The organism is Bradyrhizobium sp. SRL28, assembly GCF_018596315.1.
In the GTDB taxonomy this organism is placed as follows: domain Bacteria; phylum Pseudomonadota; class Alphaproteobacteria; order Rhizobiales; family Xanthobacteraceae; genus Bradyrhizobium.
On sequence record NZ_JAHEAG010000004.1, the window covers coordinates 282,968 to 394,972 of the forward strand.

The following is a 112,005-nucleotide window of genomic DNA, read 5'->3' on the forward strand; positions in this document are numbered from 1 at the left end:
GAGATCACTGTGGCGCTGCGCTGCTGCCCGGGCCTGGGTCTCTTCGAGCCCTTCGAAGGCGACAAGGGCGTGTGGATTCAAACATTTGATTCCGCCGGCAAGCCCAGCGACCGCTCGTTCCACTTGATCGTTCTGACGCACTAAACCGCTTGCCGCTGCAAGCCGTCGCGCCGTGACGCCCGGGAGGCAATTTTAGATTCTGGAACGACGGGCTTGCGGTGCCCGTCAGCGGCGGCGGGTCGGAGCGCCTCGGCGTGCGGGCTGTTCGTAATGTTGCGGATGATGCGGATCAGCCGGCGCATGGGGAACATCTCTAATCCCGATGGCGTAGGTGCGCCAGTTACCCCAGTGTCACTGCGAGGAGCATAGCGACGAAGCAATCCTTCTTTCTTTGGCGGGATGGATTGCTTCGCTTCGCTTGCAAAGACGGTGGAGATAGCTATCCCGCCGCGTTCTCGATCAGCCGGCGATAGAACCGGATCATGTCGGCATAGCCCTCGACTGGAAGGCGCTCATTGGTGCCGTGGAAGCGCTTCAAATCTTCCGAATTGGCGCGCACCGGCGAGAAGCGGAAAATCTTGTCGGTGACATCTGTGTAGTGGCGCGAATCGGTGGCGGCCACCATCAGGCCCGGTGCGACGATCACGTCCGGGTAGATTTCCCGGATGGTGCGATTGAGCATCTGGAACGATGGACTTGTGGTCGCCGTCACCGGCGGCGGATCGGTATTGCCGGGAAACGGTTTGATGGAAATACGGTCATTGGCGATCGTGCTTCTCACGTGGTCGATCACGCTCCCTTGCGTGTCGCCGGGGATCAGGCGGAAGTTGACGCTGGCTTCGGCATTGCCGGGCAGCACGTTGTCCTTGTCGCCGGCGTTGAAGATCGTCAGCGCCGTGGTGGTGCGCACCATTGCTTCCGTCGGCCCGCTTTTCTCGAACTCGCGCAGCAGCAGCGGCCTGAACAGCCAGAGGTTCGACAGCACCACGCGGTTGAAGCCGGACATCTCGGGCGCCAGCGTGTCGAACATCTCCGCGACCGTAGAGCGGATCTGCATCGGCAGGCGGCGATCTTCGAGCCGCGCCAGCGCTGCGCTCATCATGCCGATCGCGGTATCGCGCGGCGGCATCGACGAATGGCCGGGCGTCGCATGTGCATTCAGCACCAGCGTGGCATAGCCCTTTTCGGCGACGCCGATCAGCGCGGCCGGCTTGTCGAGGCCCTTCATGATGCCATCGGTGATCAACAGGCCCTCGTCGATCACGAAGTCGAGGCGGACGCCGCGCGAGGCGAGTAGCGCCGCGATCGATTTGGCGCCGGCGGTGCCCGCGGTCTCTTCGTCATGGCCGAAGGCGAAATAGATCGTGCGTTTGGGACGGAAGCCCGCCTTGGCCATGGCTTCGGCGGCCTCCAGCATGGAATAGAGATTGCCCTTGTCGTCCCAGGAGCCGCGGCCCCAGATGAAGCCGTCGGCTATCACACCGTCATAAGGCGGCTGTTGCCAATCCTTCTCGGTGCCCGGCGCCACCGGCACGACATCCTGATGCGCGAGGAATGCGATCGGCTGCGCCTTCGCCTCCGAGCCCTCCCAGGTGTAGAGCAGGCTGTAGCCGGCAACGATCTCGCGTTTGGCCGCGGCGTGAAATGCCGGAAAGCTCTTTTCGATATGCGCATGCATGCCGCGCAGGGCTTCGGCGTGCTGATCGGGCTTTTCGTAGCTTGAAATGGTCCGGAAGCGGATCGCTTCGGCCAGGCGCCTGGCTACCGCCGGTGCGTCGACCTCGGCGCGCGGCACCGCCGCCACCTGAAGCTGCCGCGAGCCATGGGTGAGGGTGTTGAATGCGAGAGCGCCGGCGAGGACGATGATAACGGCGATCGCGAGCAGCAGGACGTTGCGGATGATGCGAAGTACCCGGCGCATGGTGTTGCCCATCCTCGTCATGCCCGGCCTTGTGCCGGGCATCCACGTCTTAACAGTGTAGCGGCGCGGAAGACGTGGATGGCCGGGACAAGCCCGGCCATGACGGCAAATGTTTGTCTGCGCTGTACCTCGGCCTACTTCTTCTTCGCCCGTTCGATGCCTTCCAGGATCAGCCGGTGCGCGTCCTCGGCGCCGCCCCAGCGCAGCACCTTCACCCATTTGCCCTTCTCGAGATCCTTGTAGTGCTCGAAGAAGTGCTGGATCTGCTGCAGCGTGATATCGGGGAGGTCGCTGTAAGTTTTGACCTTGTCGTAGCGCTGGGTCAGCTTCGAAGACGGCACCGCTATGATCTTCTCGTCGCCGCCGGCCTCGTCTTCCATCAGCAGCACGCCGACGGGGCGCACGCTCATCACGGCACCCGGTACGATCGCGCGGGTGTTGGCGACCAAGACGTCGCAGGGGTCGCCGTCGCCGGACAGCGTATGCGGGATGAAGCCGTAATTGCCGGGGTAGCGCATCGCCGTATAGAGGAAGCGGTCGACCACCAGCGTGCCGGCCTCCTTGTCCATTTCATACTTGATCGGCTCGCCGCCAACGGGCACCTCGATGATGACGTTGACGTCGTGTGGCGGATTTACTCCGATCGGGATGGCGTCAATGCGCATAAGGGGCTCCGCTTGGCGTTAAGGGGCACGCCCGGAATCAGGCGTGCGTCAGGGTCCGTTTAGACCCGCAGCAGAGCAGGGAAAAGGCTGAATTCGAGCATGATCCGGAAAAGTGGGTACCGGTTTTCCGCAAAGATCATGCTCAAAACAAAGAGGTCTAACTTCAGTTGGACCAGGCGAAGGCGACTTTATCGAGCGATTTGGGCCCGAACTTCTCCGAGGAGCGCGCCACCATCCGGCCGCCGAGCGCGCGGTAGAATTCCGTCGCCGTGTCGTTGTCGGAGAGCGCCCAGATCACCATGCTCTTCAGTCCGCTCTGCATCAGGTCGCGCCGGGCAGCGGTGAAGAGGCGGCGGCCGAAGCCGAGGCCCTGGAATTCCGGCCGCAGATAGAGCTCGTAGATCTCGCCTTCGAAATGCAGGCTGCGGGCGCGGTTGCGGCCGTAATTGGCGTAGCCCGCGACCTTGTCGCCGAACACCAGCACGCTGACGCGGCTGCCCTTGCGGATCGCGCTGTCCCACCATTGCGGGCCGCGACGGTTGATGAGTTTTTCGAGCTCGGCGCCGGGAATGATGCCCTGATAGGCGGACCGCCAGGCTTCATCATGGGTAGACGCCACCGCGGCTGCGTCTGCAGCCTTGGCCGGTCGGACCTCGATCAGGGTTGTGCTCATGTCCTGATCAAAGCAAGTCGGCGGCCCGGCTTCAAGGTCCATCGTTAATTATCGGTTAACCTGTGGATTTTCTGCATCAGTTTTCTGTGCCTTTGTGCCGAAAGAGGACAGCGGTCCTGTCTTAACGGTATTTGCCGATGCCAAGGCGGCGAAATGGTTGTCAGAATCATCCAGGGAGCGCCTCGGCGAATTCCGTTCACGGAAAAATGCGCTGGATTTGATTCGCCGGCGGTATTCTGCTGGTGACTTCGAAAAATACGCCCGCCCTCGGCTGTGTCAGGCCCGTTCATGCATCCGCCAAACGTGCTTTTTGCGCTGGTTCTCGTTGCCGCGCTCGGTCTGAGGGCCGCATCCGCGCAGCCCGCACTTGGCGCGCAAGGTGCGGAAGGCGAGCCTCACCGGTTGCAGCAATGGCTGGTACCTTCGCCCGATCCTGCAACCCCGGCGCATGCGGTGCTGTTTCGGCCGCCCGGCGAGGGACCGTTTCCGCTTGCCGTGATCGCGCACGCCTCCACCCAGAACGTGCTGCGACGGGCGCAAATGCCGCAGCCCGAGTACCGAGCGCTCGCCGCCTGGCTGGTGGCGCGCGGCTTTGCCGTGCTGGTCCCCGAGCGTCCGGGCCATGGCGCGACGGGCGGAAAGTACCTCGAAGATCAGGGCGGCTGCGATGAAGCCGATTACGCCAGGTCCGGCCGTGTCACGGGGGATGAGATCGCCGCCGCCGTCGGCCTTCTGCGCAAGCAATCCTTCATCCACCCCGAGGGTACGGTCATGATCGGTCATTCGGCCGGTGGCTGGGGTGCACTGGCGCTGGCCGGCGAAGATCCGAAGAAAATTGCCGCCATCGTCGCGTTTGCGCCGGGACGCGGCGGGCATGCCAACGATTTTCCCAACCGGGTCTGCGCGCCGCATACGCTGATGGCCGCTGCGGGCGAGTTCGGCAAGGCCGCGCGCGTCAAGGTGACCTGGCTGGTGGCGGCCAATGACAGCTACTTTTCGCCCGCGTTCTCGCGCCAACTGGTCGCGGCGTTCCGCGGCGCCGGCGGCAAGGCCGATTTTCACGTGCTGCCGGCCCACGGCAGCGAAGGCCATTGGCTGGTGGAAACCGAGGGCGGTATAAAACTCGCCGGAGCCGAACTCGATCGCGCCTTGAAGGCGCGATCAGCAGCCTCGGCGAAGAAGCGATGACGCTGTATTTCCTCATCAAATACCTGCATGTGCTCGGCGCGATCGTCATTCTCGGCACCGGCACTGGTATCGCCTTCTTCATGCTGATGGCCCATCGCAGCCGGGACGTGGCCTTCATCGCACGCACGGCTGGGACCGTCGTGATCGCCGACATGTTGTTCACGCTGACGGCGGTGCTGCTGCAGCCGGTGAGTGGCGGCGCGCTGATGTGGTTGTCCTCCACCGCCTGGAGCGAGCGCTGGCTGATGACCTCGCTCGGGCTCTATGCGGTCGCGGGGCTGTTCTGGGTGCCGGTGATCTTCATGCAGATCGAAATGCGCGATCTCGCACGCAAGGCGGCTGAACAGAACCAGAAGTTGCCGCCGCGCTATTTCGCACTTTTCCACCGCTGGTTTCTGTTCGGGATTCCCGGTTTTGGTTCGGTCATGGCTATTCTCTGGCTGATGATCGCCAAACCGCTTTAGGCAGGCATGACCGCCGGTAACCGAAAAATCCTCGTGCTCGGCGCCTCCGGCCTGATCGGCCGCTTCGTGACCGACGATCTGCGCGTACGGGGATTTTCGGTAGTGGGCGTTGCCCGAAGATTATCCGCCTCGCAGAAGAGCGGCCCACTCGATCTCGAACTGCCTGTCATGTCGATGGAAGCCGCCGCGCTGGCGCGGCTGCTGCGCGATCACCGCATCGATGTCGTCGTCAATTGCCTGGGCGTGCTGCAGGACGGCCCCGGCAGCGACACCGCCGCCGTGCATCGCGATTTCGTCGTGCGGTTGTTGCAGGCGATCCGCGACAGCGACCGCGCGATCCGGCTGGTGCATATCTCGATTCCCGGCACGAGCGACAGCGACCGGACCGCCTTCAGCACCACCAAGCGCGAGGCCGAGCGGCTGATCGCGGAATCCAGTGTCGCGCACACGATCCTGCGGCCGGGCTTCGTCGTAGCCCTTGCCGCCTATGGCGGCAGCGCCATGGTGCGCTCACTGGCGGCATATCCGCTCGATCTCCCGGCCACTGAGCGGGCCGCGCCATTCCAGCCGGTCGCCATGGAGGACATTGCCGCGACCATCGCCTGGCTTGCCGCGCGCGATCCGTCTGAGGCGAACGCCGTGACATGGGATCTGATGCAGGAGCAGCCGGTCACGCTCGGCGACGTGATCGATCAATTCCGCGAGGTGTTCGGCACCGGGAGATGGTGGCGCATCGTCATGCCGACGTTCCTGCTCGATCTTGGCGCCAGGCTAGGCGACCTCACGAGCCTGCTTGGCTGGATGCCACCGATGCGAACCACCGCGATAGCGGAGCTGCGCCGCGGCGTGAACGGCGACCCCGCCGGCTGGATAGCCGCTACCGGCATCGTGCCGACGCGCATCGAACAGATGGCCGGAAAACGCTGGGCGACCATCCAGGACAAATGGTTTGCCCGGCTGTTCCCGATCAAGGCGCTTGTCATCGCAAGCCTCGTGCTGTTCTGGGTCGTCTCGGGCTTCATTGCGCTGGTAATTTCCTATGACGCGGCGGCCGGGATCCTGAGCAGTCGCGGTTTTCCGCCGTCGCTCATAGCCCCCATCACAATCGGCACCAGCCTGATGGATATGGGCATCGGTGTGCTGATTGCGTTCCGCCGCACCGCGGCATTTGGTCTGATCGCGGGCATCGTCGCGTCGCTCGGCTATATGATCGGCGCCGCGATCCTGACGCCGGACCTCTGGATCGAGCCGCTCGGCGCGCTGGTGAAGACCGGCCCCGCCATCGTGCTGATGCTGGTGGCGCTGCTGACCCTGGACAACCGATGACCTCAACCGAATGACCCGCTGGCCCGACGACGACGTGATCCTCTATGACGGCGTCTGCGTCTTCTGCTCGCGCTGGGTCCGCTTCGTCGCGACACGCGACACGGAACGCCGCTTCCGCTTCACCGCGATCCAGTCGTCCTACGGGACGCGGCTGGCGCAGGCTTTTGATATCGATCCAAATGATCCCGATACCAATGCCGTCGTGCATGGTGGGGTCGCGTATTTCAAATCCGATGCCGCGCTAGCGGTGTTGAGCTCACTGCCGGGCTGGCGATGGACCCGCGCGCTGTTCGTCGTCCCGAAGCCGCTGCGCGACGCCGTCTACAGCCTCGTCGCGCGAAATCGCTATCGTATTTTCGGGAAGTATGACGAATGCTTCGTGCCGGATGCGAGCATGAGGGCGCGGGTGATGGAGTAGGATTACGCCTTCACTTGAAAGATACTTCAAATGACAGAGGCTCAAGATGAGTGAATTTGTCCAGCGGAGGCGCTATCTGAGGACCACGAGCCCGCCCCATCTCTACTTTGCATGGGGTTGTTTTAGAGATTTTGTGTCTGGGTGCCCCTTGGCGACCCGACCAGTCCGATTTATCGGCCCGCAAGCGCCATCATCACTTCCGCCGCCGCCCGCTCCCCGCTGTCCCTCGCCCCATGCGCCGTCGAGAAAAACTCCGGCGAGGTCGCCTCTCCCGCAAAGAACAGTCGTCCATCGACCGGCGCGGCGAGCACCTCGCGATCCCCCGCATGTCCCGGCAGCGCATGCGAGTACGAACCGCGTGCAAACGGGTCGTGGGCCCAGCGCGATTCCGCAAGCGGCTTCAGCTTGCGGCGAAAATCGTTGCCGAGGATTGAGACGATCTCGTTGATGCTCTCGGCGGCGAGCGCGCCGGGGCCGGCGTCTTCCAGCGATTGCGCAAAACGGCCGCCGAAAAAACCTTCGATGCAGGGCTGGCCGAACGGGCGCAGATGATAGGTGCCCATTGCGGTGCGCATGGTGGCGGCGCGCAGATTGCCCTCTTTCGGCAGTGCCTCCGGCTCGTCCAGCGCCAGCGTTACCTTATCGGCAAGGCCGAGCGGCAGGCCGCGCGCGGCGTCGACTTTTGCCGGCAAGGGCGGATGAAAGCGGATGGCCTCGTCGCCGATCAGGTTGGTCGGCACGGTGACGATGACCCTGTCCGCGGTCAGCGTGCCCTGCGAGGTCTCGATACGGACGCGTTTTGCCGAATGATCGATTAGCGTCACCATGCAATTGAGCGCGAGCGGACATGTCGCGCCATAGGCGGCAATCAGCGTGCCGTAGCCACGGCGGATGCGCCAGTTGAGGTCGGTATCCTCATAGGCGTCCATATCGAGAAGAGAGACCTGATCCAACTCGCAGCCATTGATGTAGGTCGAGATGGCATCGATCATCGGGTTCCAGCGGTTGCCGGGCTCGAGGCAAACATTGGCGGGGCCGTCGCGGCCGCTCTGTTCGGCCTCTTGCGCGGCCTGCTCGGCACGATCGTAGAACGCGTTCATCGCGCGGATGAAGTCGTCGCGGTCGTCTTGCGGAAACGCCTTGCCATAGGCGCGCTCGCGCCAGGGCGGCAGCGACTTGTTGATTTCGAAATTCAGCTGTTCGGCAATTTTGACGAACGAGTTCTGGTCCGCCGAATGCAGCCAGCCGCAGCCGACGTCGAAGGTGACGTCGGGCGAGGCCATGATGGTGTGGGCCCGGCCGCCGACGCGGTCGCGCGCCTCCAACACGATGACGGAGAGACCGGAATTCTTTAACGCATTCGCGGCGCCGAGGCCGGCGGCGCCGGCACCGATGATGGCGACATCGACTGAGGAGGGGAGGGAGGACATGCCCTTGCCTCTAGCATGTTCGCCGCCGCGCCTGAAGCCACCCCACGCATACCCGTCATCACCCGCGAAAGCGGGTGATCCAGTATTGCAGAGACGTCAGTTATTGAATCGATGGGCCGCAGCGTACTGGATGCCCCGCCTTCGCGGGGCATGACAGGACTGTGAACCTACGCCACCGCTTCCTTGGCCTTTTCCGCGCGCTTGCGGTCGTTGGCGTCCAAAAACTTCTTGCGCAGGCGGATCGACTTCGGGGTCACCTCGACCAGCTCGTCGTCCTCGATATAGGCCAGCGCCTTTTCCAGCGTCATCCGGATCGGGGGCGTCAGGCGCACCGCTTCGTCCTTGGAGGTGGTGCGGATGTTGGTGAGCTGCTTGCCCTTGAGCACGTTGATCTCGAGGTCGTTGTCGCGGGTGTGCTCGCCGACGATCATGCCCTTGTAGACCTTCCAGCCTGGCTCGATCATCATCGGGCCGCGGTCTTCCAGTTTGAACATGGCGTAGGCTACCGCTTCGCCCTGATCGTTGGAGATCAGCACGCCGTTGCGGCGGCCCTGGATGTCGCCCTTGTAGTTGGCGTAGCCGTGGAACAGGCGGTTCATGATCGCGGTGCCGCGGGTGTCGGTGAGCAGTTCGCCCTGATAGCCGATCAGGCCGCGGGTCGGCGCGTAGAACACCAGCCGGAGGCGGTTGCCGCCGGAGGGGCGCATCTCGATCATCTCGGCCTTGCGTTCGCTCATCTTCTGTACGACGACGCCGGAGTGTTCCTCGTCGACGTCGATCACGACTTCCTCGATCGGCTCCTGCCACTGGCCGGTGGCTTCGTCCTTCTGCAGCACGACGCGCGGACGCGACACGGAAAGCTCAAAACCTTCGCGGCGCATGGTCTCGATCAGGATCGCAAGCTGCAATTCGCCGCGGCCCGACACTTCCATGGCATCCTTGTCGGTCGCCTCGACCACGCGCAGCGCGACATTGCCCTCGGCCTCGCGCAGCAGGCGGTCGCGGATCATGCGGGAGGTCACCTTGTCGCCTTCGGTGCCGGCGAGCGGCGAGTTGTTGACGATGAACGACATCGAAACCGTCGGCGGATCGATCGGCTGCGCCACCAGCGGCGTTTCGACCGACGGATCGCAGAAGGTGTCGGCGACGGTGCCCTTGGTGAGGCCCGCAATCGCAACGATGTCGCCGGCGTCGGCTTCTTCGAGCGGGGTGCGCTCGATGCCGCGGAAGGCGAGGATTTTCGTGATGCGGCCCTGTTCGATGGTCTTGCCGTCGGCGCCGAGCACCTTCACGGCCTGGTTCGGCTTGATTGAACCGGAAGTGATGCGGCCGGTGATGATGCGGCCGAGATAGGGGTTGGCTTCGAGGATGGTGCCGATCATCCGGAATGGGCCTTCCTCGACGCTCGGCGGCGCGACATGGCGCACGATCAGGTCGAACAGCGGCTGCATGCCGGCGTCGTGCGAGCCGTCCGGGCTGTCGGCCATCCAGCCCTGCTTGGCTGAGCCGTAGAGAATCGGGAAATCGAGCTGCTCCTCGCTGGCATCGAGCGCGGCGAACAGGTCGAACACTTCGTTGATGACTTCGGTCGGGCGCGCGTCGGGGCGGTCGACCTTGTTGATAACGACGATCGGCTTCAGCCCGACCTTGAGCGCCTTGGAGACCACGAATTTGGTTTGCGGCAGCGGACCTTCGGCGGCGTCCACCAGCACCAGCGCGCCATCCACCATGTTCAGGATGCGCTCGACCTCGCCGCCGAAATCGGCGTGGCCGGGGGTGTCGACGATGTTGATGCGGGTGTCCTTCCACTGCACCGAGGCGGCCTTGGCGAGAATGGTGATGCCGCGCTCGCGCTCCAGGTCGTTGGAGTCCATCGCGCGCTCGGTCACCTTCTGGTTCTCGCGATAGGTGCCGGATTGCTGCAGCAGGCGGTCGACGAGGGTGGTCTTGCCGTGGTCGACGTGGGCGATGATGGCGACGTTACGAAGGTTCATGGCTCTTCTTCTGGTCGTGCAAAGGTGGATGCGCGATCTCACCGGAAAACCGGGACCCACTTTTCCGGATCGCGCTTCTAAAACCTGGAATACTGGCGCGTGATGACGCTTCTTCGAATCGTCATCCCGCTCCGTCTATTTTGTTTGAGCATGATCTCCGGGCAAACGCGTACCGCGTTTGTCCCGAGGGAAAACCGGTACCACTTTTCCGGATCATGCTCCGGGGGCGCTTTCCCCCCAAAAAGGAAGCCCGGCCAAAAGGACCGGGCAATACCTTACGCGTTGCGGCGCAATATATTCAGAAAACGCCAAAAAACAATGGTTTGTTTGGCATTTGGTTAGTCGATTTTGGGCATATGGCCCGCCTCAATTGCCCTTTTCGGGGTCGGGGTAGACACCCCGCAACACCTCCTCGAAATGGGCCTTGACCGCCTCATTGCACTGGCAGGACCGGTTTCGCATGGCATCCGGGTTACGGATCAGGATCGAGCCGCGCCGGGTCTCCAGCGTGCCTTCCGCCTTGAAGGTCTGGATGACCCGGCTGGTATAGGAGCGGCCGACCCCGAGCAGGGTCGCCAATTGCTCATGGGTGAGCGGCACGACCTCGTCGCCGTCGGCTCGTTCCATCGCCGAAATGATCCATTTCGCCGTGCGCTGCTCGATCGAATGGATGGCATTGCAGGCGGTTGACTGGAAGATCTGGGCCAGCATGCAGTCGGCGTAACGTGCGAAAATGTTGCTCAGCGTGCGTGATTTCGATTTCGCCGCGTCGAGCTTGCCGACCGGCAGCCGCACGAAGGGACCTGCGAATTTGACGGTGATGCGGGTATAGGCGGGGAGATAGCCCTGGCTGACGATGCCGCCGACGGCGCCTTCGCGGCCGATCAGGATAGTCTCGACATCGCGGCCGTCCTCGTTGGTCACCATGTAGGACACGAGGCTGGGACCGCAGGGGAAGTGCACGGTCTCGACGTGGTCGCCGGGGCTGTAGAGCAGATCGTTCGGCGCGGCGTCGGCCGGGATGAGGTGCGGTTCGATCAACGCAAAATCGGCGGCGCTCAATCGGCGCAGTAAATTGTTGAACGGCCGACCGCCGGCCGTATCTTCCTGTCGCAAAATCATTGAAGGTTCCTGCTCCCCGCTGGAGCACAATAATCGATCCAATCCAGGTTTATGTGTTCACTAGTGGACAGACGGTAGAACTAACTTGTGGTGGTTTCAGTTCCGGAACCGGCGATGCGCTTTCACGGGCGTCGGCTGGCCTTGCGCCTTCCGGGGCTTCGGCCCGGGCCTCTGATCAAATGCTGAACCTTGAACTGGCGAGAAACATGGAACCCGCCTCCGACGACGGCCTGCCCAACGATGTGCTGGTCGTCGAAGATGATCCAATCATCGCGCTCGATTTCGAAGACACGATTCTGGGGTTTGGCGTGAAGACGGTGCGGACCGCCGCGAACGTGGCCAAAGCGCTCGATATGATCGCCAACCGGCCTCCGCAATTCGCATTGCTCGATGTCAGCCTCATCCGCGAGAAGAGTTTTGCCGTGGCCGAACGGCTGGAGGCGCTCAAGATTCCATTTGCCTTCGTTACCGGCTATGGCGCCGACGCCCGGCTTCCGGCCGCATTCGCGACGAAGCCGCGGCTGCCCAAGCCCTATTCGACCGACGCGCTACAGGCGCTCTTGAAGAACGGCTACATCAGGCCCTGAGCGGTCGCGGCCGCAGCAGAGGCTACACGGGCTCAACTATAGGGGCTTGGGATCGAGCGTTGTCGACCACAGCGCCACGTCGGCGCGATCGCGCAGGGTCACCGTCATCTGCCCGCTGGCGCCGTCGATCCTGACGTGGCCGAAGAACTGCATCCCGGCGGATGGCGGCAGGTTCTGGTTGCCGGGCCCCGGCGCCTTGATGAACTTCAGTTCGGGTCCGAAGGTGTTGTCGAGATCGTTCGGGCCGAACGTGCCGGCATGCAGCGGCCCGGCGACGAACTCCCAGAACGGGTTGAATTCCCCAAACTGTGCCTTGTCGGGATTGTAGTAGTGCGCGGCCGCATAGTGCACGTCCGCCGTCAGCCACACGGTGTTGACGACGCCTGATGTCTTGATGAAGCGCAGGAGGTCGGCGATCTCCAGCTCACGGCCGCGCGGCGGCCCGTCGCCCTGCGCGAACGCTTCCGAGCCATTCTTGTTGGGCGCATCGTCATAGACGATGATGCTGAGCGGCATGTCGGATGCGATCACCTTCCAGGTGGCGCGCGAATTCAACAGCGCGCGTTTCAGCCAGGCCATCTGCGCCGGTCCGAGGAAGAAACTTTCGCGTCCGTAAGCCTCTTGCTGGTTCGCGCCATTGGGACCGCGATAGCTGCGCTCATCCAGCATGAACACGTCAAGATGCGGGCCGTAATTCAGCGTGCGATAGACCCGTCCCGGCTCCACGATGCTTTCGCGCATCGGATACATTTCGTGGAACGCGCGCGCCGCGCGGGCGGCGAGCAGGGCGATGTTGCGTTCCTTGTAGGACGCGGGCAATTCCTTCGACGGCGACCAGTTGTTGGTGACTTCGTGATCGTCCCACTGCACGAACACCGGCACCTCGGCGTTGAACGCGCGCAAATGCTCGTCCATGAAATTATACTTGTGCGCGGCGCGGAATTCGTCGAGCGTTTCGGCGACCTTTGACTTCTCTGGCGTCGTCACATTCTTCCAGATCCTGCCGTCGGGAAGCGTCACCTCGCTCTTGATGGGTCCGTCGGCATAGACGGTGTCGCCGGAGTGCAGCAGGAAATCCGGGCGGTGCTTGCGCATGGTGGCGAAGGTGAGCATGCCGCCATCATCAGGGTTGATGCCCCAGCCCTGTCCGGCAACGTCGCCGCCCCAGACGAAACTGACGTCGCGGCGATCGCCAGGGGCGGTGCGGAAGCGTCCGACCACGGGCTCGCTTTCGATGCCGATATGCGCGAGGTCGCGAAACCGGACGCGGTAGAAAATCTCCTGCCCGGCAGGCAGGTTCTCCAGCAGTATTTTCGCGGTGAAGTCGCTTTCGGGCAGGGCTGCGATCGGCGGCAACGCCGTCACACTGGCAAAGGATTCCGTGGTGGCGACTTCGATCAGCATTTGCGAGGGGCGGTCAGCGCGCGCCCATACCACGCCGCCGTCAGCGCCGACATCGCCGGATTGCACGCCGGAGGTCACGACCGGCCTGTCGGCGGCGCGGCTGAGATAGGGCACTGCAAGGGCGCTGATGGCGCCGGCACCTGCGGTGGAGAGAAAACGCCGCCGGGAAAGTCCGCGCGTAATCCTGAACGTCATGCGAACTCCCTTCGGTCCGGTGCGAGCATGCAATGCCGGCCTCGCCAGACCTAGAAAGAAATGATGACGGTTCGATTACCGAATTTGCAGGTCAGGCGTTGCCGGCCGCGCGAAATTGCGCGCTCGCCCGTTGCAGGTTTTGCGGCATGCTCATCAAGAGCGCCTTGCGATCGGCTACCGCGTTGTGGAATTGCTCGATCGCGATGTTGAACGCGGTCAACGTGCCTTCCTCGATCGCGCCGTGCTCGAAGCATTGCAGCGTATCGCGCAGGATGGCGTCCGCTTCGGACTGCATCTGGTCGAGTTCTTCCATCGAATCGCTTTGGCGGGCGGCGGTGAGCATGTCGAGAAGCCGGTCGCGTTGCGAGGTGTTGACGCTGCGATCATCCTTCTTGAGATATCCGGCGAACCAGGCGCCGGCGGAACCCATCGCCGACAGCGCCATCAAGGCCCACCAGATGTAATCGCTGTAGCGGTCGAGGAAGGTCTTTTCCTCGCCGTCGACAAAGGCGGCGGCGCCGGGATGAACGGGGATCGTGGCGTCCTTGTCGGTATCGGGCGTCTCGATCTTGGCGGCCAGCGGAAATTCGTTCTTCAGCGTCTGGCGGATCGCAAACAACTGCCGCGTAAAGATCGCGATGGTCGATTCCGCAACACCTCGGCGTGCCACGATGTGGTGCGAGAAGCTGATCGTCTTGATCTCTTCCTCGGGCCGGCCCGGCGCGCCCCCAAATGTTCCGGCCGGGATGTCGGAGGCCTCGTAGGCGGGATGATTCTGCGCAATTGCCTCGGCCGAATCGATCGCAAGGAATTTCGGCGAGCCGCCGTCGCGCACGGATGCTGTGATCGCGTCCGCCGTGATCTTGCTGTTGACCGGGCCGGCGGCGAGATAGGCGTCCGCCTTCTGGTTACGAATGGCCTCGGCCGCCTCGTTGGCGGGGAACTGGATGATCTCGACCTTTGCCGGATCGACGCCGTATTGCCGCAAGATCACCTTGAGCAGATTGACGTTGGCCTGGGTGCGGCCGACGACGCCGATGCGGTGCCCGGTGAGCTGGCCGATTTTCGTGATGGCGGGCGCGGCCTTCTTTCCCTTGATCTTGGCCGCAGGCGGCACCCACAGCACCACGACGTTCTTGCGCAGCGTCGCCACGGCCTGCGCATTCTTCGGCACATCGAGGTCGCCCCTGATGATGGCGAGATCGGCTTTGCCCTCGCCGAGCAGGTTGGCGCTCGCCAGCGCGCCATCGGTTTGCACCGGGCGCAACCGGACCACGCTGTTGCGCTGGGTGTTGAAGGCCTGCGTCAGATTCTGAACGACTTTGAGGTCGTCGCTGTTCGCCGGGCCGACGGCGATCCGCAACGTCACTGGCCGCATGGCAAAGTAATAGCCGGCAACCAGCGCGCCGACGATGGCCAGCACGCCGGCCAGCGTGACGAATGTCAGCCGTTGTTTCGCTGAGCGGGGCGAGGGTGGGGCCGGCTTTTCCGAAGGGAGGGGGCCGTCGCTCATCAATCCCTGGATTGTTCGTTGGAGGTGCAATTTCATGCCGCCGGCACACTTACACGCGTACTCTAGCAAATTTCCCGCTTAACCATTGTTACATCTCCGTCATGGTTACCGGCGCTCCAAACCGCCATTGGGCCCCGTTACTGCCCATTTTTGGCAGGGATCCCCGATGCGGCCTTCGGTGTTAGAGTAGAGGCTATCTGAAACGGGAGGCGATCATGGCGGAACGGCTGTCGGCGGAGGCGCGGAAATCGGCGCTGGCGGAACTTCCCGGCTGGTCCGAGACGTCCGGACGCGAGGCGATTGCGCGGACCTTCACCTTCAAGGACTTCAACGAAGCCTTCGGATTCATGTCCCGCGCCGCCCTGGTGGCGGAAAAGAACGACCATCATCCGGAATGGAAGAACGTCTACAAGACGGTGGAAGTCGTGCTGGCGACCCACGACGCCGGCGGCGTCACCCGGCTCGATATCGATCTGGCCAAGGCGATGAATGCGATCGCGAGGCAATTGGGCGTCACCTGAGTTCGTGCACCCACGATCTTGCGAGGTGGGGCGGACATCCCCAATTCTTGAAGCATATATCGGCCGCGGCGATCTGCCGCGCCGGGTTCCGAGGAGCGCCGCGATGGCATCGTCCGATCACACCGTGGGTTTCGAGCCGGCCGACCGGCTGGCGCAGGACCGTGAAAGCGTGCGTCGGCGCTTCTGGATCAAGTTCAAGCAGGTGGTGGCGCAGCTTCCCTTCGCCGAAGACCTGCTCGCAGCCTATTACTGTGCGTTCGACAAGGAGACGCCGCGTCACGTGCAGGCGGGGCTGCTCGGCGCCGTCGCCTATTTCATCCTGCCGTTCGATTTCATGCCGGACATGCTGCCGTTGCTCGGCTTTACCGACGATGCCGCTGTCCTGGCCACCGCCATCCGCATGGTCGCGAGCCACATCACGCAGGAGCATCGTGATGCCGCCCGTGCTGCGCTGAAGCGCGGGATCGACACCGCTGAAGTGACGGATTGAATAGCCAAGAGCTTGAATAGCCAAGAGCCCCGCTCCGATGTGAATCGGAACGGGGCTCTGGATTTTCGATTTGACGCGTTTTTCTCTAGCGCTGCGCCGGTGATTGAGCCTGCGCTCTTGCGCTTCGCTCGGCTTCCCAGGCCTGGAATTGCTTGAACAAGGTTTCCTTGTCCGAGTCATTCTTGACGTTTGCGGCGGTCGCCGGGCTCTGTTTCAGGAATTCATCGAACCTGGCGCGGGACACGGCCTCGACGTTGTGGGTCTTGAGCCATTGCTCGGCGACCGGCAGTCGCTGCCAATCGGGCAACGGCGCCGACAGCGAGACCTCCTTCCACTTCGGGTGGAACGGCGGGTTCTGGAACGTCGGAAACTTCGTGAAGAAGGCGTCCACGAATTGGGCCAGCTTGCGATAGCGGTCGGTGTTGGGCGCCCAATTGTAGGCGGCGAGCACCGCAGGCACGGCGATGGTATCGACCTTGCCCCCTTCCGCGATCAGGTTGGGATAATCCTTCGACGTAAGGGTCGCGGGCAGATAGTCGGTCTGCAGCGGCTTCGAATAGTCGACCGGAACCAGATGGAAGCGGTCGTCCTTGAACCCTGCGACGGATTTATACGGTTTGCCGCCGACGGCAATCACGGCGTCGATCTCGCCTGCCCTCATCTTCTCCATCGCGATGCGCTGTTCGAGATAGAGGAAGGTAGGCTTGATGCCGAGCCGCTCGAACACGATCGCCGCGGTGACGAAGGTGCCGCCGTTGGGAAGATCGACGCTGACCTTCTTGCCGTTGAGCTGGCTGATGTTGGTGACCGATTTCGAGGCGAGGACGTACATCTCTTCATTGTAAAGCTTGGTCACATAGGTGAACTGCTTCTTGATGTCCTTCGCAAAACCCTTCTTCTCGAGATAGTCCAGCGTATCGGCTCGCACGATGCCGAGGTCGACGCCCTGCAGGAACAGGATGTCGGCGACGCTCTGCACCGAGCCGCGCCCGACGATCGGAAGTACGCGTAACTTGTTTCCGTCGTCGAGCACGGAAGCGAGGTCAGCACCGAATTGCACATAGGTGCCGCCGATCGTTCCCGAGATCAGCGTGACTGTGTTGGCGTTCAGCGCCTGCTTGGTGGCGACTGAGCCGAACTGAAAAATGGCCTTCAGGCTTTCGCTGACCTTGGCCGGATCGTATTCCGTTTCTGCGGCCTTCGCCGCCGTATTGCTGCATGCCACTGTCATGGCAAGCAATGCCATTCCCAGTAAGTGTCGCATTGGGTTCCTTTTGCGCTGGTCTTGAGTAATTAACTAGTTCTGCAATTGGCCGAGCCGCCGTTTTGCATCGGCCGAACCGAGCTGGGCTGCCTTCTGATACCAAACCTTCGCCGCCGCTGGGTCGGGTGTGACACTCCGCAAATCCTGGCTGCCCAGCACCTGCGGATCATACGTTCCTGCCAGCATCAGCGCAGCTTCCGCCTCCTGCGCGTCCGCGGCCCGTTCGAGCAGCAGCCGGGCCGAGGTGATGTCGCCGATAGCGAGCAGGCTCTTCGCCCGCTTCAGCAGCACTGCAAGCTCGTCCGGATCGATGCGTCGCGTCGGAGCCGCCTCACGCGGCGCCGGAACGGGCTCACGAACGGCCGGAGCAGTCGCGATCACCGGGGCCGTCGGATTAATCGAAGCGACGACTTCTCGAGACGCTTCGCGCGCCACCGGCTCAGGTACCGCGACCTTGCCCTTGAGTGCGCTTTGATACGCGGCGGCAATTTCGTCGCGCGACGGCGATGCCGATGCCAGCGCGGTGTTGGGTGACGTACGGCGCGCGGCCGCAACCTCCGCACCGGTCGGTTCGGCGGCCAGCGGCGGCGCGGCAATGCGCTGCGGCAGCTCAGGTTCCGGCACCGCTGCGGCAAGCTGGGCAGCCGGTGGGCTGCCACCGCCGCCACCGCCGAGCGAGGCGTTGAAGATGACGGCACGCGTCGAGTCGATGGAAAACAGCGCGAGAACGGCGGCTATCGCCGACACCACCACGCAGCCGGTTACGATGCGTCCCGCGCGCGCTTTCTTCAGCCCGCCGCTGCCGAACCTTCGGTCGCCGCCCGCGAAAGCATATTCGGAAAGCTGCTGATGGTGCTCCTCCTCGTAATTGGAGAGGAAAAGCGGCACCGGCTCGTGTGGCGGCAGCTCCTCCGGCAGTACATCCGTCTGCTCAAACGACGCATCCCTCCGATCGAACGACAGCGCGAACGGCTGCTCGTATTGGGGTTGCTCGTATCGGGATTGCTCTAGCCGGGGTTGCTCATACCGGAGTGGCTCGTACCTGGATTGATCGGCCTCATACAACCGAGGATCGCTGATCGCTTCGTCGAACCGGTCGAACGGATCTCTTGACTGAGCCGGTCTGGTATTCTCCGCCATGGTGATGTTCCCCACTCCACTGAACGCAACGACGGGCGTCCCCTGCACCTACTTCTTGCTCTTGTCGACGTACAGGAGCTCCTTAACTGATGGTTAAAATCGCACACGGAATGGGCTCAAAAAACGGCGGCGGGCGATGCGAATGGGGAGATATCTTGGTATGATTGAGGCAGAGAGGTGGCATAACGGGCTTTGAGGGCACAGATTGTTACCGAAAAACCATATCGGTGACATGAGTTTATCTAGATGGGATAACAAATGCGTGTGCCGGTTCCGCGCATCGCACGGGCCGTTTGCGCTTCTTCAAGTGGACGGGATCCGGTGCCTCCGCTCAGGGATGCAGGATCACCTTGCCCATCGCCTTGCGGCCGGCGAGTACCTTCAGCGCTTCGGCGGTTTGCGCCAGCGGAAAGGTGCGGTCGACATGCGAGGAGATCTTGCCTTCCGCGGTCCACTTCACGAGCTTTTCCAAGTTGGCGCGGTTCTTCTCCGGATTGACCCTGGTCCACGCGCCCCAGAACACGCCGCGGATATCGCAGCCCTTGAGCAGCGCGAGGTTGAGCGGCATCTTCGGGATGTCGCCCGCGGCAAAGCCGATCACCAGGAAGCGGCCTTCCCAGGCGATCGAGCGCAAGGCGGCCTCGGCGTAAGTGCCGCCGACCGGATCGAAGATGATGTCGACGCCCTTGCCACCGGTGAGCCGACGCAAGCCCTCTTTCAGGTCTTCCTTGCTGTAGTTCAGCGTGAGTTCGGCGCCATGGGCTTTGGCGAATTCGAGTTTCTCGTCCGATGACGCGCAGGCGATCACCTTCAGCCCCATCAGCTTGCCGAGTTCGCAGGCCGCAAGTCCGGTGCCGCCGGCAGCACCGAGTACGGCAAGCGTCTCACCCGGCTTCGGGCTGGCGCGATCTTCCAGCGCATGCAGCGCCGTGCCGTAGATGATGATGATGCCGGCGGCGCGATCGAAATCCAGATTGTCGGGAATTTTCACAATAGAGTTCGCGGGCAGCGCGATCTTTTCGCGCGCGCCGTTATGGCCGCATGACGCCACCACGCGGTCGCCAACCTTCAGGTCGGTGACCCCTGCGCCGACGCTTTCGATCACGCCGGCAACCTCGGCGGCCGGCGAAAACGGGAACGGCGGCTTGATCTGGTACTTGCCCTGGATCATCAGGATGTCGAAGAAATTCAGCGCCGCGGCCTTGATCGCAATCACGGCCTGTCCCGGTTCGGCCACCGGATCGGGCACGTCGGCCAGCACGAGGTCGTCGGGTTGGCAGTATTGCGAGCAGAGAATGGCTTTCATGGGCGCACCTGATTTTCGGACCGGGAAAGATAGAGGCTGGATGCTTCTTGCCGGATTTGAAGGCAGGCTACAATCCGATTCAGGCGCATGACCTTATGGTGATCGAAGGGGATTCAAACGATATTTGAAAAGGGCTTGCTGGCGGGAAAGCGGATATTGGTCACTGGCGGCGGTTCGGGTCTCGGGGCTGTGATGGGACACCGCTTCGTCGAGCTCGGCGCCGAGCTGATCATTTGCGGCCGGCGGCTGGAATTGCTGGAGGCGACGGCCGCGCGGATGCGCGGCGAACTCGGCGGCAAGGTCGGCGTGATCGGCTGCGATATCCGCGATGGGGCTGCGGTCGATGCCATGATGGAAGGGATATGGCGCGAGGCGCCGCTCGATGTGCTGGTCAATAATGCTGCCGCGACATTCATCGCGCAGACCGAACATCTGTCGTCGCGGGCGGCGGACGCGATCCTGGCGCCGACACTGCACGGTACAATGTATTGCACGCTCGCCGCGGGCAGGCGATGGATCGACGGCAAGCATAGAGGCGTGGTGCTGAGCATTCTCTCGACCTCGACGATCACCGGCCGCGCTTTCACGGTGCCTTCGGCGATGGCGAAATCCGCCGTGCTCGCGATGACCAGGAGCCTTGCCGTGGAATGGGGACCCAAGGGTGTGCGCACGGTTGCGATCGCGCCCGGCGCGTTTCCGACGCCGGGCGCTTCGGGACAGCTCCGCCCCGAGGGCCGCGATGAAAGCTGGGCGCAACGCAATCCGCTCGGCCGCGCCGGCGAGCATGGCGAACTTGCTGACCTGGCGAGCTTTCTGATTTCGGACCAGGCCGGTTATATTAATGGTGAGATGGTGGTGCAGGATGGCGGCGCCCATTTGCGCAGTTCCGGCGCCGAGGATCTGTTGCAATGGACCGATGCGCAGTGGCAAAAGCAGCGCGAGCGCCGTCCCAAGGGCTAAAACCGAAGCCTGCGTTTGATTCGCTTTGGGGATCTGGGACGAAGCGTCGCCACGGCGGTGAGCAACGTCGTAACTGCCTTCCCAAAAAAGCATTTCCCGGCTATCCATCCCCGGCGGCGCGAAGCGCTCTCGGGCCATCTTGCAGTCACAATGATGAGGGAACCAGTTGTCCGTGTTGCGAATACTGACATTTCTGGTTGCGATTGCGGCGTTGTGTGGGGCGGCATCCCTCGCACAAGCACAGAGCGCTGCTCCGAAGGGCGCCAAGGATTCGGCGAAGGAAGCGGCCAAGCCCGCGCCTGCACCCGCGGCAAAGCCTGGGGCCAAACCTGCGGAACCGGCTGCTGCTGGCGGTGCGGAACCCACCTTGATCGGACAGTACGGTACCTGGGGCGCCTACACCGCGACGCCGGCCGGCAGGAAGGTTTGCTTCGCGCTGGCGAAGCCATCGTCATCCAAAACCAATCCGCCGAATCGTCCGCGCGATCCCGCCTACGCTTTCGTCTCGACGCGTCCGGCAGAAAAAGTCGTCAACGAAGTTTCGATCATGATCGGATACGCGCTGAAACCGGGCTCGGAATCCTCTCTCGAGGTCGGCGGTTCGTCCTTTGCGATGTATACCCAAGGCGACGGGCTCTGGATCAAGAACGCCGCGGAGGAAGAGCAGATGGTCAACGCCATGCGCAAATCCGCCGAAGTCACCGTCAAGGGCATCTCCGCCAAGGGCACCGAGACCACGGACGTGTTCTCGCTGAAGGGCCTGGCCCAGGCGCTCGACCGGCTGGCGCAGGATTGCAAGCGCTAGGCGGCTTTTAAGCCCAGAATGACGTTGTTTACGGGGCCTGGAAGGCCTATTTGAGTGTCCTCGTAGGGTGGGCAAAGGCGCAACGCGCCGTGCCCACCATTAACGTTTGTGGTGGGCACGCTTCGCTTTGCCCACCCACGCTCTCTCTAGAACAGAAATCCGATGACCTCAGTTTCGACCGTGACGAATTCTACGCCGACGGTGGCCGTGGCTCCCCTCGAGAAGGTTCCGCTCGAAACCTACGTGCCGCCGGCAAAACCTTCGCTGATCGGCCTGTCGCGCGCCGAGATCGCCGGCCGGCTGGGCGAGATCGGCGTTGCGCCCGCGCAGCGCAAGATGCGCACGCAGCAGCTCTGGCACTGGATGTATGTCCGCGGGGCCAAGGCGTTCGATGAGATGACGAGCATCTCGAAGGAAATGCGTGCGCAGCTGGAGCAGCATTTTACCGTCGATCGCCCCGAAGTGGTCGCAGAGCAGGTTTCCAACGACGGCACCCGCAAATGGCTGTTGCGCCTGCCGAGCGGTGACGCGTTCCAGAAGGCGCATGAGGTCGAGTGCGTCTACATCCCGGAAACCGATCGCGGCACGCTGTGCGTTTCCTCGCAGGTCGGCTGCACGCTGAACTGCTCGTTCTGCCACACCGGCACGCAGCGGCTGGTGCGCAATCTCACGGCCGGCGAAATCGTCGGCCAGATCATGGTGGCGCGTGATCGCCTCAACGACTGGGCCGATCGCGAGACGCCGACCGGCAGCCGCCTCGTCACCAATGTCGTCATGATGGGGATGGGCGAGCCGCTGTATAATTTCGACGCGGTGCGCGATGCGCTGCTGATTGTTGCAGATAACGAAGGCATCGGCATTTCCCGCCGCCGCATCACGCTGTCGACCTCGGGCGTGGTGCCGAACATCATCCGCACCGGCGACGAAATCGGCGTCATGCTGGCGATCTCGCTGCATGCCGTGCGTGATGAATTGCGCAACGAGCTGGTGCCGCTGAACCGCAAATATCCGATTCAACAATTGCTGCAGGCCTGCCGCGATTATCCGGGCTCGTCGAACGCGCGGCGCATCACCTTCGAATATGTGATGCTCAAGGGCATCAACGATTCCATGGATGACGCCAAGCTGCTGGTGAAGCTGCTCAAGGGCATTCCGGCCAAGATCAATCTGATTCCGTTCAACCCGTGGCCGGGCACAACGTATGAGTGCTCGGACTGGGAGCAGATCGAAAAGTTCTCCGAATACATCTTCAATGCGGGCTACTCCTCGCCGGTGCGGACCCCGCGCGGCCGCGACATTCTCGCCGCCTGCGGTCAGTTGAAGTCGGAGACCGAAAAACTGTCCGCGCGCGAGCGCCAGGCGCTGCGCGCCATGGCGATGACGGATTGAGTGAAATGACGCGCTGCATGCTATGCGTCATTGCGAGCGAAGCGAAGCAATCCATCTCCCCGCTTGCCGAGAGATGGATTGCTTCGTCGCTTCGCTCCCTTGCGCAAACGCTTCGCGTTTGTCGCAGGCAATGACGGTGTGCGAGCATGCCCCTGATCGGCCGCCTCTTCGTCGTTTTCTTTGCCTTCCTCGCCGCCTGCTTCGTGGCGGGGATGATCGTAGTTGGTGCCGTGCTGTATCCCGAGATCAGCGATCTCGGCGGCGCGCCGATCGACCAGAGCGCCATCAATGTCGTGCTCGGCTTCGGCTTCATCTTCCTGTCCGGCTTTGCGCTGCCGCCGGCGCTGATTGTGGTGCTGATTACCGAAGCTTTCTACATCCGCAGCATCCTGGCCTACGCGATCGGCGGCGCGCTCGTCGGCGCGGCCTGCTATCTCGGCCTTATTCCGTTCGATCCGCAGACCATGCAGTTCGACGGCATCGTGCGCCGCCACCTCGAAATCATGACCGGCGCGGGCATCGTGGCCGGCCTCGTCTACTGGATGATCGCGGGCCGATCCGCCGGCGCCTGGCGCGAACCGCGGCCTCCGCTGCGGCCACCGCCACCATTGCCTTCGCACTCGCGGCCGCAGGCGTGACGGGGGTTTTCATCCCCAACCGCCTCGGCTAAACCCCGCGCCATGAACCGGACCGGACTTGTAATCGCGTTGGGCTTATCGCTCGTCATCGGACTGCTGTTCGGGATTTTCCCCGAACTCGACCTGAAACTGGCGGCGTTGTTCTACGATTCCACGAGCACATCGTTTCCGCTGAAGCAGAACGAGCTTGCCGGCTTCGCGCGCGATGCCGCGATGTGGATTGCCTGGGCGCTGGCGCTGCCGGCGCTGATTGCCATCGCAGGAAAGCTGCTGCGGCCCGACCGGCCGATGCTGGTTCCGGGACGCGCGGCGGTGTTTCTGCTGGTCACCATCCTGCTCTCCGCGGTCGTGCTGACCAATCTCACCTTCAAGAGCTACTGGGGACGGCCGCGGCCGGTGATGGTGACGGAGTTCAACGGCCCCTGGCAGTTCGTGCCGTGGTGGGACCCGCGCGGGGAGTGCGGGCGCAACTGCTCGTTCTTCTCCGGCGAGGGCGCCACCGCGTTCTGGGCTTACGCGCCCGCGGCGTTGACCCCGCCGGCGTGGCGGCCTTTGGCCTACGTGGCGGCAACCGTGTTCGGGGTCGTCACCAGCGGGCTGCGGATGGCGTTCGGCGGGCATTTCTTTACCGACGTCGCCGCCGCGGGCCTGGTGAGCTTTTTCGTGATCTGGCTCTGCCATGCCTGGATTTACCGCTGGCCGTCGACCCGGCGGTCAGATGAGCAAATTGAGGCCGCGCTGGCGCGTTGGGGCTGGCCCGGCTACCGGCTGTTGCAGCGCTGGCGCGGGCGCGAAGTCGGGTAATCCGGTCTTAGCCGCCAAGAGCAATTAAAAAGGGCCATTAAACGCGTGCCCATCCGCGCGAAATTTGTTATTCGCGCCCTAAAAGCCGACATCCGCCATTTCGACCGATTGGAAGCTCGATGAGTACGATTCTGAAAAGCCTGCCCAAGGGGGAAAAAGTCGGCATCGCTTTCTCGGGCGGTCTCGACACCAGCGCGGCGCTGCTCTGGATGAAGCAAAAGGGCGCGCGCGTCTTTGCCTATACCGCCAATCTCGGCCAGCCTGACGAAGCCGACTACGACGAGATTCCGCGTAAGGCACTGGAGTTCGGCGGCGAAAAAGCCCGGCTGGTGGATTGCCGCACGCAACTGGTTCACGAAGGTATCGCCGCCATCCAGTCCGGCGCCTTCCACGTCTCTACCGGCGGCATCGCCTACTTCAACACCACGCCGCTCGGCCGCGCCGTGACCGGCACGATGCTGGTCGCGGCCATGAAGGAGGACGGCGTCAACATCTGGGGCGATGGCTCCACCTACAAGGGCAACGATATCGAGCGGTTCTACCGCTACGGCCTGCTGACCAATCCGAGCTTGCGGATCTACAAGCCCTGGCTCGACCAGCTGTTCATCGACGAACTGGGCGGGCGTGCGGAAATGTCGGCGTTCATGACCGCCAATGGCTTCGCCTACAAGATGAGCGCCGAGAAGGCCTACTCGACCGACAGCAATCTCCTCGGCGCCACCCACGAGGCCAAGGATCTCGAGCGCCTCGACAGCGGCATCAAGATCGTCAATCCGATCATGGGCGTGCCGTTCTGGCGCGACGACTGTGTCGTCAAGGCCGAAAAGGTCGTCGTGCGTTTTGAGGAAGGCCAGCCGGTCGCGCTGAACGGCCAGACGTTCACCGACCCGGTCGCGTTGTTCCTCGAGGCCAATGCCATCGGCGGCCGGCATGGCCTTGGCATGAGCGACCAGATCGAGAACCGGATCATCGAAGCCAAGAGCCGCGGCATCTATGAGGCTCCCGGCATGGCGCTGCTGCACATCGCCTACGAACGCCTCGTCACCGGCATCCACAACGAGGATACCATCGAGCAATACCGCATCAGCGGCATGCGACTTGGCCGGCTGCTCTATCAGGGGCGATGGTTCGATTCCCAGGCCCTGATGCTGCGCGAAACCGCCCAGCGCTGGGTGGCGCGCGCCGTCACCGGCGAAGTGACGCTCGAGCTGCGCCGCGGCAACGACTACTCGATCCTGAACACCGAGAGCCCCAATCTGACCTATCAGCCGGAGCGGCTGAGCATGGAGAAGGTCGAGGATGCCGCGTTCACGCCGGCGGACCGCATCGGCCAGCTGACGATGCGCAACCTCGACGTCGCCGATACCCGCGCCAAACTGGATATCTACGGAAAGACAGGCTTGCTATCGAGCCGGGAAGGTGCCGACATCTTCAAGCTCGAGAGCGACAAGGGCTGAGGCGCGCGGGCGTACCTTCAACTTTCCGGATCATGCCGCCGGGCTTTGATTTCTTCCGGCCGGGGTCCGGACGCCCTGTGTTATGGAGACGTCATTCTGCGGGGATAGGTTTGCCGTGCCGCGCGCATGCGGCGTCGGATCTTGCCGTCCGCTGCGCCACCAACGACCGCCGGGCATCGATCATGATCAAGCCATTCGCCGCAACCATTGTCGCCATCCTGCTGGCGGGTTCGCCCACATCAGCTCAAACGATCTATCCGATCGACCGCGCCGAAATCCTCGTTGGCGCCCATTTCGACTTCAAGGTCGAGTTTGCCGATCGCGTCGACCCGGCGAAAATGAAGGTCACGGTCAACGGGGCGGACTATTCCGCCGCATTCGGCCAGAGTGGAAGCTTCGTCGATCGCGAAGACGGCAAGGACCAGTCGGCGCTGATCCTGCGCAATGTCGCATTGTCCAAGCCCGGCAGCGTCACGGTCGAGGTCAGCGATGGCACGCGCAGCCGCAGCGTGGTGTGGACGGCCTATGACTCTGGTCCGCGCAAGGCGAAGAACGTGATCCTGTTCATCGGCGACGGGATGTCGCCCGCCCACCGTGTCGCCGCGCGCATCCTCTCCAAGGGGATTGCGGAGGGCAAGAGCCGCGGCAAGCTCGCGATCGACGACATGCCCCATATGGCCCTGGTCGCGACGGCAGGCTCCGATTCCATCATCACCGATTCGGCGAATGCGGCCAGCGCCTACGCCACCGGCCACAAGACTGCCGTCAACGCGATGGGCGTCTATGCGGACCGCACCGCAAGTCCGTTCGATGACCCCAGGGTCGAAACCATCACCAGCCTGGCGAAGCGGCGGCTCGGCCTGGCGATCGGCATCGTCACCAATACCGAAATCGAGGATGCCACGCCGGCGGCGATGGTGGCGCATACCCGACGACGTGCTGCTTATGACGAGATTGTCGATCAGTTTTTTGCGGCCAAGCCCGACGTATTGATGGGCGGTGGAGCTGCGAATTTCCTTCCGCAAGCCGCCTCCGGGTCCAAACGCAAGGACGACATCGATTATGTCGCCAGATTCCGCGGCGCCGGCTACTCGGTTGCGACGACAAAGACCGAGCTCGATGCGGTGAACGCCAAATCCGACACGCGTCAATTGCTCGGCCTATTCGCCACCGGGAATATGGACGGCGCGCTGGATCGCAAATTTATCAAGGGCGGCGGCGTCAAGAAATTTCCCGACCAGCCCGATTTGACCGAACAGGTGCAAACCGCGCTGAACGTTCTGTCGAAAAACGATGCCGGCTTCTTCCTGATGGTTGAGTCCGGGATGATCGACAAATACGCGCATCTGCTGGACATGGAGCGCGCGGTCTACGACACGATCATGCTCGATAATGCCGTTCGCCTGACGCGGGATTGGGCGCGCGCTCGCGGCGATGACACCCTGATCCTGGTACTGGCGGACCACAATCATCCGAACAGCCTGGTCGGGACCATCAATGACGATATGAGCACGACGCCCAACGTGCCGCTGCGCGAGCGCGTCGGCGTCTACGAGAAGGCTGGTTTTCCCAACTATCCGGCGCCCGATGCCGAGGGCTATCCGGCGCGCGTGGACGTCAGCAAGCGTCTTGCCATCTTCTCCGCCAGCCTGCCGGATCATTACGAGACCTTCCGTCCCAAGCTCGATAATCCGAACGAGCCGACCGTGAAGGGGGAGCAGGCCGAGAGCTTCAAGGCCAACGACAAGTACAAGGATGTTCCCGGCGTCGTGCTGCGCTTCGGCAATCTGCCGGCGATGATCGGCGCCAGCGTTCATTCGGGCGAGGACGTCATCCTGACCGCCACCGGGCCGGGGAGCGATCGGGTGCGCGGCTCGATGGACAATACCGAAGTCTTCCGGGTCATGGCCGATGCGCTCGGACTCGCGGCGGCGGGACCGTAGCTTCGCACCAGGGCTTCTTGCGCGTCAGGAAAGCGGCGACGGGGCGAACATCAGCTTGACGCAGCTTCGAAAGAGCAGGACCTGCCGTTCGAGCCGGCTGGGATCGTTAAGCGTCTTGGACATGATGATGGCGCCGTCGACGATGCAGGACAGCATGTCGGCGACATCGTCGAGATCGACCGGCTCTCTTGGCGGATACACTGCGGCTATGCCGTCAAGAATCTTGCGAAAGCGCGCGTTCCAGTCGCGCACGGATTGCGCGGTGAGCTCGCGAACCTCGCGATCGAACAGCCGTTCCTGATAGCAGATGCTCGCGATCAGGCAGCCCGGATGCCCGCTCGGCAGGTCGGCCATCGTTTCTGCGAGCAGCTTCAGTGAAATGAGGAAGGCCTGCAGCGGATCGTCGGACAATTGACGGCCGCGCGCGAAAATTTCGTCGAACAGGTGGTCGTTGGTCGCGACATATCGGCGAAGCATTTCACGTGCGAGCGCGTTCTTGTCCTTGAAGTGATAGAAGAAGCCGCTCTTGGTGAGGCCGGCCTCGGCGATCACTTCGTCGATCGAGGTCGCGCCAAATCCCTTGGCGAGTACGGCGGCTTCCGCGATCTCGAGAATTCGCTCACGCGTTGCCTCGCCCTTGCTCATCCGGGGTTCCAGAACTGCACTCATGGTACGGTTTCTCCACGGCCGGCAGCGGCACGGCTTTGCGTCTCAGGGTGCAACCTTTTGAATTCGTATCATTTTGCCGCATCTGGTTCATCCGCACCGCGAGCCGCCTAGGAAGCCGCGACACTATGAGGCACCAACATCGCCCGACCCAGACGGGGCCGGGAACGACCTACCGACGGCTGGAAAAAGCTCCGGAGATATTGAGATGGCCAAGTACAGAGACGATCTTCCGCAACGGCGTGGCGGCATTTTCCTCACCGATGGCGGCATGGAAACGACGCTGATCTTTCACGAAGGAATCGAACTGCCGCATTTCGCCGCCTTCGTGCTGCTCGACAGCGCCGAAGGCCGGCAGCAGTTGAAGCAGTATTACGCGAGCTATCTCGCGGTCGCGCGCGAGCATGGGGTCGGTTTCGTGCTCGACAGCCCGACGTGGCGTGCCAATCCGGATTGGGGCACAATGCTTGGCTATGACGCGTCCGCGCTCAGGGCGATCAATGTCCGTTCGATCGCATTTCTTGACGAGTTGCGCGCCGGTTGGGAACGGCCAGGCGCGCCCTGCGTCATCAGCGGCGCCATCGGCCCGCGCGGCGACGGCTACAAGGCAGGCAATATGGAAGCCGACGAAGCCGAGGCCTACCATCGGGCGCAGATCGCGGCTTTTGTCGAGGGCGGCGCCGACATGGTCACCGCCTATACGCTCACCAGCATCAATGAAGCCATCGGTGTCGCACGCGCCGCCAGGTCGCTGGGGGTGCCAGCAGCCATTTCGTTTACCGTGGAGACCAACGGCCGCCTGGTGAAGGGTGAAACGTTGCGGGAGGCGATCGAGACCGTGGATCGCGAGACGGATGGTTCGCCCGAATACTTCCTGATCAACTGCGCCCATCCAACGCATTTCGAAGATGCCTTGAAGGCGGGCGAGGCCTGGACGGCGCGTATCCATGGCGTCAGGGCCAACGCCTCGACGAAGAGCCATGCCGAGCTCGACGAATCCGTAACTTTGGATTCGGGAGATCCGTCCGACCTCGGGCGGCGTTACCTCAATCTCAGAGGCGCGTTTCCGAAGATGCGTATTCTCGGCGGCTGCTGCGGCACCGATCACCGGCACGCCGCAGCCATTTGCGATGCCTGCGTGCCGCCGCGGGCGCTCAGCGCCTGACGATAGCGTTTTCGAGCGAAAGCCTGCCCCGGACTTGATCCGGGGTGGATACCGTTTCGCATAGCAATCAAGCTTGCGCAGATTGCGTAGACTTATCTGCGGTAGAAAACGCGTCAACCAAGAAGCACAAAAAATGGCCGGGATTGCTCCCGGCCATTTTCATTTGCGATGACCTGTCTTATCGCCGCGGCGGCGCGGTGCCGGGCGGGGGCGGCGGCAGCGACGCCTGTCCGCCGTTAAGCAGCGGCGTGATGTTGCGGATGGTGACGCGCCGGTTGATCGGACTCGGCCCGTCGATCGCCTCCTTCAGATACTGCTCACCGTAGCCTTGCGAGGTCAGGTTTTCCGCCGGCACGTTGAACTGCTGCGTCAGCAAGGTGGCCGCCGATTCGGCGCGACGGTCCGACAGCGACAGATTGTCGACGTCGTTGCCGACCGCGTCGGTGTGGCCCTCGATCAGGAACACCGCGCGCGGATTTTCCTGGATCGCGCGGTTGAGGCCGTCGGCGATCGCCTGCAGCTTCGCCGCCTGATCGGGGGGAACTTCCCACGATCCGAGTTCGAAGTTGATGGTGTTGACATCGATGCTCGGCATCCGCTGGCGCACGGTCGGGCTGTAGCGGATTTCGTCCAGCGAATAACGCCGTTCGATCCGTTCCACCGGCGGCGCCATCATGGTCTCGTAGAGCACCTCCGGCGACGCCTCCTCGGAATCGACGATGTAGCGGTTGTAGGGAATGCGGACCACCGGCGGCGCCAGGGCGACGTAGAATCCGCCGCCCCCGCGCGGATCGCGGTAGCTGTTGTCGATGATGATGATCTCGCGGCCGCGCTGGTCGCGGCGGATACGGCGCATCAATTGACCGTCGCGGCCGGTCACGGTGATCACCTGCGTGCCGTCAGGCCGGATCACGACGGTGCGGGTCTCGCCACCGACGGTCTGGGTCTGGATATCACGCGCGCCGTAGCGGAAGCGGTCCACCTCGTTGTGGCGGACATATTGCTGTCCGCCGGGATCGCGAATGATGATCCGGCCGGGCTCGGTGATGATGGTGCGGCCGCCCTGCTGGCTCTCGCGACGCTGGCCGCGGAAGTCGTCAAGGCGCTGCGGTCCGGACCGTGGCGCACCCGGGGCAATGACTCTAAGCCCAGCGTCCGGCGGCGGGGCTGCTGGCAGCGGTGCGGTGACCTGAGGAGCCTGGCGGAAGGCCGGCGCGACGGTCGGCGGGGCGTTTTGTGCCCGGCCGGCCGGTGGCGTGGCGTTTGGCGCACCCGGAACGGCGGTTGGCGCGGTGGTGGCCGCGCCTCCTGGAGCCGTGGGAGCAGCCGCCGGCGGCGTTGCACCCGGAGCGACGGGAGTGCCAGCGCTCGGCGCAGCAGGCGGCGGCGCGCCGGGTCGTCCCGGTGGTGCGGTTGTCGGCGCGGTTGTCGGGGCACCCGCGCTCGGAGGTGGCGTCGGTGCTTCCGGCCGTCCCGGCGGTGTGGTCGGCGTTGTAGTCGGGGCGCCCGCACTCGGAGGCGTCGTCGTTGCTCCCGGTCGTCCCGGCGGTGGCGCCGTCGTCGTACTTCCGCCAGGCGGAGGGGCGGCCGTCGGCGGCGCTGTCGGAGCCGGCGTGGTGGCAGGCGCCGGCGGCTGCCTGGTGCCAGACGGCGGGGGCGGCGGCGGTACAGGTGATGGCGTCGCCTTCTGAGACGAAGGCGGCGGCGGTGGTGGCGTCGTCGGTGCGGCAGGTTGCTTCGGCGCCGCAGGCGCGGCTGCCGGCGGAGGAGGTGGCGGTGCCGTTGGGCGCGAAGGTGCAGCCGCAGGGGGCGGCGGCGGCGGAGTCGGTGCCTTCGGCGCGGCAGCCGGGGGAGGCGGCGGCGGCGTTGGGCGCGGGGGTGGTGCTGCCGCCGGAGGCGGCGGGGGTGGTGCTGGACGCGGCGGCGGAGCCGCAGCAGGCGGTGGGGGCGGAGGGGCTGCTGGACGCGGAGGTGCCGCGGCCGGGGGTGGCGGAGCAGCCGGCGCGGGCGCCTTCGGCGCGGCAGCCGGCGGCGGGGCACCCTTCGGCGCCTCCTTGGGCCTACCGCCCGGGCCGGTCTCTTCCTTGGCTTGCGCCACGACAATCGGCGCGGTCTGCGCATGCGATGCAGAGGTCGCGAGCTGCGTCGCCGTCAAAGCGGTCGTGGCGAGCAGCAGGATGCGTAGGTTTGTCATGATATCCTTGGTCCCCGGAATAGGCCTGACAGCAACGGAACGGTCTTCATTGGCATGCCAGTTGGTCGATTGAACGGCTAATCATTAGGCCGGATTGTGGCGACCTACAAATGGTCGGATGCTTTTTATTTCATCGGCGCAATGGGTTGCATGCACCATTATTCATTGCGCGTTCAGGCTGTGCGTTCATGTGGTCCCTTGATCGGTAGCGGGGTTGGGAGTGCGGGGGCCGTTCGGCCCGCGTACCGGTAACTCATCCGGCACCTTGCCCGGCAACTCCTGCGGTTGTGGTGGTTGACCGGGTTCACGGAGCGGTGGTGGCACTTCCGGACGAGGATTGCCTGGAGGGCTCTCTTGCGGCGGCTCGGTCGGTTGTCCCGGTGTCGCCGGCGGTATCTCCGGCGGTTCGATCGGCATCACATCTCCTGAAGTTTCAACTCCAGGAACATAACGGCGACGCGGGCGTGAAGTTCCCGCGCGCCGCGCGAATGGAACCGGTCAGGCCGGTGCGTGGCAGACGGCTTCGATATTGTGGCCATCGGGATCGAGCACGAACGCGCCGTAATAATTCGGATGGTAGTGCGCTCGAATTCCGGGCGCGCCGTTGTCGCGCCCGCCGGCCGCCATGGCTGCCTTGTAGAAGGCGTCCACCGTCGCACGGTCCTTGGCCACGATCGCGACATGGAGCGGCTTGTCCAACCCGCCTTCGCCGCCGATCCAGAAATCGGGCTTTCCATCGGCGCCGAAACCTGCGGCGGGATCGTGGCCGTGTTGTTCCTGAGTGACTTCCATCACGAGGGTGTAGTCGAGCGGCGCCAGGGCTTTCAGATAGAAGGCCTTGGAGCGTTCGTAGTCCGAAACCGGAAATCCGACGTGGTCGATCATCAAGGTCTCCCTGCGGTTTGAAGGAACGCAAAAATTCAGCCTCGCGCCAGCAGCGTGTTGCTGCGGGTCTTGCCCGTCTCGATATAACCCCGCGCGCGGATGTCGGCGATGCAGTCTGCCAGCCACTCGTCCTTCGACAGATGCTCGATCACGATCGCGCGCGGCCACAATGCCTGCGGTGCGTCGGCGAAGAAGCCGGTCAGCACGCGATCCTCAAAACCCTCGACGTCGATCTTGAGCGCGTCGACATGCGCGACAGCGGCCTCTTCGAGGATGCGCTGCAGCCGCAGCGACGGCACCTTGATCGCCTTGCCGGAGGCCTCGCCCGACACGATGTGGCTGGCGCCGAGATTGTCGCCGTCGGTTTCGATCAGCAATTCGCCATCAGCAGGGCCGGCGGCGGCTGCGACCAGTCGCACCTGGGTGTAGCCGGAGGCTGTGTTGTTGAAGGCGAGCCGCGCATGGGTCACCGGGTGCGGTTCGATCGCGATCACCTTGCCGCCGGCGCCGACATGACGCGCCAGCGCAAGCGCATAGGTGCCGACATTGGCGCCGACATCGACGAATACGCCACCCGCGGGCACATGCGCACGCAAGAAATCCAGCTCCTCGATGTTGTAGGCGGGGTTGAACAGCGCGCCGCGCTCGGTGGCGCTGGCCTGGTGGTAGAAGCGGAACGAGGCGCCCTGGTATGGCACGTCGACGGGACCCGCGCGCAGCAGATTCACCAGCCGCGACAGCCAGGGGCGAAACGCGCCGCGCTTCAGCCGCGTGCGGTGGGCCAGCGAGATGATCGCGGCCTGTGCGGCATTCGGGGCGAAGGCGCCGAACGGCGCGGGCGAAGGATCGTTATCGAGCGTCAAGCAAAAGTCCTCGGTGAAGCGGCGGCATGCATAGCCGGTTTTGGGGCGGCGAAACAGTCTGTAGCCCGGGTGAAGCGAAGCGTAACCCGGGATGTCTCTCGGCTGAGAAGAATCCCGGATTGCGCTTCGCTCCATCCGGGCTACGCTTGCACATCGTGCCACGAATGGGGCGGGTCCAGTGCGCCGCAGCCTATCCGCGTCATTGCGAGCGAAGCGAAGCAATCCATAGTGCGGCAAGCGGAGAGGTGGATTGCTTCGCTTCGCTCGCAATGACGGATGGAGAGATCGTGCACCCCACTGAGGGGAGAAGGGGAAGAAACTACGCCGCCTTCTTGGCAGCCTGGCGATGGCGCAGGAAGCGGCCGAGCAGGCGGCGTTTGCCCTTGCGTGGGATCAGGTCGATGTCGCTGACCAGCTTGGCGCCGCCCTTGCGCCGTTCCAGCACGATCTTGCGGCTGTGGAACGCCTCCAGCTCGACGCGATGGGCGACGCTGACGATGGTTGCCTTCGGTAGCTCCTTGATGACGATCTCCATCATCTTGTCCTGGCTCTTCTCGTCGAGCGCCGATGTCGCCTCGTCCAGCACCACGATGTCGGGGTTGTGCAGCAACAGCCGCGCAAATGCCAGCCGCTGCTTCTCGCCGCCAGAAAGCGTCTGGTCCCACGGCCCTTCTTCCTCGATCTTTTCCTTGAGATGATCGAGGCCGACCTTGTGCAGGGCCTCACCGATCCGCTCGATCGTCCAGTCGTCGGCGGCGCCGGGATAGGCGATGGCGCGGCGCAGCGTGCCGGACGGGATGTAAGGCTTCTGCGGCAGCATAAAGAGGCGGCGGTCGGGATGGAAATTGACGCTGCCGCCGCCCCATGGCCACAGCCCCGCCAGCGCTCGGACCAGCGTGCTCTTGCCGGTGCCGGATTCGCCGGCCACCAGCAACCGCTCGCCGGGTTCGATCGCCACTTCGGTCTCGCCGACAACAGCGGTGCCGTCGTCGAGCGTTACCGACAGATCGTTGAGGCTCAGCATGGTATCGCCTTTGGTTTCACCGCGTTGGATGCGGCCGATGCCGTCGCCCCGCTCGGCGCGTTCGAGGCCGTCGAGCGACATCATCAGCGAAGCGATGCGGCGCGCGCAGGCGTTCCAGTCGGCGAGCCGTGGATAATTGTCGACCAGCCAGCCGAACGCGGTCTGCACGATGGTGAAGGCGGAAGCCGCCTGCATCACCTGTCCGAGCGTCATACTGCCGTCAAGAAACTTTGGCGCGCACAGCAACAGCGGCACCACGGGTGCAATGAGGCTCGATCCCTGCGACACCAGCGTGGTGCGCATGTGCTGGCCGGCGAGCCGCGCCCATTGCCGCAGGACCTTTGTAAATGTCTTGTCGATGCCGTCGCGCTCTTCCTCTTCGCCGCCGAGCAGGGCAATGCTTTCTCCGTTCTCGCGCACGCGCGTCAGCGCGTAACGATACTCCGCCTCGGCCTGGTTCTTGTCCTCGGACACCTGCACAAAGCTTCGTCCGATCGTCATGATCGAGCCCGAGGCGATCGCGGCGTAGACGATCGCGGCGATCACGAGGAAGCCGGGGATGGTGATGGTCGAGCCTGCCAGCGTCACCGTCAGCGCGCCGCCGATGGTCCAGAGCACGATGATGAAGGTCGCGGCCGAAAGGAATGCCGATGTGACGCCGGCGACGAAGTCGACCGGGGAGTCGGTCGCGATCCTCAAATCCTCGGCGATGCGATATTCCGGATTCTGGTGGTCGCCGCCGACGAGGTTGAGCTGATAGTAACGGCCGCTGGCCAGCCAGCGCGATATCACCGCGCTTGTCAGCCAGGCGCGCCAGCGGCGCTGGATGCCCATGCGGGTGAACACCTGCGCCACGCCGAGCAGCACGCTGCCGATCGCGAGCGGAAAGAACACGGCGGCAAGGTAATAGACGGTCGCGGCTTCGCGCTTCTCGATGGCGTCGAAGATCGCGCGATTCCAGACATTGATGCCGTATTGAAAGCCGACATTGGCGATGATCAGGAGCAACAGTCCGATCGTAAACAGCCATGCCAGCCGGTCGCCGTTCTTGCCCCAATAGCCGCGCGCGCTGATCCAGAACCGCGTCAGCAGATAATCCTTGCGGGCCTGCTCGGCTTCCTCAGGTGATAATTCCGGATCGGGTTCGACAACCTCCGGCGGCGGTGGCTCGACATGGTCGCCGCCTTCCGCGGTGACTTCAACGAACTCCGATTTTTCTTCGGAATCCGGCGTGTTTGCGCCGGGGTCCGGTTTCTTGCTTGGTTTCTTCGCTGACGATTTGACGTTTGCTTTGCCCATGGCGGCACAACGGCAACCAAATCAAAAGGTTCCAGCAGGTTCCGCTCCGCTTATGCCGGCAGCACCAGAAACCCCGCGCGCGGAAAATGCACGACCACTTCGCCGGCGATTGGATCAGCCCTTCGAATCGCAATGTGCTGGGACGAGAGCGCGACGATTTCTCCGCGAACGCCGATCTTGCCGTAGTCATCAGGCATCACCGTGACCAGGTCGCCCGGTTTGCGGCCGTTCGGATCATGGGGATCGGCGAGCACGGCGGTCTGTGGCGACGCGCGGGTCGCGATCTCCAACGCCGCCGCGGTCGATAGCTCGGTGGACGTGGCGTGGCCAATCGCGCGCATCCGTGCTTCCCAACTTTTCGTCGCCGGAAATTCGGCAAGCATTCGGTCGAGGTCGGGAAGGTTGGTGCGAACATACCAGACGTTCATGTAGGCGTTGATATCGCACAGGCTGACATGGTCCCCGCACATCCAGGCCCCGGCATCGGCGAGCTGCGCTTCGATCCACTGCAGATTGGCGCGAAACTGGTCGCGCATCTGCGGGATCGCGGCCGTCATGGCGGCAATATCGAATTTGGCGCCGCGCAGTTTCTCGCGGTCGGCGATGAATTCCTGTGGGACCTTGTCGGCGAGCGAACCAAAGATGAGATTCACGGTGCTCTGGAAGAACGCCTTGTCCGTCCACATCGCGGTCGCGGAAGCAAGACCCTGGCAGCCGTCCGGAAACAGTGTCGGCTCCGGGAAACGCCGCTCGAGTTCGCGGATGATGCATTGGGTGTCGCAATAGATGTCGGCGCCGATCTGCATCACCGGAGTACGCCGATAGCCTCCGGTCATCGGCATCAGGTCCGGCCGCGGCATGATCCGCGTAATCTCGACCGACGTCCATGCAATCTTCTTCAGGCCAAAGATCAGCCGGATCTTTTCCGAGAACGGCGATTGCGGAAAATGGTGGAGAATAATCGGATGTTCGGTGGCCATTCGCCCTCTTCTGGGTCGGTTCGCGGATTGCGCGGACTTTGCAAAACTACCGCGGTTGGAGGTGCTCTGGCTATCGCGGCATCAGGATGACGCGGCCGCCGGCGCCTGTTTGAATTTCCGCCGGCCGACCCGGTGCAGCACGCGGGACAGTTGCTCGATCGAGTAGGGCTTTTGCAGCAGTTCGAAACCGTAGCTGCCGTGTTCCGACAGCACGTGGCTGTAGCCGCTGGTCAGTACGACCGGCAGATCGGCATGGCGGAGGCGGATTTCCTGGGCCAGTTCGATGCCGGTCATCCCGGGCATCACGACGTCCGTGAACACGGCGTCGAAGCGGTCAGCGCCGACCGCCAGTTCTTCGAGCGCATGCGTGGCGTTGCCGACAAGCTTGGTGGCGTAGCCGAGTTCGGCCAGCGCGTCGGTGGTGAATCGTCCGACCTCGGCATTGTCCTCGACGACGAGCACCGACATTCCGCTTCCGTCGATCGCCGTGGCATCTGCCGGCAGCTGTCGCGATTTCCCGCTGCCGGCGGTGCGCGGCAGATACAGCGTGAAAATAGTGCCTTTGCCCACTTCGCTGGCGACTGCTACTTCGCCGCCGGATTGCTTGGCGAATCCGAATACCTGCGACAGGCCGAGCCCGGTGCCATGGCCGGCCTGCTTGGTCGTGAAGAAAGGTTCGAAGATGCGTTCGAACTGATCCGGCGGAATGCCGCTGCCGGTGTCGGCAACGGATACGGCAACATAGCCATATGGATTTTGCGACGATGGCGCGGCGTTGGGCAGGCTGGCCGCCATTCCCACTGCAATCGTCAGCCGTCCACGGCCCTCCATGGCGTCCCGCGCGTTCACGGCCATGTTGATGATCGCGGTTTCGAACTGGCCGGCGTCGGCGTTGACGAAGCACGGTTCTTCCGGGCCGAGGATGACGATCTCGATGCGCGAACCGATCAGGGTGCCGATCATTTCGGCCAGCGTCTGCACGCTTCGCCCTACCTCGAACACCTCCGGCTTCAACGTCTGCCGCCGCGCGAAGGCCAGCAACTGCCCGGTCAGCTTGGCGGCGCGGGTCACGGTATCGGAGATCGCCTCGATATAGCGCAGCCGCCGCGGCTCCGGCAGGTCGGGCCGCCGCAACAGGTCCACGGACGCGCGAATCACCGTGAGCAGGTTGTTGAAGTCGTGCGCGACGCCGCCAGTGAGCTGGCCCAGCGCTTCCAGCCGCTGGCCGTGCTTCAGCGCTTCCTCGGCCACCTGCCGCTTCTCGGCCTCGAAATAAAGATGCCGGGTCCGGCGCAAGGCCAACCCCAGCAGGGCAAACAGCAGCGCGGTGGCCGGCGCGCCGAAGACCAAATGCTGGCTCATGGTGGAGAGCCAGCGGGCGCGTATCGCTGAGGTTTCGAGGCCGGCGCCGACATAGATCGGGTATTCGGCGAGCCGCCGGTAGCCGAGGCGGCGTTCGATGCCGTCGGTCGGCGACGTCACGGTGATGAGGCCAGCGGTTGGACTGGCGGCGATTATTTTCCCGATCGAACCCTTGGGGTCGAGACGGATGTCGCGGTCGATGGCGGGGAAACGCGCCAGCACGGTGCCGTCCGCCCGCCCGAGCGCGAAGTAGCTGCCGGGCTCGCGGCCGATCCGGGCGTAGTAATTCTCGAAATATTCCGGGAACACGGAGGCCTGCAGCACGCCGGCGAAGCTGCCGTCCTCGCTCGGGCGCCGCCTGCTGACGCCGAAGAACGCGGCGCCATGATAGGGCGGCCGCGGCTTCAGCGCCTCGCCGATATAGGTTCCGATATCGCTGGCCGCGTGGGACTTGAAATAGTCCCGGTCGGAAAAATCGATCCCGGGCGCCGGAACGACCAGGCTGTTGACGAGCGCGTGGCCCTTGGCGTCGAAGATCCAGGCCGATTTCACCTGCGGCAGGGAGGCGACCAGTTGTTTCAGCCGCAAATGCAGCAATTGCTCGCGCGCAACGATGTCGGCATCGGGAATGTCGCGGATGATCTCGGCGATCTCCGACAGGCTGCGGTCGATGGTTTCGAACACTTTCAGCGCGTGTTCGTGCGCGACATCCAGCGCGCGTTCGATTTCGCGGTCGGCGGTTTCGCGGATCGAGATCCAGGAGACGGCGGACGCAAATACAAACAGCGCCAACGGAAGGGCCAGCGAGGCGACCATCATCCATTGCAGCAGTCTCAGCGAATTACGTTGCGCGGTCTGCACGGGCGCTCCGACTCCGCGCCGAGCTTAACGCAATCCTTGGTTGGGAATAAAGCGCGTGGAGAGCGGAACTTTCTGCTTCCCCTGATGGCGTTAATGCGGATCGATAAATTGATAATTATTCGGCCGGCCGGGCGTAGCCAACGAGCGCCCATGCCCCGGGATGACGATTCTCGTAGCCCGGATGGAGCGGAGCGCAATCCGGGATTCTCACAGCCGGCTAAACCTGTCCCGGATTTCGCTTCGCTCCATCCGGGCTACGGCATCTCGGCCTAGATCTGGCGCTCGACCATCTTCAGCTTGAGCTCGGCGATGGCCTCGGACGGGTTCAGGCCCTTCGGGCAGGCCTTGGCGCAGTTCATGATGGTGTGGCAGCGGTAGAGCCGGAACGGGTCTTCGAGGTTGTCGAGCCGTTCGCCAGTGGCTTCATCGCGGGAATCCGATACCCAGCGATTTGCTTGCAGGAGTGCGGCCGGCCCCAGGAAGCGGTCGCTGTTCCACCAATAACTCGGGCAGGAGGTCGAGCAGCAGGCGCACAGGATGCACTCGTAGAGGCCATCGAGCTTTTCGCGGTCCTCGTGGCTCTGCTTCCATTCCTTCTGCGGCGTCGGCGTGGTCGTCTTCAGCCACGGCTCGATGGAAGCGTATTGCGCGTAGAAATTGGTCAGATCCGGGACCAGGTCCTTCACGACCGGCTGGTGCGGCAGCGGATTGACCTTCACCGCGCCGCCCGCCGCCACGTCATGCATCGACTTGGTGCAGGCCAGCGTGTTCTGGCCATCGATGTTCATCGCGCAGGAGCCGCAGACGCCTTCGCGGCAGGAGCGGCGGAAGGTCAGCGTCGGGTCGATGTTGTTCTTGATCCAGATCAGGCCGTCCAGCACCATCGGCCCGCAGTCGTTGATGTCGACGTGATAGGTGTCGACGCTCGGATTCTTGCCGTCGTCCGGATTCCAGCGATACACCCTGAACTCGCGCGTCTCGGTCGCGCCCGCCGGCTTCGGCCAGGCCTTGCCGCCGGTGATCTTTGAGTTCTTGGGAAGTGTGAATTCAGCCATGGTTGCAAGCCTTCGCAGTCGTTCTCAATACACCCGCGCCTTCGGCGGGATGTACTGAACGTCGTTCGTCATCGTGTAGTCGTGCACCGGGCGGTAATCGATCGCGGTCTTGCCGCGCTCGTCGATCCACGCCAGCGTATGCTTCATCCAGTTCTTGTCGTCGCGCTCGGAAAAGTCCTCGCGCGCATGCGCACCGCGGCTTTCGGTGCGGTTCGCCGCCGAATCCATGGTGACGACCGCCTGCACGATCAGATTGTCGAATTCGAGCGTTTCGATCAGGTCGGAATTCCAGACCAGCGAGCGGTCGGTGGTCGCGACGTCGCCGATGCCGCCATGGACCTTGTGGATCAGGTTCTGGCCTTCATGCAGGATCTCGCCGGTACGGAACACCGCGCAATTGCTCTGCATGACGTGCTGCATGCCCTCGCGCAGCTTCGCGGTCGGCGTGCCGCCGGAGGCGTAGCGATAGTGGTCGAGCCGGCCGAGCGCCAGATCGGACGAATCCTTCGGCAGGTCCGGCTGCTTGCCGTTCGGCGTCAGCTTTTCCGCAAGCCGCAGCGCGGCTGCGCGGCCGAACACGACGAGGTCGATCAGCGAGTTGGAGCCGAGCCGGTTGGCGCCGTGCACGGACACGCAGGCGGCTTCACCAATCGCCATCAGGCCGGGCACCACGGCATTGTCGTCGCCGTTCTTCTTGGTCAGCACTTCGGCGTGATAATTGGTGGGAATGCCGCCCATGTTGTAATGCACGGTCGGCACGATCGGAATCGGCTCGCGGGTAACATCGACATTGGCGAAAATCTTCGCCGATTCGGAAATGCCCGGCAGCCGTTCGTTCAGCACCTTGGGATCGAGATGATCGAGGTGCAGGTAGATGTGGTCCATCTTCTTGCCGACGCCGCGGCCCTCGCGGATCTCGATGGTCATCGAACGCGAGACGACGTCGCGGGAGGCGAGATCCTTGGCTGAAGGCGCGTAACGCTCCATGAAGCGCTCGCCCTCGGAATTGACGAGATAGCCGCCTTCGCCGCGGGCGCCCTCGGTGACGAGGCAGCCCGAGCCGTAGATGCCGGTCGGGTGGAACTGGATGAATTCCATGTCCTGCAGCGGCAGGCCGGCGCGCAGCACCATGCCGCCGCCGTCACCGGTGCAGGTATGCGCCGAGGTGCAGGAAGCGTAGGCGCGGCCATAGCCGCCGGTCGCCAGAATCGTGGTTTGCGCCCGGAAACGATGCAGCGTGCCGTCCTCGAGCTTGAGCGCGATCACGCCGCGGCAGACGCCCTGGTCGTCCATGATCAGGTCGATGGCGAAGAACTCGATGTAGAATTCGGCCGAGTGGCGCAATGCCTGGCCGTACATCGTGTGCAGCATGGCGTGGCCGGTGCGGTCGGCGGCGGCGCAGGTGCGCTGCGCCTGGCCCTTGCCGTAGTCCATGGTCATGCCGCCGAACGGGCGCTGATAGATCCTGCCGTCCTCGGTGCGCGAGAACGGTACGCCCCAATGCTCCAACTCGTAGACGGCGTCGGGCGCGTTGCGCACCATGTATTCGATCGCGTCCTGGTCGCCGAGCCAGTCCGACCCCTTGACGGTGTCGTACATGTGCCAGCGCCAGTCGTCCGGATGCATGTTGCCGAGCGAGGCCGAAATGCCGCCTTGCGCCGCAACCGTATGTGAGCGGGTCGGGAACACTTTGGTGATGCAGGCGGTGCGCAGGCCCGCTTCCGAGCAGCCGACCACGGCGCGCAGGCCGGCACCGCCGGCGCCGACTACCACGACGTCGTAGGTGTGGTCCTCGATCGGATAGGATTTTCCGTTGGTGGCAGGACCACTTGCAGTTCCGCCACTGCCGTTGGTGGCCTTGCCGTTACGATCACCGGCCGTCCTTTGAGCAGCCATGGGTTACACTCCCGATGACAATTTGAGGATCGCGTAGATCGAGGCCAAGGCCACCGCGATACAAAAGAAATTATTCGCCATCACGCTGGCGAGCTTGATCTTCTCGTTGTGCACGTAGTCCTCGATCACGATCTGCATGCCGATCCGCATGTGCCAGGTGCTGGCGACGATGAAGAGCACCAGGATGATCGCGATCGGAAGCGAGCCGAGAATTTGGGCGGCGCCGGCCTGATTGCGGCCGATCAGCATCAGAATGATCACGATGACGGGCACGATCAGCAGCGTCATCGCCACCGCCGTGAGACGCTGACGCCAGAAATCGGTGGTGCCGGAATGCGAGGAACCGAGATTGCGGACGCGGCCGAGCGGCGTGCGCATCGAGCGAGGGCCACTCATCGTCCGCCTCCGACCGTGTAGGCGATGATCCAGACCAGGACGGTGAGCGAAATACCGGCGATCAGCGCGCCCCAGGTCAGCGCCTCGCGCTCGTTGGGCTTGAAGCCGTAGCCAAGGTCCCAGAAGAAGTAGCGGATACCGCTGCACAGATGATGCAGCAGCGACCACGTGTAGCCGAACAGGATCAGCTTGCCGATGATGCTGCCGGTGAAGGCCTGGACGTTGGCGTACGCCCCGGGGCCGGAGGCTGCGGCAATCAGCCACCAGGCGAGCAGCAGCGTGCCGAAATAGAGCGCAATTCCCGTGGCGCGATGGATGATGGAAAGCGCCATCGTCAGGGTGACGCGATAGGTCGACAAATGGGGCGATAGCGGTCGTTCGATCCTGGCGGTCATTCGGCGGCTTTTATGTTGTGTGGAACCGCAGCCGGCCCATGGGGGTGCGCGGTAGATAAATTCTATTTACGTAGTCGCATCAGTCCGCGCAACGATCAAATCGCTTGGAATCGAACCAACGTTCATTGCTAGGGAGGCTATGATACGAGATTGATCAGCCGCTTGGTATACCACAGCCATCTGGCATGGTTTAAGAATTGAATTATGATTCTATTTATCGTTCCGTCGCGGCTGTGCGCCAAGCGAACTGATGCCGTGCCAGCGCTCGACGGAGGCGCTTGATCTTCGGCCAAGCCTGCTGCGACGGCTGAAACATCGGTGCAATAGCACCGGCGCCGGCTCGTAATCGGCGAGCAGTCCCACCAGGTGGTCGGCGGCCAGATCGGCCTCGGTCGGCCGCGGAGGCGCGCGCACCGATGCCGGCGTCTTCCTTCGCGGCGGCGCCGAGCGCGTCGAGGCTATTCATCCAGAGCCGACCCGATATGCGGGTTTTGCGGCCCGCCTTGAAGCAGCTAAGTCTCGCGGGCGACCATGCAGATGCTTGGGCCGCAGGTTCTGAACGCGGGATGCTCAAAGACATGGTGGCCGGCCTCGATCCCAAGGAGCTCATCGAACTCGCCTTGCTCCTGATCGCGGTCGGGGCGCTGTCGGGATTTCTGGCCGGCGTTTTCGGCATCGGCGGCGGCGCGATCCTGGTGCCGGTGTTCTACGAATGCTTCCGGCTGGCCGGTGTGCCGCTGGAGGTGCGGATGCCGCTCTGCATCGGCACCTCGCTTGCGATCATCATCCCGACCTCGATCAGTTCGTTTCGCGCCCATTACATCAGAGGCGCGGTCGATATGGAGATCCTCAGGCGCTGGTGGCTGCCGATCGTGATCGGCGTTGTGGCGGGCAGCGTCACCGCGCGCTACGCGCCGGAGCGACTGTTCAAGATCGTGTTCGTGATAGTGGCGTGGTCGGCGGCGGCGCGGCTGTTACTGGCGCGCGACAGCTGGAAGCTCGGTGACGATGTGCCGAAGGGCTTTCTGATGCGCGTCTACGGCTTCTTCGTCGGGTTGTTGTCGACCTTGATGGGCGTCGGCGGCGGCCTGTTCGCGAACCTGTTGATGACGTTCTATGGCCGGCCGATCCATCAGGCGGTCGCGACCTCGTCGGCGATTGCGGTCCTGATCTCGATCCCCGGCGCGATCGGCTATGTCTATGCCGGCTGGCCCGCCGCCGCGCGCTTTCCCGATGTCACCGCGCTGCAAATGCCGTTTGCGCTCGGCTATGTGTCGCTGATCGGTGCCGTGCTGGTGATGCCGACCACGCTGATCACCGCCCCGCTCGGCGTGCGCGCCGCGCATGCGATGTCGAAGCGGAACCTGGAGATGGCGTTCGGCGCGTATATGTTCATCGTCGGCGGAAGGTTCGTGATCAGTCTGTTGTAGGCGCGTAGCCCGGATGAAGCGAAGCGAAATCCGGGATTCTCGCAGGCGGACGGACTGTTCCCGGATTGCGCTTCGCTCCATCCGGGCTACGGCAACGAACTACTTCGCGTAGATCTTCGCGTACGTATCCCGCAAAATGTTCTTCTGCACCTTGCCCATGGCGTTGCGCGGCAACTCCTCGACGACGAACACGCGCTTCGGCATCTTGAATTTGGCGAGCCGGCCGTCGAGCGCTTGCAGCACGCCCGCTTCGGTGACGTCGGCGCCCTTGTTGCAGACCACCACGGCGGTGACGCCTTCGCCGAAATCGGCATGCGGCACGCCGATCACGGCGGACTCGATCACGCCCGGCATGGCGTCGATCTCGCTCTCGATTTCCTTCGGGTAGACGTTGAAGCCGCCCGAGATCACGAGGTCCTTGCCGCGGCCAAGGATGTGCACATAGCCCTTGGCGTCGATCTTGCCGAGGTCGCCGGTGATGAAGAAGCCGTCGTCGCGGAATTCGGCTTTTGTCTTTTCCGGCATCCGCCAATAGCCCTTGAACACGTTCGGGCCCTTGACCTCGATCATGCCGATTTCGTCGCGAGCTATTTCCTTGCCGGTCTCTGGGTCGGTGACGCGCACGGAAACGCCGGGCAGGGGATGGCCGACGGCGCCGGGCACGCGCTCGCCATCATAGGGGTTGGAGGTGTTCATGTTGGTTTCGGTCATGCCGTAGCGCTCCAGCACGGCGTGGCCGGTGCGCGCGGACCATTCGCGGTGGGTATCGGCGAGCAGCGGCGCGGAGCCCGAAATGAACAGCCGCATATGCTTGGTCGATTCCTTCGAAAGCGACGGGCTCTGAAGCAGCCGCGTGTAGAAGGTCGGCACCCCCATCAGCACGGTCGCGCGCGCCATCAGCTTGATCAACAGTTCGGGATCGAGTTTTGGCAGGAAGATCATCGAGGCGCGGGCGAATAGCGTGACGTTGCTCGCCACGAACAGGCCGTGGGTGTGATAGATCGGCAGCGCGTGGATCAGCACGTCCTTGTCCGTGAAGCGCCAGTAGTCGACGAGACTGTGGGAGTTCGACGCCAGATTGTCGTGCGTCAGCATGGCGCCCTTGGAACGGCCTGTCGTGCCCGAGGTGTAGAGGATCGCGGCGAGATCATCATTGGCGCGCGCAACGGTTGCAAACGCCGCATCGGTCTTGGCGGCGGCATCCGTCAGCGATCCCTTGCCGTCGGGTCCGAGCGTTTCGACTTTTGCCTTCACCTTGGCCGCGATCGCGCCGATGCCGTCTGCCTTCGAGGGGTCGCACACGACCAGCGACGGCTCGGCATCGGAGATGAAGTAGTCGAGCTCGTTGAGCGTATAGGCGGTGTTGAGCGGCAGATACACCGCGCCCGCGCGCACGGTCGCAAGATACAGCACCAGCGCCGGCACGGATTTCTCGGTCTGCGCCGCCACGCGGTCCCCGGGCTTGACGCCGCGCGATACCAGCACGTTCGCCATCTGGCCGGCGCGGGCGATCAGATCGCCATAGCTGATATGCGTGCCGTCGAGCATTTCGATCGCAAGCCGGTTCGGATCGTCGAGCGTATCGAACAAGCGGGAAAACAGGTTGGCGTTGGCGGTCGTGTTCATGCAACATTCCCTCGGAGGGCGGAAAGCCTGCGAATTCCGCGGGCTGGATTAGCAAAAACGCCCTTCACAAAGCAACGGAGACAGTTTGCATGTCAAATAACGGGAAACGCGTGGCCTGGGTGACCGGTGGTGGCAGCGGAATCGGCGAGTCTGGGGCGGAATTTCTGGCAGCCGACGGCTGGACCGTGGTCATTTCGGGCCGCCGCAAGGAAGAACTCGAACGCGTCGTCGCCAACATCACCACAAAGGGCGGCAAGGCCGAGGCGATCCAGCTCGATGTCAGCAATAAGGCCGATGTGAACAAGGCAGCTGACCAGATCCTGGCAAAGCACGGCCGGATCGACCTGCTGGTCAACAGCGCCGGCCTCAACGTGCCGAAGCGAAGCTGGGCCGACATGGAACTGGACGGCTGGGACAAGGTCGTCGAGATCAATCTCAACGGCGTGCTCTACTGCATGCGCGCGGTATTGCCGGCGATGCGAAAGCAGCAGGACGGCTGCATCATCAACGTCGCCTCCTGGGCCGGCCGTCACGTCTCGAAAATGCCGGGCCCGGCCTACACCACCACAAAACACGCGGTGCTGGCGCTGACCCATTCCTTCAACATGGATGAATGCGTCAACGGCCTGCGCGCCTGCTGCCTGTCGCCGGGCGAGGTTGCGACTCCGATCCTGAAACTGCGGCCGGTGGTGCCGTCGGAGGAGGAGCAGGCGAAAATGCTGCAGCCGGAAGATTGCGGCCGCACCATCGCCTTCGTCGCCAGCATGCCGCCGCGGGTGTGCATGAACGAGATTCTGATCAGCCCGACGCATAATCGCGGGTTTATCCAGACGCCGCATAATCGGGATTAGGTCGAACTCTCTCCATCGTCGTCCCTGCCTAGTGCGCAATTGCGCACGGGAGCAGGGACCCATAACCACCGGCCTTAGTTTGGCGACGGCCATCAGCCACAGAGCCTCATTGAGAGATCACGCGGTATGGGTCCCTGCGTGCGCAGGGACGACGAGAGAGATGGGGCGTCGCGGCACGGCTCGGGCTCTCAAAAGTTTCACAAATCACGATAATTCATTCGCCGGCATTGGCCTCAAGGGGACGGACCGGTGTCCGGTGCCAGCCCTCCTCGTGCTTGCGCCAGTAGGTATCCTTGAGCAGCATTGAGATCGGCCCGGGCCGATCGTTGCCGAGGATGCGTGCGCCGATGCGCGACGCGGGCATGACGCCGCCGGCCGTCGTCGCCAGGAAGACCTCGTCCGCGTGGTCGAGCGCCGATCGGGGAATCGGTTCAACCGCAGCCTCGATGCCGAGTTCGGCGCAGAGCTCCAGCACAGATCGGCGCGTGATGCCGTGCAGGCTGCCGCGATCTGATGTCGTCACCCTTCCGTCCTTCACGAGGAAGACGTTGAAGCCCGGCCCTTCAGTGAGGAAACCCTGCGTGTCGCACAGCACCGCTGTGTCGAAATTGGCGTCGTGCGCCTCCAGCAGGCCGGAGGTCAGGTCGTTCCACTGATAGTTCTTGACCGTGGGATCGACCGAGGCGTCGGGTACGCGCGGCGTCGAGGCGACCCAGACATGGGCTCCGCGCGCCTGCACGTCCTTGGGAACGACATCGATCCAGGGCAGCGCATAGGCGATCAGGTGGTTTTCGCAATCGGCCGGCCGGCGTGATCCCGCAACGCGTGGCCGTCCGCGCGAGGCCACCATCGCGACATAGGCGTCCGAAAGGCCGGTCAGTGCCACGCAGCGATGCAGGATCGCCTCGATCGCGTCGCGGTCTTCCGGTGGCCGGATCCGACGCTTCGCCATCGAGCGCTCGAAACGATCGAGATGGTCGGCAAGCCGGAAGAAGCCGCCCCTGAACACATGCACGACGTCATAGACGACATCGGACCGTGTAAAACCCCAATCGGTGACGGGCAGCGTCGCCTCGGCGATCGGGACGAAGAGCCCCCTGACATAGCCGGCGCCCTCGGCGAAGATCGAATTCTTCATGCGTCATCTCCCAGGTATCGCAAGGGCTCCAGCACCCTTGAGCCGTGTCGATTGTGCCTCTATACAAGCAATCTCGCGCGACTGGCGATCGCAGATGGGGCACCATCGGGAAGCGCGAGGAATTGAGCCGCTCGCCTGGGCAATCGGATAATCCGATCCACCTTCTCATGAAGGAGCGGCCCAATGTTGACGACCATCCAGATCGCCGGATTGCAGACCTTCGGGTACCATGGCCTGTTCGAGGAAGAACGCAGTCTCGGCCAGAAGTTCACCTTCGACATCGACGCGACGTTGAGACCGGCTCCGACGCACCGGGACGACAGATTGGATGCATCGATCCGCTACGATGCCGTGGTGGACGCTGCGGTGAGCCTCGCCAGCGGGATGAAATATCAAACGCTGGAAGCGCTCGGGGAGGCCGTTGCGATCGGCCTGCTGCGACGCTTCGTATTGATCGACACCATCACCGTTGGCGTGTCCAAGTTCAGCCCCCCAATCCCGCATACGCTCAGCAAAGTCGGAATCGCGGTGCGCCTGGCTCGATCCGACCTGGCGAATTGGCGGACTGCGGAGGCGCTGGAAGTACTTGTCTAGATTGGCCGAGCTTCCTTGAGTTTCGTAGCCCGGGTGGAGCGAAGCGTAACCCGGGATATCCCTCGGCTGACGGGATGTCTCTCCGCTGAGAAGAACCCCGGATTGCGCTCCGCTCCATCCGGGCTACGGGTGCTCGTCGCCGCACGGCCCACGTCCGCAAAAGTTTCAGCCATCACGATAATTTATTCGCCGAAACCGGCCGAAAAACCTCCCGTAGCTCGGCCAACGACGACGAAATCAACCCGGTCAATCGACCTGGCGTCGTTGTTTTCAGCACCGGCGGATGACCCGCCGGCCATCGCAATCCTCGGGAGAAGATTCCATGTCCAAACGTATTGCACTTCTGTCCGCCGCCGTGTTCAGCGCACTGGCTTTCACCGCCACCATCACCGCGCCCGCCAGCGCGGAAGAAAAGACCGTGATGGTCGGCGGCGCGGCGATGTTCCCCTCCAAGAACATCATCCAGAACGCCGTCAACTCGAAGGACCACACCACGCTGGTCGCCGCCGTGAAGGCCGCCGGCCTGGTCGAGACGCTGGAAGGCAAGGGTCCGTTCACGGTGTTCGCGCCGACCAACACCGCCTTCGGCAAGCTGCCGGCCGGCACCGTCGAGACGCTGGTGAAGCCTGAGAACAAGGCGACGCTGACGAAGATCCTCACCTACCATGTCGTGCCCGGCAAGCTCGCCGCGTCCGACCTGACCGACGGCAAGAAGCTCAAGACCGCCGAAGGCGAGGAACTGACCGTCAAGAAGGCCGACGGCAAGACCTGGATCGTCGACGCCAAGGGTGGAACCTCGACGGTCACGATCACCAACGTCAATCAGTCGAACGGCGTGATCCATGTGGTCGACACCGTGCTGATGCCGGCGTCCTGAGCTCCCGCGCGCCCCTGACTGGTCCCAACGGGGGCGTGTGGACTGGCGAGCCGGGGCAACCCGGCTCGCTTTTTTGTGAAGGCGATACGCGCCATGCGTCGATTTGATCGTGTCACGGCGGTAACGGAAAGCCGGTTCCCGGCGTATAAACGATATCGAATTGCCTTTTGTTTGACGCGTTTTCTTGACGTGAACCGGTACCCACTTCACTGGAAAACGCTACCACAGGGAAAAGCCATGTCGGCCCTCACAGTCAGCGACGAACAAGCCGCGTCAACCAAGGCCAAGGTCATCCAGCCGGCCTGGGTCCGGGCACTGCATTGGACCAACGCCTTTGCGATGGTCCTGATGATCATGTCGGGATGGCAGATCTACAACGCCTCGCCGCTGTTCGATTTCCGTTTCTCCTCGAGCATCACGCTGGGCGGCTGGCTCGGCGGCGCGCTGCTCTGGCATTTCGCCGCGATGTGGCTGTTGATGGTCAACGGCCTGATCTATCTGACTGTGGGCCTTGCCACCGGCCGCTTCCGCAAGAAGCTGCTGCCGATCACGCCGGAGGGCGTGATCTCGGACACCAAAGCGGCGCTGACCGGCAAGCTCTCGCATGCGGATCTCACCAAATACAATCAGGTGCAGAAGCTGCTCTATGCCGGCGTCATCGTGGTCGGCATCCTCATCGTGCTGTCGGGGCTGGCGATCTGGAAGCCGGTGCAGTTGCAATATCTGACAGCGCTGTTCGGCGGCTACGAGGCCGCCCGCTACGTCCACTTCTTCTGCATGGCGGCGATTGTCGCCTTCATCGTGGTTCATGTCGTGCTCGCGCTTCTGGTGCCGAAGAGCCTGCGCGCCATGATCATCGGCCGCTAACTCAAAGGGAGCACGGTCATGGGCCGCATGCGCAACCTTCTCATCCCCGGTGTCGACAAGACGCTTCTGGTCCGAGACGCCGTCAAGACCATGCCGGATCTCACGCGCCGGCGCTTCATCTCGGGCGGCGCCAGCCTCGGCGCGCTGACGCTGCTCACCGGCTGCGACGTGACCGACAGTTTTTCGGCCGAGGAGATGTTGAAGCAGGTCTCGAAATTCAATGACGGCGTGCAGGCGTTCATGTTCAACCCCAATGCCATGGCGCCGACGTTCCCGGAAAGCGCCATTACAAAACCGTTCCCATTCAACGCCTATTACGACCTCGAGGACGCGCCCACGGTCGACGGCAAGAGCTGGAAGCTCGAGGTGAGCGGTCTGGTCGAAAACAAGAAGTCCTGGACTCTGGAAGAGCTCTACCAATTGCCGCAGGTCAAGCAGGTCACACGCCATATCTGCGTCGAAGGCTGGAGTGCGATCGGAAGCTGGACCGGCGTGCCGCTGCGCGATTTCCTGAAACTGGTTGGCGCGGATACGCGCGCCAAATATGTCTGGTTCCAGTGCGCCGACAAGGACGGCTACAACTCGCCGCTCGACATGCAGAGCGCGCTGCATGCGCAGACCCAGATGACGTTCAAGTTCGGCGACGAGATCCTGCCGCGCGCCTACGGTTTTCCGATGAAGATCAGGGTGCCGACCAAGCTCGGCTTCAAGAATCCGAAATACGTGATTTCGATGGAAGTCACCAACGACTACAAGGGCGGCTTCTGGGAAGACCAGGGGTATAATTCGTTCAGCGGGAGCTAGGACGTTCGGATCAGGCGCCGGTTGATGTCGTCCAAACCGACGCGAAAGCGAACATGTCCGCATGCCCACTTTGGGCCAAGAGCCAAAATGAACAGGGCAGAGAGCGGTCGCTGACGATAGGGGAATCGTAGCGTCTGCAAGCGCAAACGTCAGCCGCGCCGCGCCGCCTTGATCGCGGCGACGTCTATCTTCTTCATGCCCATCATCGCATCAAATGCGCGCTTGGCTTCATCACCGCCCGCCGCTAACGCCTCGGTCAGCACGCGCGGCGTGATTTGCCAGGAGACGCCCCATTTGTCCTTGCACCAGCCGCACGCGCTTTCCTGCCCGCCATTGCCGACGATGGCGTTCCAATAGCGGTCGGTCTCGTCCTGATCATCGGTTGCGATCTGGAACGAGAAGGCTTCGTTATGTTTGAACGCGGGACCGCCGTTGAGGCCGAGACAAGGGACGCCGGCAACCGTGAATTCGACCGTCAGCACATCACCCGCCTTGCCGGACGGATAGTCACTGGGCGCTCGGAAGACGGCGCCCACGACGCTATCGGGGAAGGTCTCGGCGTAGAAACGGGCCGCAGCCTCGGCGTCCTTATCGTACCAGAGGCAAATCGTGTTCTTTGCCATTGCGAGTCCTTTCAGTTCCAATCCAAATCAACGCCCCACTCCCCGTCCGCCGCGAACGATTACGCGGCCGCCATGTCCATTCGACGGCAGAAGCAGGACGCCTTGATCGGAATCTCGGCTCGCGCCTGCGCCAGGTCGAGCCTCTGTTTGATCAGAGCCGTCTCGATCTTTTCCCCGCGACGGACCAGGCATTCGTGCAGCCCGTGCAGCGACCACAGATTGTCGGGGTGCTGGCAGGCGCGGCTCAACTTGCCGTCAAGACCGAGATCCGAGCGGTACACCGCCTCGGCCTCTTCGATCCGTCCCTGCTCGAGAAGAAGCGCTCCTAGCGCATGGCGGGTCGGCTGCATCCATCCCCACGGCTCGTCATAGGGCAGTCCGTCGCTGAGTTCGACCGAGCGGCGCAGGTGCGCGAAGGCGGCGTCATGGTTTCCCTTGCGATATTCCAGCTCGCCGTTCAGCATCGCTTCGGCCACCTCAAGCAGACCAACGACATGATTGTTGTGTACGCGGCGGCTCTCGGGCACCCGGGTCTTCGCCGTCATGAACAATGCCTTCTCCTTCTCGGCTTCGGCGACATTGCCTAGCGCCGAATGCGCGACCGCCTTGGCGTAATGGATCATGGCGACATTGGAGCAGTAGAGGTCTCGATCCCTGGGTAACTCCTGTTCGATGATTTCGCGCCATTTGCCGAAGCGCACCAGGACGTGCTGCTTCATCGTCAGATAGCCTTCGAGGAAATCCGCCATCGGTGGCGATTCAATACGCAGCACCGCCTCGGGGATCGTGGCGATCAATTCCTCGGCCGCCGCGATTGCGGGTGTGTACTGGCCAAGGAACATTGCGCCGTAGATCGCGAAGTGGAAGTCGTGGATGACGTAGACCAGGTAGACGCCCGGATCATCCGAATAGGCGAGGAACCTGCGGTCGGTCGCCAGCGCCTTCTGATTATGGACGAGGACGTCGTTGTAGTGCCCACACAGCACGTCGAGATGCGTCGGCATGTGGATGAGGTGACCGGAGTCCGGGACGATCTCGCGCAACCGATCTCCGGCTCGCAGCGCCCGCTGCGGAAACGGCGACATCTCCATCAGGTGGACATACAGATGCAAGAGGCCCGGGTGATCCCATGCAGCGGGGAATTTCTCGAAAGCGTATTCCAGCACCGACCTGCACTCTTCGGTGCCTGCTCCCTCGGCAGGTTTGCCGGATGGCAAATCCCACATCTGCCAAGGCGTCTCGTTCATGAGCGACTCGGCAAACACCGCCCGGACCTCGAGATCGTCGGGGAAGGCGGCGAAGACCTTGCGCATTTCCCTGGTGTAGGCCTTGTCCCAAGGCGCCATATCCTCGATCGCCTCGCGCTGGGGATAGCGCGCGGGGAGGGCCTGGATCATTGCCCGCTCGACCGGACTTGCCTTGGCGGCATGCGCGAGCGCTCCCTGCATAGCATCGTAAGATGCCGACAGCGCCATCTGCCGGCCGCGCGGGTCATAGCGAACCCAGGGCAGATTATAATTGGGCCCTGAGGCGTAGCTTATGCCCCAGTGCGCCATGGCGCACTCGCCGTCGTGCTTCAGCGCCTTCAGAAAGCACTTGATCGCTTCAGTATGGTTGAACCCAAACAGCCAATTGAGGCCCCGGTCGAACCAAAGCTGGGTCTCAGGCGACGACGTGGTGACTTTGCGGCTGTACGGCCCGAGATCAAAATAGGTCGTGCCGTTTTCCTTCGTCTCCATGATCGCTTCTCCCTTTTCTTTTTGCGTCGCCGATTGCTTCGGGATGTCAGCTGCCTAGCTTACTGTTGCTTACGCGCAGTGCCGAGCAGGCACCTTACCATAAGGCAGCGTCGGCGCTTGACGCTGCAAACTGCCGCAGGGCTTAAACTCTCTCGTCGTCCCTGCGAACGCAGGGACCCATACCGCGCGATCTGAATTTTGGAGAAAGCTGGAGCTACAGCTTCGCATAACCACGAAAGCCTGTGGTTATGGGTCCCTGCTTTCGCAGGGACGACGTGCGGATAGATCGCGGTTCACAGCGAAGGTTTCTCTCCCAGCTTCCTCTGAAACGCCGATAACACCGCGCCCAGCGCCAGCATTGCGGCCGAGATGTTCAGCGCAAACGACAGGCTGCCCACCGCATCCGTGATCGCGCCGACCACGATCGGACCGAGCGTCTGGCCGATGCCGAATGAAATCGTCATCGCCGCAATCGCCGTGGGCCAGGCCTGCGGCGGGTAGTTGATGCGGACGAAGGCGGTGGTGGAGCCGACCACCGCGAAGAAGGCGACGCCGAACACCAGCGCCGACAGCGCGAGCAGCCAAACCGACTGCCCGAAGATCGGCATCGCCGCGCCGATCGCGTTGACGCCGAGGATGATCGTGGTGGCGAGCCCGCCGCGGTCGAGCGCGAGCACGCGGCGCCACACCCATGGCGTCACGAATGCGCTGAGGCCGATCAGGCTCCAGAATGCGCTCTGTGCCACAGCGCCGCCGCCGGCGTCGCGCACATAGGCGATCATGAAGGTCATGTAGGCGATGTAGCCGGCGCCGAACAGGAAGTAGCCGGTGAGGTAGATCAAGACCGGCGCCACCGCGAATTTGGCCGTCGCCGTTTCGGCGGCCATAGCGCCGGCATGCAGTGGCGCGAGCAGCACGGGGATCGTCATGATGACCGCCAGCCCCGTCATCGCCCACCAGACGATCCACCACGAGCCAGGCCCAAATCCCTGCAAGACAAACGGTGCCACCAGCCCCGACGCCAAAATGCCGATCCCCGGCCCGGCATAGAACAGGCTGAGCAGGAAGTTCGCCCGTTCGGGCCGCGACTGCGCGATCGTCGCGGCGAGTGCGCCGCCGCCAACGAATCCGGCCGCGGCACCGACGCCCGCTAAAAGCCGCGCGAAACTCAGAACGTAGAAATTACCCGACATGGCGCAGAGCGCCAGCGACAGCACGCAGGCCAGCGTTCCCCATCGCACCGATGCCGCCAGCCCAAAGGTCCTGATCATCCGCGAGGCGAGCAGGGCACCCGCGAGATAGCCGGCCGCATTTACCGTGTTCATGAATCCGGCTGCGGAATAGGACCACGCCAGCGTGTCGCGCATGTCCGGCAGCACCAGCGCATAGGCGAAGCGGCCGATGCCGAGACCGACGGTCGGCGCCAGCGACAGGATGAGGATCAACCGCGCGGGATGCGGGTAAAGTTGGGGGACGTCGGGAGGTCGCACTGAAGACTCCGGCAAGTCCGTAGTTTGGCAGGTGAGCGCTGCCTTGCACAGGTGCCTCGGCCGCAATGGTGTCTTGCCAATCCCGCAAGGGGATCAGCCGATCAGCACCAGCACGACGCCGAGCACCGTCAGCGCGGCCCCCGCCACGATGCGCGTGGTAATCTCGATGTGCTTGAGCAGCATCGCGCTCAGCCCCACCGTGACCAGCGGATAGATCGCGGCGAGCGGCGCCACCAGCGTGATCGGACCGTTGCGGACCGCGGCAAACAGCGTGAGCGCGCTCAAGCCGTTGCTGATCCCGGTCATCGCGAACCAGAACAGGCCCGCGCGCGGCGCCTGCACGACAAAGCTGCCCTTGCGGACACGCTGCACCGTCAGCACCACCAGCGACGACGTGACGTAGCCGATCAGGCAGGCCCAGAGCGGGCTCGGCCAGACCTCAAGCCCGAGCTTGACCACCGGCGGCACCACGCCGCGGATCAGAGCGCTGCAAAGCGGTAGTAGAAGTGCCCAGCTCCGCCAATGGCCGAGGTCGCGCGGGCGGGTCACCGTGATGATCGCAGCCCCCGCAACGGCCACGACGAGGCCGAGGAGTTGCGGCAGATGCAGCGGCTCTTGCAGCAGGACCACCGCCGTCGCCACCGCAAACAGCGGCGCGAGGTTGCCGAGGGTCGAGGTGATGACCGGCCCGAGCTCCCGGTTCGAGGCGAAGGTCAGGAGCGTCAGCGAAGCCGGGAAGAACAGGCCGATGGCCATGAAAATGGGTAGGCCGCGCCAGACCACGGGCTCGCCCTGGAGAATCACGGGCGACAGCAGCAGGAACAGCAGCGTGAACGAGGGGACGCTGATCGCGGCCCCCGACAGCGGATCGACGGTCCGCAGGCCCAGCTGCGCCAAAACGACCCCGGCGCCGAGAAAGCCCGCCGAAGCAAAGGCGTAGATAATGGCTGCTGTCATGAGGTCCGTCTTGTCGCCTTCTTGAGGGGGCTTGCGGGTTGCTCGTTCCGGGCCACTCTGGCCCTGTTTTCTGCGCCTTGCCAATCCGCTTCCAGCGCTTTAGCACTCCGCCCGGATTTCACATTTTCCGTCATGCCCGGCCTTGTGCCGGGCATCCACGTCTTACTGTCATGCAACAGGACGTGGATGGCCGGGACACTTGGGCGAAGACGCGCTTCGCGTATTTGCCCGGCAATGACGAACTGGAGGTAAACGACCATGGCGACCCATAAACTGCTGCTTCTTCCCGGCGATGGCATCGGCCCCGAAGTGATGGGGGAGGTGCAGCGCCTGATCGACTGGCTGAACAAGCAGGGCATCGCGTCATTCGAGACCGAGCAGGGGCTGGTCGGCGGCTCGGCCTATGACGCGCACAAGGTATCGATCTCGGAAGGCGACATGGCCAAGGCTGTAGCCGCGGACGCCATCATCTTCGGCGCGGTCGGTGGGCCCAAGTGGGACAGCGTGCCCTATGAGGTGCGGCCCGAGGCCGGCCTGTTGCGGCTGCGCAAGGATCTCGGCCTGTTCGCCAATCTGCGTCCCGCCGTGTGCTATCCGGCGCTGGCGGAAGCTTCCAGCCTGAAGCGCGAGGCGGTGGAAGGCCTCGACATCATGATCGTGCGCGAATTGACCGGCGGCGTCTATTTCGGCGAGCCGAAGACGATCACCGATCTCGGCAACGGCCAGAAGCGCGCCATCGATACCCAGGTCTACGACACCTATGAAATCGAGCGCATCGGCCGCGTCGCCTTCGATCTGGCGCGCAAGCGCCGGAATAAAGTGACCTCGATGGAAAAGCGCAACGTCATGAAGTCGGGCGTGCTCTGGAACGAGGTCATGACGGCCGTGCATGGGCGTGAATACAAGGACGTCACGCTGGAGCATCAGCTCGCCGATTCCGGCGGCATGATGCTGGTGAAGGCGCCGAAGCAGTTCGACGTCATCGTGACCGACAATCTGTTCGGCGACATGCTGTCCGACATCGCAGCGATGCTCACCGGCTCGCTCGGCATGCTGCCCTCGGCCTCGCTCGGCGAGGTCGACGCCAAGACCAAGAAGCGCCGCTCGCTGTTCGAGCCGGTGCACGGCTCGGCGCCCGATATCGCAGGCCAAGGCCTCGCCAATCCGATTGCGATGATCTCTTCGTTCGGGATGGCGCTGCGCTATTCCTTCGACATGGGCGCGCTGGCCGACAAGGTCGATGCGGCGATCGCGGCCGTGCTCGCCAGCGGTCTTCGTACCGCTGACATCAAGTCGGAGGGCACGACGGCTGCTTCAACCACGCAGATGGGCGAGGCAATCCTGAAGGAGCTGCAGAAGCTGCACGCGTAAGTGATGTAAGGTCGTAGCCCGGATGGAGCCAACGGGTCGCGCGAATGCGCGCCCGATGACAGGCTCCGCGAAATGCGGGGTCTGTCTCGCCAGCGGCTGGATTCCCGGATTGCGCTTCGCTCCATCCGGGCTGCGCGCTGCTGATCACATCATCGGAGCCGTTTCATGGACGCGTCGCATCGACCCAAGATCGCGGAAACAATCGTCCATGAAACGGTGCGCTTGCGCGAGGCGCAGATCGGCCGGCGTTGCGAAGTCCTGGGCAACACGCGCATCGAATATGCCTCGCTCGGTGACTACTCCTATCTCGGGGAGAATTGCGAGGTCGCCGACGCCGTGATCGGGAAGTTCACTGCGATCGCGAATTCGGTCCGGATCGGCGCGCCGAACCATCCGATGGGCCGGCCGTCCCAGCATCGCTTCACCTATTGCCCGGAATATTACGAGGCGACGGCCACGCGCGACAGCGACTTCTTTGCGGAGCGCCGCAGCGACCAGGTGATCGTCGGTAACGATTGCTGGATCGGTCACGCCGCCATCCTGCTGCCGGGCGTGACGGTCGGCGACGGCGCCGTCATTGCCGCGGGCGCCGTCGTCAGCCGCGGCGTGCCGCCCTATACGATCGTCGGCGGCGTTCCGGCACGCCCGATCCGCCAGCGCTTTCCCGATGCCGTCGCCGAAAGCCTGCGCCGCATCGCCTGGTGGGACTGGCCGGATGAAATCATCTTCGAGCGCCTGGGTGATTTTCGCTCCGAGGCGATCGAACAATTTTGCGAGCGCTACGATCCGGCGCCCGCTGCGAATCGATTTTCGTAGCCCGGATGGAGCAAAGCGAAATCCGGGATTCTCGCAGATGGAAGGACTGTTCCCGGATTGCGCGGAGCCTGTCATCACTGTGCGAGCGCAATTGCGCTCGTCGCGGGCGCGCATTCGCGCGACCCGTTGGCTCCATCCGGGCTACGACCTTGTAGAAGCTGCACGCGCAAGTACGCAAACGTCACAAAAAATGCCCGTGGAGACCGGGCATTTTTCGTCAAATGGTTGCTGCGCTCAATACAGCGGGAACCGCGTCGGGAAGCCGCCCATGTCCGACGGCGGGTTGAGCGGCTGGCGGTCGATCGGGCGGTTGAGGTTTTCGCGCGCGAACGTCGGATATCCAAAATCCGACGGGAATGCGTAGTCCTGGAACTTCCGATCGCCTGGCAAGACTTCAGTGCCGGCATCGAGCCACGAGCGCGTGGTGACGTAGACGCGGGTGCGCGGGCCCTGCTGGTACGACCGGTTGGGACCGTTCGCGCCGTAATAGGGGCGGCCGTCCCGGTCATATTGCTGCCTGGACTGAGCGCTGGCGGAGGTTGTGCCAATCGCGACGAGGGCAGCCGCAGCAAGCGACATCGCGAGCTTGCTCGCAGCAGGGAATTTTCGGGTCATTGCATCCTCGTCATTGTCCGCCCTTGCGGGGGCCTGGCCGATCGCCAAATCTGATTGCCGGCATTGTAGCCACGGCGGGACCATCGTCGCTAGGTCAATTGCGCCACACCGCAGCGGAATAATGCGGGACGAAGCGAAAAAGTTTCATGAAAACCAGTGTCTTGGCCGCTTGTTGCCACAATTGTAAGGGGCTGCGGAAGCACGTCCCGCCAACGGCGGATTACAGGGCGCCGCGCAAATGCGGGTTATCGGCGCCCGTCACCCAATCCGCTGATAAGGCCGGCGCGCCCGATGTCGCGCAATCGCTGCGCCTGACTTCGGCATGGGCGAACAATTCCGTCAGTTTTGTATCGTTTCCGGCCGTCAGCAGGATCAGCCGGTTCAGGATGCAGCCGATCGCTGTGCGGCGGGCCGGCAGATCCTCGCCCAGGCATGACCAGCCGGAGAGACGGAATTTCGGCTCATCGACATGCCTGAAAAATCGGAGGCAGGAGCGGGCGGCCTCGGTGCCGCCGACCCGGCGGAACAGAGTCACGGCGCCGAACTTGCTGTCGATGATTCCTGCTGCCTCCAACTCGCGCGGGCCAGCCGGGTCCATCCTTGCGGCAAGGTAGCCGGCCGCCGAGCCGACCTGATCGATTTCCTCACCCGGACGATAGATTTCGAGTTCGGCGACCGGCGTGCCGCCGATGCCGCTCCAACGGAACACGTCCTTGCGGCCGCCTTCGGGATGCCGAAAAACTTCGTAAGCCTCTGTCTTACCTGGAAAAATGAGTTGGCTTACCGCAAACGCGGGCGCGCTGCGTCCGGCTTGGCTCCAGGTTTTGGGTGATGTGTCCATCGCCGTAACATCGGGTAAATGGTGCCATAGCGCGATACCGCAAATGGCCATCAGCGCCAGCGTCATCAGATACGCGCACAGCCGTGCCAACGTGCCGCAGACCTCGTCCACGAAGCTTGCCAGCGCCGGTCGGATGCTCAGCGGATAGTGGGAACTGGCCGAACCGGCCGGAAACGAATGCATCAAACGCCCAAACACAGCCGTCAAACGTTGTCATATCGGCGTTTCTCGCATAGAAGCGCTGCCTTCCCCCTTTCCGCTCGACGCGGCGGGGCAGCATTTTTCCTCGGAGAGTGAACGATGGGTTACAAAGTCGCTGTGGTCGGCGCGACCGGCAATGTCGGGCGCGAAATGCTCAACATTCTCGACGAGCGCAAATTCCCCGCCGACGAGGTCGTGGTGCTGGCCTCGCGCCGCAGCGTCGGCGTCGAGGTCTCCTATGGCGACCGCACCCTGAAGGTCAAAGCGCTCGAGCACTATGATTTTTCCGACGTCGACATTTGCCTGATGTCGGCCGGCGGCTCGGTGTCGAAGGAATGGTCGCCGAAGATTGGCGCCGCCGGCGCGGTCGTGATCGACAATTCGTCGGCCTGGCGGATGGATCCGGACGTGCCGCTGATCGTGCCGGAAGTGAACGCGGATGCGGTCGCGGGCTTTGCCAAGAAGAACATCATCGCCAACCCGAACTGCTCGACCGCGCAGCTCGTGGTCGCGTTGAAGCCGCTGCATGACAAGGCCACCATCAAGCGCGTCGTCGTTTCTACCTATCAATCGGTGTCGGGCGCCGGCAAGGATGCGATGGACGAATTGTTTTCGCAGACCAAGGCCGTCTACACCAACAGCGAACTGATCAACAAGAAATTCCCCAAGCGCATCGCCTTCAACGTCATCCCGCACATCGACGTCTTCATGGAGGACGGCTACACCAAGGAAGAGTGGAAGATGATGATGGAGACCAAGAAGATTCTTGATCCCAAAATCAGGCTGACCGCCACCTGCGTGCGGGTGCCTGTGTTCGTCGGCCATTCCGAGGCGGTCAACATCGAGTTCGAGAATCCGATCACCGCCGATGAAGCGCGGAACATCCTGCGCAACGCGCCGGGTTGCCTTGTCATCGACAAGCAGGAGCCCGGCGGTTACGTCACGCCGTATGAGGCGGCCGGCGAAGACGCCACCTACATCAGCCGCATCCGCGAGGACAACACCGTCGAGAACGGCCTGCAGTTGTGGTGCGTGTCGGACAATCTGCGCAAGGGCGCCGCACTGAATGCGATCCAGATCGCCGAATGCCTGATCAACCGCAAGCTGATCACCGCGAAGAAGAAGGCGGCGTAAGGCCGAATTCGTAGGGTGGGCAAAGCGAAGCGTGCCCACCGTTTAGCATTGCGATCGAAGGACAGATGGTGGGCACGGCGCTTTGCGCATTTGCCCACCCTGCGGCTTATTCGCCATCCCTGACGCTGCGAAATTCCTTCGCCTCCGGGTCGAGCACGAACAGCGCGCCTTCGGCAACGCCAAAATAAGCGCCGTGCAATTCCATCTCGCCGCGCTCGACGTGGGTGCGGACGAACGGAAACGTCATCAGGTTTTCGAGGCTGCGGAAGATCGCGGCCTTTTCGATCCTGACGGTGAAGTCCTGCATCGTCTCGCGCTCGCGCTGCTCGACGATCTCGCCCGGCTTGATGAACATGGCCATCCAGCGGCCGATGAAATCGCCCGGTGATAGCGGGTCGATCTTGTCGATAAAGGCCTTGATGCCGCCGCACTGGGCGTGGCCGAGCACCACGATATGCTTGATGCGCAGCACGTTGACGGCATATTCCAGCGCCGCCGACACGCCGTGGGCGCCGCCATCGGGCTGATAGACCGGCACCAGATTGGCGACGTTGCGCACGACGAAGAGTTCGCCGGGGCCGGCGTCGAAAATCACCTCCGGCGAGACACGCGAATCGCAGCAGCCGATCACCATCACGGCGGGCGACTGGCCGCGCTCGGAGAGTTCCCGGTAGCGCGTCTGCTCGGTCGGCAGCCGCTGCGAGGTAAAGGCCCGGTAGCCGTCGAGCAGATTTTGCGGGAATGACGTTGCCATGTGTCCTGTGCCTGTCTTTGGCCATGCCTAACCATAAGCGGATGACGGGAACAAGGCTTTCGGACCCCGGTTTGAAATGTTAGGGCGAGGGACCCAAAACGCCCCCGAGGAACCAGCCCATGATCCGTCCGCGCCGCAGCCTGTTGTTCATGCCGGGATCGAACGCGCGGGCGCTGGAAAAGGCGCGCACGCTCCCTGCCGACGGCATCATTCTCGACCTCGAGGATTCGGTGGCGCCGGACGCCAAGGCTGTGGCGCGCGACCAGATCGCCAAGGCGATCGGGGCCGGCGGGTTCGGCAAGCGCGAGGTGCTGATCCGGGTCAACAGCCTCGATACGCCCTGGTGGGTCGACGACGTCACCATGGCCGGCAAGGCGCGGCCCGACGGCATTCTGGTTCCCAAGATTTCCACGGTGGCCGATCTCAACGCCATTGCGAACCGCCTGAGTGACATCAACGCCGATATGTCGATCCGGGTCTGGGCCATGCTCGAAACCGCGCGCGGGGTGCTGGACGCCGACAAACTGGCGGCGGCTTCCAGGGATTCCGAAACCAGGCTCGCGGGCTTCGTGTTCGGGCCCAATGATATCTCGCGGGAGACGCGGATCCGCATGCAGCCGGGCCGCGCGGCGATGATCCCGATGATCACGCACTGCATCCTGGCGACGCGCGCGCACGGGCTCGAAATTCTCGACGGCCCCTACAGCGACATCAGCAATATCGACGGCTTTGCGACCGAATGCGCACAGGGCCGCGATCTCGGCTTTGACGGCAAGACGCTGATCCATCCGAGCCATATCGAGGCCTGCAACGCGATCTTCACGCCGCCGGCGGAAGAGGTCGAGCAAGCGCGCAAGATCATCGCAGCATTCGAAAAGCCGGAAAACGCCTCACGCGGCGCCATCCAACTCGACGGGCGGATGGTGGAGCGGCTGCACGCCGACATGGCCAGGCGCACGATCGCGATTGCGGACGCGATCGCGGCGATGGGACATTGAATTTTCCCGCGCGGCGCCACCCTCTCCCACAAGGGGAGAGGGTAAGCCCAGCGCTTTTCCTATGAACTGACCCGCGGGCCAAGACCGTCGATCGTGTCGGCATTGCCGCAATATTCCCGATAATGCGCAGCTGCGGTGCCGGCGACGAGATCGCGGTCGCATTGGCGTTTGTGGCTGCACAGGGAGCAGACGCGCTCCATGTCGCGCAGCACGAGCGGCTCGGTGCGCGCCAGATCGTCCTGATCGATACCGAGCGCTGTGAGCATCTTCGGCAGCTCATCCGCGGCATGCGGCCCCTGGCGGACCAGTGCCTCCAGTTCAGTGGAAGACATCCGCAACTCGCTCGCGATCCGGCTGAAATTGGCGGCGTCCATCTCGCGCATTTCCTTCCGCTCGCGCCGGTGCTTGAGCCATTCGCCGAAGGTGTCGACCACGAGGCTGACGACTAGATAGGGCTTTTCCTGAACGGTCATGGCACGGCTCCCTTGGGTCGCTGCAATGGCCCAAGGTGAGCGTAAATTGGGTGGCGGTCGTTGCGCTGGATCAAATTGGGGGCGGGGCGGGCGATCATTGATCTTACCCTCCCCTGGAGGGGGAGGGTCGACGCGAAGCGGCGGGGCGGGGTGACGGTCTCTCCACGTCTAACAGTGCCCGAGTTGAGAGATCACCCCACCCCGTCTCACATTTCGCTTCGCTCAATGTGAGCCGACCCTCCCCCTCCAGGGGAGGGTAAGCTACGGCAATTTTCCGAATTTCTCCGCCGCCCACGCATAAAGGCTGCCGGAAATCGGCTTCTCGCCACCGCGGCCTTTTGGTGAGATGTGCAGGCCGATGATTTCGGGATCGGCAAGCAGGCCTGAAAAATCCGTCGGCTCGAAAAACAGCTTCGGCTCTGCATGCACAGCGTAGAAAGATTGCTTCGACAGCGCGTGCTGCAATTCGCCCGAGCGCCGCGCGAGCGCGGTCAGGGCGGCCGGGCCGTAGATTGCGACGCGGATGTCGGAGAGACGGCTTGATCGGTGTCGCAACTGACGCAGCATGAAGGTGAGGCGATGACGCAGCGCCAGCCAGTCCGGCGTCAGATCCTCCTGCTCCATCAGTTCCTCGAACGCCCGCACGATCGGGTCACTCGCAGGCAGATACAGGACCGAGTTACCGAGCTGGCGTCGGCGTTCCCACGCGAAGTAAGGCTTTGCCGGGTCGATCTCGATCGGCTTCAGCAACAGCACGTCGGCGTCGAGCCACAATCCGGCGCGCTCGGCCATCAGCCGCATGCGGAAGAAATCGCTGAACTGCAAAATGGTCCAGTCGCGCCAGCTTCCATCGGGCTGCGGCGGCCGAAGCCGTTCGGAAAAGGAATGCGGCAGGATCGCCTCGGCTTCGGCGTTGCCGACGCCGTCGGGCAGGCCCGGCAATGGATCGAAACTGTAGACGGTGACCTTGTGGCCGGCGGCGACCTGAGACCGCAGGCAGGTCAGCCGCAGGCCGTCGAGCCGGCCGTGCCAGAAAGTGACGACGTCAGGCCGCATCCGCGTCGCCTCCGCTTAACGAAAGAGCCCCGATGCGATCGGGGCTCTCGTAACAGGATCAGGTAACACGATCACGCCCAGGCGCGCTCTTTCTTCAGCTTCGCCTCGTAATCGTCGATCGACAATTTCTTTTCCATGGTCAGGCCGATGTCGTCGAGGCCGTTCATCAGGCAGTGCTTGCGGAACGGATCGATCTCAAACTTCACCTTGCCGCCGTCGGGACCGCGGATCTCCTGGTTGGCGAGATCGATGGTCAGCGTGGCGTTGGCGCCGCGCTCGGCATCGTCGAACAGCTTGTCGAGGTCGTCCTGCGTGACGCGGATCGGCAGAATGCCGTTCTTGAAGCAGTTGTTGTAGAAGATGTCGCCGAACGAGGTCGAGATCACGCAGCGGATGCCGAAATCCAACAGCGCCCACGGCGCGTGCTCGCGGCTGGAACCGCAGCCGAAATTGTCGCCGGCGACCAGCACCTTGGCGTTGCGATAGGCCGGCTGGTTGAGCACGAAGTCCGGGTTCTCGCTGCCGTCATCCTTGTAGCGCTGTTCGGAGAAAAGCCCCTTGCCAAGGCCGGTGCGCTTGATGGTCTTCAAATACTGCTTCGGGATGATCATGTCGGTGTCGACATTGATGATCTTCAGAGGGGCAGCTACGCCTTCCAGTGTGGTGAACTTTTCCATCGATCGCACTTCCCGGTTGAGGGTGGGGCAAGGCCGCTGATTTATCGCGAATATGGCCCCGGCAAAAGGCCAATTTGCGCAATCCTAGCCTGCGCAACCTAGCCGGCACCCGCCTCGATCGCCTCCATATCGGCGTCCGACAGCCCAAAATGGTGTCCGATCTCGTGGATCAGGACGTGGCGGACGATATGGCCCAGCGTTTCCTCATGTTCGGCCCAGTAATCGAGGATCGGTCGGCGGTAGAGCCAGATCATGTTGGGCAGGCGGGCGACGTCGTTGTTGCTCTGCTGCGGCAGGCCGATGCCCTGGAACAGGCCGAGCAGGTCGAACTCGGTTTGCGCCTGCATTTCGTCTAGAACCTCGTCGGTCGGAAAATCGTCGACGCGGATGATCACGCCCTCGCACAGGGCTCGAAAGCCCTTCGGCAGGCGCTCGAACACCTCATGCGCCATGGCTTCCATTTCGGCGAGCGAGGGGGCTTTTGCTTCGGTCCACATCAGGACGTATTTAGCCTGTGTTATGGCTGGGCGCATCCTGGTTTTGCGAGTTGACCGCGGGGCGCCAATCGGGGACCGTACGGGGGATATCAGGCGTGGGTGGACTTAAGATGAAGCGGATTGTGACGGTTGCAATTTGGGCTGCTTTTGCCGGGCTCTTGCTATCAGGTACGATGGCGCAGGCGCAGACGGCATCATCGGGGCTGCGGATCGTGCAGGCGCCGGAGCCGGCTGTCACGGATGTGTCCGCGCAGCGCCGGCGTCCGCTGCGGCGCGTGCCGATCTATCGGCAGGAATGGGCGCCTGATGTCTACCCGCGCTACAACCCCGGCCCCAACGCCGTGCGCGATTGCAGCGCGCATTACGTGCAGGAGTACCGGCCGAGCGGCACGGTGATCACCCCGCGCATGAACTGCTACTGGCGGCCCGGCTAGGTTTTCTCGCTTCACTTTTTTTCGCGCATTTCTTTGACGCGGAGTCAGGCTGACTCTGCGAGCGCTCCACGTTGAAGTTGTGATGGCGTTCTGCGCCGGTTGGCGTGCGCAAGGATTGCGGCGAGCTGCGGCGGTCATCCGTTCATGTTCGTGGCGCATTCATTCAGAGTCCATTCAAGTCGCTTGCGTCAGATTGCGTGCAGCGTTGCGGCGAGCGATTCGGCGCAGACGTGGCACCCGACCCAAGGAGAGCATTCATGCAGTTCACGAAAATTCTGGGGCTCGCCGCCGTTGGCGCAGTGCTCGCGCTCGCTGCGCCGGCCGAGCGCGCCAATGCGCTGTCGCTCAGCAATCCCGGCGCCGCCGCGGCGGTTCAGGAAGATACCAAGCCGGCGACCACGGAAGTACATTGGCGGCATCGTCACCATCACCATCACCATCACCGGTGGCATCGCTGGCACCACCGCCACCACCACCATCATCATGGCCATGGCCATCGCCACTGGCACCGCTGGTGAGCGCGACTGCCTAGCGCAGCAATCGAGCAGGCCCGTTCATTGCGGGCCTGTTTCGATTTGAGCGCCTTGAAACTGGCGAGATTGCTGCCCGTTATCTCTGTCATGGAGATCAACGCGAGGAGTCCGGCATGAAGAGTTTGATCGGGGCAGCCCTTGTCGCTGGCGCGCTCGTGGTTGCCGGATCGGCCGCGATCAGTCCGGTCGCCGCGGCGCCGCAGGCGAAGGCGCAGAGTGCCGGCACATCCGATGCCACCGACTTCAGCGCGCACCGCTATGTCAGGCGCCATTATCGTCACCACGGCTATTCTCGACCGCACTACCGTCCCTACTACTACAACCGGCCGGTCTACTATCGGCCGTATCCCTATTCCGCACCGGCGCCGTTCATCTTCGGCATCGGGTTTGGTCCGGTCTGGTGGTGAGCGTGCACAGCTTCGGTCAGCCGCAAATCTCTCTTGCGCTTTCTTCTGTGCTTTCTCTTGTGCTTTCTCTTGCGTGTTCTTTTGCGCGTTCATCTTTGCGGTCGGCGCATTCATGGCGCGTTCACGTGCCTGTCTCTAATTTCACGTTGGGAGCGAGCGCAAAGAAGAAGCGCGACGGGGACCAGCCGCAGAGCGGTTGAGGGGCGCGCCGTCGCCGGTTAGGGAGGTTCATCCATGACGATATCCGATCCCGGACGCGGCCTTATCCGCCGTCTGGGCGTTACGGCTGCGGCGCTGTTTGCGTTCGCGGCGGCATCACAACAGCGCGCCGAGGCGCTCTCGCTTGCGAGTCCCGGCACGGCGCCTTCAGCAAAATTTGCAACCGACGGACTGACGACCGAGGTTCAACACCGCGGTGGCGGCGGCGGTTTTCGCGGCGGTGGTGGCGGTGGTTTCCGCGGCGGCGGTGGCGGTGGATTCAGAGGCGGCGGTGCTGCGTTCCATGGCGGCGGCTTCCGCGGTGGCGGCGCGGCCTTTCACCGCGGTGGTTTCAGAGGTGGTGGGATGGCGATCCACCGTGGCGGTTTTCGTGCGGCGCCCGTCTTCCATGGCGGCGGACACCGCTTCGCACATCGTCACGCGTTCCACCGGCCTCACTTCGTCCATCGACACCACTTCGGCCACCGGCGCTTCTTCCATCGTCGGTTCTACTACGCGCCGGCCTACTACACGTACCCGGCCTACTATTATCCGCGGCGCTGCCGCGTGATCTGGACCTATTACGGGCCGCGCAAGATCTGCCGCTATCGCCCGTGGCACGCGCATTACTACGCGCATTACGGCTGGTGAGAGCCGAAATGAAACAGGCGCCCGTTCGGGCGCCTGTTTTTTCGAGCGGCAAACGCTCAGTTCAATCCCAATCCTTGCCTTCCCAAGGCTTGATCTTCCAAGGGGTCAGCTTCGCCAGCCGCCACTGCGCCCAATGTTCCGGCGGCCAGTGACTGAGGCGCGAGGTTTCCTTGGCGACGGGCTGAAGGTCGACGATGCGCGGCGTCATGCGCCGCCGCACCTGCCGCGTCGCCTCGCTGATCATGTCGACAAATTCAGACTTTTCCGTCACGGCCGGGTCCCTCGCGAAAGCGCTTCGCAAGGGACCATTCTGCGCCTTGCCTGTTAACGCGGCGTTTCCGGAACGCCTCGCTATCTAGGCAAAGCAGTGTTAACGCCACTCCCGGATGTCGACAAAATGCCCGGCGATGGCCGCGGCCGCCGCCATTGCGGGCGACACCAGGTGGGTGCGGCCCTTAAAACCCTGGCGGCCTTCGAAGTTGCGGTTCGAGGTCGAGGCGCAGCGCTCTTCCGGCGCCAGCTTGTCGGGGTTCATGGCGAGGCACATGGAGCAGCCCGGCTCGCGCCATTCGAAGCCGGCCTTGATGAAGATCTTGTCGAGGCCCTCGGCTTCGGCCTGTTCCTTCACGATGCCCGAGCCCGGCACGATCATCGCGTTGACGTGGGCGTTGACGGTCTTGCCCTCGGCGACTTTCGCCGCGGCGCGCAGATCCTCGATGCGGCCGTTGGTGCAGGAGCCGATGAAGACGCGGTCGAGCTTGATGTCGGTGATCTTGGTGCCGGCGGTCAGGCCCATGTATTTCAGCGCGCGGTGCTTCGACAGCCGCTTGGCCTCGTCGGCGATCTGATCGGGATCCGGCACGAAGCCCGAGATCGACACCACGTCCTCGGGCGAGGTGCCCCAGGTGACGATTGGCGGCAGCTTCGCAGCGTCCAGCCGGATCTCGTGGTCGAAATGCGCGCCTTCGTCGGAGCGCAGCTTTTCCCAATAGCGCATCGCGGCGTCCCAGTCGGCGCCCTTCGGCGCCTTCGGCCGGCCCTTCAAAAACTCGAACGCTTTTTCGTCCGGCGCGATCAGGCCGGCGCGGGCGCCGCCCTCGATCGACATGTTGCAGACGGTCATGCGGCCTTCCATCGTCAGCGCGCGGATGGCGTCGCCGGCATATTCCAGCACATAGCCGGTGCCGCCCGCGGTGCCGATCTCGCCGATGATCGCCAGGATGATGTCCTTGCCGGTGACGCCGTCGGGCAATTTGCCGTCGACCACCGCGCGCATGTTTTTTGCTTTTTTCTGGATCAGCGTTTGCGTCGCCAGCACGTGTTCGACCTCTGAGGTGCCGATGCCGTGCGCCAGCGCGCCGAACGCGCCGTGGGTGGAGGTGTGGCTGTCACCGCAGACGATGGTGGTGCCGGGCAGCGTAAAGCCCTGCTCGGGGCCAATCACGTGGACGATGCCCTGGCGCTTGTCGAACTCGTTGAAATATTCGACGCCGAATTCCTTGGCGTTCTCCGCCAGCGCCTTGATCTGCTCGGCGCTTTCAGGGTCGGGATTGGGCTTGCTGCGATCGGTCGTCGGCACGTTGTGATCGACGACGGCCAGCGTCTTCTCCGGCGCGCGAACCTTGCGGCCGGTGGCGCGCAGGCCTTCGAACGCCTGCGGCGAGGTCACCTCGTGCACCAGATGGCGGTCGATATAGAGCAGGCAGGTGCCGTCCTCGGCTTCGTGCACCAGATGGTCGTTCCAGATCTTGTCGTACAGCGTGGTCGGTTTGGACATGAGCGTCAGCTCCAAAGAAATTCTGTGTGAGCGATCAAGCGCAGGTGCGCCAGCAACGGACGTCAGCGCAGCATCAAGCTGCGCGCGTAAGCTCTGACGTCGCCGAAGTCGCGAAGCGTCCGAAGAACCGGCCGGGCAGCCGTGAGCGATCGTCGATGACGACGAGCTGGGCGGTGCCGACGGCGGCGCTGGTGCGATCTAGAACCATTCTGAATTTCTAACACAGGCCCGGCGGCCGCCACAATCAATCGATTGGGCAGGGGCATTGTCTAGATAGGCATAGCGCAACAAAAAAGCGCGGGGCAAAACCCCGCGCTTTTGGTCACATCCCTTTCGGGAAAAATTACTCGCCGACGGCGGTCGCGCGGTCCTGCTTCTCGACGATGCGGGCCGACTTGCCGCGCAGTTGGCGCAGGTAATACAGCTTGGCGCGACGCACCTTGCCGCGGCGCACCACCTTGATCGAGTCGATCATCGGCGACATCACGGGGAACACGCGCTCGACGCCTTCGCCGTAGGAAATCTTGCGGACGGTGAAGCTCTCGTTGAGCCCGCCTCCGGAACGGCCGATGCAGACGCCTTCATAGGCCTGCACGCGGGTACGCTCGCCTTCGACCACCTTGACGTTGACGATCACGGTGTCGCCGGGGCCGAATTCCGGGATCGACTTGGTCGCCGACAGTTTTTCGAATTGCTCTTTTTCGAGCTGTTGAATGAGGTTCATTGAAATCTCCATCGGCGGCGCGCCCGGCAGCGGGCTGCGCGACGTCCATCTATCCTGCCATTGCGCGGATTTGGCGCTCGTATAAGGCATCGGGCCGCGCTTGTCACCCGTCTGTCGTGCTTTTTGTTCCTTTTTGGCCGCCCCTGATCGCCCATAAATCCGGCCGCCGCGCCCGCGTCAGGGCCTCGGCTTCGGCCCGGCGCCAGGCCGCTACCTTGGCATGGTCGCCGGAGATCAGGATTTCCGGGATACCGCGGCCCTCGAACTCCTGCGGGCGGGTGAATTGGGGGTATTCCAGTAGTCCATCGGAAAAGCTTTCGTCCTCGCCCGAGGCCTGTTTGCCCATCACCCCCGGCAAAAGCCGCACGCAGGCGTCGATCAAGGCCATCGCGGCGATTTCGCCGCCTGAAAGCACGTAGTCTCCGAGCGAGACCTCTTCGAGGTTCCGGGCTTCGATGACCCGCTGATCGATCCCCTCGAACCGGCCGCAGACGATCAAAGGGCCTGGCCCGGTGGCAAGCTCCGCCACCAGCGACTGGGTCAATGGCCGACCCCGCGGGCTCATCAGCAGGCGCGGTCGGCTTTGATCGACATCCGCGGCATCGATCGCCGCCGCCAGCACGTCAGCCCGGAGCACCATGCCGGGGCCGCCGCCGGCCGGGGTGTCATCGACGCTGCGATGCTTGTCGGTGGCGGAGTCCCTGATGTCGCGCACCTCAAGCCGCCACAGGCCTGATGTCAGCGCCTTGCCCGCCAGGCTGACGCCGAGCGGCCCGGGAAACATCTCGGGGAAGAGCGTGAGAACGGTGGCGCGCCAGGTCATTCAAAACCCATCACGTGAGCGTCGGGGCGTCGTCGCCTTCGACTTCCTGCGGCAGCTCGATCACCACGCGGCCGCCGGCGAGATCGACCGTTGGTACCACGGCATTGGTGAACGGCAGCAGCATGGTGGCGCCTTTCGCGGGCGCGATCTCGATGATGTCGCCGGCGCCGAAATTATGGATCGCGATGACACGGCCGAGCGGCTCTTGCGCGGCATTGACTGCGGCAAGCCCGATCAGGTCGGCGTGGTAATATTCGCCCTCGTCGGTCTCGGGCAGTTTTTCGCGCGCGATGTAGAGCTCGATGCCGTTGAGCCGCTCGGCATCCTCGCGGGAGGCGATGCCTTTCAGCGTCGCCACCAGATGATCCCTGGCTTCACGGACATGCGTCACCTCGAACTGGCGCGCGCCGTCCTTGGTCATCAGCGGTCCGTAATGTTTTACGGCCAGCGGATCTTCGGTGAACGTCCACAGTTTCACCGCGCCGCGCACGCCATGCGCAGCGCCGATACGGGCGACACAAATCGGTGCTGCCACCGTCGTGCGCCGCTACGCCTTAAGCCTTCGCGGCGGCTTCGGCGCGCGCCTTGCGCTCCTTGCGCGGCACGGCCTTTTCCGGATTGCTGCGGGCGGGACGCTTGACGATGCCGGCGGCATCCAGGAAGCGCGTCACGCGGTCCGACGGCTGTGCGCCCTTGGCGAGCCAGGACTTCACCTTGTCCATGTCGAGCTTCAGCCGCGACTCATTGTCCTTCGGCAGCAGCGGGTTGAAATGACCGAGACGCTCGATGAAGCGGCCGTCGCGGGGAAAGCGCGAGTCGGCGACGACGACGTGATAGACCGGACGCTTCTTGGTGCCTGCGCGAGCGAGGCGGATAACGACTGACATTTGGTTCTCCTGAGTGTGTTTCGATTAGGTGTTGGTCGGTTACGCCGTCATTGCGAGGAGCGAAGCGACGAAGCAATCCATCTTGGTTCTTGGCGAAGAATGGATTGCTTCGCTGCGCTCGCAATGACGAAAGAGGTCATTTCTTCTTCCCCGGAAAGCCGCCGAGGCCCGGCAAGGTCGGCTTGCCGCTGAGGCCCGTAAGTCCCGGCACGTTGGGCAATCCCTGACGCAGGCCGGTGGGAAGATCCTTGGGCAAATTCGGCAGGCCGCCTCCGGCACCGCCCTGCATCTTGTCCGCGAGCGCCTTCATTTCTTCCGGCGAGGGCGGCTTCATGCCGCCGCCAAAGCCCATCGCCTGTGCGATGCCGGCCAGCGGGCCGCGCTTGCCTGAGCCCATGGCCTTCATCATGTCAGCCATGTTCCGGTGCATCTTTAAGAGCTTGTTGACTTCCTGGACCTCCAGGCCGGCGCCTGCGGCGATGCGCTTTTTGCGGCTGGCTTTGAGAATGTCGGGATTCTTGCGCTCCTGTCGCGTCATCGAATCGATCACCGCGACCTGGCGCTTGATGATCTTGTCGTCGATGCCGGCGTTCGCGATCTGGTTCTTCATCTTGGCAATGCCCGGCATCATGCCCATCAGCCCGCTGATGCCGCCCATATTCGCCATCTGCAGCAATTGCTCACGCATGTCGTTGAGGTCGAACTGGCCCTTGCGCATCCGCTCGGCGGTGCGCGCGGCCTTTTCGGCGTCGATATTCGCCGCTGCCCGTTCGACCAGCGACACCACGTCGCCCATGCCGAGGATGCGGCCGGCGATGCGGCTCGGATGGAAATCTTCCAGCGCATCGGTCTTTTCGCCGGTGCCGATCAGCTTGATCGGCTTGCCGGTGACCGCGCGCATCGACAGCGCCGCGCCGCCGCGGCCGTCGCCGTCGACGCGCGTCAGCACGATGCCGGTGAGGCCGACGCGCTGATCGAAGGCGCGCGCGAGGTTGACCGCATCCTGGCCGGTCAGGGAGTCCGCGACCAGCAGCACTTCGTGCGGATTGGCCGTGGTTTTGATCTCGGCCGCCTCGCTCATCATTTCTTCGTCGAGCGTGGTGCGGCCGGCGGTGTCGAGCAGCACCACGTCGTAGCCGCCGAGCTTGCCGGCTTCCAGTGCGCGCTTGGCGATCTGCGCCGGCTTTTGCCCCGCCACGATCGGCAGCGTCGGAATGTCGAGGTCGCGGCCGAGCACGGCCAGTTGCTCCATCGCCGCCGGGCGGTAGATATCGAGCGAGGCCATCAGCACCTTGCGCTTGTCGCGCTGGGTCATGCGGCGGGCGAGCTTGGCGGTGGTGGTGGTTTTGCCGGAGCCCTGGAGACCGACCATCATGATGGCGACCGGCGGCACCGCATTGAGATCGATGGTCTGGCCGTCGGAACCAAGGGTGGCGACCAGTTCGTCATGGACGATCTTGACCACCATCTGGCCGGGCGTGACCGACTTGACGACGGTGGCGCCGACCGCCTGCTCGCGAACGCGCTCGATAAAACCTCTGACAACTTCGAGCGAGACGTCAGCTTCCAGCAGCGCGCGGCGCACCTCGCGCATCGCGGCGTCGACATCAGCCTCCGACAGCGAGCCCCGGCCCGTCAGCCGATCGAGTATCCCACCAAGCTTTTCCGACAGATTGTCGAACAATGCCGTTGTCCTGTTGCTGCCCTTGCAGGCGCTACGTCGATCCATTCACTACTGTCATCACCCGCTTTGTGCGCAATTGCGCACTGGAGCGGGTGATCCAGTATTCCAGAGCAGCTCGTTTTGAACCGAGAAGCTGCGGCGTACTGGATACCCCGCCTTCGCGGGGTATGACGACCTAGATATGTCCCGGCGCAGAACGCCAAAACGATCGTCCAAACACTTTCGCGCCCGAGGGCGCATCGCGCTGTCGGGCGTTGGCCTCCGGTCTCATGGGCCGGGCGGCGGGTCGAAAAGAACGTCTTTCCGAGAAAGTGCGCGGGTTAAACGCCCGGAGGGAGCGAAAGTCAAGGAGAAACTAGGGCATAACGCCCTGCGGCTGCGGCGTAAGGCTTTGACATGGTTGTGCTTTTGAAGATCGGGGTGGCCGATGCGCGGGCTTCCTTTCGCCGCAGGTTCAAAGTTCAACCCGCACACGCCATATAACGCCCCATGTCTGTCGCTCTCTCCCGTCCTTCGTGATCTCCCGTGCCCGTCACCCGCCGCCGTGTTTTTGGAGTGCTCGCCGGGGCCGCCGCGGCGGTCGGCGTTCCCTCGGTCTGGATAAGCAATATGAAAACCTACGCCGGCCCCGTCTCCGACCACTTTGACGGCACGCGCTTCTTCGATCCCGACGGGGTGCCGCCGAAATCGCTGGCGGAGGTGCTGCGCTGGCAGTTCGGCACCGACCGCAGGCGCGCGAGCTGGCCGGATTGGGTGCCGAATGCCCACAGCGATACGCCGCCGCCGCGCGTAACCGGCGACAAGGTGCGGCTGTCGTTTGTCGGCCACGTCACCTGGCTGATCCAGACGGCGGATCTCAACATCCTCGTCGATCCCGTGTGGTCGATGCGCGCTTCGCCCGTCGCCTTTGCCGGGCCGCATCGGCACAACGATCCCGGCATCGCCTTCGACGCGCTGCCCAAGATCGACGTCGTGCTGGTGTCGCACGGCCATTACGATCATCTCGACATCGCGACGCTGTCGAAACTTACAGAAAAGTTTTCGCCGCGCGTGATCACGCCGCTCGGCAATGACGTCACCATGCGCGATGCGAACTCAGCGATCAAAGCTGAGGGATTCGACTGGCAGGATCGCGTCGAACTTGGCAACGGCATCGCGGTGACGCTGGTGCCGACGCGGCACTGGTCGGCGCGCGGATTGTTCGACCGCAACAAGGCGCTGTGGGCGAGTTTTGTTTTGGAGACGCCGGCGGGGAAAATCTACATCGTCTGCGATTCCGGCTATGGCGAGGGCAAGCACTTTCGACGCGTGGCCGAGAAACATGGTCCGCTGCGGCTGGCGATATTGCCGATCGGCGCCTACGAGCCGCGCTGGTTCATGAAGGACCAGCATATGAATCCGTCTGATGCCGTGAAGGCGCTCGCCGATTGCGACGCGCAAGAAGCGCTGGCGCATCATCACGGCACGTTCCAACTGACGGATGAAGCGATCGACGCGCCGGTGAATGCGCTGGCCGAGGCGCTCAAGGAGGCGAAGATTCCGCCGGAGCGGTTTGCGGCGCTGAAGCCAGGGCAGGTTTACGAAATCTAACCCCCGTCGTCCCTGCGAACGCAGGGACCCATAGCCACCGCTGAAAATTGTTGAGAGAAGCTGGAGCTACAGCTCAGCCTAACCACAGCGTCCTGTGGTTATGGGTCCCTGCTTTCGCAGGGACGACAGCAATTACTCCTTCGGCTTGATCGCCCAGGATACGCTCACCGTCACCGATAACGTCTCTTCGCCTTGCGCCACCGGCGCTCCCGCGGCCATGGGGGAAGCCACCTTGCCGCGAAATACCGGCACGGGCGCGCCTTCCTCGGAAATACTGATGGGCTCGCCGAGCGTCACGCCGGCGGCCTTGGCGTAGATCTCCGCCTTGCGGCGCGCATCCGAAATAGCCTTCTCGCGGGCTTCGTCCAGATGTTTTGAGGCTTGTGTGACCGTGAAATTGATACCGCCGATGTCGTTGGCGCCGGCGCCCACCAGCACGTCGATGATGTTGGCGACCTTGGTGACGTCGCGGATCTTGACCGTGACGCGGTTGCTGGCGCGGAAGCTGACGATGCCTGGCGCGCGCTCCGCGGCTTTGGACGGCGTCGCAAATTGCGGCTGCAGCGACAGCCGCGAAGTCTGGTAGTCCTTCTCCTCGATGCCGGCGCCCTTGAGCGCCAGCAGCACCTTGCCCATCGCCGCGTTGTTGGCATCCGACGCCTCACGCGCGGTCTTGGCATCCGATGTCACGCCGCCGTCGATCTGGGCCTGATCGGGCGCCACCGACACGTTCGCTTCGCCGGTCACGGAAATCGCAGGCGGCGGCATTGTCTGCGCCAGCGCGGGCGCGGCGAGCCAGGTGGCGGTCACGACGGCGAGGGCGAACGGAAGTTTCATGCCGATCACCTCAGCGGCACATAGACATTGATCACCAGCTTGTCCTCCGCCGTCTTCAGGGGATCGGTGATGTATTCCTCGATGAAGGTGTCTTTCGCTTCGAGCTTCTTGTCGTCGAGGTGATTGGTGATCGCCTCATAGGTGTTGTCCATGTTGTCGTAGGAGCCGCGATGGACGAACTTCAGCGCCTTGCCGTCCGGCGACTTGCCCATGCTCATGTCCTTGGTCAGGCTCTTGACGTCCTGATCGACCGGAATCTGGGCGAGGAACGTAAAGCCGGTATCGTCGGTCGAGGTGTAGACGATCATCGAATTGCCTGATGCCTTGATGCCCTGCTTGTCGAGCACGGCGGTCAGCGCCTTGAACGCATCGATCAGGGTGTCGAACGCGTTGTCCCAATTGGCCGTGCCCTTCATGACAACCACCTTCTTGGGCTCCATCGTGAACTCCTCGCCGAAGGGGTCCGCGGTCTGGACGCTGGCGGCGGGAGGAGGGGGCGCGGGCGCCGGGGCTTTTTCCGCCGTGGGAGCATCCGCCGGCGACTTGGTTTCGGCCGGCGGCGGGACCGGCACCGCCGATGGCGCGGGGCTGGGCATGGCCGACGGGCTCGCGGCTGGCGAGGCTGAGGGCGCCGGCGATTGCGCCAGCGCGGCCCCGCCAAACGCAACCATGGAGAGTGCGACGATGGCCGCACGGAAAGTGCTGATACGGTTCATTTCAGGTATTCTCCATCCACCCCACCTGGCGGCGGCATGTCCCCATCCGCGCCCGCCAGAATGGTGCCATTTTCTAACACGCAAGGTCCGCTTTCGTCCCATGACAGATGCGTCATATGCCCCTGCACACTAGGCAATTGGCCATCATTCGCCATATAAGGCAGGCAGAATTTGGGAAATTCCATGAGCGCGCTGGCCAACCACGCATTTGCCAAGATGAACGGTATCGGCAACGAAATCGTCGTCGTGGATTTGCGCGATTCCAAGGCCGCTGTGACAGCCGACGAGGCGCGGGCCGTGGCCTCGCCCGCGGGCGTGCCCTATGACCAATTGATGGTATTGCAGCCGCCGCGGCTGCAGGGCACCGAGGCCTTCATCCGCATCTACAACAATGACGGCTCGGAAGCCGGCGCCTGCGGCAACGGCATGCGATGCGTGGTGCGCCGCCTGTTCGAGAAGACCGGCCAGACCGCCGTGACTTTCGAGACCCGCGCCGGCCTCCTCAATTGCTGGCAGGGCCCGGCGCCCGATCTCTATACCGTGGACATGGGGGCGCCGAAGTTCGACTGGCAGGATATTCCGCTGGCCGAAGAATTTCGCGATACCCGCTACATCGAATTGCAGGTTGGGCCGATCGATGCGCCGGTGCTGCATTCGCCGTCGGTGGTCTCGATGGGCAATCCGCACGCGATCTTCTGGGTCGACGACGTCAACGCCTATGACCTCGAGCGCTTCGGGCCGCTGCTGGAAAACCACCCGATCTTCCCCGAACGCGCCAACATCACGCTCGCCCACATCGTCGATCGCGATCACATCACGATCCGCACCTGGGAGCGCGGCGCCGGCCTGACCAGGGCCTGCGGCTCCGCGGCTTGCGCGACCGCGGTGGCGGCGGCGCGGCTGAAGCGTGCCAGCCGCAATGTCGAGATCACGCTGCCCGGCGGCAAGCTCGGCATCGAATGGCGCGAGCGCGACGAGCATGTGCTGATGACCGGGACCGCCGATTTCGAATATGAAGGCCGCTTCGATCCCGCGCTGTTCGCCGACGTCGCGTGAGATGTGCGTCGACGTCCTCACTTTCGGCTGCCGCCTCAACGCCTTCGAATCCGAAGTGATCGCCCGCGAGGCGGAGCGCGCGGGGCTTTCCGATACCGTCGTCATCAATAGCTGCGCCGTCACCAACGAGGCGGTGGCGCAGGCGCGGCAATCGATCCGGCGGCTGAAGCGCGAACGGCCGGACCTGCGCATCGTCGTCACCGGCTGCGCGGCGCAGACGCAGCCGGAGATGTTTGCCGAAATGGCGGAGGTCGATCGCGTCGTCGGCAATGACGACAAGATGCGCGGCGAGGCGTGGCGTGCCGCGCGCGCAGCGTTCGACGCAGGCTTTGGTATCGGGACAAGCGAAAAGATCGCGGTCGCTGACATCATGGCGGTCAAGGAGATGGCGCCGCATCTGCTCGACGGCTTCAAGGCCGGCCTGCCGCGGGTGTTCGTCCAGGTGCAGAACGGCTGCGATCACCGCTGCACCTTCTGCATCATCCCTTACGGTCGCGGCAATTCGCGCTCGGTGCCGATGGGCGCAGTGGTGGATCAGGTTCGCGCGCTCGCTGAGCGCGGCCATGCCGAGATCGTGCTGACCGGTGTCGACCTGACGAGCTATGGGGCTGACTTGCCGGGCACGCCGAAGCTCGGGCAATTGACCAAACAGATTTTGCGCCATGTACCGGAATTGAGGCGCTTACGGATTTCATCGATCGATTCCATCGAAGTCGATCGCGATCTGCTTGACGTCATCGCGAATGACGAGCGGCTGATGCCCCATCTGCATCTGTCGCTGCAGTCCGGCGACGACATGATTTTGAAGCGGATGAAGCGCCGGCATTCGCGGAAAGATGCGATCGAGTTCTGCGCGCAGGTACGGCGGCTGCGCCCCGACATCACGCTCGGCGCCGATATCATCGCGGGCTTTCCGACCGAAACGGAAGAGATGTTCTCGCGCTCCGAGGACCTCGTTGACGAATGCGATCTCACCTTCCTGCACGTGTTTCCCTATTCGAAGCGACCCGGCACACCGGCCGCGCGGATGCCGCAGGTGGCGGGCGGGGCGATCAAGAATCGCGCGAAGCGTTTGCGTGCGGCAGGAGAGGCGGCGTTGCAGCGGCGGCTGGCGGCAGAGACTGGAACGACGCGTCAGGTTTTGATCGAAAGTGCGACGCAAGGGCGGACGGAGCATTTCCTGCCGGTGGCGATATCAGGTGAAAGACCGGGCGCGGTAATGGCGTTAGCGATCAACGGTCACGATGGTGCGCGGTTGACGGTGTGAGTCACAAATTTCGCTGTCGTCGCCCGGCTTGACCGGGCGATCCAGTACGCCGCGGCCCCTCGGCTCATCACAGACTTCTCTGGGATACTGGATCATCCGCCTTCGCGGATGATGACAGTGGTGGCTGGGGCGCCGGGCTCGCCTACAATCCGTTACTCCCCGTTCCACCCGCACGCCCTGAGCCGCTCCCGCATATGCTCCGGCGCCGGTGCCACCACGCGCACCGGTTCCTTGTTCTTTGAAATCGGAATCACGATCTCGCGGGAATGCAGGTGCAGGATCGGTTCACCAAAACGAGGTCCGTTGCCGTAGATATTGTCGCCGACAATCGGCCAGCCCATGGCTGACGTGTGCACGCGCAATTGATGGGTGCGGCCGGTGACCGGTTCCAGTGCGAGCCAACAAAGGCCATCGCCGCGGCCGCGCACTTTCCAGTTGGTGACGGCCTTCTGCCCGTCAGGATCCGGCTTCTGCCACCAGCCGCGCTCGACGTTGAGCCGTCCCAGCGGCATGTCGATGGCCCCTTCGTCCTCGGCAGGTCCGCCCTCGATCACCGCCCAATAGGTTTTTCCAATCTTGCCGTGCTTGAACAACAAGCCGAGCGAGGCGGTGGCCTTGCGGTGGCGTCCCAACACCAGACAGCCGGAGGTATCCTTGTCGAGCCGGTGGGCCAGCACCGGCGGCCGTGGCAGGCCGAATCGCAAGCCGTCGAAGGACGCTTCCAGATTGGCGCCGCCCTTGGGACCGCGATGCACCGGTAGCCCCGCAGGCTTGTCGATGACCAGCATCAGCCCGTCGCGGTGGAGGACGCGAGCCTGGATTTCATCTGCCGTTAGCCCGCGGACATCAAGCGATGTCCGGGGGATATCAAAGGATGTCCGGGGCACATCAAGGGATGGCCCGGGAACAGCAATGGATTTGTTGTGACTTCCGCTCATGGCGCGAAACCGCTAACACGTCCCCGACATGAGCGATACCACTCCCGGAACCCCCAAACTAAGCTGGTGGCGGCGGCTTTCGAGCGGCCTGAAGCGGACCTCGAGTTCGCTGGGCACAGCCGTTGCCGACCTCGTCACCAAGCGCAAGCTCGACCGCGCCATGCTCGACGATATCGAGGATGTGCTGCTGCGCGCCGATCTCGGCACTGCCGTGGCGGTGCGGATCTCGGACGCGGTCGGCGCCGGCCGTTACGACAAGGCGATCTCGGCCGACGAGGTGAAGACGGTCGTCGCGAGCGAAGTCGAAAAGGTGCTGGCGCCGGTGGCGAAGCCGCTGGAGATCGACGCGGCGCAAAAGCCGTTCGTCATTCTCGTGGTCGGCGTCAACGGCTCGGGCAAGACCACCACCATCGGCAAGCTTGCCGCAAAACTGAGCGCCGAGGGCCGCAAGACCATGATGGCGGCCGGCGACACGTTTCGTGCCGCCGCGATCGAACAGCTCAAGGTCTGGGGCGAGCGCACCAGGTCGCCTGTTATCGCCGGCGCGCAGGGTTCGGATTCGGCGAGCCTTGCCTTCAACGCGCTGACCGCGGCGAAAGAACAGAATATCGACGTGCTGCTGGTCGATACCGCCGGCCGTTTGCAGAACAAGGCCGAGCTGATGAACGAGCTCGAAAAGGTCGTTCGCGTCATCAAGAAGGTCGATGCGTCAGCCCCGCATGCGGTGCTGCTGGTGCTCGATGCCACGGTGGGACAAAATGCGCTGTCGCAGGTCGAGGCATTTCATCGTACCGCTGGCGTGACCGGCCTCGTGATGACGAAGCTCGATGGCACCGCCCGCGGCGGCATCCTGGTGGCGCTGGCGGAGAAATTCAAACTGCCGGTGCACTTCATCGGCGTCGGCGAAGGCATCGACGATCTCGCGCCGTTCACCGCGCGGGATTTCGCCAACGCGATTGCAGGAATTGAAGGGGCATGATCCCGAAAAGTGGGAACCGGTTTTCGGACAAGATCATGCCCAAACGAAAGATGAAGTGAACGATGGACAAGACCCAGCCGCATCCGGTGTTCAAGCTCGCGACCGAACTCGGTCCGCTCATCGTGTTCTTCGTCGCCAACGCCAAATTCAACCTGTTTGTCGCGACCGGCGCCTTCATGGTGGCGATCGTGGCCGCGATGATCGCCTCCTATGTGGTGGTGCGGCATGTGCCCATGATGGCAATCGTCACCGCCGTCATCGTGCTCGTGTTCGGCACGCTGACGCTGGTGCTGCACGACGAGACCTTCATCAAGGTCAAGCCGACCATCATCTACGGCCTGTTCGCCGCGATCCTCGGCGGCGGCCTTTTGTTCGGCCGCTCCTTCATCGCGATCCTGTTCAATCAGATGTTCAACCTGACGCCGAAGGGCTGGCGCATCCTGACCATGCGCTGGGCGTTGTTCTTTCTGGGGATGGCGGTCCTGAACGAAGTCATCTGGCGCACGCAGTCGACCGACTTCTGGGTCGCCTTCAAGGCGTTCGGTGCGGTTCCGATCACCATGGTCTTTGCGATTTCGCAGATGCCGGTGATCAAGCGCTACCATCTGGAGCCAGCCTCGCTCGAGGCGAGCGAGGCTGAAGCGGGCGATGTGAGCAAGGGGTAGGGTGGTGTCCCGGATGGGTGCAGCGTTCTTTACGATGCGCCGCAGAGCCGGGACCTATGCCCGCGGTCGTGGGCCCCGGCTCTACAGCGCCATAGCGCGTCGAAGACGCGCGTAAACGCGTTTATGGCTACCGCGCCGCGCCGCGTCCGGGGCAAGATCGCATCAGCTCTTCTGCTTGGCGATGATCTTGTCCTTGATCTTGTCGTAGGTCGCCTGCGGGAGAATGCTCTTGTTTACGAGATCATCCTTGCCCTTGTACGGCCGGCCCGCGATGATTTTGGCGGAATAGGCCTTGCCGACACCCGGCAGTGCGTCGAGCTGATCGGCGGTCGCGGAATTGATGTCGAGCAGTTCGGCCTTCGGCGCAGGCGCCATCTTCGACTCCGAGGCCTTCGGCGCGGGAGCCATCTTGCTGTCGGACTTGGTCGCGGGCTGTGCGGTCTGGGCCATCGACGGGGTCGCCGTCAGCATGCCCAGGGTAAGTGCGGTTGCGAGAAGAGAAGCGAGCGTGAAATGACGCATAGGATGTCCCTCCAAGGACGGTTCAAGTAACGCCACAAAACTAGCTGCGAATTCATGGCGGCGCCATGGCTGCGAAATGAACGCCAGATAAAAGCCTAAATTTATTTTATCCCTCATGGTGAGGAGCACGCGAAGCGTGCGTCTCGAACCATCGACCCCCGATGCCGCCATCCTTCGAGACGCCGCTACGCGGCTCCTCAGGATGAGGACTGCGGTTAACTCCCCGCTTTCAACGCTTTCTCGATCTCGACCTTGAGCACGCTGTCGAGATTGGCCGGCGTCACCGGCCCGACCAACTTGTAAAGAATCGTCCCGTCGCGGCCGACGACGAAGGTTTCGGGCACGCCGTAGACGCCCCATTCGATCGAGCCGCGGCCGTTGCTGTCGACGCCGACGGCGGCAAACGGATTGCCGTAGCGGCCGAGGAAGCGGCGGGCGTTGTCGGGAGAATCCTTGTAGTTGATGCCGACCATCTGCAGCCGTGTGTCCCTGGCCAGCGCGGTCAGCAGCGGCGCCTCGTCGTGGCACGGCACGCACCAGGACGCCCAGACATTGACGACGGAGACCTTGCCCTTGAAGGCCGCAGGATCGAGCCCGGGCACCGGCGCGCCGTTGTGGACGAGGCCCTCCAGCGCCGGCAGCGCGGTTTGCGGCGCCGGGCGACCGATCAGGGCGGATGGGATTTTGGAGGGATCGCCGCCGTAAAGCCGCAACAGAAACAGCGCGGCAATGGCCATGAAGCCGATCAGCGGCAGCATCACCAGCCAGCGCCGGCGGCGCGGCTGCTCGTCCGATGTGGCGGGCGCGCCCATCAGATGTCCGTCGCCTGGCGGCCGGAGCGCCGGGTCACGCCGCTGGCCTCGAGTTCGCGCAGCCGCTCCTTCTGCCGGCGATAATCGATGGCGATCCAGCCGATCAGGATCAGCACGATCGCCGCCACCAGCGCGTAAGACGTCACGATGAATGAAGCATGGGGCCCGAGCGACATCGCGTCACGCCGCCTGCTGGCTGGCTTGCATCATCTGCAAGCTGCGCACACGCCGGCGCAGGATCTCGTTGCGCATTGCCGCCAGGTGCAGCGTGACGAACAGCAGCGAGAAGCCAACCGCCATCACCAGCAATGGAATCAGGAACGCCTTGTCGAGCGAAGTGCCGCCCATTCGCAGCACGGCCGCAGGCTGATGCAGCGTGTTCCACCAGTCGACCGAGAATTTGATGATCGGCAGGTTGAGCGCGCCGACCAGCGTCAGGACGGCGGCGGCCCGCGCCGCCCGCGACGGATCGTCTACCGCGCGCCACAGCGCCATCAATCCGAGATACATCAGGAACAGGATCAGGACCGAGGTCATCCGCGCATCCCATTCCCAATAGGTGCCCCACATCGGTCGTCCCCACAGCGAGCCGGTGACCAGCGCCAGAAAGGTAAATGCAGCTCCGATCGGAGTTGCGGCTTTGGCGGCAACATCGGCCAGCGGATGCCGCCACACCAGTGTACCCAGTGCGGCGACGCTCATCACGCCCCAGACGAACATCGCAAGCCACGCATTCGGCACGTGGACGAACATGATCTTGGCGGTTGCACCCTGCTGATAGTCGTCGGGCGCCATCGCGGCCTGATAGAAGCCCACGAGCAGAAAAATCGCAGTCGCACCCGTCAACCACGGCAGCACGCGCGCCGTCAGCGACAGGAATTTGGTGGGATTGGCGAGGTCGATCAGCGTCATGGCATCCTGATAGTCGTCAGCGGCGGGGCAGGCAATGCGGCATGGTTTGTTTCATATGGCCTCCGCGAGAGTTGATCGGCGTCAAGTCATCGTCAGTCCAGACCGTGCCGCAGGCTGGCCGCGGCCGCGAACGGTCCGACCACCAGGCTGACCAGCGACAGCGCGCACAGGATCGAAAACGGTGTTCCAAATGACAGCGGACCCGTAATCGCCGCCTGTGACGCCGCGACGCCGAAGATCAGTACCGGGATCGACAGCGGCAGCACCAGCACCGCCAGCAACAGGCCGCCGCGGTGGAGTGTCACGGCGAGCGCTGCACCGATCATTCCCGTAAACGTCAGCGCCGGTGTTCCCACCAGCAGCGTCAGCGCCACCGCCGCGGTGGCGGTGGCGTCGAGATTGAGCAGCAGTCCCAGTACAGGGGTTGCCACGATCAGCGGCAGCCCGGCGGCAAGCCAGTGCGCCAGCGCTTTTGCGGCACAGGCCAGTTCCAGCGGCGCCCGGCCCATCACGATCAGGTCGAGCGAGCCGTCCTCGTGGTCGGCCGTGAACAGGCGGTCGAGCGTGAGCAGGCTCGCCAGCAGCGCGCCGAACCAGAGGATCGCGGGTCCGAGCCGCGTCAGCAGCGCCAGGTCCGGCCCGATCGCGAACGGCATCAGCACCGTGACCGTGAGGAAAAACAGCACGCCGATCAGCGCCCCGCCGCCGACGCGAACGGCGATTCTGATGTCCCGGCGAATCAGTGCGGCGAGGGCGGTCATGTCGCGCCCCCCATCCGCAGTTCCCTCGCCCCGATCCCGAGCGGGGTGTGGGTCGCGGCGATGATGATGCCGCCGCTGGCAAGGTGCTCGCGCATGACGCCGACGAACAGGTCCTGTCCAGCGGTATCGAGTGCCGAGGTCGGCTCGTCCAGGAGCCAGACCGGCCGGCGCACCACGAGCAGGCGGGCGATCGACAGCCGCCGCCGCTGGCCGGCGGAGAGATAGGCTGCCGGCAGATGCGTGGCATGGCCGAGGCCCACGGCGGAAAGGCATTGGCTGAGTTCGCCGATCTTGCCGCCCAGAAAATCCCGCCAGAACGCAAGGTTCTCGTGCACGCTGAGCGCCGGCTTCAGCGCATCGCGATGGCCGAGATAATGGGATTGCTCCGGCAAGGTCAGCTCGGCCTCGCCGCCCTCCAGGTCGATCGACCCGCCTGCCGGCACCAGGAGACCCGCGATCAGGCGCAGCAGCGAGGTCTTGCCGGACCCGTTTGGGCCGACCACGGCCAGCACCTCGCCGGAGGAGGTCTCGAAATCGAGGCCGGAGAACACCCCCCGGCCGCCCCTGATACAGTCGATTTGACGCCCCGAGAGCCGCATTTTGCTTCGTCACAGCCCTCTGAAATTGATGGGTAGCGCGTCAGAATTTGTGGGTACCGCATTGCTGCAGCACGCTTGTCGGTGTGGCGGCGCTTCTAGAAAGATTCTATAAGCCCGGAACTTGATGCAGCACACAATCGGCGGCTGCAAGCCGATAGGCCAGCCTAACGCTGATGGTGTTTAAATACCCTTGCCGGGTATAACTAGAATTTGGGATTTCCTGACATGACCTCGCTCGACAGCTTCAAATGCCGCAAGACCCTCAAGGTCGGCAGCAAGACCTACGTTTATTACAGCCTGCCCGCCGCCGAGAAGAACGGTCTGAAGGGAATTTCCAAGCTGCCCTATTCGATGAAGGTGCTCCTGGAAAACCTGCTGCGCAACGAGGACGACCGCACGGTCAAGAAGGCCGACATCATTGCGGTGTCGAAATGGTTGAGGAAGCGTAAACTCGAGCATGAAGTGGCGTTTCGCCCGGCGCGCGTGCTGATGCAGGATTTCACCGGCGTGCCGGCGGTGGTCGATCTCGCCGCGATGCGTAACGCGATGCAGGCGCTCGGCGGTGATGCCGAGAAGATCAACCCGCTGGTGCCGGTCGATCTCGTCATCGACCACTCGGTGATCGTCAACTTCTTCGGCGACAACAAGGCGTTCGGCAAGAACGTGGTCGAGGAATACAAGCAGAACCAGGAACGCTACGAATTCCTGAAGTGGGGCCAGAAAGCGTTTTCGAATTTCTCGGTCGTGCCGCCCGGTACCGGCATCTGCCATCAGGTCAATCTCGAATATCTCGCGCAGACGGTGTGGACCAAGAAGGAGAAGATGACGGTCGGCAAGAAGACCGGCACCTTCGAAGTGGCCTATCCCGACTCGCTCGTCGGCACCGACTCGCACACGACCATGGTCAACGGCCTTGCCGTGCTCGGCTGGGGCGTCGGCGGCATCGAGGCGGAAGCCTGCATGCTCGGCCAACCGCTGTCGATGCTGCTGCCGGAAGTCGTCGGCTTCAAGCTGAAGGGCCAGCTCAAGGAGGGTGTCACCGCGACCGATCTCGTGCTGACCGTGACGCAGATGCTGCGCAAGCAGGGCGTGGTCGGCAAGTTCGTCGAATTCTTCGGTCCCGGTCTCGACTTCCTCTCGGTGGCTGACAAGGCGACCATCGGCAACATGGCGCCGGAATATGGCGCGACCTGCGGCTTCTTCCCGGTCGATGCCGCGACCATCGATTATCTCAAGACCTCGGGCCGCAAGGCGGACCGTGTCGCGCTGGTTTCAGCTTACGCCAAGGCGCAGGGCCTGTTCCGCACCGCGAAATCGGCCGACCCCGTGTTCACGGAAACGCTGACGCTCGATCTCAAGGATGTCGTGCCGTCGATGGCCGGCCCGAAGCGTCCCGAAGGCCGCGTCGCGCTGCCCGCGGTTTCCACCGGCTTCGCCGCCGCGCTGGCTGGCGAGTACAAGAAGCCGGAAGGCGCCGAGAACCGCTATTCGGTCGAGAACCGTGATTTCGATCTCGGCCATGGCGACGTGGTGATCGCTGCGATCACCTCCTGCACCAACACCTCCAACCCCAGCGTTCTGATCGGCGCGGGCCTCTTGGCGCGCAACGCTGCCGCCAAGGGGCTTGCGGCGAAGCCGTGGGTGAAGACGTCGCTGGCGCCGGGCAGCCAGGTGGTGGCGGAATATCTCTCCAATTCCGGCCTGCAGAAGGACCTCGACAAGGTCGGCTTCAACCTGGTCGGCTTCGGCTGCACCACCTGCATCGGCAACTCGGGCCCGCTGCCGGAGGAGATTTCGAAGTCGATCAACGACAACGGCATCGTCGCCGCAGCCGTGCTGTCGGGCAACCGCAACTTCGAAGGCCGCGTCTCTCCGGACGTTCAGGCAAACTACCTGGCCTCGCCGCCGCTGGTGGTGGCTTACGCGCTCGCGGGCACCGTGACCAAGGATCTCGCGGTCGAGCCGATCGGCACCGGCAAGGACGGCAAGCCGGTCTACCTGAAGGACATCTGGCCGACCACGAAGGAGATCAACGCCTATATGAAGAAGTTCGTCACCGCGACGATCTTCAAAAAGCGCTACGCCGACGTGTTCAAGGGCGACGCCAACTGGCGCAAGATCAAGACCACCGACAGCGAGACCTATCGCTGGAACATGTCGTCGACCTATGTGCAGAACCCGCCCTACTTCGAGGGCATGAAGAAGCAGCCCGATCCCGTCGTCGACGTGGTCGACGCGCGGATTCTGGCGATGTTCGGCGACAAGATCACCACTGACCACATCTCGCCAGCAGGCTCGATCAAGCTGACTTCGCCTGCCGGAAAATTCCTCTCGGAGCATCAGGTGCGTCCCGCCGACTTCAACCAGTACGGCACGCGGCGCGGCAATCACGAGATCATGATGCGCGGCACCTTCGCCAACATCCGCATCAAGAACTTCATGCTGAAGGGCGCCGACGGCAATATTCCGGAAGGCGGGCTCACCAAGCACTGGCCCGACGGCGAGCAGATGTCGATCTACGAGGCGGCGATGCAGTACCAGGCGGAGGGCGTGCCGCTGGTGGTGTTCGCCGGCGCCGAATACGGCAACGGCTCGTCGCGTGACTGGGCCGCGAAGGGCACGCGGCTGCTCGGCGTTCGCGCCGTGATCTGCCAGAGCTTTGAGCGCATCCATCGCTCCAACCTGGTCGGCATGGGCGTGTTGCCGCTCACCTTCGAAGACGGCACGTCGTGGACATCGCTGGGCCTGAAGGGTGACGAGAAGGTGACGATCCGGGGTCTGCAGGGCGGCCTGAAGCCACGTCAGACGCTAACCGCGGAGATCGTCTCCGGCGATGGCGCGCTGCAGCGCGTGCCGCTGCTTTGCCGCATCGATACCCTCGACGAGCTCGAGTACTACCGAAACGGCGGCATCCTGCATTATGTGCTGCGCAAACTCGCGGCCTAGAGTTCTCTTTTGACGCGTTTTCTTCACGCGAACCGGTAACCACTTCGCTTGAAAACGCTTTGAAACGCGGATTTGTGATCAGTGCCTCACTTCGAAGTGAGTAGCGACCAAGAAGAAGGCGGCCTATGACAAGGCCGCTTTCGCGCGTCTGGGGGCACGCAGTCAGGAAATCAAATCATGCCCCGTAAAAATACGGACGGAAAACGCCACCGGCGGTGCGACCTATGACAGCGATAATGGCCTACAACTGCATATCGCGATGGTCCGGTGCGCTTGGCGTCTGCGCGATCATCGCCGTCATCCGCCCGGCTCATGCCGATCCGCGCGCCGTCGTTGAACTGTTCACCTCGCAGGGTTGTTCGTCGTGTCCGCCGGCCGACCAGATCGTCGGCGAACTCGCCAAGGATCCGAACGTGATCGCGCTGAGCATGCCGATCGACTATTGGGACTATCTTGGCTGGAAGGACACGCTGGCGGACTCGCGTTTCAGCGCGCGTCAGAAAGCCTATTCGCATGTGCGCGGCGACCGTAACCTCTATACGCCGCAGATGATCGTCAATGGCTCGGTGCAGGTGATCGGCAGCGATCGTGCCGCCATCGACGGCGCCATCAAGAACACCAGCAAGGCCGAGGGTGTGATGTCGGTCCCGGTGACGATGACGTTGTCGGGCAAGCTGCTCAACGTCTCGGTGGAGGCGAGCAAGGTGCCGACGACGGGTCACGGCGAAGTCTGGATCTGCTCGGTTTCGAAGGCCGTGCCGATTTCGATCGGACGCGGCGAGAATCGCGGCCAACAAGTCACCTACTACAACGTGGTGCGTAATCTCGTGAAGGTCGGCGACTGGAACGGCGGCGCAGGAAGCTGGACCATTCCAGTGGAGAATATTTCCCGCGACGGCGTGGATGCCGCGGTCGTCTATGTCCAGGACGGCAGTCGCGACAAGCCGGGCGCGATGCTCGGCGCCGCCTACACCGCGCTGCGATAGTCAGCACTGGAGCGCAGCGCAATCCGGGGATCTCAGAACCGGATAAACCTGTCCCGGATTGCGCGGAGCCTGTCATCACTGCGCGAGCGCAATTGCGCTCGTCGCCGGGGCGCGCATTCGCGCGACCCGGTGGCTCCATCCGGGCTACATGCCGAAAATTTCAAACTGAGAGCCGCTGGGGGCCGGCGAAGCCAAATTTCCCTGTGGCATTTGCGAGAGCGGCGCACAAAAGAAAAAGGACCAACTTTCGTTGGCCCAGTATCGGGATTAACTCCCTCTGCGAACAGGCCCGATCCCGACGGCCCCGGGGGGCTGGGGGCTGAGGAATCCGGAACCGAAAGGACCGGGCCAACGCAGGATTATCTTCTCGCAAGCTAGCGGGGCGGTCGGTTGGCGGAAGTGGGGCAGCAATAAGATTCCGCTAACGATCCCGTGAATCGATATTTCCGGTCGTATCGGGGCATCCGGAGCGGTTTCCTTCGTGTTTACAACCCCCTTGCAGGGTCCCGCGGTTAGCGCAATCATGTAGATCTCGGCATGCTCCCGAAAAGTGGGGACCGGTTTTCGGGAAGGAGAGCATGCCTGAGATGACAGGAGGCGCTCCATGAGCTCGATTTCGGAGGACACCGATCCAAGCGAGAGCCGCGCAGTGGCGCGCACCCCCACTGCAACCCCGCCGCCGAATCGTGTCACGTTCAATCGTCTCGAACTCAACCGTATCCTCAATCTGTATGGGCGCATGGTCGCCGACGGCGAGTGGCGCGACTATGCCATCGACTTTCTGAAGGACCGCGCGGTGTTTTCGGTATTCCGCCGCGCCTCCGAGGTTCCGATCTATCGCATCGAGAAAGATCCGCGGCTCGCGCGCAAGCAGGGCATGTACAGCGTGATCTCCGCGACCGGCCTGATCCTGCGCCGCGGCCACGAACTCGAACGCGTGCTGCTGGTGATCGACCGCAAGCTGGCGCTGGTTTAGGCGGGCTCCTGTAGCCCGGATGGAGCGAAGCGAAATCCGGGAAGACTATTTCAGCTTGCGAGACTGTCCCGGATTGCGCTTCGCTCCATCCGGGCTACAGGTGTGGCGAAGCTTAAGCCGTCCCATCCTTGGGCACGGTCGTGCCGCCTTCACCGAGCGCGCGCTGCATCATCACGGTGTCGAGCCAGCGGCCGAACTTGAGGCCGACATTGGCGTGAGTCCCGATCATCTGGAACCCGCATTTGGTGTGAAGGCCGATCGAGCCGGCATTGGCGGAATCGCCGATCACAGCGATCATCTGCCGGAAGCCACGCGCCTCGCATTCCGGGATCAGCCGCTGCAACAATTGCAGGCCGATGCCGCGGCGGTGGGTCGAGGGTTGCAGGTAAATGGAATTCTCCACCGTGAAACGGTAGGCCGGCCGCGGGCGATAGGGCCCCGCATAGGCATAGCCGATCACGCGGCCTTCAACCGCGGCAACGAAATAGGGAAAGCCGCCATCCATCAGCACCCTGAACCGCCGGGTCATCTCGGCGAGATCGGGCGGGATCAGCTCGAACGTCGCGGTGCCGTAGCGCACCGCGTGCTCATAGATTTCGGTGATGGTGGGAAGGTCAGCCTCGGTGGCGGAGCGAATTTCGGGAACGGACATGGGAGGAAAGATACCAGCAGGCCAACAGGGATCAACGCTTTCTGCCATGTCCGGAATGCGCCCCGCCATGACGCTGGCGGCCAAAAGAAAAAGCCCCGGCCGCGAGGCCGGGGCTTCAACTCGTACCTGACCGGTAGCGCTTAGTCGCGCTGGCCGAGCAGCTGCAACAGCAGCGTGAACAGGTTGATGAAGTTCAGGTAGAGCGACAATGCACCGGTAATCGCCGCTTTCTCTGCAATCTCGCCACCTTCCGAGGCGTAGCCGTAGATGTAGTCGTTCTTCAGCCGCTGGGTATCCCAGGCGGTGAGGCCCGCGAACACCAGCACGCCGACCACCGAGACGATGAACTGCAGCATCGAGCTCGCGAGGAACAGGTTGACCACGCTCGCGATGATGACGCCGATCAGGCCCATGAACAGGAACGACCCCATGCCGCTCATGTCACGCTTGGTGGTGTAGCCGTAAAGGCTCAGTGCGCCGAAGGTCGCCGCGGTGATGAAGAACACCCGGACGATCGAGGTGTGCGTATACACCAGGAAGATCGACGACAGCGAAATGCCCATCAGCGCCGCGAACACCCAGAACAGCAACTGGGCGGTCGCCGGCCGCAGCCGGTTGATGCCGGCCGAGATCGCGAACACCATCACAAGCGGCGCGAGGATGAACAGCCACTTCAGGGGGCTGACATACATCGCGTAGCCGAACGGCGTCAGGAAGGCATTGCCGAACTTGGCGGCGGCGCCGGCCTGATCGGTGGTCACTGCGGCCATGTAGACGCCGAGCGCCGCAAGGCCGGTGATGGCCAGGCCGATGCTCATGTAGTTGTAGATGCGCAGCATGTAGGCGCGCAGACCGGCATCGACGGTCGCGGCATCAACGCGCCCGGCGGCCCGGCCGAAAGGAGATACGTAGTTACGGTCTAGGTCCGACATGGTCGAATTCCCGTTGGTTGCCCGGCGGAGCGCAAGGGGTTTGCGGCGCCGGTTAGATTTCTATCTCAGATGTCCCGATCTGCCGACGTTAATTTCACGTCATGAACCCGGCCACTGACTTGGCTGATATGTGGGAAACTAACACATTCGACGCAAGCTTCCACGCGCGGCTGAATGTCGCTTCTCCCGTCATTTGCGAGCAAAAGCAGCGTTAACCCGGCCTTTCCGCCGCTACAAATTGTCACAAATTCCGCAACACGCTGGCCGGCTTCTGGTTCAGGGCCAGCAACGTTCCGGCGAGTCCCAGCCCCACCGTGACGATCAGGGCGGCGGCGACCACGCCTGCGGCGCTGCCGGCCTGCCAGATGAAACTGAGCGTCATCAGCCGGGTCACGATCAGCCAGGCCGCGATCGAGCCCGCGATCACGCCGAACACCGCGGTGGCAAGGCCGATCATCAGGTATTCCAGCGCGTAGGCGCCAAGCAGTCGCGCCCGGGTTGCACCCAGCGTCTTCAGGATGACAGCGTCGTAGACGCGGTGGCGGTGGCCGGCGGCCAGCGCGCCGCCCAGCACCAGGATCGCGGAGATCAGCGTCACCGCGCTGGCGCCGCGGATGGCGAGCACGAGGTTGGTGATGACGGTGCCGACGGTTTCCAGCGCCTCGCGGACCCGCACGCTGGTCACCATCGGGAAGGCGTCCGCCACCTGCTTGATGATTCGGGCGTCGCCGGCCGGATCCGGATGGACCTCCGACAGGGTCGCGACATGGCTGTGCGGCGCGCCCCTGAACGCGTTGGGCGAGAACACCAGCACGAAATTGATGCCGAGCCCCTGCCAGTCGACGTTGCGCAAATTGCTGATTTTGGCCGTAATGTCGCGGCCGAGCACGTTGACCACGATCTCGTCGCCTATTCTGAGCTTGAGGCCGTCGGCGATCTTCTTCTCCAGCGAGACCAGCGGCGGCCCCTTATAGTCCGCGCTCCACCATTCGCCCTCGACCACCTTCGAACCCTTCGGGACTTCGTTGGTGTAGGTCAGGCCGCGGTCGCTCTGCAGCACCCACTCGGAATCCTGCGACGGCTTGAGTTCGTCGGCCTTGACGCCGCGGGCACCGACGATGCGTCCGCGCAGCATCGGCACGTCGTCCACCGTCGATTGCGGCGCGACCTGTTTGAGGAAGGCGCCGAAGCGGTCGGCATCGGCGGTCGGAATGTCGATGAAGTAGAACGAGGGTGCTTTCTCCGGCAACGCCGCCAGGAACTGCCGACGCAGATTGCCGTCGATCTGGGTGATCGTGACCAGCACCGCGAGCCCGAGGCCGAGCGACATCACGACCGAGGGCGTCAGCGCGCCGGGCCGGTAGATGTTGGCGATCGCCAGCCGCAGCATCGTGATTCGGGATCGGGGCATGCGGCGTGCCAGCGCCATCAGGCCGGCTGCGACGCCGCGGAGCAGCGCGAATACCGCCACCGAGGAGACGACGAACACGGCCGCGATCCGCTTGTCATAGGCGAGCCCGATGGCGACCGCGACCAGCAGCGCGATCACCACCGCCATCAGTGCGAGGTAGCTCCAGCGCGGCCGATGCCATTCGCGCGCGACTTCCTCGCGAAACAGCGCCGCAACCGGCACGTCGTGCACCCGCCCCAGCGGCCATAGTCCGAAGGCAAGCGCGGTGAGCAGGCCATAGACGAACGACAGCGCCAGCTCATCGAAATGCAGGGCAGGGATCACCGGCAGCGGCAGCAGCTTGCCGAACACGCCGACGATGACGAACGGCAAAGCCGCACCGGCGGCCAGCCCGATCACCGAGCCTACCGCGGCGAGCAGGATCACTTGCGTCAGGTAGATCGTGAAGACGTCGCGGCCGGTGGCGCCCAGCGCCTTGAACGAGGCGATGACGTCGCGGCGGCGATCGATATGGCTCTTGACCGCATTGGCGACGCCGACGCCGCCGACCAGAAGCGCGGCGAGGCCGACCAGCGTCAGGAACTGGGTGAAGCGGTTGATGGTGCGCTCGAGTTGCGGCGAGGCGTTGCTGCTGCTGCGGATCCACCAGCCGGCCTCGGGCAGGGCGCTCCGTGCGCTGTCGATCAGCTGGGTCGCGGCGCGATCGTCGGCCGCATTGGCCGGCAGCTTCACGCGGTAGATCCAGCGGACCAGGCTGCCGGGCTGCAGCAATCCGCTGGCGCGCAGGCTCGCTTCGCTGACCAGAACGCGCGGGCCCAATCCGACATTGCCGGCGAGCTTGTCCGGCTCGGCCGTGACCGTGCTTCGGATCTGGAATGTGGCGTTGCCTATAGTGATGCGGTCGCCAAGCTTGAGATCGAGCCGCGCCAGCAGGATGGAGTCGACCGCCGCGCCGAATGCGGTGCCAGATGTATCTTGACGCTCGGCCAGCAGATCCGCCATCGGCATTTTGGGATCGAGCGTTACCTCCCCGAGCATCGGGTAGTTGCCGTCCACGGCCTTGAGCTCGACCAGCGCCAGCTTGCCGTCACTGCTTCGCGCCATGACGCGCAGCGCGGCCGCGACCGAAACCTGGCCGCGCGCGCGCAGGAAGGCGATTTCCTCCGGCTTGGCTTCGCGCTGGATCAGCGAGAAAGCAACGTCACCGCCGAGCAGCGTGCGGCCCTCGCGCGTCAAGCCTTCGCTGAGGCTGGCGGCGACCGAGCCGACGCCGGCAATCGCCATCACGCCGAGCGCGATGCAGGCGATGAAGACGTAAAAGCCGCGCAAGCCGCTGCGCAATTCGCGCAGCGCGTAGCGCAGGGCTAGGGATGACGCGCGGCTGCGGTAAACGGGTTCGGAAATGGTGGTCATGAATGTCCGTCGACGCGGCCCGAGCGCAGTCGCACCACGCGGTCGCAGCGCTGGGCCAGCGAAGTGTCGTGCGTCACCAGCACCAAGGTCATGCCGCGCTCGGCATGTTTGGTGAACAGGAGATCGACGATCTGCTTGCCGGTGGCTTCATCGAGATTGCCGGTCGGCTCGTCCGCGACCAGGATCGCCGGATCGGGCGCCAGCGCCCGGGCCAGCGCAACGCGCTGCTGTTCGCCGCCCGACAGTTGGGTCGGGTAGTGGTGCAGGCGATCGCCAAGCCCGACGGACGTCAGCTCCTGCGCCGCGCGCGCGGCCGCGTCGGGATTGCCGGCGAGCTCCAGCGGCACCGCGACGTTTTCCAACGCCGTCATGGTCGGGATCAGATGAAACGACTGGAACACGATGCCGACCTGGCGGCCGCGGAAGCGCGCCAGCGCATCCTCATCGAGGGCATTGAATGGCGTGCCGTTGACCACCACCTCTCCGCTGTCCGGACGTTCCAACCCCGCCATCACCATCAGCAGGGTCGATTTGCCAGAGCCTGACGGTCCGATCAGGCCGATCGCCTCGCCCGATGCCACACGAAGGCTGATATCTTTCAGGATATGAACGCGTGCGGCGCCTGAGCCGAGCGAGAGGTTGACGTTGGAGATGGAAATGGTGTCCGGCCCGACGCCGGTCAGTGAAGAGGGTTCGATGAGACTGTCCATGGCTCGGTCATATGGCACTTCCACCGCTCGGGTCGAGGGCTTGAAACGGGTGTTTGCGCACATACGCGTGTTGATTGTGGCTTTGATGACGGCCGGGCCAGCTTTGGCCCAGGCTCAGGTCCCGGCCACCGCGCCCGCCAAGCCGGTTAAAATGGTCGTCCTCGGCGATTCCTTGAGCGCCGGCCTTGGCCTTTCGGCCTCCGCGGCGTTTCCGGCGCGTTTACAAAAAGCCTTGGGCGACAAGGGGATAAAGGTCGACATGATCAATGCCGGGGTGTCCGGCGACACCTCTTCCGGCGGCCGCGACCGGCTGGACTGGTCGATCCCCGAGGGAACCGAGGCGGTCATCCTCGAACTTGGCGCCAACGATGCCTTGCGCGGGATCGACCCGGCCGTCACCCGCGCCGCCCTCAGCGATATTCTGACGCGGCTGAAGGCACGCAAGATCGCCGTGCTGCTGTGCGGAATGCTCGCCCCGCCCAATTACGGCAGCGAATATGCCGCCCGCTTCAACGCGATCTATCCGGAGCTTTCCAAATCCTTCGGCGTGCCGCTCTATCCGTTCTTCCTGGAGGGGGTCGCGGCCGACGCCAAGCTCAACCAGGCGGACGGGTTGCATCCGACCGCAGAGGGTATCGATGTCATCGTGAAAAATATTCTGCCCATGGTGGAGGCATTTCTCGGCACGATCTCCGGGCAGCGGAGTTGAAAAGAAAGCAAACGAATAACGTTACCGATAGTTTTCCCCGTAGCTTTCCGGTCCGCAGGGGCCGCACGCTTCGCAGGGTCATATAAGTCGGGTAGGAATTAGTGATCGGTGATTCGTCACCGGGTTTGCTGTCAGGCGTGAGCCTCCGAAGCTGACGCCTTCGCATCGAGGATCTTGCGATGCCGCGTTTGTTTGCTGGACTGGAAATTCCGGCCGAGATCGGCCAGAGCCTTTCCAATTTGCGTGGCGGCCTTCCTGGCGCACGCTGGATCGATCCCGAAAATTACCACGTCACCTTGCGCTTCATCGGCGATATCGACGGCATGTCGGCGAATGAAATCGCCTCGATGCTGTTTCGGATCAACCGCAAGCCGTTCGAGGTCAAGGTGCAGGGCCTGCAAAGCTTTGGCGGCAAGAAACCGCGCGCGGTGGTCGCTGCCGTCGAGCCGAGCCGGCCGCTGATCGAACTGCAGGCCGAACTCGAACGGCTGATGCAGCGGCTCGGGCTCGATCCCGAGGGCCGCAAATTCACGCCGCATGTGACGCTGGCGCGGCTGCACGATGCGTCCAGCCAGGACGTTGCCGACTATCTTTCGGTGCGCGGCTACTTTCCGAGCCGGACGTTCATGGCCTCGCGCTTCGTGCTGTTCTCGTCCCGCGCCTCCACCGGCGGCGGGCCCTATGTGGTCGAGGATTCCTACGCGCTGAGTGCGTGAGGCACCAATACGTAGCCCGGATGGAGCGAAGCGAAATCCGGGATAAATCACCCGGCTGGCGAGACCGTCCCGGATTGCGCTACGCTCCATCCGGGCTACGGGGTTGGGTGTGACGCGCCGTGTTTGCATACCCCCGGCACCAATTCGCGGCTTGCAATTTTCGCACGCTTAAGGCCGAAAGGGGGCCATGCTGTCGACCCCACCCACCTCGTTCCTCGCGCATTATCAGGCGCTGGTTTCCTCCGGCGCGATCGAGGCCGATCCCGCGCAGGCCGACGCCGCCGAGGCGTTCGCAGCGCTCGAGGAGCGGCTGTCGAGCTACAAGCCGGTGCGCAAGCTAAGCCTGCTTGGCCGGTTGTTCGGCGACAAAAGCGAGCCGCCGCCGCGGGGGCTTTATGTTCATGGCGAGGTCGGCCGCGGCAAGACCATGCTGATGGACCTGTTCTTTCAGCAGAGCCCGGTCCAGCACAAGCGCCGCGCCCATTTCCACGAATTCATGGCCGAGGCGCATGAGAAGATCTACGCCTATCGCCAGAACATCGCGCGCGGTGAAATTGCAGATGGCGACGTCATCGAGCTGACAGCCAACGCTATCTTCGACGAGGCCTGGCTGTTGTGCTTCGACGAATTCCACGTCACCGACATCGCCGACGCCATGATCCTGGGGCGGCTGTTCTCGAAACTGTTCGAGCTCGGCACCGTCGTGGTGGCGACCTCGAACGTCGCGCCCGAAGACCTCTACAAGGGCGGCCTCAACCGCGCACTGTTCCTGCCGTTCATTTCGCAGATCGCGGATCGCATGGACGTGCTGCGGCTCGACGCGCGCACGGATTTCCGGCTGGAAAAACTCGCAGGCGTGAAGATGTGGCTGGTGCCGCCGGATGATGAGGCCGGCGCCGCGCTCGACCGGGCCTGGCGCAAGATGACGGGCAATGCGCCCTGCAAGCCGCGGGACATCACGATCAAGGGCCGCGTTCTGCGCGTGCCCTGTTCGGCGCATGGCGTCGCGCGCTTTGCTTTCTCCGATATCTGCGAAAAGCCACTGGCCGCGTCGGATTATTTGCGGCTGGCGCACGATTATCACACCATCCTGATCGACCGCATTCCTGTCATGGATTACCCCGAGCGCAACGCCGCCAAGCGTTTCATCTCGCTGATCGATACGCTCTACGACAATGCCGTGAAGCTGATGGCCTCGGCCGAGGCCGATCCGCTGTCGCTGTATCTGGCGACCGATGGCGTTGAGGCCAACGAGTTCAAGCGGACCTCGTCACGGCTGATCGAAATGAGCTCGGAATCGTACCTGGCCCTGCCGCACGGCCGGAAGGATTCCGCCGCGAGCGGGTCGAGTACGGGGCTGGTGGAGACGTAGTCTCTCCGACGTCATTGCCTGCGACAAACGCAAAGCGTTTGCGCAAGGGAGCGAAAGCGACGAAGCAATCCATCTATCCCCGTGCGGTGAGGTGGATTGCTTCGCTTCGCTCGCAATGACGGGGAGGGCGGCCGTGGCATACCTGACCGAAATCGAGGCGGGGCCTTAGAATTGGGCACGCCCCCGCTTGAACCGGTCATTCGAAAGGGATAACCAGCCATCCAACTTCCTCGTCCATCCCTCATCTTCGTCTCAGAAGGACAAATTTCCCATGGCGCGCGACAAGATTGCTTTGATTGGCTCCGGTCAGATCGGCGGAACGCTGGCTCACCTCATCGGCCTGAAGGAGCTCGGCGACGTCGTGATGTTCGACATCGCGGAGGGCGTTCCCCAGGGTAAAGCGCTCGACATCGCGCAGTCGTCCCCGGTCGACGGTTTCGACGCCCACCTCACCGGCGCCAATTCCTACGACGCGCTCGATGGCGCCAAGGTCTGCATCGTCACCGCCGGCGTGCCGCGCAAGCCCGGCATGAGCCGCGACGATCTCCTCAGCATCAATCTCAAGGTCATGGAGCAGGTCGGCGCCGGCATCAAGAAGTATGCCCCCGACGCCTTCGTCATCTGCATCACCAATCCGCTGGACGCGATGGTGTGGGCGCTGCAAAAGGCTTCCGGCCTGCCGCACAAGAAGGTGGTCGGCATGGCCGGCGTGCTCGATTCCGCCCGGTTCCGCTACTTCCTGGCCGATGAGTTCAATGTCTCGGTCGAAGACGTCACCGCCTTCGTGCTCGGCGGTCACGGCGACACCATGGTGCCGCTGACGCGCTACTCCACCGTGGCCGGCATTCCGCTGCCCGATCTCGTCAAGATGGGCTGGACCTCGCAGGCGCGCATCGACGAGATCGTCGACCGCACCCGCAATGGCGGCGCCGAGATCGTCAACCTCCTCAAGACCGGTTCGGCCTTCTACGCGCCGGCGGCGGCGGCGATCGCAATGGCGGAGAGCTATCTGAAGGACAAGAAGCGCGTGCTGCCCTGCGCCGCCTATCTCAACGGCGAATACAGCGTGAAGGACATGTATGTCGGCGTTCCCGTCGTCATCGGCTCGAAGGGCGTCGAGCGTATCGTCGAGATCGAGCTGGCGGGCAAGGACCGCGAAGCCTTCGACAAGTCGGTTGGGGCCGTTCAGGGCCTCGTCGACGCCTGCAAGAAGATCGCGCCCGACCTGCTCGGACGCTGATTTTACTCGGCTTTCGCCCCTTCGCCGGGGCGAAAGCGTTTTCAGGGTTGCAGTTCTATTGGTATATGGTATGCCAACTACCAATGCCGGTGAACTGTAGAACTCGCCGCTAAGGGTTTTGGGGAGCGTCCAGATGAATATCCATGAATACCAGGCCAAGGCTCTGCTGCATGAATTCGGGGTGCCGATTTCGCGTGGCGTGCCTGTGTTGAAGGCCTCGGATTCTGAAGCCGCCGCCAAGACGCTTCCCGGCCCGATCTGGGTGGTGAAGAGCCAGATCCATGCCGGCGGCCGCGGCAAGGGCAAGTTCAAGGAAGCTTCCGCCGGCGACAAGGGCGGCGTCCGCATCGCCAAGTCGGTCGGCGAGGTCAACGAATTCGTCAAGCAGATGCTGGGCGCGACCCTGGTCACGATCCAGACCGGCGCGCACGGCAAGCAGGTCAACCGCCTCTACATCGAAGAAGGCTCCGACATCGATAAGGAGTTCTATCTCTCGATCCTGGTCGACCGCGAAACTTCGGAAGTGGCGTTCGTGGTTTCGACCGAAGGCGGCGTCAACATCGAGGAAGTCGCGCACAACAACCCGGAAAAGATCGTGACCTTCTCGGTCGATCCGGCGACCGGCATCATGGGCCATCATGGCCGCACGGTGGCGAAGGCGCTCAATCTCTCCGGCGATCTCGCCAAGCAGGCCGAGAAGCTGGTGGTGCAGCTCTATAACGCCTTCACCGCCAAGGACATGGCGATGCTGGAAATCAATCCGCTTGTGGTCACCAAGCAGGGCCAGCTCCGCGTGCTCGACGCCAAAGTGTCGTTCGACGACAACGCCATGTACCGCCATCCCGAAGTCGCAGCATTGCGTGACGAGACCGAGGAAGACGCCAAGGAAATCGAGGCGTCGAAATACGATCTCAATTACGTCACGCTCGACGGCACCATCGGCTGCATGGTCAACGGCGCCGGTCTTGCCATGGCGACCATGGACATCATCAAGCTCTACGGCATGGAGCCCGCCAACTTCCTCGACGTCGGCGGCGGCGCCAGCAAGGAGAAGGTCGCGGCAGCCTTCAAGATCATCACCGCGGATCCCAACGTGAAGGGCATACTCGTCAACATCTTCGGCGGTATCATGAAATGCGATATCATCGCCGAAGGCGTGGTCGCGGCGGTCAAGGAAGTCGGCCTGAGTGTGCCACTGGTGGTGCGGCTCGAAGGCACCAATGTCGACGCCGGCAAGAAGATCATCCGCGACTCCGGCCTCAACGTGGTGCCGGCTGACAATCTCGATGACGCCGCACAGAAAATCGTGAAAGCCGTCAAGGGAGGCTAGCGATGGCTGACCATCTCGCCGCACCGACACCGCTGGAAGAACACCGCCGGCTCGCGGTTTTTGCGGGCGAGTGGACCGGCGAGGAAGTGGTCTATCCGTCGCGCTGGAACGCCGGCGGTCCGGCGACCTCGCATGTCGTCGCGCGCATGGACCTCAACGGCTTCTATCTGATCCAGGACACCCGTCAGATGCGCGACGGCAAGGAGAGCTTCGCCACCCATGGCGTGTTCACCTACGATCGCGACGACCGGACCTACAAATTGTTCTGGCACGACTCGCTCGGCTATTACTCGCCGGCGCCGGCTTCCGGCGGCTGGGCCGGAAAATCGCTGATCCTCGTGCGCGGCTCGCTGCGCGGCAACGCACGCCATGTCTATGAAGTCGTCGACAACGACAACTACACCATGAAGATCCAGTTCTCGCCCGACGCCGAAGGATGGGCCGACGTGCTCACCGGCGTCTACCGGCGGATTCACTAAACCCATCGTTCCCGGTCACCTACGAAAGCGTTCTCAACCATGTCCGTTCTGATCGACAAGAATACCAAAGTCATCTGCCAGGGTTTTACCGGCAAGAACGGCACGTTCCATTCGGAAGCCGCGATCGCTTACGGCACCCAGATGGTCGGCGGCACCTCGCCGGGTAAGGGCGGTTCGAAGCATCTGAACCTGCCCGTGTTCGACACCGTCGCCGAGGCGCGCGAGAAGACCGGCGCCGATGCGTCGGTGATCTATGTTCCGCCGCCGGGCGCGGCGGATGCTATCTGCGAAGCGATCGATGCGGAAATTCCGCTGATCGTCTGCATCACCGAGGGCATTCCGGTGCTCGACATGGTGCGCGTGAAGCGCTCGCTGTCGGGATCGAAATCGCGCCTGATCGGGCCGAACTGCCCGGGGGTGATGACTGCGGGCGAGTGCAAGATCGGCATCATGCCGGCCAACATCTTCAAGCCCGGCAGTGTCGGGATCGTTTCGCGGTCGGGCACGTTGACCTACGAAGCCGTGTTCCAGACCACGCAGGAGGGCCTCGGCCAGACCACCGCGGTCGGCATCGGCGGCGACCCGGTCAAGGGCACCGAATTCATCGACGTGCTGGAGATGTTCTTAGGTGACCCCAAGACCACCTCGATCATCATGATCGGTGAAATCGGCGGCTCGGCCGAGGAAGACGCCGCCCAGTTCATCAAGGACGAGGCCAAGCGGGGCCGGAAGAAGCCGATGGTCGGCTTCATCGCCGGCGTCACCGCCCCTCCCGGCCGCCGCATGGGCCATGCGGGCGCCATCATCTCCGGCGGCAAGGGCGACGCCGGATCCAAGACCGCGGCCATGGAAGCGGCCGGAATCACGGTCTCTCCGTCGCCGGCACGGCTCGGACATACCCTTGCCGAAAAGTTGAAGTCTTAATTCAGTCCTTGGTTCTTTTAGGCGCGAATATCCGTCCTAAATAGGGTAAAGGTGCTTTACCGAGCTGGTTCGGGCCTCCGGACCGGCTAAAGCGCCGTTTTCCACGCGCAAAGCGAAAATTACCAGGACGCCATCAATGTCTCGCCAGGACGCGAATGCAGCATTTGCCCTCTCTTCGTTTTTGCAGGGCACCAACGCCACCTACATCGACGATCTCTACGCCCGCTACGAGCAGGACCCCGCGTCGGTCGATGGCGAGTGGCAGGAATTCTTCAAAAGTCTGAAAGACACCCCGGCCGACGTCCAGAAGAACGCCGAGGGCCCCTCCTGGGGCCGCGACAACTGGCCACTCACCCCGCGCGACGAACTGACCTCGGCGCTGGACGGCAACTGGATCACCGTCGAGAAGGCCGTCGGCACCAAGCTCGCTGCGAAGGCGCAGGTCAGGGGCGCCGAACTATCGACTGCCGACGTCAACCAGGCGACGCGCGATTCGGTTCGCGCCTTGATGCTGATCCGCGCCTACCGCATCCGCGGCCATTTCTTCGCCAAGCTCGATCCGCTCGGCATCGAGGCGCAGCGCGATCGCGAAGAGCTCGACCCGCGCACCTACGGCTTCACCGAAGCCGATTTCGACCGCAAGATCTTCCTCGACCATGTGCTCGGCCTTGAATACGGCACACTGCGCGAGATCGTCGCGATCTGCGAGCGCACCTACTGCCAGACGCTCGGCGTCGAGTTCATGCACATCACCAACGCGGCGCAGAAGGCCTGGATCCAGGAGCGCATCGAGGGCCCGGACAAGGAAATCAGTTTCACCCGCGAGGGACGCCGCGCGATCCTCAACAAGCTGGTCGAAGCCGAGGGTTTTGAAAAGTTCTGCGACCTCAAGTTCACGGGAACGAAGCGCTTCGGTCTCGACGGCGCTGAATCGCTGATCCCGGCGCTGGAGCAGATCATCAAGCGCGGCGGCAATCTCGGCGTGAAGGAGATCGTGCTGGGCATGCCGCATCGCGGCCGCCTCAACGTGCTGACCCAGGTGATGGGCAAGCCGCACCGCGCGCTGTTTCATGAATTCAAGGGTGGCTCCGCCAATCCGGACGCGGTCGAAGGCTCCGGCGACGTCAAATACCATCTCGGCGCATCGAGCGACCGCGAGTTCGACGGCAACAGGATCCATCTGTCGCTGACCGCCAACCCGTCGCATCTCGAAATCGTCGATCCCGTCGTGCTCGGCAAGGTGCGCGCCAAGCAGGACCAGCATGGCGATCCCCCGGATATGCGTATTTCCGTGCTGCCGATGCTGATGCACGGCGACGCGGCGTTCGCCGGCCAGGGCGTGGTGGCGGAATGCTTCAGCCTGTCCGACCTGAAGGGTTACCGCACCGGCGGCTCGCTGCATTTCATCGTCAACAACCAGATCGGCTTCACCACCTATCCGCGCTATTCGCGCTCCTCGCCCTATCCTTCCGATGTGGCGAAGATGATCGATGCGCCGATCTTCCACGTGAACGGCGACGATCCGGAAGCGGTGGTGTTCGCGGCCAAGGTCGCGATCGAGTTCCGGCAGAAGTTCCACAAGCCCGTCGTCATCGACATGTTCTGCTATCGGCGGCATGGCCATAACGAGGGCGACGAGCCGGCGTTCACCCAGCCGGTGATGTACAAGCGCATCGGCTCGCATCCGTCGACGCTGGAAATCTACGCCAGGCGACTGATCGCCGACGGCGTGATGACCGAGGGCGAGGTCGAGAAGGCCAAGGCCGATTGGCGCGCGCGGCTCGATGCCGAGCTCGAGGCCGGCTCCGGCTACAAGCCCAACAAGGCCGACTGGCTCGACGGCAAGTGGGCGGGCTTCAAGTCCGCCGATCAGGAAGAGGAGGCCCGCCGCGGCGTCACCGGTGTCGACATCAACATCCTGAAGGATATCGGGCGCAAGATCACCAAGGTGCCCGACGGCTTCCGGGTTCACCGCACCATCCAGCGCTTCCTGGAAAACCGCGCCAAGGCCATCGACAACGGCGTCGGCATCGACTGGGCGACCGGCGAGGCGCTGGCGTTCTGCACGCTGCTGCAGGAAGGCCGCCACGTCCGGCTGTCGGGACAGGACTCAGAGCGCGGCACGTTTTCGCAGCGCCATTCGGTGCTGATCGACCAGGAAGACGAGAGCCGTTACACGCCGTTCAACCATCTCGGTCATGACCAGGGGCATTACGAGGTCATCAACTCGCTATTGTCCGAAGAGGCGGTGCTTGGCTTCGAGTACGGCTATTCGCTGGCTGAGCCGAAGGCGCTGGCGATGTGGGAAGCGCAGTTCGGCGACTTCGCCAACGGCGCCCAGGTGCTGTTCGACCAGTTCATCTCGTCGGGCGAACGCAAATGGCTGCGCATGTCCGGCCTCGTCTGCCTGCTGCCGCATGGCTATGAAGGGCAGGGGCCGGAGCATTCCTCGGCGCGGCTCGAGCGTTTCCTGCAGATGTGCGCCGAAGACAACATGCAGGTGGTGTATCCCACCACGCCGGCGAATTACTTCCACGTGCTGCGGCGCCAGCTGCATCGCGAAATCCGCAAACCCCTGATCATGATGACGCCGAAGTCGCTGTTACGGCACAAGCGCGCGGTCTCGCGGCTCGACGAACTGGGGGCGGACACCACCTTCCACCGCATCCTGTACGATGACGCCCAGATGCTGCCCGACGAAAAGCTCAAGCTCGCGCCGGACGACAAGATCCGCCGCGTCGTGCTGTGCTCGGGCAAGGTCTATTACGATCTCTACGAGGAGCGCGAGAAGCGCGACATCGACGACATCTACATCATGCGCGTCGAGCAGCTCTATCCGGTGCCGCTCAAGGCGCTGGTGCAGGAGCTCGCACGCTTCAAGAACGCCGAAGTGGTCTGGTGCCAGGAAGAGCCGCGCAACATGGGGGCATGGCACTTCATCGAGCCCTATCTCGAATGGGTGCTGAACCAGATCCATGCGCCGAACCGGCGTCCGCGTTACGCGGGCCGTGCAGCGTCGGCCGCAACCGCCACCGGTTTGATGTCGAAGCACCAAGCGCAACTCAAGGCGATGCTGGATGAGGCGCTGAACTAGCCGTCATGCCCCGCCTTGTGCGCAATTGCGCACTGGGGCGGGGCATCCAGTACCCGGCGCCGTTAGAATTCGATCATGACCGCCTCGGTGTACTGGATCGCCCGCTTTCGCGGGCGATGACCGCTTTGGAACTGATGACTGCTTAAGGATATTGAGGAAAAGACAATGACTGAAATTCGTGTTCCGACGCTCGGCGAGTCCGTGACGGAAGCCACCATCGGCCGCTGGTTCAAGAAAGCCGGCGACGCCGTCGCGGTGGACGAGCCGCTGGTCGAACTCGAGACCGACAAGGTCACCATCGAAGTGCCGGCGCCATCCGCCGGTGTGCTCGGCGAGATCGCGGCCAAGGACGGCGAGACCGTCGCCGTCGGGGCGCTGCTCGGGCAGATCAACGAAGGTGCGGCCGGCGGCGCCAAGTCGCCCGCGCCCGCCAAGGCCGCCCCGGCTGCAGCGCCCGCCGCCGCGCCTGCTGCGGCTCCGAAGGCTGTGGCAGCGGATGCGCCGCTGGCACCGTCGGTTCGCAAACTCTCCGCCGAAAGCGGCATCGATGCTGCGACCGTGCCGGGTTCCGGCAAGGACGGTCGCGTCACCAAGGGCGACATGCTGGCCGCGATCGAGAAGGCGGCGTCCGCGCCGACCCCGGTCAATCAGCCGGCGGCTTCCGTGCAGGTCCGCGCGCCTTCGCCGGCCGACGACGCGGCGCGCGAGGAGCGCGTGAAGATGACGCGGCTGCGCCAGACCATCGCGCGCCGGCTCAAGGACGTGCAGAACACCGCCGCGATGCTGACGACCTTCAACGAGGTCGACATGACCGACATCATGGCGATGCGGGCGCAGTACAAGGATGTGTTCGAGAAGAAGCATGGCTCGAAGCTCGGCTTCATGGGCTTCTTCACCAAGGCCGTCGTGCAGGCGCTGAAGGACATCCCGGCTGTCAATGCCGAGATCGACGGCACTGATCTGATCTACAAGAACTACTACCACATCGGGGTTGCCGTCGGCACCGACAAGGGTCTGGTCGTTCCTGTGGTGCGCGACTGCGACCACAAGTCGATTTCCGATATCGAAAAGGGAATCGCCGATTTCGGCCGCCGCGCCCGCGATGGCCAGCTCAAGATCGACGAGATGCAGGGCGGCACCTTCACCATCACCAATGGCGGCATCTACGGTTCGCTGATGTCGACGCCGATCCTGAACGCGCCGCAGTCGGGCATCCTCGGCATGCACAAGATCCAGGAGCGGCCGATGGTCGTCGGCGGCAAGATCGAGGTGCGCCCGATGATGTATCTGGCGCTGTCCTACGATCACCGCGTGATCGACGGCAAGGAAGCGGTGACCTTCCTGGTCCGCGTCAAGGAAAGCCTGGAAGACCCGGCGCGTCTGGTGCTGGATCTCTAACGCCGCCGGCTTTGCCCGTGCCGGTGCGAAAAGCCGGCGCGGCGAGCCATGGATCGATGCGCGCCGACTTGTGAGGGCTGATGTGACGGACAAGGTTGTTGTGATCACCGGCGGCAGCCGCGGCATCGGCCGCGCCACCGCACTCGCTGCCGCCGCGCGCGGCTATCGCGTCGTGGTCGGCTACGCCACCAATCAGGGGGCGGCGAACGAAGTCGTTTCCCTGATCGAGCAGAAGAACGGCAAGGCAGTTGCCGTGAAATGCGATGTCGGCAGCGAGGCGGATATTCTCGCACTGTTCAAGGCATCAGATGAATTCGGAACGCTCGGGGCGCTCGTCAACAATGCCGGCATTGTCGGCAAGAGTGGTGTGCGTGTCGACGAGATGTCGGCCGAGCGAATCCAGCAAATGATGGCGGTCAACGTCACCGGCAGCATCTTATGCGCGCGCGAGGCGGTGAAGCGCATGTCGACCCGGCACGGCGGCAAGGGCGGCGTCATCGTCAACCTCTCCTCGGTCGCGGCCCGACTCGGCGCGCCCAACACCTATGTCGACTATGCCGCCTCCAAGGGCGCAATCGATTCCTTCACGATCGGGCTTGGCTATGAAGTCGCGGGTGAGGGCATCCGCGTCGCAGGAATCCGACCCGGACTCATCGATACCGATATCCACGCCGCTGGCGGCGAGCCCGATCGCGCGCACCGGCTGGCGCACCTAGTGCCGATGAAGCGCGTCGGCAGCGCGGATGAAATCGCCAACGCCATCGTCTGGCTGATCTCGGACGAGGCCTCCTACGTCACCAGCGCCATCCTTGATGTCTCGGGTGGGCGGTAATACCTGACACGTTTCTCAGCTACAGGACTTCATCATGGCTTCCTACGATCTCGTCGTCATCGGCACCGGCCCGGGCGGATATGTCTGCGCGGTGCGCGCGGCGCAACTCGGCATGAAGGTCGCCGTGGTCGAGAAGAACGCGACGCTGGGCGGCACCTGCCTCAATGTCGGCTGCATGCCATCGAAGGCGTTGCTGCATGCCTCCGAAATGTTCGAGGAGGCCGGGCACTCCTTTGCCAAGATGGGCGTCAGCGTTTCCGCGCCAAAGCTCGATCTGCCATCGATGATGAATTTCAAGCAGCAGGGCATCGACGGCAACGTCAAGGGCGTCGAGTTCCTGATGAAGAAGAACAAGATCGACGTGCTGAAGGGCACCGGCAAGATCCTCGGGACCGGCAAGGTAGAAGTCAGTGGCGACGGTAAGACGCAGACGGTTGAGACCAAGAACATCGTCATCGCCACCGGCTCCGACATCGCGCGGCTGAAAGGCATCGAGATCGACGAAAAGCGCGTCGTGTCGTCGACCGGCGCGCTGTCGCTGGAAAAAGTGCCGGAAAGAATGCTGATCATCGGCGCCGGCGTGATCGGCCTCGAGCTCGGCTCGGTGTGGCGCCGGCTGGGGGCGGAGGTCATGGTCGTCGAATTCCTCGACCGCATCCTGCCCGGCATGGACGGCGAAGTGGCGAAACAATTCCAGCGCATGCTCGAAAAGCAGGGCTTTGCGTTCAAGCTCGGCGCCAAGGTCACCGGCGTCGATACGTCGGGCAAGATGTTGAAGGCCAGTGTCGAACCGGCAGCCGGCGGACCGGCGGAGATGCTCGAAACAGATGTGGTGCTGGTCTGCATCGGTCGCGTGCCGTACACCGAAGGGCTCGGCCTCAAGGAAGCCGGCATCGCGCTCGACAATCGCGGGCGCGTACAGATCGACTCGCATTTCTCGACCAGCGTGAAGGGCGTCTATGCGATCGGCGACGTGGTGGCGGGGCCGATGCTCGCACACAAGGCCGAGGACGAGGGCGTCGCCTGCGCCGAAATTATCGCAGGCCAAGCGGGCCACGTGAACTACGATGTCATCCCGGGCGTCGTGTATACAACGCCGGAAGTGTCATCGGTCGGCAAGACCGAGGAAGAGCTGAAGCAGGCGGGCGTGGCATATACTTCGGGCAAATTTCCGTTCACCGCCAACGGCCGCTCCAAGGTCAACCAGACCACTGACGGTTTCGTGAAGATTCTCGCAGATGCGAAGACCGATCGCGTGCTCGGTGTGCATATTGTCGGCCGCGAAGCCGGCGAAATGATTCATGAAGCCTGCGTTCTGATGGAGTTTGGCGGTTCTGCCGAAGATCTGGCGCGCACGTGCCATGCCCACCCGACGCGCTCGGAAGCGATCAAGGAAGCCGCGCTTGCGGTCGGCAAACGCGCCATCCATATGTGATCGAGACCCGGTGCATACCGGGTCGAGTATGATGGAAGAAGCGGCTATCCAATTTCCCAGAATGATCATGCTTTGAACGCAGAAATAGAGCGGAGCGACCAATCAGTGGACGTCATTCCGCTCTAGAGATTACAATCGATGATGCGCCGCCTGTTACAGCCGTTCTGGGTCCTGCTTGCGGTCATCTTCCTGATCGAAGCCTGGCTGTGGGATCATCTCGAGCCGATCGTCGAGCGCATCGTTGCGCTGATCCCGCTGCGCGCCTTCAAGCAATGGCTCTCCGGTCGCGTCGATACGCTGTCCCCCGCGATGACGCTGATCGTATTCGCGGTGCCGGTGATCCCGCTGTTTCCGCTGAAGCTGGTCGGCCTCTGGCTGCTGGCGAATGAGTATTGGCTGAGCGCGGCCGTCGTCATCGTGTTCGGAAAACTCGTCGGCGTCGGCGTCACCGCGTTCATCTTCGACGTCACGCGGTCCAAGCTGCTGCAGATGGCGTGGTTCAAGACGGTCTATGAATTCATCATGGCGATGCGTGCCAAGGCTGCGGCCCTGGTCCAGCCGATCAAGCAGCGCATACGTGAGATGCTGCGTGGCGACGGCGACGGCTGGTCATCGCGCACGCTGCGGCTGATCGCGCGTTTCCGCAAGAGAGTGCACGAAGCGCGTTGATGCCTTTCGCTTGTCGTCACCCGCCTTGTGCGCGCTTGCGCACTGGGGCGGGTGACCCAGTATTCCAGAGGCCGTAATGATTGAGCCGAGAAGCCGCGGCGTACTGGATGCCCCGCCTTCGCGGGGCATGACAGTCGTAGGGTGGGCAAAGGAGCGAAGCGACGTGCCCACCATCCATCACCGAAATCGCTGTGAGATGGTGGGCACGCTGCGCTTTGCCCACCCTAGGGATCGCGGCGTTCGCAGCTGCGCGCCGATGACGAACGAAGGCCCTCAATGCAGATGCAAGAGATGCGGCGCGTAGAGGCCCAGCGCGGTAATGCCGATGCCCGCGATCGCCAATATGCCTGACACCCAGGCCAGAGCGATCATGCCGGTGATGATGGTGGCCGAGGCCAGCACGATGCCGATCTGGAAGGCGGCCGAGGCGATTTCGTAGTGGTGGTATTTTGCGGTGGCGTCGTCGCGCTGTTTTTCGGCGTGCTTGGCGCGCTTGGCGAGTTCTTCCGAACCTTCGCCGGTTTCCGGCTCCGAACGGTAACGCGCCGCGGTCTTGTTCCAGTCGTCGATCTGCTTTTGCAAGGCCGCTTTCGCTGCATCGTCGCCGATGGTCCCCAGGCTGAGCTTGGCGTGTTCCGCGGTGGCCTGAACCGTGGTGCGGCGGATGCTCTTGGCCTGGAAGAACGCCCACAGGTTCGAGGCCTCGACATTCTTGCTGATGGCTTCGGTCTGCGCGCCCTTGCCCAGTGTTTCCGATAGCGCCAGAAACAAGGCGATCACGGCGATCAGCAACGCGATCTTCTTGTTCGAGCCCGAAGCGTGCTCGGCATGCTCCGCATGCTCCATGCTTTCATGTGCGCCCATTGATTCCCCTCCTGCGATTGACGCGCGCACGATTGCCGAACCGCAATGCGAGCGCAAGAGCCAAGCTTAAGAGGCCATCGATGTGACGGGAGTGTGTCGGCGGGGTATGCGGGCGTTCACCCCCGCGGATGCGCGCTCTTGTACACTTCCAGCAGGCGCTCGCTGTCGATGCCGGTATAGATCTGCGTGGTCGAGAGCGAGGCGTGGCCGAGCAGTTCCTGGATCGCGCGCAAATCGCCGCCGCGGCTGAGCAGATGGGTCGCGAAGGAATGTCGAAGCGCATGGGGCGTGGCGCTGTCGGGCAGGCCGAGCGCGCCGCGCAGCCGCTCCATGGTGAGCTGGATGATCCGCGGCGAAAGCGGTCCACCGCGCGCGCCGACGAATATCGGTCCGGCCGGGGGCAGCGAATGCGGGCACATCGCAACATAGTCAGCAATCAGCGCAAGCACGTTTTGCAGCACCGGCACCATCCGGGTCTTGTTGCCCTTGCCGGTCACGATGAGGACGTCGCCTTCGCCCGGCTTGGGCACGTCGCGCCGTTTCAGTCCCAGCGCCTCGGAGATGCGCAAGCCGGATCCGTAGAGCAGCGCCATGACGGCGGCATCGCGCGCCCAGATCCAGGGATCGCGCTCCTCGCCGGCGCGCTCGTCGGCATCGGCAAAGCGCTTGGCGGCATCCATCTGGATCGGCTTGGGCAGGCTCTTTGCCACCTTGGGCGCACGGATGGCGGACAGGGCGCCGACCCTGCCTTTGCCTTCGCGTTCGAGATAGCGCCCGAATGAACGCAGGCCCGCCAGCGCCCGCATCAGCGAACGCCCGGCAATGTCTTCGGCGCGGCGCATCGCCATGAAGGCCCTGACGTCGGTGGCCTCCAGCGCCGCAAACCGTTTCAGTGTGACCCTTGTCCCCCAGTGCTCGGCGAGGAAAATGAGGCATTGGCGGAGGTCGCGGGCATAGGCTTCGAGCGTCTTTGGCGAGAGCCGCCGCTCGGCGCGCAGATGCGTCAGCCACCGCGCCATCTCCAGCGCGAAGCCCTCGTCGGCACAGTCGAGTTCGATCGGTTGGGGCGCCGGAACTTCCTTGGCCATCAGCCTTGCCTTGAAGCTTGCCTTGGATACGGTGATTCAACGCATTATATCGCACCTCTTTCGTTTACCGTTCGCTAACTTGGCGGCGCGGCGCTAGCCTTCTTCACCTCAAGCCCGATTCCCCGATGGACCACGCCACAAGCGAAACCACCTCCTCCGCATCGGCGACCCGCGTCGTCGACGTGCTGGTGCCGGTCGCGCTCAATCAGAACTATTCCTACAGGGTGCCGCGCGGCATGGCGCTGAAGCCCGGCGATGTCGTCTGCGTGCCGTTGGGGGCGCGCGAGGTGGTGGCGGTGGTGTGGGCGGAGAACGCCAATCCCGATCCGCGCCTGCACAACCGCCTGAAGGATGTCGGCGAAAGGCTCGACGTGCCGCCGCTGAAAGAGGAACTGCGCAGCCTCGTCGACTGGGTCGCCAACTACACGCGGTCGGCGCGCGGCATGGTGCTGCGCATGGCCTTGCGGATGGGCGAAAATCTCGGGCCCGAGCGGATGCGTCTCGGCGTGCGGCTGGTGGGCGAGCCGCCACGGCGCCTGACGCCGGCACGGCGGCGGCTGATCGAGGTGCTGTCGGACGGCCTGCTGCACGGCAAGTCCGAAGCGGCGCGGGAAGCCGGCGTCAGCGGCGGCGTGGTCGACGGCCTGGTCGATGAGGGAACGCTCGCTGTCGAGGCGATGCCGCCGCCGCTGGCGCCGCCCGCGCCTGATCCCGCCTTCGCGCAGCCGGAATTTTCTCCCCAGCAACGCACGGCCGTTGACGCGATGCGGGCACTCGCCGCCAATGGTTCGTTCCATGTCGCGCTGCTCGACGGCGTCACCGGCTCCGGCAAAACCGAGGTCTATTTCGAGGCGATTGCGGAAATCATCCGCCGCGGAAAACAGACGCTGATCCTGATGCCGGAGATCGCGCTGACCGGCCAATTCCTCGATCGCTTTGCCCAGCGTTTCGGCGTGCGTCCGATCGAGTG

At 63.5% G+C, this 112,005-nt stretch carries 111 protein-coding genes and 1 riboswitch (2 of these 112 only partly in view); of the genes, 49 read left to right on the top strand and 62 right to left on the bottom strand.

The window, feature by feature from the left end:
* Positions 1-144, top strand: partial view of a hypothetical protein gene (locus KIP88_RS12845; RefSeq protein WP_214488271.1) — the final stretch only. Its footprint begins 318 nt before the window's first position; 144 of the gene's 462 nt are visible here — the last part of the coding sequence; its start codon lies off the left edge, out of view; it ends in the stop codon at positions 142-144.
* Positions 145-439: 295 nt separating this feature from the next.
* Here KIP88_RS12845 and KIP88_RS12850 read toward each other — a convergent pair whose 3' ends face one another.
* The 3 genes from KIP88_RS12850 to KIP88_RS12860 all read right to left on the bottom strand — a co-directional run bounded on the left by KIP88_RS12850 (position 440) and on the right by KIP88_RS12860 (position 3,259).
* The gene (locus KIP88_RS12850) at positions 440-1,921 is read right to left on the bottom strand and encodes a M20 family peptidase (RefSeq protein ID WP_214488423.1); all 1,482 of its coding nucleotides are present in this window, start codon (positions 1,919-1,921) and stop codon (positions 440-442) included.
* Between the two features lie 134 nt (positions 1,922-2,055).
* Positions 2,056-2,586: an inorganic diphosphatase gene (ppa, locus tag KIP88_RS12855; protein WP_214488272.1), complete on the bottom strand. Its 531-nt coding sequence runs from the start codon at positions 2,584-2,586 to the stop codon at positions 2,056-2,058.
* 163 nt (positions 2,587-2,749) lie between these two features.
* On the bottom strand, positions 2,750-3,259 hold the full coding sequence (locus KIP88_RS12860; RefSeq protein ID WP_214488273.1) for a GNAT family N-acetyltransferase: 510 nt from the start codon (positions 3,257-3,259) through the stop codon (positions 2,750-2,752).
* 288 nt (positions 3,260-3,547) lie between these two features.
* On the opposite strand from KIP88_RS12860, the gene KIP88_RS12865 reads away from it, so the two are divergent.
* From KIP88_RS12865 to KIP88_RS12880, 4 genes are read left to right on the top strand one after another with little or no spacing between them, the layout of a single operon-like run.
* Positions 3,548-4,447, top strand: coding sequence for a S9 family peptidase (locus KIP88_RS12865; RefSeq protein WP_214488274.1), 900 nt, complete (start codon positions 3,548-3,550; stop codon positions 4,445-4,447).
* On the top strand, positions 4,444-4,911 hold the full coding sequence (locus KIP88_RS12870; protein WP_214488275.1) for a DUF2269 domain-containing protein: 468 nt from the start codon (positions 4,444-4,446) through the stop codon (positions 4,909-4,911). Before KIP88_RS12865 ends, KIP88_RS12870 begins: the two co-directional genes overlap by 4 nt.
* Positions 4,912-4,917: 6 nt before the next feature.
* A complete protein-coding gene (locus KIP88_RS12875) occupies positions 4,918-6,237 on the top strand; it encodes an SDR family oxidoreductase (protein ID WP_214488276.1) in 1,320 nt (439 codons plus the stop codon).
* Positions 6,238-6,247: 10 nt separating this feature from the next.
* Positions 6,248-6,655 (top strand): thiol-disulfide oxidoreductase DCC family protein, encoded by a 408-nt coding sequence (locus tag KIP88_RS12880; RefSeq protein WP_214488277.1) that lies wholly within the window; start codon positions 6,248-6,250, stop codon positions 6,653-6,655.
* A gap of 170 nt (positions 6,656-6,825) precedes the next feature.
* Here KIP88_RS12880 and KIP88_RS12885 read toward each other — a convergent pair whose 3' ends face one another.
* The 3 genes from KIP88_RS12885 to KIP88_RS12895 form a co-directional block, all read right to left on the bottom strand.
* The gene (locus tag KIP88_RS12885) at positions 6,826-8,085 is read right to left on the bottom strand and encodes an NAD(P)/FAD-dependent oxidoreductase (protein ID WP_214488278.1); all 1,260 of its coding nucleotides are present in this window, start codon (positions 8,083-8,085) and stop codon (positions 6,826-6,828) included.
* Between the two features lie 167 nt (positions 8,086-8,252).
* Positions 8,253-10,079 carry a translational GTPase TypA gene (typA, locus tag KIP88_RS12890; protein WP_214488279.1) on the bottom strand — a complete coding sequence of 609 codons (1,827 nt, stop codon included), beginning with the start codon at positions 10,077-10,079 and terminating at the stop codon, positions 8,253-8,255.
* 366 nt (positions 10,080-10,445) lie between these two features.
* A complete protein-coding gene (locus KIP88_RS12895) occupies positions 10,446-11,201 on the bottom strand; it encodes a Crp/Fnr family transcriptional regulator (protein ID WP_214488280.1) in 756 nt (251 codons plus the stop codon).
* Positions 11,202-11,407: 206 nt separating this feature from the next.
* Between KIP88_RS12895 and KIP88_RS12900 the strand changes: the two genes are divergently transcribed.
* A complete protein-coding gene (locus KIP88_RS12900) occupies positions 11,408-11,788 on the top strand; it encodes a response regulator (protein ID WP_214488281.1) in 381 nt (126 codons plus the stop codon).
* Positions 11,789-11,824: 36 nt separating this feature from the next.
* Here the strand turns inward: KIP88_RS12900 and KIP88_RS12905 are convergent, their stop codons facing one another.
* Entirely contained in the window at positions 11,825-13,387 is a 1,563-nt protein-coding gene (locus KIP88_RS12905; RefSeq protein WP_214488282.1) for an alkaline phosphatase, read from the bottom strand.
* A 91-nt stretch (positions 13,388-13,478) separates the two neighbouring features.
* Positions 13,479-14,936: a TAXI family TRAP transporter solute-binding subunit gene (locus KIP88_RS12910; RefSeq protein ID WP_214488283.1), complete on the bottom strand. Its 1,458-nt coding sequence runs from the start codon at positions 14,934-14,936 to the stop codon at positions 13,479-13,481.
* Positions 14,937-15,115: 179 nt separating this feature from the next.
* Here KIP88_RS12910 and KIP88_RS12915 point away from each other — a divergent pair, with 179 nt between their 5' ends.
* Together KIP88_RS12915 and KIP88_RS12920 are read left to right on the top strand one after the other, a co-directional pair.
* Entirely contained in the window at positions 15,116-15,421 is a 306-nt protein-coding gene (locus KIP88_RS12915) for a 4a-hydroxytetrahydrobiopterin dehydratase (protein WP_214488284.1), read from the top strand.
* 103 nt (positions 15,422-15,524) lie between these two features.
* A complete protein-coding gene (locus tag KIP88_RS12920; protein ID WP_214488285.1) occupies positions 15,525-15,911 on the top strand; it encodes a YkvA family protein in 387 nt (128 codons plus the stop codon).
* Positions 15,912-15,996: 85 nt separating this feature from the next.
* Here the strand turns inward: KIP88_RS12920 and KIP88_RS12925 are convergent, their stop codons facing one another.
* From KIP88_RS12925 to KIP88_RS12935, 3 genes are all read right to left on the bottom strand, one after another.
* Entirely contained in the window at positions 15,997-17,175 is a 1,179-nt protein-coding gene (locus KIP88_RS12925; RefSeq protein WP_214488286.1) for a TAXI family TRAP transporter solute-binding subunit, read from the bottom strand.
* A 33-nt stretch (positions 17,176-17,208) separates the two neighbouring features.
* Positions 17,209-18,315, bottom strand: a complete 1,107-nt coding sequence (locus KIP88_RS12930) for a hypothetical protein (protein WP_214488287.1) — start codon at positions 18,313-18,315, stop codon at positions 17,209-17,211.
* Between the two features lie 331 nt (positions 18,316-18,646).
* Positions 18,647-19,621 carry an NADPH:quinone oxidoreductase family protein gene (locus KIP88_RS12935; protein ID WP_057854574.1) on the bottom strand — a complete coding sequence of 325 codons (975 nt, stop codon included), beginning with the start codon at positions 19,619-19,621 and terminating at the stop codon, positions 18,647-18,649.
* A gap of 120 nt (positions 19,622-19,741) precedes the next feature.
* Between KIP88_RS12935 and KIP88_RS12940 the strand changes: the two genes are divergently transcribed.
* The 7 genes from KIP88_RS12940 to KIP88_RS12970 all read left to right on the top strand — a co-directional run bounded on the left by KIP88_RS12940 (position 19,742) and on the right by KIP88_RS12970 (position 27,617).
* Positions 19,742-20,581, top strand: coding sequence for an SDR family oxidoreductase (locus KIP88_RS12940; RefSeq protein ID WP_214488424.1), 840 nt, complete (start codon positions 19,742-19,744; stop codon positions 20,579-20,581).
* A gap of 166 nt (positions 20,582-20,747) precedes the next feature.
* Positions 20,748-21,386 (top strand): invasion associated locus B family protein, encoded by a 639-nt coding sequence (locus KIP88_RS12945; RefSeq protein ID WP_214488288.1) that lies wholly within the window; start codon positions 20,748-20,750, stop codon positions 21,384-21,386.
* 162 nt (positions 21,387-21,548) lie between these two features.
* Positions 21,549-22,775 carry a 23S rRNA (adenine(2503)-C(2))-methyltransferase RlmN gene (gene rlmN / locus KIP88_RS12950; protein WP_214488289.1) on the top strand — a complete coding sequence of 409 codons (1,227 nt, stop codon included), beginning with the start codon at positions 21,549-21,551 and terminating at the stop codon, positions 22,773-22,775.
* Between the two features lie 146 nt (positions 22,776-22,921).
* Positions 22,922-23,413, top strand: coding sequence for a hypothetical protein (locus tag KIP88_RS12955; RefSeq protein ID WP_214488290.1), 492 nt, complete (start codon positions 22,922-22,924; stop codon positions 23,411-23,413).
* Positions 23,414-23,455: 42 nt separating this feature from the next.
* Positions 23,456-24,217 (top strand): phosphatase PAP2 family protein, encoded by a 762-nt coding sequence (locus KIP88_RS12960; protein WP_214488291.1) that lies wholly within the window; start codon positions 23,456-23,458, stop codon positions 24,215-24,217.
* A 119-nt stretch (positions 24,218-24,336) separates the two neighbouring features.
* A complete protein-coding gene (argG, locus tag KIP88_RS12965; RefSeq protein WP_214488292.1) occupies positions 24,337-25,674 on the top strand; it encodes an argininosuccinate synthase in 1,338 nt (445 codons plus the stop codon).
* Positions 25,675-25,856: 182 nt separating this feature from the next.
* Positions 25,857-27,617: an alkaline phosphatase gene (locus KIP88_RS12970; RefSeq protein WP_214488293.1), complete on the top strand. Its 1,761-nt coding sequence runs from the start codon at positions 25,857-25,859 to the stop codon at positions 27,615-27,617.
* A gap of 24 nt (positions 27,618-27,641) precedes the next feature.
* Here the strand turns inward: KIP88_RS12970 and KIP88_RS12975 are convergent, their stop codons facing one another.
* A complete protein-coding gene (locus tag KIP88_RS12975; RefSeq protein WP_214488425.1) occupies positions 27,642-28,262 on the bottom strand; it encodes a TetR/AcrR family transcriptional regulator in 621 nt (206 codons plus the stop codon).
* 229 nt (positions 28,263-28,491) lie between these two features.
* Here KIP88_RS12975 and KIP88_RS12980 point away from each other — a divergent pair, with 229 nt between their 5' ends.
* Positions 28,492-29,448, top strand: coding sequence for a homocysteine S-methyltransferase family protein (locus tag KIP88_RS12980; RefSeq protein ID WP_214488294.1), 957 nt, complete (start codon positions 28,492-28,494; stop codon positions 29,446-29,448).
* Between the two features lie 178 nt (positions 29,449-29,626).
* Here the strand turns inward: KIP88_RS12980 and KIP88_RS12985 are convergent, their stop codons facing one another.
* From KIP88_RS12985 to sdhC, 11 genes are all read right to left on the bottom strand, one after another.
* Positions 29,627-31,642, bottom strand: coding sequence for an OmpA family protein (locus KIP88_RS12985; RefSeq protein ID WP_214488295.1), 2,016 nt, complete (start codon positions 31,640-31,642; stop codon positions 29,627-29,629).
* A gap of 186 nt (positions 31,643-31,828) precedes the next feature.
* On the bottom strand, positions 31,829-32,059 hold the full coding sequence (locus KIP88_RS46465; RefSeq protein ID WP_249790736.1) for a hypothetical protein: 231 nt from the start codon (positions 32,057-32,059) through the stop codon (positions 31,829-31,831).
* A gap of 81 nt (positions 32,060-32,140) precedes the next feature.
* Positions 32,141-32,527, bottom strand: a complete 387-nt coding sequence (locus KIP88_RS12990; protein ID WP_214488296.1) for a VOC family protein — start codon at positions 32,525-32,527, stop codon at positions 32,141-32,143.
* A 35-nt stretch (positions 32,528-32,562) separates the two neighbouring features.
* Positions 32,563-33,390: an FkbM family methyltransferase gene (locus tag KIP88_RS12995; RefSeq protein WP_214488297.1), complete on the bottom strand. Its 828-nt coding sequence runs from the start codon at positions 33,388-33,390 to the stop codon at positions 32,563-32,565.
* A 319-nt stretch (positions 33,391-33,709) separates the two neighbouring features.
* On the bottom strand, positions 33,710-35,713 hold the full coding sequence (locus KIP88_RS13000; protein ID WP_214488298.1) for an ABC transporter ATP-binding protein/permease: 2,004 nt from the start codon (positions 35,711-35,713) through the stop codon (positions 33,710-33,712).
* A 50-nt stretch (positions 35,714-35,763) separates the two neighbouring features.
* Positions 35,764-36,693, bottom strand: a complete 930-nt coding sequence (locus KIP88_RS13005; RefSeq protein ID WP_214488299.1) for a glutathione S-transferase family protein — start codon at positions 36,691-36,693, stop codon at positions 35,764-35,766.
* A gap of 81 nt (positions 36,694-36,774) precedes the next feature.
* Positions 36,775-38,916, bottom strand: coding sequence for a hybrid sensor histidine kinase/response regulator (locus KIP88_RS13010; RefSeq protein WP_214488300.1), 2,142 nt, complete (start codon positions 38,914-38,916; stop codon positions 36,775-36,777).
* Between the two features lie 269 nt (positions 38,917-39,185).
* Complete coding sequence (locus tag KIP88_RS13015) at positions 39,186-39,971, bottom strand: succinate dehydrogenase iron-sulfur subunit (RefSeq protein ID WP_214488301.1); 786 nt, start codon at positions 39,969-39,971, stop codon at positions 39,186-39,188.
* 24 nt (positions 39,972-39,995) lie between these two features.
* Complete coding sequence (gene sdhA / locus KIP88_RS13020) at positions 39,996-41,867, bottom strand: succinate dehydrogenase flavoprotein subunit (protein ID WP_214488302.1); 1,872 nt, start codon at positions 41,865-41,867, stop codon at positions 39,996-39,998.
* A gap of 3 nt (positions 41,868-41,870) precedes the next feature.
* Positions 41,871-42,245 (bottom strand): succinate dehydrogenase, hydrophobic membrane anchor protein, encoded by a 375-nt coding sequence (gene sdhD / locus KIP88_RS13025; protein ID WP_214488426.1) that lies wholly within the window; start codon positions 42,243-42,245, stop codon positions 41,871-41,873.
* Between the two features lie 14 nt (positions 42,246-42,259).
* On the bottom strand, positions 42,260-42,658 hold the full coding sequence (sdhC, locus tag KIP88_RS13030) for a succinate dehydrogenase, cytochrome b556 subunit (RefSeq protein ID WP_214488303.1): 399 nt from the start codon (positions 42,656-42,658) through the stop codon (positions 42,260-42,262).
* Between the two features lie 578 nt (positions 42,659-43,236).
* Here sdhC and KIP88_RS13035 point away from each other — a divergent pair.
* Positions 43,237-44,088 carry a sulfite exporter TauE/SafE family protein gene (locus tag KIP88_RS13035; protein ID WP_214488427.1) on the top strand — a complete coding sequence of 284 codons (852 nt, stop codon included), beginning with the start codon at positions 43,237-43,239 and terminating at the stop codon, positions 44,086-44,088.
* Between the two features lie 99 nt (positions 44,089-44,187).
* On the opposite strand, the gene KIP88_RS13040 is transcribed toward KIP88_RS13035, so the two are convergent.
* Complete coding sequence (locus KIP88_RS13040; RefSeq protein ID WP_214488304.1) at positions 44,188-45,714, bottom strand: malonyl-CoA synthase; 1,527 nt, start codon at positions 45,712-45,714, stop codon at positions 44,188-44,190.
* 89 nt (positions 45,715-45,803) lie between these two features.
* On the opposite strand from KIP88_RS13040, the gene KIP88_RS13045 reads away from it, so the two are divergent.
* Positions 45,804-46,565, top strand: coding sequence for an SDR family oxidoreductase (locus KIP88_RS13045; protein ID WP_214488305.1), 762 nt, complete (start codon positions 45,804-45,806; stop codon positions 46,563-46,565).
* Positions 46,566-46,779: 214 nt separating this feature from the next.
* On the opposite strand, the gene KIP88_RS13050 is transcribed toward KIP88_RS13045, so the two are convergent.
* On the bottom strand, positions 46,780-47,703 hold the full coding sequence (locus KIP88_RS13050) for an aminotransferase class IV (RefSeq protein WP_214488306.1): 924 nt from the start codon (positions 47,701-47,703) through the stop codon (positions 46,780-46,782).
* Between the two features lie 67 nt (positions 47,704-47,770).
* A riboswitch (ZMP/ZTP riboswitch) is annotated at positions 47,771-47,851 on the top strand.
* A 35-nt stretch (positions 47,852-47,886) separates the two neighbouring features.
* Between KIP88_RS13050 and folB the strand changes: the two genes are divergently transcribed.
* From folB to KIP88_RS13070, 4 genes are all read left to right on the top strand, one after another.
* Positions 47,887-48,297, top strand: coding sequence for a dihydroneopterin aldolase (gene folB, locus KIP88_RS13055; RefSeq protein ID WP_214488307.1), 411 nt, complete (start codon positions 47,887-47,889; stop codon positions 48,295-48,297).
* Between the two features lie 322 nt (positions 48,298-48,619).
* On the top strand, positions 48,620-49,174 hold the full coding sequence (locus KIP88_RS13060) for a fasciclin domain-containing protein (RefSeq protein ID WP_214488308.1): 555 nt from the start codon (positions 48,620-48,622) through the stop codon (positions 49,172-49,174).
* A 237-nt stretch (positions 49,175-49,411) separates the two neighbouring features.
* Positions 49,412-50,041 (top strand): cytochrome b/b6 domain-containing protein, encoded by a 630-nt coding sequence (locus KIP88_RS13065; protein WP_214488309.1) that lies wholly within the window; start codon positions 49,412-49,414, stop codon positions 50,039-50,041.
* Between the two features lie 18 nt (positions 50,042-50,059).
* A complete protein-coding gene (locus KIP88_RS13070; protein WP_214488310.1) occupies positions 50,060-50,845 on the top strand; it encodes a molybdopterin-binding protein in 786 nt (261 codons plus the stop codon).
* A 149-nt stretch (positions 50,846-50,994) separates the two neighbouring features.
* Here the strand turns inward: KIP88_RS13070 and KIP88_RS13075 are convergent, their stop codons facing one another.
* The 4 genes from KIP88_RS13075 to KIP88_RS13090 form a co-directional block, all read right to left on the bottom strand.
* Positions 50,995-51,468 carry a VOC family protein gene (locus KIP88_RS13075; protein ID WP_214488311.1) on the bottom strand — a complete coding sequence of 158 codons (474 nt, stop codon included), beginning with the start codon at positions 51,466-51,468 and terminating at the stop codon, positions 50,995-50,997.
* Positions 51,469-51,527: 59 nt separating this feature from the next.
* Positions 51,528-53,207, bottom strand: a complete 1,680-nt coding sequence (locus KIP88_RS13080) for a tetratricopeptide repeat protein (protein ID WP_214488312.1) — start codon at positions 53,205-53,207, stop codon at positions 51,528-51,530.
* A gap of 293 nt (positions 53,208-53,500) precedes the next feature.
* Positions 53,501-54,697 carry a YbfB/YjiJ family MFS transporter gene (locus tag KIP88_RS13085; RefSeq protein ID WP_214488313.1) on the bottom strand — a complete coding sequence of 399 codons (1,197 nt, stop codon included), beginning with the start codon at positions 54,695-54,697 and terminating at the stop codon, positions 53,501-53,503.
* 93 nt (positions 54,698-54,790) lie between these two features.
* Positions 54,791-55,654, bottom strand: a complete 864-nt coding sequence (locus tag KIP88_RS13090) for an EamA family transporter (protein WP_214488314.1) — start codon at positions 55,652-55,654, stop codon at positions 54,791-54,793.
* A 258-nt stretch (positions 55,655-55,912) separates the two neighbouring features.
* Between KIP88_RS13090 and leuB the strand changes: the two genes are divergently transcribed.
* Together leuB and KIP88_RS13100 are read left to right on the top strand one after the other, a co-directional pair.
* Entirely contained in the window at positions 55,913-57,025 is a 1,113-nt protein-coding gene (gene leuB, locus KIP88_RS13095; protein ID WP_214488315.1) for a 3-isopropylmalate dehydrogenase, read from the top strand.
* A gap of 165 nt (positions 57,026-57,190) precedes the next feature.
* Positions 57,191-57,841 carry a CatB-related O-acetyltransferase gene (locus tag KIP88_RS13100; RefSeq protein ID WP_214488316.1) on the top strand — a complete coding sequence of 217 codons (651 nt, stop codon included), beginning with the start codon at positions 57,191-57,193 and terminating at the stop codon, positions 57,839-57,841.
* 234 nt (positions 57,842-58,075) lie between these two features.
* On the opposite strand, the gene KIP88_RS13105 is transcribed toward KIP88_RS13100, so the two are convergent.
* Complete coding sequence (locus tag KIP88_RS13105) at positions 58,076-58,456, bottom strand: hypothetical protein (protein WP_214488317.1); 381 nt, start codon at positions 58,454-58,456, stop codon at positions 58,076-58,078.
* Positions 58,457-58,676: 220 nt separating this feature from the next.
* Positions 58,677-59,480 (bottom strand): hypothetical protein, encoded by an 804-nt coding sequence (locus KIP88_RS13110; RefSeq protein ID WP_214488318.1) that lies wholly within the window; start codon positions 59,478-59,480, stop codon positions 58,677-58,679.
* Positions 59,481-59,597: 117 nt separating this feature from the next.
* Here KIP88_RS13110 and KIP88_RS13115 point away from each other — a divergent pair, with 117 nt between their 5' ends.
* A complete protein-coding gene (locus KIP88_RS13115) occupies positions 59,598-60,632 on the top strand; it encodes an aspartate-semialdehyde dehydrogenase (RefSeq protein WP_214488319.1) in 1,035 nt (344 codons plus the stop codon).
* Between the two features lie 106 nt (positions 60,633-60,738).
* On the opposite strand, the gene KIP88_RS13120 is transcribed toward KIP88_RS13115, so the two are convergent.
* Positions 60,739-61,386 (bottom strand): carbonic anhydrase, encoded by a 648-nt coding sequence (locus tag KIP88_RS13120; RefSeq protein ID WP_214488320.1) that lies wholly within the window; start codon positions 61,384-61,386, stop codon positions 60,739-60,741.
* A gap of 119 nt (positions 61,387-61,505) precedes the next feature.
* Between KIP88_RS13120 and KIP88_RS13125 the strand changes: the two genes are divergently transcribed.
* Entirely contained in the window at positions 61,506-62,384 is an 879-nt protein-coding gene (locus KIP88_RS13125; protein ID WP_214488321.1) for a CoA ester lyase, read from the top strand.
* Positions 62,385-62,443: 59 nt separating this feature from the next.
* Here the strand turns inward: KIP88_RS13125 and KIP88_RS13130 are convergent, their stop codons facing one another.
* From KIP88_RS13130 to KIP88_RS13145, 4 genes are all read right to left on the bottom strand, one after another.
* The gene (locus KIP88_RS13130; RefSeq protein WP_214488322.1) at positions 62,444-62,857 is read right to left on the bottom strand and encodes a hypothetical protein; all 414 of its coding nucleotides are present in this window, start codon (positions 62,855-62,857) and stop codon (positions 62,444-62,446) included.
* Positions 62,858-63,118: 261 nt separating this feature from the next.
* A complete protein-coding gene (locus KIP88_RS13135; RefSeq protein ID WP_214488323.1) occupies positions 63,119-63,913 on the bottom strand; it encodes a capsular polysaccharide synthesis protein in 795 nt (264 codons plus the stop codon).
* A 71-nt stretch (positions 63,914-63,984) separates the two neighbouring features.
* Entirely contained in the window at positions 63,985-64,590 is a 606-nt protein-coding gene (leuD, locus tag KIP88_RS13140; RefSeq protein WP_214488324.1) for a 3-isopropylmalate dehydratase small subunit, read from the bottom strand.
* A 98-nt stretch (positions 64,591-64,688) separates the two neighbouring features.
* Positions 64,689-65,087 (bottom strand): metallopeptidase family protein, encoded by a 399-nt coding sequence (locus tag KIP88_RS13145; RefSeq protein WP_214488428.1) that lies wholly within the window; start codon positions 65,085-65,087, stop codon positions 64,689-64,691.
* Between the two features lie 110 nt (positions 65,088-65,197).
* Between KIP88_RS13145 and KIP88_RS13150 the strand changes: the two genes are divergently transcribed.
* Positions 65,198-65,521, top strand: a complete 324-nt coding sequence (locus tag KIP88_RS13150; RefSeq protein ID WP_214488429.1) for a hypothetical protein — start codon at positions 65,198-65,200, stop codon at positions 65,519-65,521.
* A 188-nt stretch (positions 65,522-65,709) separates the two neighbouring features.
* Here KIP88_RS13150 and KIP88_RS48160 read toward each other — a convergent pair whose 3' ends face one another.
* Positions 65,710-66,012: a hypothetical protein gene (locus KIP88_RS48160; protein ID WP_214488325.1), complete on the bottom strand. Its 303-nt coding sequence runs from the start codon at positions 66,010-66,012 to the stop codon at positions 65,710-65,712.
* A gap of 155 nt (positions 66,013-66,167) precedes the next feature.
* Between KIP88_RS48160 and KIP88_RS13160 the strand changes: the two genes are divergently transcribed.
* A complete protein-coding gene (locus KIP88_RS13160; RefSeq protein WP_214488326.1) occupies positions 66,168-66,461 on the top strand; it encodes a hypothetical protein in 294 nt (97 codons plus the stop codon).
* Between the two features lie 366 nt (positions 66,462-66,827).
* Here KIP88_RS13160 and KIP88_RS48165 read toward each other — a convergent pair whose 3' ends face one another.
* The 9 genes from KIP88_RS48165 to ffh all read right to left on the bottom strand — a co-directional run bounded on the left by KIP88_RS48165 (position 66,828) and on the right by ffh (position 73,205).
* Entirely contained in the window at positions 66,828-67,160 is a 333-nt protein-coding gene (locus KIP88_RS48165; RefSeq protein WP_214488327.1) for a hypothetical protein, read from the bottom strand.
* A gap of 211 nt (positions 67,161-67,371) precedes the next feature.
* On the bottom strand, positions 67,372-67,581 hold the full coding sequence (locus KIP88_RS13170) for a hypothetical protein (RefSeq protein ID WP_214488328.1): 210 nt from the start codon (positions 67,579-67,581) through the stop codon (positions 67,372-67,374).
* Between the two features lie 99 nt (positions 67,582-67,680).
* A complete protein-coding gene (leuC, locus tag KIP88_RS13175) occupies positions 67,681-69,087 on the bottom strand; it encodes a 3-isopropylmalate dehydratase large subunit (RefSeq protein WP_214488329.1) in 1,407 nt (468 codons plus the stop codon).
* 73 nt (positions 69,088-69,160) lie between these two features.
* Positions 69,161-69,295, bottom strand: coding sequence for a hypothetical protein (locus KIP88_RS47855; RefSeq protein ID WP_283848509.1), 135 nt, complete (start codon positions 69,293-69,295; stop codon positions 69,161-69,163).
* 135 nt (positions 69,296-69,430) lie between these two features.
* Positions 69,431-69,811: a 50S ribosomal protein L19 gene (gene rplS / locus KIP88_RS13180; protein ID WP_057852665.1), complete on the bottom strand. Its 381-nt coding sequence runs from the start codon at positions 69,809-69,811 to the stop codon at positions 69,431-69,433.
* 103 nt (positions 69,812-69,914) lie between these two features.
* Entirely contained in the window at positions 69,915-70,634 is a 720-nt protein-coding gene (gene trmD / locus KIP88_RS13185) for a tRNA (guanosine(37)-N1)-methyltransferase TrmD (RefSeq protein ID WP_214488330.1), read from the bottom strand.
* A gap of 10 nt (positions 70,635-70,644) precedes the next feature.
* Positions 70,645-71,169, bottom strand: coding sequence for a ribosome maturation factor RimM (gene rimM / locus KIP88_RS13190; RefSeq protein ID WP_214488331.1), 525 nt, complete (start codon positions 71,167-71,169; stop codon positions 70,645-70,647).
* A 19-nt stretch (positions 71,170-71,188) separates the two neighbouring features.
* A complete protein-coding gene (rpsP, locus tag KIP88_RS13195) occupies positions 71,189-71,521 on the bottom strand; it encodes a 30S ribosomal protein S16 (protein ID WP_108520681.1) in 333 nt (110 codons plus the stop codon).
* Positions 71,522-71,657: 136 nt separating this feature from the next.
* A complete protein-coding gene (gene ffh / locus KIP88_RS13200) occupies positions 71,658-73,205 on the bottom strand; it encodes a signal recognition particle protein (protein ID WP_214488430.1) in 1,548 nt (515 codons plus the stop codon).
* A gap of 525 nt (positions 73,206-73,730) precedes the next feature.
* Here ffh and KIP88_RS13205 point away from each other — a divergent pair.
* Entirely contained in the window at positions 73,731-74,795 is a 1,065-nt protein-coding gene (locus tag KIP88_RS13205; RefSeq protein ID WP_214488332.1) for an MBL fold metallo-hydrolase, read from the top strand.
* A 132-nt stretch (positions 74,796-74,927) separates the two neighbouring features.
* On the opposite strand, the gene KIP88_RS13210 is transcribed toward KIP88_RS13205, so the two are convergent.
* From KIP88_RS13210 to KIP88_RS13220, 3 genes are read right to left on the bottom strand one after another with little or no spacing between them, the layout of a single operon-like run.
* Positions 74,928-75,632, bottom strand: coding sequence for an SIMPL domain-containing protein (locus KIP88_RS13210; protein ID WP_214488333.1), 705 nt, complete (start codon positions 75,630-75,632; stop codon positions 74,928-74,930).
* A 5-nt stretch (positions 75,633-75,637) separates the two neighbouring features.
* On the bottom strand, positions 75,638-76,348 hold the full coding sequence (locus tag KIP88_RS13215; RefSeq protein WP_214488334.1) for a GyrI-like domain-containing protein: 711 nt from the start codon (positions 76,346-76,348) through the stop codon (positions 75,638-75,640).
* A complete protein-coding gene (locus KIP88_RS13220) occupies positions 76,345-76,533 on the bottom strand; it encodes a hypothetical protein (RefSeq protein WP_214488335.1) in 189 nt (62 codons plus the stop codon). Before KIP88_RS13220 ends, KIP88_RS13215 begins: the two co-directional genes overlap by 4 nt.
* Between KIP88_RS13220 and dapF the strand changes: the two genes are divergently transcribed.
* Together dapF and mtaB are read left to right on the top strand one after the other, a co-directional pair.
* The gene (dapF, locus tag KIP88_RS13225; RefSeq protein WP_214488336.1) at positions 76,532-77,404 is read left to right on the top strand and encodes a diaminopimelate epimerase; all 873 of its coding nucleotides are present in this window, start codon (positions 76,532-76,534) and stop codon (positions 77,402-77,404) included. The two genes, KIP88_RS13220 and dapF, sit on opposite strands and share 2 nt — an antisense overlap.
* A gap of 1 nt (position 77,405) precedes the next feature.
* Complete coding sequence (mtaB, locus tag KIP88_RS13230) at positions 77,406-78,671, top strand: tRNA (N(6)-L-threonylcarbamoyladenosine(37)-C(2))-methylthiotransferase MtaB (protein ID WP_214488431.1); 1,266 nt, start codon at positions 77,406-77,408, stop codon at positions 78,669-78,671.
* Between the two features lie 152 nt (positions 78,672-78,823).
* On the opposite strand, the gene KIP88_RS13235 is transcribed toward mtaB, so the two are convergent.
* Positions 78,824-79,459: an RluA family pseudouridine synthase gene (locus KIP88_RS13235; protein ID WP_249790740.1), complete on the bottom strand. Its 636-nt coding sequence runs from the start codon at positions 79,457-79,459 to the stop codon at positions 78,824-78,826.
* Between the two features lie 178 nt (positions 79,460-79,637).
* Between KIP88_RS13235 and ftsY the strand changes: the two genes are divergently transcribed.
* Both ftsY and KIP88_RS13245 read left to right on the top strand, forming a co-directional pair.
* Entirely contained in the window at positions 79,638-80,588 is a 951-nt protein-coding gene (gene ftsY / locus KIP88_RS13240; protein ID WP_214488338.1) for a signal recognition particle-docking protein FtsY, read from the top strand.
* Between the two features lie 62 nt (positions 80,589-80,650).
* The gene (locus KIP88_RS13245) at positions 80,651-81,253 is read left to right on the top strand and encodes a septation protein A (protein WP_214488339.1); all 603 of its coding nucleotides are present in this window, start codon (positions 80,651-80,653) and stop codon (positions 81,251-81,253) included.
* A 162-nt stretch (positions 81,254-81,415) separates the two neighbouring features.
* Here the strand turns inward: KIP88_RS13245 and KIP88_RS13250 are convergent, their stop codons facing one another.
* The 6 genes from KIP88_RS13250 to ccmA all read right to left on the bottom strand — a co-directional run bounded on the left by KIP88_RS13250 (position 81,416) and on the right by ccmA (position 84,859).
* A complete protein-coding gene (locus tag KIP88_RS13250) occupies positions 81,416-81,775 on the bottom strand; it encodes a helix-hairpin-helix domain-containing protein (RefSeq protein WP_214488340.1) in 360 nt (119 codons plus the stop codon).
* 215 nt (positions 81,776-81,990) lie between these two features.
* Complete coding sequence (locus KIP88_RS13255) at positions 81,991-82,587, bottom strand: DsbE family thiol:disulfide interchange protein (RefSeq protein WP_214488341.1); 597 nt, start codon at positions 82,585-82,587, stop codon at positions 81,991-81,993.
* Complete coding sequence (ccmD, locus tag KIP88_RS13260) at positions 82,587-82,763, bottom strand: heme exporter protein CcmD (protein WP_214488342.1); 177 nt, start codon at positions 82,761-82,763, stop codon at positions 82,587-82,589. The genes KIP88_RS13255 and ccmD overlap by 1 nt, the downstream gene beginning before the upstream one ends.
* A 4-nt stretch (positions 82,764-82,767) precedes the next feature.
* A complete protein-coding gene (locus KIP88_RS13265) occupies positions 82,768-83,499 on the bottom strand; it encodes a heme ABC transporter permease (RefSeq protein ID WP_214488343.1) in 732 nt (243 codons plus the stop codon).
* Between the two features lie 92 nt (positions 83,500-83,591).
* Positions 83,592-84,260 carry a heme exporter protein CcmB gene (gene ccmB, locus KIP88_RS13270; protein WP_214488344.1) on the bottom strand — a complete coding sequence of 223 codons (669 nt, stop codon included), beginning with the start codon at positions 84,258-84,260 and terminating at the stop codon, positions 83,592-83,594.
* Complete coding sequence (gene ccmA, locus KIP88_RS13275; protein ID WP_214488345.1) at positions 84,257-84,859, bottom strand: heme ABC exporter ATP-binding protein CcmA; 603 nt, start codon at positions 84,857-84,859, stop codon at positions 84,257-84,259. The genes ccmB and ccmA overlap by 4 nt, the downstream gene beginning before the upstream one ends.
* 225 nt (positions 84,860-85,084) lie before the next feature.
* Here ccmA and acnA point away from each other — a divergent pair, with 225 nt between their 5' ends.
* From acnA to KIP88_RS13290, 3 genes are all read left to right on the top strand, one after another.
* Complete coding sequence (acnA, locus tag KIP88_RS13280) at positions 85,085-87,805, top strand: aconitate hydratase AcnA (RefSeq protein ID WP_214488346.1); 2,721 nt, start codon at positions 85,085-85,087, stop codon at positions 87,803-87,805.
* A gap of 224 nt (positions 87,806-88,029) precedes the next feature.
* Positions 88,030-88,791: a thioredoxin family protein gene (locus KIP88_RS13285; RefSeq protein WP_214488347.1), complete on the top strand. Its 762-nt coding sequence runs from the start codon at positions 88,030-88,032 to the stop codon at positions 88,789-88,791.
* Between the two features lie 604 nt (positions 88,792-89,395).
* Positions 89,396-89,767, top strand: a complete 372-nt coding sequence (locus KIP88_RS13290; protein ID WP_214488348.1) for a DUF2794 domain-containing protein — start codon at positions 89,396-89,398, stop codon at positions 89,765-89,767.
* 112 nt (positions 89,768-89,879) lie between these two features.
* Here the strand turns inward: KIP88_RS13290 and KIP88_RS13295 are convergent, their stop codons facing one another.
* The 4 genes from KIP88_RS13295 to KIP88_RS13310 all read right to left on the bottom strand — a co-directional run bounded on the left by KIP88_RS13295 (position 89,880) and on the right by KIP88_RS13310 (position 94,885).
* Positions 89,880-90,419, bottom strand: coding sequence for a GNAT family N-acetyltransferase (locus tag KIP88_RS13295; protein ID WP_214488349.1), 540 nt, complete (start codon positions 90,417-90,419; stop codon positions 89,880-89,882).
* 140 nt (positions 90,420-90,559) lie between these two features.
* Positions 90,560-91,351, bottom strand: coding sequence for a Bax inhibitor-1/YccA family protein (locus KIP88_RS13300; RefSeq protein WP_214488350.1), 792 nt, complete (start codon positions 91,349-91,351; stop codon positions 90,560-90,562).
* A 241-nt stretch (positions 91,352-91,592) separates the two neighbouring features.
* Positions 91,593-94,175 (bottom strand): ABC transporter permease, encoded by a 2,583-nt coding sequence (locus KIP88_RS13305; protein ID WP_214488351.1) that lies wholly within the window; start codon positions 94,173-94,175, stop codon positions 91,593-91,595.
* On the bottom strand, positions 94,172-94,885 hold the full coding sequence (locus tag KIP88_RS13310) for an ABC transporter ATP-binding protein (RefSeq protein ID WP_214488353.1): 714 nt from the start codon (positions 94,883-94,885) through the stop codon (positions 94,172-94,174). The genes KIP88_RS13305 and KIP88_RS13310 overlap by 4 nt, the downstream gene beginning before the upstream one ends.
* Between KIP88_RS13310 and KIP88_RS13315 the strand changes: the two genes are divergently transcribed.
* From KIP88_RS13315 to KIP88_RS13370, 12 genes are all read left to right on the top strand, one after another.
* On the top strand, positions 94,884-95,594 hold the full coding sequence (locus KIP88_RS13315; protein ID WP_214488354.1) for an arylesterase: 711 nt from the start codon (positions 94,884-94,886) through the stop codon (positions 95,592-95,594). The two genes, KIP88_RS13310 and KIP88_RS13315, sit on opposite strands and share 2 nt — an antisense overlap.
* A gap of 179 nt (positions 95,595-95,773) precedes the next feature.
* Positions 95,774-96,310: an RNA 2',3'-cyclic phosphodiesterase gene (thpR, locus tag KIP88_RS13320; protein ID WP_214488355.1), complete on the top strand. Its 537-nt coding sequence runs from the start codon at positions 95,774-95,776 to the stop codon at positions 96,308-96,310.
* Between the two features lie 187 nt (positions 96,311-96,497).
* Positions 96,498-97,682 (top strand): cell division protein ZapE, encoded by a 1,185-nt coding sequence (gene zapE / locus KIP88_RS13325; RefSeq protein WP_214488356.1) that lies wholly within the window; start codon positions 96,498-96,500, stop codon positions 97,680-97,682.
* A 271-nt stretch (positions 97,683-97,953) separates the two neighbouring features.
* On the top strand, positions 97,954-98,922 hold the full coding sequence (gene mdh / locus KIP88_RS13330) for a malate dehydrogenase (protein ID WP_214488358.1): 969 nt from the start codon (positions 97,954-97,956) through the stop codon (positions 98,920-98,922).
* A 133-nt stretch (positions 98,923-99,055) separates the two neighbouring features.
* Positions 99,056-100,252: an ADP-forming succinate--CoA ligase subunit beta gene (gene sucC / locus KIP88_RS13335; RefSeq protein WP_214488360.1), complete on the top strand. Its 1,197-nt coding sequence runs from the start codon at positions 99,056-99,058 to the stop codon at positions 100,250-100,252.
* Between the two features lie 2 nt (positions 100,253-100,254).
* On the top strand, positions 100,255-100,731 hold the full coding sequence (locus KIP88_RS13340; protein ID WP_214488362.1) for a DUF1579 family protein: 477 nt from the start codon (positions 100,255-100,257) through the stop codon (positions 100,729-100,731).
* Between the two features lie 39 nt (positions 100,732-100,770).
* The gene (sucD, locus tag KIP88_RS13345; protein WP_214488364.1) at positions 100,771-101,655 is read left to right on the top strand and encodes a succinate--CoA ligase subunit alpha; all 885 of its coding nucleotides are present in this window, start codon (positions 100,771-100,773) and stop codon (positions 101,653-101,655) included.
* Between the two features lie 136 nt (positions 101,656-101,791).
* Positions 101,792-104,749 carry a 2-oxoglutarate dehydrogenase E1 component gene (locus tag KIP88_RS13350; RefSeq protein WP_214488365.1) on the top strand — a complete coding sequence of 986 codons (2,958 nt, stop codon included), beginning with the start codon at positions 101,792-101,794 and terminating at the stop codon, positions 104,747-104,749.
* A gap of 165 nt (positions 104,750-104,914) precedes the next feature.
* The gene (odhB, locus tag KIP88_RS13355; RefSeq protein ID WP_214488366.1) at positions 104,915-106,147 is read left to right on the top strand and encodes a 2-oxoglutarate dehydrogenase complex dihydrolipoyllysine-residue succinyltransferase; all 1,233 of its coding nucleotides are present in this window, start codon (positions 104,915-104,917) and stop codon (positions 106,145-106,147) included.
* 82 nt (positions 106,148-106,229) lie between these two features.
* Entirely contained in the window at positions 106,230-106,979 is a 750-nt protein-coding gene (locus KIP88_RS13360) for an SDR family oxidoreductase (protein WP_214488368.1), read from the top strand.
* Positions 106,980-107,013: 34 nt separating this feature from the next.
* Complete coding sequence (lpdA, locus tag KIP88_RS13365; protein WP_214488369.1) at positions 107,014-108,414, top strand: dihydrolipoyl dehydrogenase; 1,401 nt, start codon at positions 107,014-107,016, stop codon at positions 108,412-108,414.
* Positions 108,415-108,552: 138 nt separating this feature from the next.
* Positions 108,553-109,083 carry a hypothetical protein gene (locus tag KIP88_RS13370; RefSeq protein ID WP_214488370.1) on the top strand — a complete coding sequence of 177 codons (531 nt, stop codon included), beginning with the start codon at positions 108,553-108,555 and terminating at the stop codon, positions 109,081-109,083.
* Positions 109,084-109,356: 273 nt separating this feature from the next.
* On the opposite strand, the gene KIP88_RS13375 is transcribed toward KIP88_RS13370, so the two are convergent.
* The gene (locus KIP88_RS13375) at positions 109,357-109,947 is read right to left on the bottom strand and encodes a DUF4337 domain-containing protein (RefSeq protein WP_214488371.1); all 591 of its coding nucleotides are present in this window, start codon (positions 109,945-109,947) and stop codon (positions 109,357-109,359) included.
* Between the two features lie 116 nt (positions 109,948-110,063).
* Positions 110,064-111,035: a tyrosine recombinase XerC gene (locus KIP88_RS13380; protein WP_214488372.1), complete on the bottom strand. Its 972-nt coding sequence runs from the start codon at positions 111,033-111,035 to the stop codon at positions 110,064-110,066.
* A 125-nt stretch (positions 111,036-111,160) separates the two neighbouring features.
* Here KIP88_RS13380 and KIP88_RS13385 point away from each other — a divergent pair, with 125 nt between their 5' ends.
* On the top strand, positions 111,161-112,005 hold the start of the coding sequence (locus KIP88_RS13385; protein ID WP_214488373.1) for a primosomal protein N'. It continues 1,366 nt past the right edge of the window; only the first 845 of its 2,211 coding nucleotides appear in the window; the start codon lies at positions 111,161-111,163; its stop codon lies beyond the right edge, outside the window.

Excerpts from the sequence above, each read along its gene's own strand:
- KIP88_RS12850 (WP_214488423.1), bottom strand. The coding sequence starts at position 1,921 with ATGCGCCGGGTACTTCGCATCATCCGCAACGTCCTGCTGCTCGCGATC.
- ppa (WP_214488272.1), bottom strand. The coding sequence starts at position 2,586 with ATGCGCATTGACGCCATCCCGATCGGAGTAAATCCGCCACACGACGTC.
- KIP88_RS12860 (WP_214488273.1), bottom strand. The coding sequence starts at position 3,259 with ATGAGCACAACCCTGATCGAGGTCCGACCGGCCAAGGCTGCAGACGCA.
- KIP88_RS12865 (WP_214488274.1), top strand. The coding sequence starts at position 3,548 with ATGCATCCGCCAAACGTGCTTTTTGCGCTGGTTCTCGTTGCCGCGCTC.
- KIP88_RS12870 (WP_214488275.1), top strand. The coding sequence starts at position 4,444 with ATGACGCTGTATTTCCTCATCAAATACCTGCATGTGCTCGGCGCGATC.
- KIP88_RS12875 (WP_214488276.1), top strand. The coding sequence starts at position 4,918 with ATGACCGCCGGTAACCGAAAAATCCTCGTGCTCGGCGCCTCCGGCCTG.
- KIP88_RS12880 (WP_214488277.1), top strand. The coding sequence starts at position 6,248 with ATGACCCGCTGGCCCGACGACGACGTGATCCTCTATGACGGCGTCTGC.
- KIP88_RS12885 (WP_214488278.1), bottom strand. The coding sequence starts at position 8,085 with ATGTCCTCCCTCCCCTCCTCAGTCGATGTCGCCATCATCGGTGCCGGC.
- typA (WP_214488279.1), bottom strand. The coding sequence starts at position 10,079 with ATGAACCTTCGTAACGTCGCCATCATCGCCCACGTCGACCACGGCAAG.
- KIP88_RS12895 (WP_214488280.1), bottom strand. The coding sequence starts at position 11,201 with ATGATTTTGCGACAGGAAGATACGGCCGGCGGTCGGCCGTTCAACAAT.
- KIP88_RS12900 (WP_214488281.1), top strand. The coding sequence starts at position 11,408 with ATGGAACCCGCCTCCGACGACGGCCTGCCCAACGATGTGCTGGTCGTC.
- KIP88_RS12905 (WP_214488282.1), bottom strand. The coding sequence starts at position 13,387 with ATGACGTTCAGGATTACGCGCGGACTTTCCCGGCGGCGTTTTCTCTCC.
- KIP88_RS12910 (WP_214488283.1), bottom strand. The coding sequence starts at position 14,936 with ATGAAATTGCACCTCCAACGAACAATCCAGGGATTGATGAGCGACGGC.
- KIP88_RS12915 (WP_214488284.1), top strand. The coding sequence starts at position 15,116 with ATGGCGGAACGGCTGTCGGCGGAGGCGCGGAAATCGGCGCTGGCGGAA.
- KIP88_RS12920 (WP_214488285.1), top strand. The coding sequence starts at position 15,525 with ATGGCATCGTCCGATCACACCGTGGGTTTCGAGCCGGCCGACCGGCTG.
- KIP88_RS12925 (WP_214488286.1), bottom strand. The coding sequence starts at position 17,175 with ATGCGACACTTACTGGGAATGGCATTGCTTGCCATGACAGTGGCATGC.
- KIP88_RS12930 (WP_214488287.1), bottom strand. The coding sequence starts at position 18,315 with ATGGCGGAGAATACCAGACCGGCTCAGTCAAGAGATCCGTTCGACCGG.
- KIP88_RS12935 (WP_057854574.1), bottom strand. The coding sequence starts at position 19,621 with ATGAAAGCCATTCTCTGCTCGCAATACTGCCAACCCGACGACCTCGTG.
- rlmN (WP_214488289.1), top strand. The coding sequence starts at position 21,549 with ATGACCTCAGTTTCGACCGTGACGAATTCTACGCCGACGGTGGCCGTG.
- KIP88_RS12955 (WP_214488290.1), top strand. The coding sequence starts at position 22,922 with ATGCCCCTGATCGGCCGCCTCTTCGTCGTTTTCTTTGCCTTCCTCGCC.
- KIP88_RS12960 (WP_214488291.1), top strand. The coding sequence starts at position 23,456 with ATGAACCGGACCGGACTTGTAATCGCGTTGGGCTTATCGCTCGTCATC.
- argG (WP_214488292.1), top strand. The coding sequence starts at position 24,337 with ATGAGTACGATTCTGAAAAGCCTGCCCAAGGGGGAAAAAGTCGGCATC.
- KIP88_RS12970 (WP_214488293.1), top strand. The coding sequence starts at position 25,857 with ATGATCAAGCCATTCGCCGCAACCATTGTCGCCATCCTGCTGGCGGGT.
- KIP88_RS12975 (WP_214488425.1), bottom strand. The coding sequence starts at position 28,262 with ATGAGCAAGGGCGAGGCAACGCGTGAGCGAATTCTCGAGATCGCGGAA.
- KIP88_RS12980 (WP_214488294.1), top strand. The coding sequence starts at position 28,492 with ATGGCCAAGTACAGAGACGATCTTCCGCAACGGCGTGGCGGCATTTTC.
- KIP88_RS12985 (WP_214488295.1), bottom strand. The coding sequence starts at position 31,642 with ATGACAAACCTACGCATCCTGCTGCTCGCCACGACCGCTTTGACGGCG.
- KIP88_RS46465 (WP_249790736.1), bottom strand. The coding sequence starts at position 32,059 with ATGCCGATCGAACCGCCGGAGATACCGCCGGCGACACCGGGACAACCG.
- KIP88_RS12990 (WP_214488296.1), bottom strand. The coding sequence starts at position 32,527 with ATGATCGACCACGTCGGATTTCCGGTTTCGGACTACGAACGCTCCAAG.
- KIP88_RS13000 (WP_214488298.1), bottom strand. The coding sequence starts at position 35,713 with ATGGGCAAAGCAAACGTCAAATCGTCAGCGAAGAAACCAAGCAAGAAA.
- KIP88_RS13005 (WP_214488299.1), bottom strand. The coding sequence starts at position 36,693 with ATGGCCACCGAACATCCGATTATTCTCCACCATTTTCCGCAATCGCCG.
- KIP88_RS13015 (WP_214488301.1), bottom strand. The coding sequence starts at position 39,971 with ATGGCTGAATTCACACTTCCCAAGAACTCAAAGATCACCGGCGGCAAG.
- sdhA (WP_214488302.1), bottom strand. The coding sequence starts at position 41,867 with ATGGCTGCTCAAAGGACGGCCGGTGATCGTAACGGCAAGGCCACCAAC.
- sdhD (WP_214488426.1), bottom strand. The coding sequence starts at position 42,245 with ATGCGCACGCCGCTCGGCCGCGTCCGCAATCTCGGTTCCTCGCATTCC.
- sdhC (WP_214488303.1), bottom strand. The coding sequence starts at position 42,658 with ATGACCGCCAGGATCGAACGACCGCTATCGCCCCATTTGTCGACCTAT.
- KIP88_RS13035 (WP_214488427.1), top strand. The coding sequence starts at position 43,237 with ATGGTGGCCGGCCTCGATCCCAAGGAGCTCATCGAACTCGCCTTGCTC.
- KIP88_RS13040 (WP_214488304.1), bottom strand. The coding sequence starts at position 45,714 with ATGAACACGACCGCCAACGCCAACCTGTTTTCCCGCTTGTTCGATACG.
- KIP88_RS13045 (WP_214488305.1), top strand. The coding sequence starts at position 45,804 with ATGTCAAATAACGGGAAACGCGTGGCCTGGGTGACCGGTGGTGGCAGC.
- KIP88_RS13050 (WP_214488306.1), bottom strand. The coding sequence starts at position 47,703 with ATGAAGAATTCGATCTTCGCCGAGGGCGCCGGCTATGTCAGGGGGCTC.
- folB (WP_214488307.1), top strand. The coding sequence starts at position 47,887 with ATGTTGACGACCATCCAGATCGCCGGATTGCAGACCTTCGGGTACCAT.
- KIP88_RS13060 (WP_214488308.1), top strand. The coding sequence starts at position 48,620 with ATGTCCAAACGTATTGCACTTCTGTCCGCCGCCGTGTTCAGCGCACTG.
- KIP88_RS13065 (WP_214488309.1), top strand. The coding sequence starts at position 49,412 with ATGTCGGCCCTCACAGTCAGCGACGAACAAGCCGCGTCAACCAAGGCC.
- KIP88_RS13070 (WP_214488310.1), top strand. The coding sequence starts at position 50,060 with ATGGGCCGCATGCGCAACCTTCTCATCCCCGGTGTCGACAAGACGCTT.
- KIP88_RS13075 (WP_214488311.1), bottom strand. The coding sequence starts at position 51,468 with ATGGCAAAGAACACGATTTGCCTCTGGTACGATAAGGACGCCGAGGCT.
- KIP88_RS13080 (WP_214488312.1), bottom strand. The coding sequence starts at position 53,207 with ATGGAGACGAAGGAAAACGGCACGACCTATTTTGATCTCGGGCCGTAC.
- KIP88_RS13090 (WP_214488314.1), bottom strand. The coding sequence starts at position 55,654 with ATGACAGCAGCCATTATCTACGCCTTTGCTTCGGCGGGCTTTCTCGGC.
- leuB (WP_214488315.1), top strand. The coding sequence starts at position 55,913 with ATGGCGACCCATAAACTGCTGCTTCTTCCCGGCGATGGCATCGGCCCC.
- KIP88_RS13100 (WP_214488316.1), top strand. The coding sequence starts at position 57,191 with ATGGACGCGTCGCATCGACCCAAGATCGCGGAAACAATCGTCCATGAA.
- KIP88_RS13105 (WP_214488317.1), bottom strand. The coding sequence starts at position 58,456 with ATGACCCGAAAATTCCCTGCTGCGAGCAAGCTCGCGATGTCGCTTGCT.
- KIP88_RS13110 (WP_214488318.1), bottom strand. The coding sequence starts at position 59,480 with ATGCATTCGTTTCCGGCCGGTTCGGCCAGTTCCCACTATCCGCTGAGC.
- KIP88_RS13115 (WP_214488319.1), top strand. The coding sequence starts at position 59,598 with ATGGGTTACAAAGTCGCTGTGGTCGGCGCGACCGGCAATGTCGGGCGC.
- KIP88_RS13120 (WP_214488320.1), bottom strand. The coding sequence starts at position 61,386 with ATGGCAACGTCATTCCCGCAAAATCTGCTCGACGGCTACCGGGCCTTT.
- KIP88_RS13125 (WP_214488321.1), top strand. The coding sequence starts at position 61,506 with ATGATCCGTCCGCGCCGCAGCCTGTTGTTCATGCCGGGATCGAACGCG.
- KIP88_RS13130 (WP_214488322.1), bottom strand. The coding sequence starts at position 62,857 with ATGACCGTTCAGGAAAAGCCCTATCTAGTCGTCAGCCTCGTGGTCGAC.
- KIP88_RS13135 (WP_214488323.1), bottom strand. The coding sequence starts at position 63,913 with ATGCGGCCTGACGTCGTCACTTTCTGGCACGGCCGGCTCGACGGCCTG.
- leuD (WP_214488324.1), bottom strand. The coding sequence starts at position 64,590 with ATGGAAAAGTTCACCACACTGGAAGGCGTAGCTGCCCCTCTGAAGATC.
- KIP88_RS13145 (WP_214488428.1), bottom strand. The coding sequence starts at position 65,087 with ATGTGGACCGAAGCAAAAGCCCCCTCGCTCGCCGAAATGGAAGCCATG.
- KIP88_RS13150 (WP_214488429.1), top strand. The coding sequence starts at position 65,198 with ATGAAGCGGATTGTGACGGTTGCAATTTGGGCTGCTTTTGCCGGGCTC.
- KIP88_RS48160 (WP_214488325.1), bottom strand. The coding sequence starts at position 66,012 with ATGGCCATGATGATGGTGGTGGTGGCGGTGGTGCCAGCGATGCCACCG.
- KIP88_RS13160 (WP_214488326.1), top strand. The coding sequence starts at position 66,168 with ATGAAGAGTTTGATCGGGGCAGCCCTTGTCGCTGGCGCGCTCGTGGTT.
- KIP88_RS48165 (WP_214488327.1), bottom strand. The coding sequence starts at position 67,160 with ATGGAAGAAGCGCCGGTGGCCGAAGTGGTGTCGATGGACGAAGTGAGG.
- leuC (WP_214488329.1), bottom strand. The coding sequence starts at position 69,087 with ATGTCCAAACCGACCACGCTGTACGACAAGATCTGGAACGACCATCTG.
- KIP88_RS47855 (WP_283848509.1), bottom strand. The coding sequence starts at position 69,295 with ATGGTTCTAGATCGCACCAGCGCCGCCGTCGGCACCGCCCAGCTCGTC.
- rplS (WP_057852665.1), bottom strand. The coding sequence starts at position 69,811 with ATGAACCTCATTCAACAGCTCGAAAAAGAGCAATTCGAAAAACTGTCG.
- trmD (WP_214488330.1), bottom strand. The coding sequence starts at position 70,634 with ATGACCTGGCGCGCCACCGTTCTCACGCTCTTCCCCGAGATGTTTCCC.
- rpsP (WP_108520681.1), bottom strand. The coding sequence starts at position 71,521 with ATGTCAGTCGTTATCCGCCTCGCTCGCGCAGGCACCAAGAAGCGTCCG.
- KIP88_RS13210 (WP_214488333.1), bottom strand. The coding sequence starts at position 75,632 with ATGAAACTTCCGTTCGCCCTCGCCGTCGTGACCGCCACCTGGCTCGCC.
- KIP88_RS13215 (WP_214488334.1), bottom strand. The coding sequence starts at position 76,348 with ATGAACCGTATCAGCACTTTCCGTGCGGCCATCGTCGCACTCTCCATG.
- dapF (WP_214488336.1), top strand. The coding sequence starts at position 76,532 with ATGAGCGCGCTGGCCAACCACGCATTTGCCAAGATGAACGGTATCGGC.
- KIP88_RS13220 (WP_214488335.1), bottom strand. The coding sequence starts at position 76,533 with ATGGAATTTCCCAAATTCTGCCTGCCTTATATGGCGAATGATGGCCAA.
- mtaB (WP_214488431.1), top strand. The coding sequence starts at position 77,406 with ATGTGCGTCGACGTCCTCACTTTCGGCTGCCGCCTCAACGCCTTCGAA.
- KIP88_RS13235 (WP_249790740.1), bottom strand. The coding sequence starts at position 79,459 with ATGCTGGTCATCGACAAGCCTGCGGGGCTACCGGTGCATCGCGGTCCC.
- ftsY (WP_214488338.1), top strand. The coding sequence starts at position 79,638 with ATGAGCGATACCACTCCCGGAACCCCCAAACTAAGCTGGTGGCGGCGG.
- KIP88_RS13245 (WP_214488339.1), top strand. The coding sequence starts at position 80,651 with ATGGACAAGACCCAGCCGCATCCGGTGTTCAAGCTCGCGACCGAACTC.
- KIP88_RS13250 (WP_214488340.1), bottom strand. The coding sequence starts at position 81,775 with ATGCGTCATTTCACGCTCGCTTCTCTTCTCGCAACCGCACTTACCCTG.
- KIP88_RS13255 (WP_214488341.1), bottom strand. The coding sequence starts at position 82,587 with ATGGGCGCGCCCGCCACATCGGACGAGCAGCCGCGCCGCCGGCGCTGG.
- ccmD (WP_214488342.1), bottom strand. The coding sequence starts at position 82,763 with ATGTCGCTCGGGCCCCATGCTTCATTCATCGTGACGTCTTACGCGCTG.
- KIP88_RS13265 (WP_214488343.1), bottom strand. The coding sequence starts at position 83,499 with ATGACGCTGATCGACCTCGCCAATCCCACCAAATTCCTGTCGCTGACG.
- ccmB (WP_214488344.1), bottom strand. The coding sequence starts at position 84,260 with ATGACCGCCCTCGCCGCACTGATTCGCCGGGACATCAGAATCGCCGTT.
- ccmA (WP_214488345.1), bottom strand. The coding sequence starts at position 84,859 with ATGCGGCTCTCGGGGCGTCAAATCGACTGTATCAGGGGCGGCCGGGGG.
- acnA (WP_214488346.1), top strand. The coding sequence starts at position 85,085 with ATGACCTCGCTCGACAGCTTCAAATGCCGCAAGACCCTCAAGGTCGGC.
- KIP88_RS13285 (WP_214488347.1), top strand. The coding sequence starts at position 88,030 with ATGACAGCGATAATGGCCTACAACTGCATATCGCGATGGTCCGGTGCG.
- KIP88_RS13290 (WP_214488348.1), top strand. The coding sequence starts at position 89,396 with ATGAGCTCGATTTCGGAGGACACCGATCCAAGCGAGAGCCGCGCAGTG.
- KIP88_RS13295 (WP_214488349.1), bottom strand. The coding sequence starts at position 90,419 with ATGTCCGTTCCCGAAATTCGCTCCGCCACCGAGGCTGACCTTCCCACC.
- KIP88_RS13300 (WP_214488350.1), bottom strand. The coding sequence starts at position 91,351 with ATGTCGGACCTAGACCGTAACTACGTATCTCCTTTCGGCCGGGCCGCC.
- KIP88_RS13305 (WP_214488351.1), bottom strand. The coding sequence starts at position 94,175 with ATGACCACCATTTCCGAACCCGTTTACCGCAGCCGCGCGTCATCCCTA.
- KIP88_RS13315 (WP_214488354.1), top strand. The coding sequence starts at position 94,884 with ATGGCTCGGTCATATGGCACTTCCACCGCTCGGGTCGAGGGCTTGAAA.
- KIP88_RS13310 (WP_214488353.1), bottom strand. The coding sequence starts at position 94,885 with ATGGACAGTCTCATCGAACCCTCTTCACTGACCGGCGTCGGGCCGGAC.
- thpR (WP_214488355.1), top strand. The coding sequence starts at position 95,774 with ATGCCGCGTTTGTTTGCTGGACTGGAAATTCCGGCCGAGATCGGCCAG.
- zapE (WP_214488356.1), top strand. The coding sequence starts at position 96,498 with ATGCTGTCGACCCCACCCACCTCGTTCCTCGCGCATTATCAGGCGCTG.
- mdh (WP_214488358.1), top strand. The coding sequence starts at position 97,954 with ATGGCGCGCGACAAGATTGCTTTGATTGGCTCCGGTCAGATCGGCGGA.
- sucC (WP_214488360.1), top strand. The coding sequence starts at position 99,056 with ATGAATATCCATGAATACCAGGCCAAGGCTCTGCTGCATGAATTCGGG.
- KIP88_RS13340 (WP_214488362.1), top strand. The coding sequence starts at position 100,255 with ATGGCTGACCATCTCGCCGCACCGACACCGCTGGAAGAACACCGCCGG.
- sucD (WP_214488364.1), top strand. The coding sequence starts at position 100,771 with ATGTCCGTTCTGATCGACAAGAATACCAAAGTCATCTGCCAGGGTTTT.
- KIP88_RS13350 (WP_214488365.1), top strand. The coding sequence starts at position 101,792 with ATGTCTCGCCAGGACGCGAATGCAGCATTTGCCCTCTCTTCGTTTTTG.
- odhB (WP_214488366.1), top strand. The coding sequence starts at position 104,915 with ATGACTGAAATTCGTGTTCCGACGCTCGGCGAGTCCGTGACGGAAGCC.
- lpdA (WP_214488369.1), top strand. The coding sequence starts at position 107,014 with ATGGCTTCCTACGATCTCGTCGTCATCGGCACCGGCCCGGGCGGATAT.
- KIP88_RS13370 (WP_214488370.1), top strand. The coding sequence starts at position 108,553 with ATGATGCGCCGCCTGTTACAGCCGTTCTGGGTCCTGCTTGCGGTCATC.
- KIP88_RS13375 (WP_214488371.1), bottom strand. The coding sequence starts at position 109,947 with ATGGGCGCACATGAAAGCATGGAGCATGCGGAGCATGCCGAGCACGCT.
- KIP88_RS13380 (WP_214488372.1), bottom strand. The coding sequence starts at position 111,035 with ATGGCCAAGGAAGTTCCGGCGCCCCAACCGATCGAACTCGACTGTGCC.